General features: G+C 57.9%; 95 protein-coding genes and 1 other annotated feature (1 of these 96 running past the window's edge). Of the genes, 31 read left to right on the top strand and 64 right to left on the bottom strand.

The features are described 5' to 3' along the window. From E6C55_RS07325 to E6C55_RS07300, 6 genes are all read right to left on the bottom strand, one after another. On the bottom strand, positions 1-325 hold the 5' end (the start) of the coding sequence (locus E6C55_RS07325) for a carbohydrate ABC transporter permease (RefSeq protein ID WP_230986586.1). Its footprint begins 503 nt before the window's first position; only the first 325 of its 828 coding nucleotides appear in the window; it begins with the start codon at positions 323-325; the stop codon falls past the left edge of the window. Further along, positions 322-1,200, bottom strand: a complete 879-nt coding sequence (locus tag E6C55_RS07320; RefSeq protein ID WP_136369125.1) for a carbohydrate ABC transporter permease — start codon at positions 1,198-1,200, stop codon at positions 322-324. Before E6C55_RS07320 ends, E6C55_RS07325 begins: the two co-directional genes overlap by 4 nt. Before the next feature lie 85 nt (positions 1,201-1,285). Then, positions 1,286-2,656 carry an extracellular solute-binding protein gene (locus tag E6C55_RS07315; protein WP_136369124.1) on the bottom strand — a complete coding sequence of 457 codons (1,371 nt, stop codon included), beginning with the start codon at positions 2,654-2,656 and terminating at the stop codon, positions 1,286-1,288. Continuing rightward, a complete protein-coding gene (locus E6C55_RS07310) occupies positions 2,649-4,439 on the bottom strand; it encodes a glycoside hydrolase family 13 protein (RefSeq protein WP_136369123.1) in 1,791 nt (596 codons plus the stop codon). The genes E6C55_RS07315 and E6C55_RS07310 overlap by 8 nt, the downstream gene beginning before the upstream one ends. Positions 4,440-4,468: 29 nt before the next feature. Continuing rightward, a complete protein-coding gene (locus E6C55_RS07305) occupies positions 4,469-5,413 on the bottom strand; it encodes a LacI family DNA-binding transcriptional regulator (protein ID WP_330999609.1) in 945 nt (314 codons plus the stop codon). A gap of 394 nt (positions 5,414-5,807) precedes the next feature. Beyond that, a complete protein-coding gene (locus E6C55_RS07300; RefSeq protein WP_136369121.1) occupies positions 5,808-5,996 on the bottom strand; it encodes a hypothetical protein in 189 nt (62 codons plus the stop codon). A gap of 191 nt (positions 5,997-6,187) precedes the next feature. On the opposite strand from E6C55_RS07300, the gene E6C55_RS33710 reads away from it, so the two are divergent. Further along, entirely contained in the window at positions 6,188-6,334 is a 147-nt protein-coding gene (locus E6C55_RS33710) for a hypothetical protein (protein ID WP_168735521.1), read from the top strand. Between the two features lie 55 nt (positions 6,335-6,389). On the opposite strand, the gene E6C55_RS33705 is transcribed toward E6C55_RS33710, so the two are convergent. Continuing rightward, on the bottom strand, positions 6,390-6,533 hold the full coding sequence (locus E6C55_RS33705) for a hypothetical protein (RefSeq protein WP_168735520.1): 144 nt from the start codon (positions 6,531-6,533) through the stop codon (positions 6,390-6,392). A 138-nt stretch (positions 6,534-6,671) separates the two neighbouring features. Between E6C55_RS33705 and E6C55_RS07295 the strand changes: the two genes are divergently transcribed. The 3 genes from E6C55_RS07295 to nspC all read left to right on the top strand — a co-directional run bounded on the left by E6C55_RS07295 (position 6,672) and on the right by nspC (position 10,326). Then, positions 6,672-7,400 carry a response regulator transcription factor gene (locus E6C55_RS07295; protein ID WP_136369120.1) on the top strand — a complete coding sequence of 243 codons (729 nt, stop codon included), beginning with the start codon at positions 6,672-6,674 and terminating at the stop codon, positions 7,398-7,400. Between the two features lie 555 nt (positions 7,401-7,955). Next, positions 7,956-9,197, top strand: a complete 1,242-nt coding sequence (locus E6C55_RS07290) for a saccharopine dehydrogenase family protein (protein WP_136369119.1) — start codon at positions 7,956-7,958, stop codon at positions 9,195-9,197. Between the two features lies 1 nt (position 9,198). Beyond that, positions 9,199-10,326: a carboxynorspermidine decarboxylase gene (gene nspC, locus E6C55_RS07285; protein WP_136369203.1), complete on the top strand. Its 1,128-nt coding sequence runs from the start codon at positions 9,199-9,201 to the stop codon at positions 10,324-10,326. Between the two features lie 213 nt (positions 10,327-10,539). On the opposite strand, the gene E6C55_RS07280 is transcribed toward nspC, so the two are convergent. After that, the gene (locus tag E6C55_RS07280) at positions 10,540-16,638 is read right to left on the bottom strand and encodes an S-layer homology domain-containing protein (RefSeq protein ID WP_168735519.1); all 6,099 of its coding nucleotides are present in this window, start codon (positions 16,636-16,638) and stop codon (positions 10,540-10,542) included. 140 nt (positions 16,639-16,778) lie between these two features. Further along, positions 16,779-17,687: an AraC family transcriptional regulator gene (locus tag E6C55_RS07275; RefSeq protein WP_168735518.1), complete on the bottom strand. Its 909-nt coding sequence runs from the start codon at positions 17,685-17,687 to the stop codon at positions 16,779-16,781. Positions 17,688-17,804: 117 nt separating this feature from the next. Here E6C55_RS07275 and E6C55_RS07270 point away from each other — a divergent pair, with 117 nt between their 5' ends. Further along, positions 17,805-18,611, top strand: a complete 807-nt coding sequence (locus E6C55_RS07270; RefSeq protein ID WP_168735517.1) for a phytanoyl-CoA dioxygenase family protein — start codon at positions 17,805-17,807, stop codon at positions 18,609-18,611. 58 nt (positions 18,612-18,669) lie between these two features. Next, complete coding sequence (locus E6C55_RS07265; protein WP_136369115.1) at positions 18,670-19,614, top strand: NHL repeat-containing protein; 945 nt, start codon at positions 18,670-18,672, stop codon at positions 19,612-19,614. Positions 19,615-20,573: 959 nt separating this feature from the next. On the opposite strand, the gene E6C55_RS07260 is transcribed toward E6C55_RS07265, so the two are convergent. The 23 genes from E6C55_RS07260 to E6C55_RS07150 form a co-directional block, all read right to left on the bottom strand. Then, positions 20,574-21,473, bottom strand: coding sequence for a fumarylacetoacetate hydrolase family protein (locus tag E6C55_RS07260; RefSeq protein ID WP_136369114.1), 900 nt, complete (start codon positions 21,471-21,473; stop codon positions 20,574-20,576). A gap of 19 nt (positions 21,474-21,492) precedes the next feature. Next, positions 21,493-22,257: an SDR family NAD(P)-dependent oxidoreductase gene (locus E6C55_RS07255; RefSeq protein ID WP_168735516.1), complete on the bottom strand. Its 765-nt coding sequence runs from the start codon at positions 22,255-22,257 to the stop codon at positions 21,493-21,495. Positions 22,258-22,298: 41 nt separating this feature from the next. Then, the gene (locus tag E6C55_RS07250) at positions 22,299-23,348 is read right to left on the bottom strand and encodes a zinc-dependent alcohol dehydrogenase (RefSeq protein WP_136369112.1); all 1,050 of its coding nucleotides are present in this window, start codon (positions 23,346-23,348) and stop codon (positions 22,299-22,301) included. Continuing rightward, the gene (locus tag E6C55_RS07245) at positions 23,345-24,331 is read right to left on the bottom strand and encodes a C-terminal binding protein (protein ID WP_168735515.1); all 987 of its coding nucleotides are present in this window, start codon (positions 24,329-24,331) and stop codon (positions 23,345-23,347) included. Before E6C55_RS07245 ends, E6C55_RS07250 begins: the two co-directional genes overlap by 4 nt. 4 nt (positions 24,332-24,335) lie before the next feature. Beyond that, positions 24,336-25,013 (bottom strand): cyclase family protein, encoded by a 678-nt coding sequence (locus E6C55_RS07240; RefSeq protein WP_136369110.1) that lies wholly within the window; start codon positions 25,011-25,013, stop codon positions 24,336-24,338. Continuing rightward, the gene (locus E6C55_RS07235; protein ID WP_168735514.1) at positions 25,010-27,901 is read right to left on the bottom strand and encodes an alpha-L-rhamnosidase; all 2,892 of its coding nucleotides are present in this window, start codon (positions 27,899-27,901) and stop codon (positions 25,010-25,012) included. Before E6C55_RS07235 ends, E6C55_RS07240 begins: the two co-directional genes overlap by 4 nt. 200 nt (positions 27,902-28,101) lie before the next feature. Continuing rightward, positions 28,102-28,926, bottom strand: coding sequence for a carbohydrate ABC transporter permease (locus tag E6C55_RS07230; RefSeq protein WP_136369108.1), 825 nt, complete (start codon positions 28,924-28,926; stop codon positions 28,102-28,104). Position 28,927: 1 nt separating this feature from the next. Then, a complete protein-coding gene (locus E6C55_RS07225) occupies positions 28,928-29,848 on the bottom strand; it encodes a carbohydrate ABC transporter permease (RefSeq protein WP_136369107.1) in 921 nt (306 codons plus the stop codon). Between the two features lie 85 nt (positions 29,849-29,933). Next, a complete protein-coding gene (locus E6C55_RS07220) occupies positions 29,934-31,262 on the bottom strand; it encodes an ABC transporter substrate-binding protein (protein WP_168735513.1) in 1,329 nt (442 codons plus the stop codon). Positions 31,263-31,463: 201 nt separating this feature from the next. Further along, positions 31,464-33,131: a response regulator transcription factor gene (locus E6C55_RS07215; RefSeq protein ID WP_136369105.1), complete on the bottom strand. Its 1,668-nt coding sequence runs from the start codon at positions 33,129-33,131 to the stop codon at positions 31,464-31,466. Positions 33,132-33,189: 58 nt separating this feature from the next. Continuing rightward, positions 33,190-34,917, bottom strand: coding sequence for a cache domain-containing sensor histidine kinase (locus E6C55_RS07210; RefSeq protein ID WP_168735512.1), 1,728 nt, complete (start codon positions 34,915-34,917; stop codon positions 33,190-33,192). Between the two features lie 123 nt (positions 34,918-35,040). Next, positions 35,041-36,051, bottom strand: a complete 1,011-nt coding sequence (locus E6C55_RS07205) for a Gfo/Idh/MocA family protein (RefSeq protein WP_168735511.1) — start codon at positions 36,049-36,051, stop codon at positions 35,041-35,043. A gap of 49 nt (positions 36,052-36,100) precedes the next feature. Continuing rightward, entirely contained in the window at positions 36,101-37,792 is a 1,692-nt protein-coding gene (locus E6C55_RS07200) for a hypothetical protein (RefSeq protein ID WP_136369102.1), read from the bottom strand. 85 nt (positions 37,793-37,877) lie between these two features. Continuing rightward, positions 37,878-39,518 carry an extracellular solute-binding protein gene (locus tag E6C55_RS07195; RefSeq protein WP_168735510.1) on the bottom strand — a complete coding sequence of 547 codons (1,641 nt, stop codon included), beginning with the start codon at positions 39,516-39,518 and terminating at the stop codon, positions 37,878-37,880. Positions 39,519-39,594: 76 nt separating this feature from the next. Continuing rightward, the gene (locus E6C55_RS07190; protein WP_136369100.1) at positions 39,595-40,557 is read right to left on the bottom strand and encodes a carbohydrate ABC transporter permease; all 963 of its coding nucleotides are present in this window, start codon (positions 40,555-40,557) and stop codon (positions 39,595-39,597) included. Then, on the bottom strand, positions 40,551-41,444 hold the full coding sequence (locus E6C55_RS07185; protein ID WP_230986585.1) for an ABC transporter permease: 894 nt from the start codon (positions 41,442-41,444) through the stop codon (positions 40,551-40,553). Before E6C55_RS07185 ends, E6C55_RS07190 begins: the two co-directional genes overlap by 7 nt. A gap of 104 nt (positions 41,445-41,548) precedes the next feature. Then, positions 41,549-42,670, bottom strand: a complete 1,122-nt coding sequence (gene bglB / locus E6C55_RS07180; protein ID WP_136369099.1) for a beta-galactosidase BglB — start codon at positions 42,668-42,670, stop codon at positions 41,549-41,551. Between the two features lie 95 nt (positions 42,671-42,765). Then, complete coding sequence (locus E6C55_RS07175) at positions 42,766-43,980, bottom strand: trans-sulfuration enzyme family protein (RefSeq protein WP_136369098.1); 1,215 nt, start codon at positions 43,978-43,980, stop codon at positions 42,766-42,768. Between the two features lies 1 nt (position 43,981). Next, positions 43,982-45,871, bottom strand: coding sequence for a heparinase II/III domain-containing protein (locus E6C55_RS07170; protein WP_136369097.1), 1,890 nt, complete (start codon positions 45,869-45,871; stop codon positions 43,982-43,984). A 210-nt stretch (positions 45,872-46,081) separates the two neighbouring features. Further along, positions 46,082-47,941, bottom strand: coding sequence for a sensor histidine kinase (locus tag E6C55_RS07165; protein ID WP_136369096.1), 1,860 nt, complete (start codon positions 47,939-47,941; stop codon positions 46,082-46,084). A gap of 15 nt (positions 47,942-47,956) precedes the next feature. Next, the gene (locus E6C55_RS07160; protein ID WP_136369095.1) at positions 47,957-49,039 is read right to left on the bottom strand and encodes a glycoside hydrolase family 88/105 protein; all 1,083 of its coding nucleotides are present in this window, start codon (positions 49,037-49,039) and stop codon (positions 47,957-47,959) included. Beyond that, complete coding sequence (locus tag E6C55_RS07155; RefSeq protein ID WP_136369094.1) at positions 49,036-50,721, bottom strand: response regulator; 1,686 nt, start codon at positions 50,719-50,721, stop codon at positions 49,036-49,038. Before E6C55_RS07155 ends, E6C55_RS07160 begins: the two co-directional genes overlap by 4 nt. A gap of 80 nt (positions 50,722-50,801) precedes the next feature. Continuing rightward, complete coding sequence (locus tag E6C55_RS07150; protein ID WP_168735509.1) at positions 50,802-51,779, bottom strand: helix-turn-helix transcriptional regulator; 978 nt, start codon at positions 51,777-51,779, stop codon at positions 50,802-50,804. 82 nt (positions 51,780-51,861) lie between these two features. On the opposite strand from E6C55_RS07150, the gene E6C55_RS07145 reads away from it, so the two are divergent. Next, positions 51,862-52,698, top strand: coding sequence for a phytanoyl-CoA dioxygenase family protein (locus E6C55_RS07145; RefSeq protein WP_168735508.1), 837 nt, complete (start codon positions 51,862-51,864; stop codon positions 52,696-52,698). A 112-nt stretch (positions 52,699-52,810) separates the two neighbouring features. Here the strand turns inward: E6C55_RS07145 and leuA are convergent, their stop codons facing one another. Beyond that, entirely contained in the window at positions 52,811-54,472 is a 1,662-nt protein-coding gene (gene leuA / locus E6C55_RS07140) for a 2-isopropylmalate synthase (protein ID WP_136369091.1), read from the bottom strand. Between the two features lie 65 nt (positions 54,473-54,537). Continuing rightward, positions 54,538-54,805, bottom strand: a binding site (T-box leader). A gap of 71 nt (positions 54,806-54,876) precedes the next feature. Here leuA and E6C55_RS33700 point away from each other — a divergent pair. After that, positions 54,877-55,053, top strand: a complete 177-nt coding sequence (locus E6C55_RS33700) for a hypothetical protein (protein WP_168735507.1) — start codon at positions 54,877-54,879, stop codon at positions 55,051-55,053. A 6-nt stretch (positions 55,054-55,059) separates the two neighbouring features. Further along, positions 55,060-58,113 carry an ATP-binding protein gene (locus tag E6C55_RS07135; RefSeq protein WP_136369090.1) on the top strand — a complete coding sequence of 1,018 codons (3,054 nt, stop codon included), beginning with the start codon at positions 55,060-55,062 and terminating at the stop codon, positions 58,111-58,113. 59 nt (positions 58,114-58,172) lie between these two features. On the opposite strand, the gene E6C55_RS07130 is transcribed toward E6C55_RS07135, so the two are convergent. Beyond that, on the bottom strand, positions 58,173-63,716 hold the full coding sequence (locus tag E6C55_RS07130; protein ID WP_168735506.1) for an S-layer homology domain-containing protein: 5,544 nt from the start codon (positions 63,714-63,716) through the stop codon (positions 58,173-58,175). A 172-nt stretch (positions 63,717-63,888) separates the two neighbouring features. Beyond that, the gene (locus E6C55_RS07125; protein ID WP_136369088.1) at positions 63,889-65,037 is read right to left on the bottom strand and encodes a response regulator; all 1,149 of its coding nucleotides are present in this window, start codon (positions 65,035-65,037) and stop codon (positions 63,889-63,891) included. Between the two features lie 304 nt (positions 65,038-65,341). Between E6C55_RS07125 and E6C55_RS07120 the strand changes: the two genes are divergently transcribed. Continuing rightward, the gene (locus E6C55_RS07120) at positions 65,342-65,557 is read left to right on the top strand and encodes a response regulator (RefSeq protein ID WP_230986584.1); all 216 of its coding nucleotides are present in this window, start codon (positions 65,342-65,344) and stop codon (positions 65,555-65,557) included. A gap of 570 nt (positions 65,558-66,127) precedes the next feature. Here E6C55_RS07120 and E6C55_RS07110 read toward each other — a convergent pair. Further along, entirely contained in the window at positions 66,128-66,778 is a 651-nt protein-coding gene (locus E6C55_RS07110; RefSeq protein ID WP_136369085.1) for a hypothetical protein, read from the bottom strand. A 373-nt stretch (positions 66,779-67,151) separates the two neighbouring features. Between E6C55_RS07110 and E6C55_RS07105 the strand changes: the two genes are divergently transcribed. Continuing rightward, the gene (locus E6C55_RS07105; RefSeq protein WP_136369084.1) at positions 67,152-67,832 is read left to right on the top strand and encodes a TIGR00266 family protein; all 681 of its coding nucleotides are present in this window, start codon (positions 67,152-67,154) and stop codon (positions 67,830-67,832) included. Positions 67,833-67,886: 54 nt separating this feature from the next. On the opposite strand, the gene E6C55_RS07100 is transcribed toward E6C55_RS07105, so the two are convergent. From E6C55_RS07100 to E6C55_RS07090, 3 genes are all read right to left on the bottom strand, one after another. Beyond that, complete coding sequence (locus E6C55_RS07100; protein ID WP_136369083.1) at positions 67,887-68,540, bottom strand: response regulator; 654 nt, start codon at positions 68,538-68,540, stop codon at positions 67,887-67,889. Positions 68,541-68,815: 275 nt separating this feature from the next. Further along, positions 68,816-69,292, bottom strand: a complete 477-nt coding sequence (locus E6C55_RS07095; protein ID WP_136369082.1) for a phage tail protein — start codon at positions 69,290-69,292, stop codon at positions 68,816-68,818. A gap of 31 nt (positions 69,293-69,323) precedes the next feature. Further along, positions 69,324-69,959: a hypothetical protein gene (locus E6C55_RS07090; protein WP_136369081.1), complete on the bottom strand. Its 636-nt coding sequence runs from the start codon at positions 69,957-69,959 to the stop codon at positions 69,324-69,326. On the opposite strand from E6C55_RS07090, the gene E6C55_RS07085 reads away from it, so the two are divergent. Beyond that, on the top strand, positions 69,886-70,251 hold the full coding sequence (locus E6C55_RS07085) for a PIN domain-containing protein (RefSeq protein ID WP_230986583.1): 366 nt from the start codon (positions 69,886-69,888) through the stop codon (positions 70,249-70,251). The genes E6C55_RS07090 and E6C55_RS07085 overlap by 74 nt on opposite strands. A gap of 125 nt (positions 70,252-70,376) precedes the next feature. On the opposite strand, the gene E6C55_RS07080 is transcribed toward E6C55_RS07085, so the two are convergent. From E6C55_RS07080 to E6C55_RS07060, 5 genes are all read right to left on the bottom strand, one after another. After that, the gene (locus E6C55_RS07080) at positions 70,377-70,976 is read right to left on the bottom strand and encodes a DinB family protein (RefSeq protein WP_136369080.1); all 600 of its coding nucleotides are present in this window, start codon (positions 70,974-70,976) and stop codon (positions 70,377-70,379) included. Between the two features lie 64 nt (positions 70,977-71,040). Further along, positions 71,041-71,988, bottom strand: coding sequence for a helix-turn-helix transcriptional regulator (locus tag E6C55_RS07075; protein WP_136369079.1), 948 nt, complete (start codon positions 71,986-71,988; stop codon positions 71,041-71,043). Continuing rightward, positions 71,985-72,887: an alpha/beta fold hydrolase gene (locus tag E6C55_RS07070; protein WP_136369078.1), complete on the bottom strand. Its 903-nt coding sequence runs from the start codon at positions 72,885-72,887 to the stop codon at positions 71,985-71,987. The genes E6C55_RS07075 and E6C55_RS07070 overlap by 4 nt, the downstream gene beginning before the upstream one ends. A 32-nt stretch (positions 72,888-72,919) precedes the next feature. Further along, positions 72,920-73,531, bottom strand: coding sequence for a DUF2239 family protein (locus tag E6C55_RS07065; protein WP_136369077.1), 612 nt, complete (start codon positions 73,529-73,531; stop codon positions 72,920-72,922). A gap of 191 nt (positions 73,532-73,722) precedes the next feature. Then, entirely contained in the window at positions 73,723-73,986 is a 264-nt protein-coding gene (locus tag E6C55_RS07060) for a helix-turn-helix transcriptional regulator (protein ID WP_136369076.1), read from the bottom strand. Between the two features lie 337 nt (positions 73,987-74,323). Here E6C55_RS07060 and E6C55_RS07055 point away from each other — a divergent pair, with 337 nt between their 5' ends. Then, positions 74,324-76,852, top strand: coding sequence for an RICIN domain-containing protein (locus E6C55_RS07055; RefSeq protein WP_168735505.1), 2,529 nt, complete (start codon positions 74,324-74,326; stop codon positions 76,850-76,852). A gap of 52 nt (positions 76,853-76,904) precedes the next feature. Here E6C55_RS07055 and E6C55_RS07050 read toward each other — a convergent pair whose 3' ends face one another. The 13 genes from E6C55_RS07050 to E6C55_RS06990 all read right to left on the bottom strand — a co-directional run bounded on the left by E6C55_RS07050 (position 76,905) and on the right by E6C55_RS06990 (position 91,920). Continuing rightward, positions 76,905-77,261 carry a helix-turn-helix domain-containing protein gene (locus E6C55_RS07050; protein ID WP_136369074.1) on the bottom strand — a complete coding sequence of 119 codons (357 nt, stop codon included), beginning with the start codon at positions 77,259-77,261 and terminating at the stop codon, positions 76,905-76,907. Positions 77,262-77,312: 51 nt separating this feature from the next. Then, on the bottom strand, positions 77,313-78,032 hold the full coding sequence (locus E6C55_RS07045; RefSeq protein WP_136369073.1) for an SDR family oxidoreductase: 720 nt from the start codon (positions 78,030-78,032) through the stop codon (positions 77,313-77,315). Between the two features lie 15 nt (positions 78,033-78,047). Further along, positions 78,048-78,632, bottom strand: a complete 585-nt coding sequence (locus E6C55_RS07040) for a zinc-dependent alcohol dehydrogenase (protein ID WP_168735504.1) — start codon at positions 78,630-78,632, stop codon at positions 78,048-78,050. Between the two features lie 112 nt (positions 78,633-78,744). Then, entirely contained in the window at positions 78,745-79,452 is a 708-nt protein-coding gene (locus tag E6C55_RS07035; protein WP_136369071.1) for an RraA family protein, read from the bottom strand. Between the two features lie 40 nt (positions 79,453-79,492). Continuing rightward, complete coding sequence (locus E6C55_RS07030; protein WP_136369070.1) at positions 79,493-81,544, bottom strand: heparinase II/III domain-containing protein; 2,052 nt, start codon at positions 81,542-81,544, stop codon at positions 79,493-79,495. A 20-nt stretch (positions 81,545-81,564) separates the two neighbouring features. Next, positions 81,565-82,623, bottom strand: coding sequence for a glycoside hydrolase family 88 protein (locus E6C55_RS07025; RefSeq protein ID WP_168735503.1), 1,059 nt, complete (start codon positions 82,621-82,623; stop codon positions 81,565-81,567). A gap of 216 nt (positions 82,624-82,839) precedes the next feature. Further along, entirely contained in the window at positions 82,840-85,164 is a 2,325-nt protein-coding gene (locus tag E6C55_RS07020; RefSeq protein WP_136369068.1) for a helix-turn-helix domain-containing protein, read from the bottom strand. 40 nt (positions 85,165-85,204) lie between these two features. Beyond that, on the bottom strand, positions 85,205-86,794 hold the full coding sequence (locus E6C55_RS07015) for an extracellular solute-binding protein (RefSeq protein WP_136369067.1): 1,590 nt from the start codon (positions 86,792-86,794) through the stop codon (positions 85,205-85,207). Positions 86,795-86,834: 40 nt separating this feature from the next. Further along, entirely contained in the window at positions 86,835-87,710 is an 876-nt protein-coding gene (locus E6C55_RS07010; RefSeq protein ID WP_136369066.1) for a carbohydrate ABC transporter permease, read from the bottom strand. A gap of 13 nt (positions 87,711-87,723) precedes the next feature. Further along, entirely contained in the window at positions 87,724-88,698 is a 975-nt protein-coding gene (locus E6C55_RS07005) for an ABC transporter permease (protein ID WP_136369065.1), read from the bottom strand. A gap of 259 nt (positions 88,699-88,957) precedes the next feature. Further along, positions 88,958-89,557 carry an acyltransferase gene (locus E6C55_RS35055; RefSeq protein ID WP_136369064.1) on the bottom strand — a complete coding sequence of 200 codons (600 nt, stop codon included), beginning with the start codon at positions 89,555-89,557 and terminating at the stop codon, positions 88,958-88,960. Then, positions 89,554-90,783: a TolB-like translocation protein gene (locus E6C55_RS06995; protein ID WP_136369063.1), complete on the bottom strand. Its 1,230-nt coding sequence runs from the start codon at positions 90,781-90,783 to the stop codon at positions 89,554-89,556. The genes E6C55_RS35055 and E6C55_RS06995 overlap by 4 nt, the downstream gene beginning before the upstream one ends. A 39-nt stretch (positions 90,784-90,822) precedes the next feature. Then, positions 90,823-91,920, bottom strand: a complete 1,098-nt coding sequence (locus E6C55_RS06990) for an SGNH/GDSL hydrolase family protein (protein WP_230986582.1) — start codon at positions 91,918-91,920, stop codon at positions 90,823-90,825. A gap of 77 nt (positions 91,921-91,997) precedes the next feature. On the opposite strand from E6C55_RS06990, the gene E6C55_RS06985 reads away from it, so the two are divergent. Together E6C55_RS06985 and E6C55_RS06980 are read left to right on the top strand one after the other, a co-directional pair. After that, complete coding sequence (locus tag E6C55_RS06985; protein ID WP_136369061.1) at positions 91,998-92,807, top strand: AraC family transcriptional regulator; 810 nt, start codon at positions 91,998-92,000, stop codon at positions 92,805-92,807. A 259-nt stretch (positions 92,808-93,066) separates the two neighbouring features. Continuing rightward, positions 93,067-93,279, top strand: a complete 213-nt coding sequence (locus tag E6C55_RS06980) for a sporulation protein (protein WP_168735502.1) — start codon at positions 93,067-93,069, stop codon at positions 93,277-93,279. Positions 93,280-93,875: 596 nt separating this feature from the next. Here E6C55_RS06980 and E6C55_RS06975 read toward each other — a convergent pair. Together E6C55_RS06975 and E6C55_RS06970 are read right to left on the bottom strand one after the other, a co-directional pair. Continuing rightward, positions 93,876-95,498 (bottom strand): response regulator, encoded by a 1,623-nt coding sequence (locus tag E6C55_RS06975; RefSeq protein ID WP_136369059.1) that lies wholly within the window; start codon positions 95,496-95,498, stop codon positions 93,876-93,878. Further along, entirely contained in the window at positions 95,495-97,294 is a 1,800-nt protein-coding gene (locus E6C55_RS06970; RefSeq protein WP_136369058.1) for a sensor histidine kinase, read from the bottom strand. Before E6C55_RS06970 ends, E6C55_RS06975 begins: the two co-directional genes overlap by 4 nt. Before the next feature lie 249 nt (positions 97,295-97,543). On the opposite strand from E6C55_RS06970, the gene E6C55_RS06965 reads away from it, so the two are divergent. From E6C55_RS06965 to E6C55_RS06935, 7 genes are all read left to right on the top strand, one after another. Further along, a complete protein-coding gene (locus E6C55_RS06965; RefSeq protein ID WP_136369201.1) occupies positions 97,544-98,380 on the top strand; it encodes a carbohydrate ABC transporter permease in 837 nt (278 codons plus the stop codon). After that, on the top strand, positions 98,377-99,216 hold the full coding sequence (locus tag E6C55_RS06960) for a carbohydrate ABC transporter permease (RefSeq protein ID WP_211093539.1): 840 nt from the start codon (positions 98,377-98,379) through the stop codon (positions 99,214-99,216). Before E6C55_RS06965 ends, E6C55_RS06960 begins: the two co-directional genes overlap by 4 nt. Before the next feature lie 143 nt (positions 99,217-99,359). Beyond that, positions 99,360-100,655 carry an ABC transporter substrate-binding protein gene (locus E6C55_RS06955; RefSeq protein WP_168735501.1) on the top strand — a complete coding sequence of 432 codons (1,296 nt, stop codon included), beginning with the start codon at positions 99,360-99,362 and terminating at the stop codon, positions 100,653-100,655. 20 nt (positions 100,656-100,675) lie between these two features. Beyond that, positions 100,676-101,356, top strand: coding sequence for a Gfo/Idh/MocA family protein (locus E6C55_RS06950; RefSeq protein ID WP_407923698.1), 681 nt, complete (start codon positions 100,676-100,678; stop codon positions 101,354-101,356). A 179-nt stretch (positions 101,357-101,535) separates the two neighbouring features. Further along, positions 101,536-102,714, top strand: a complete 1,179-nt coding sequence (locus E6C55_RS06945; protein ID WP_136369055.1) for a Gfo/Idh/MocA family protein — start codon at positions 101,536-101,538, stop codon at positions 102,712-102,714. A gap of 50 nt (positions 102,715-102,764) precedes the next feature. After that, a complete protein-coding gene (locus tag E6C55_RS06940) occupies positions 102,765-103,619 on the top strand; it encodes a sugar phosphate isomerase/epimerase family protein (RefSeq protein WP_136369054.1) in 855 nt (284 codons plus the stop codon). Between the two features lie 74 nt (positions 103,620-103,693). Further along, entirely contained in the window at positions 103,694-104,542 is an 849-nt protein-coding gene (locus tag E6C55_RS06935) for a sugar phosphate isomerase/epimerase family protein (RefSeq protein WP_136369053.1), read from the top strand. Between the two features lie 197 nt (positions 104,543-104,739). Here the strand turns inward: E6C55_RS06935 and E6C55_RS06930 are convergent, their stop codons facing one another. Together E6C55_RS06930 and E6C55_RS06925 are read right to left on the bottom strand one after the other, a co-directional pair. Further along, positions 104,740-105,699: a Kiwa anti-phage protein KwaB-like domain-containing protein gene (locus E6C55_RS06930; protein WP_168735500.1), complete on the bottom strand. Its 960-nt coding sequence runs from the start codon at positions 105,697-105,699 to the stop codon at positions 104,740-104,742. A 23-nt stretch (positions 105,700-105,722) separates the two neighbouring features. Then, positions 105,723-106,289 carry a hypothetical protein gene (locus E6C55_RS06925; protein ID WP_136369051.1) on the bottom strand — a complete coding sequence of 189 codons (567 nt, stop codon included), beginning with the start codon at positions 106,287-106,289 and terminating at the stop codon, positions 105,723-105,725. A gap of 516 nt (positions 106,290-106,805) precedes the next feature. Between E6C55_RS06925 and E6C55_RS06920 the strand changes: the two genes are divergently transcribed. Next, on the top strand, positions 106,806-106,988 hold the full coding sequence (locus E6C55_RS06920) for a hypothetical protein (RefSeq protein WP_136369050.1): 183 nt from the start codon (positions 106,806-106,808) through the stop codon (positions 106,986-106,988). Between the two features lie 92 nt (positions 106,989-107,080). On the opposite strand, the gene E6C55_RS06915 is transcribed toward E6C55_RS06920, so the two are convergent. Next, positions 107,081-107,692, bottom strand: a complete 612-nt coding sequence (locus E6C55_RS06915; RefSeq protein ID WP_136369049.1) for a DNA modification methylase — start codon at positions 107,690-107,692, stop codon at positions 107,081-107,083. A 165-nt stretch (positions 107,693-107,857) separates the two neighbouring features. Here E6C55_RS06915 and E6C55_RS06910 point away from each other — a divergent pair, with 165 nt between their 5' ends. Beyond that, positions 107,858-109,051, top strand: coding sequence for a DNA adenine methylase (locus tag E6C55_RS06910; protein ID WP_230986581.1), 1,194 nt, complete (start codon positions 107,858-107,860; stop codon positions 109,049-109,051). Between the two features lie 64 nt (positions 109,052-109,115). Here E6C55_RS06910 and E6C55_RS06905 read toward each other — a convergent pair whose 3' ends face one another. Next, positions 109,116-109,700, bottom strand: coding sequence for a BglII/BstYI family type II restriction endonuclease (locus tag E6C55_RS06905; RefSeq protein WP_136369048.1), 585 nt, complete (start codon positions 109,698-109,700; stop codon positions 109,116-109,118). 263 nt (positions 109,701-109,963) lie between these two features. On the opposite strand from E6C55_RS06905, the gene E6C55_RS06900 reads away from it, so the two are divergent. From E6C55_RS06900 to E6C55_RS06885, 4 genes are all read left to right on the top strand, one after another. Then, positions 109,964-110,482, top strand: a complete 519-nt coding sequence (locus E6C55_RS06900; RefSeq protein WP_136369047.1) for a hypothetical protein — start codon at positions 109,964-109,966, stop codon at positions 110,480-110,482. A 64-nt stretch (positions 110,483-110,546) separates the two neighbouring features. Next, positions 110,547-111,581 (top strand): hypothetical protein, encoded by a 1,035-nt coding sequence (locus tag E6C55_RS06895; protein ID WP_136369046.1) that lies wholly within the window; start codon positions 110,547-110,549, stop codon positions 111,579-111,581. A gap of 4 nt (positions 111,582-111,585) precedes the next feature. Beyond that, a complete protein-coding gene (locus E6C55_RS06890; protein ID WP_136369045.1) occupies positions 111,586-111,813 on the top strand; it encodes a hypothetical protein in 228 nt (75 codons plus the stop codon). Positions 111,814-111,935: 122 nt separating this feature from the next. Next, positions 111,936-112,499, top strand: a complete 564-nt coding sequence (locus E6C55_RS06885; protein ID WP_136369044.1) for a hypothetical protein — start codon at positions 111,936-111,938, stop codon at positions 112,497-112,499. Between the two features lie 35 nt (positions 112,500-112,534). On the opposite strand, the gene E6C55_RS06880 is transcribed toward E6C55_RS06885, so the two are convergent. Continuing rightward, positions 112,535-112,903, bottom strand: a complete 369-nt coding sequence (locus E6C55_RS06880; protein WP_136369198.1) for a helix-turn-helix domain-containing protein — start codon at positions 112,901-112,903, stop codon at positions 112,535-112,537. 246 nt (positions 112,904-113,149) lie between these two features. On the opposite strand from E6C55_RS06880, the gene E6C55_RS06875 reads away from it, so the two are divergent. The 3 genes from E6C55_RS06875 to E6C55_RS06865 all read left to right on the top strand — a co-directional run bounded on the left by E6C55_RS06875 (position 113,150) and on the right by E6C55_RS06865 (position 115,222). Continuing rightward, positions 113,150-113,770 carry an EcsC family protein gene (locus tag E6C55_RS06875; protein WP_230986580.1) on the top strand — a complete coding sequence of 207 codons (621 nt, stop codon included), beginning with the start codon at positions 113,150-113,152 and terminating at the stop codon, positions 113,768-113,770. 58 nt (positions 113,771-113,828) lie between these two features. Beyond that, positions 113,829-114,695, top strand: a complete 867-nt coding sequence (locus E6C55_RS06870; protein ID WP_136369042.1) for a hypothetical protein — start codon at positions 113,829-113,831, stop codon at positions 114,693-114,695. Between the two features lie 101 nt (positions 114,696-114,796). Then, positions 114,797-115,222 (top strand): hypothetical protein, encoded by a 426-nt coding sequence (locus tag E6C55_RS06865; protein ID WP_136369041.1) that lies wholly within the window; start codon positions 114,797-114,799, stop codon positions 115,220-115,222. Positions 115,223-115,343 lie beyond the last annotated feature (121 nt).

Genomic DNA, 115,343 nt, shown 5'->3' with positions numbered 1-115,343 from the left:
GCACGGCGAAGCTTGCCCGCTTGCCGGCGAATTCGAATCGGGAATACGCGAACGCCAGCAGCGAGGACAACAGGGCGATGATGAACAGGGAGGCCGCCGTCACGAACAAGCTGTTGACCAGATACAACGAGAAGTCGCGGCTGGCCCAGGCTGCCTCGAAGTTGTCCCAGGTCAGCGCGCCCGCGAACAGCTTCGGCGGATATTCGAACACGACCGTCATCGGCTGCAGGGAAGTCGACAGCATAAACAAGAGCGGATACAGGCTGATCAGCGCGCCGACAGCCAGCAGCACATACATTGCGGTATGAATGGCGATTCGTCTCATGTCCCGCTCCTCTCCGTCAGCCGGAAGCGAACCCACGTCAGCAGCCCGATGGGAATGGCGAACAGGAACGACAGCGCCGAAGCGTAGCCGAGATCGTAATGGCCGAACGCCTGGCGGTACATCCAGGTCAGCATGACTTCGGTCTGATTAAGCGGACCGCCGTCCGTCACCAGATAGACGGATGTAAATACGTTAAACGCGCCGATAATCAGCATAATCTGGACGAAGCCGGTCATCTCGCGCACGGCTGGCAGCGTGATATAGCGGACGGACTGCGGGACGGTCGCGCCGTCCATCGCCGCCGCCTCGTACAAGTCCTTGGGAACGTTCTGCAACGCAGCCAGATACATGACCATAACCCACCCCGTCCCCTTCCAGATGCCCAGCAGCGAGAGCACAATCATCGCGTACAGAGGCGTGCTGAGCCAACTGATCGGCTCTCCGGTCAGGTGCAGCACATCGCTCAGGACATAATTCAATAAACCACGGTCTGTGAAAATAAACTTGAAGATAAGAGACGCGACTACCCACGAGGTGATGACGGGAATAAAGTAAAGCGTGCGGAACAACCGGACGCCCGCGATCCGGCGATCGAGAACAAACGCGATTGCGAATCCGATCGCGATCTGCCCCGGCACCGAGATCGCGCCGTAGATCAGCACGTTGCGAATGGAGATCCAGAAGACGGGGTCCTCCAGCACCCGAACGTAGTTGTCCAGGCCGACGAAGGGAGCGGCGTGCAGATTCGTCAGCCGGAAGTCCGTGAAGCTGTACAGCGCGTTGCGGACTAGCGGATAAACGATAAACAATACGAAGAACGCAAAGGGGGGCGCAACAAACAGATAGGCTTCCAAGTTGAATGTTCTGCGTCTCATCAGGCATCCCTTCCATTTCCGAAGAAGAGCTTCGACAAGGGCGAAGCTCCTCTTCTCTGGCCCCGGCCGCAGCCGGAACGATTAATCAAGCATGGAGCAGCGCATCGATCTGCTTGACGGCGTCGTCCAATTCGGTCTTCACGTCCGAATTCTTCAGGAAGATCTTCGACATCGTCGTGTTGATGATCTCGTCGATCTGCGGCCAGGCAGGGACCGGCGGTCTGGCCTTGGCCGTCTTCAGTTGCTCAAGGAACGGCGCGAAGTAGTCGATCGCCTTGATCTCGGCATTGTCCATGGCGGCCAGATTAACCGGAATCTGCCCGACCTTGCCCATCTCCACTTGCGCATATTCGCTTGTCATGAACTGAAGGAACTTCCAGGACTCCTCCTGATGCCGGGTGTTCGTAATGCCGATATCCTCGCCGCCCAGAACTTGAACGGAGCCCGCCTTGCCTGCGGGGAAGCTGACCATCCGGGCCTTGTAATCGGTGAATTGTCCCTGGAATTGCGCGACGGCCCACGGCCCTTCGGCGATCAGCGCATACGAGCCTTTGGCATGGCCTTCGGTCACCGGCACATCGCCCGGCTTGAATCCGGCGAGCTTATTGCCCTGATACGCTTGCTGCAGACGGGCAACAATGGCGATGGAATCCGCAGAGTTCAGATACCCGTCCGCCGTGCTCATGTCGGGCGAGAGCACGTCTCCGCCATTGCTCCAGATCCAAGGCAGCACGTTCCACCCGTACAGACCCGGCTCGCCGTATCCCCATGCATTGGGATTGGCAGTCTTCACCGCCTCGAGCGCGGAGAAGAACTCGTCCGTCGTCGTCGGAGGCTGCGACAGCCCGGCTTGCTTCAGCATGTCCTCGTTCCAGAACAGCACCTTCGTGTTCGTGTTCAAGGGCAGGCCGTAGTAGTGCTCGCCGACCTTGGCCGTCGATACCGGGCCCTCCAGCAAGCCCGAGGTCGTATTCCCGAAGTCCGCGAACGTCTCGTCCAACGGCACGAGCCAATTGCTGCGCTGCAGCTCGGGCACCCAGATAATGTCGAGGCGCGCGACATCCGGCAGATCGTTCGTGCTTCCGGCCACTTGAAGCTTCTTATGGAGATCCTCCCATGTGAAAGCGACCGCCTCCACCTTGATGCCCGGATTGTCCTGTTCGAACTTCGGAATGAGCGTCTCGGTCAATGTTTTCTCCTCGGGCGATGCCGCGCTGTAATGGTGCCAGAAGACCAGCTTGACGTCCTTGGCCGGCTTCGTTGCCGACGCTCCGCCCGCGGCTGATGAAGCGCTGCCCGCAGCATTGCCGTTCCCGCTGCTCTCGCTATTCCCGCCGTTCCCCCCGTTGCCGCAGGCGGACAGCAGGAGCGCGATAAGGACAACAAGCAGCGCGGCCTGCGTTCGATACGAACGCGTATTCCGTTGATCGTGATTCCGTTGATATGGTCTATTCATGGGCGAATCCCCCCGTATCGTTAATTTCCAACAGCACCCATGCCCATGGCAGCATGGCCTCGGATAACCGATCCGCCCCGGCGCAGCGAACGATCTTGGCGGTCTGCGGATCGATGCCGCCCGCTTGCACAATCTCGGCCGCGGAACGCTCGGACACCCGCGAAGACGCGTTGAACACGAGGCGAAGCTCCTTGCCCTTGCCCTTCCTCGCTACCATATAAGCGCTTACATCGCTCAGGTGATCCAGGCTCACGTCGCCGTCAAGCAGCGCTTCGTGTCCCTTGCGCAAGCGCGCCCACTCCGCCGTCTCCCGCCAGATATCGCCCTCTTCGAGCCCGGCTTCCCATCTCATGCCGGCCCGACAGCCCGGATCGTTCTCGCCGGCCATTCCCGCCTCGTCCCCGTAGTACACCGCCGGCATCCCCGGCAGCATGAATTGCAGCGCGAGCAGCATCAGCAGCTTGCTCTTGTCCTCGCCGCAGCGGGTCCACACCCTCTCGGTATCGTGGCTGCCGAGCAGATTGTACAGCCCCGCCGCCTCGGCCAGCGAATAGCGGTGGGCATGGCGGACCAACTGCTCGTGGAACTGTTCGGACCCGATTCGCTCGTCCGCCACGAAGGCCAGCAGAATGTCGCGAAGCTCGTAATTCATGACGCTGTCCGCGTACCGGCCCGCCAGCATCGGCTTGGCATCGTACCAGATTTCTGCAATAATATAAGCAGCTTGATTCAATTGCTTGACCTTGGAATTCAGTTCCCCCAAGAACCGGAATTCCACCTCGTCTGCGACATCGATCCGCCAGCCGTCAATGCCGGTCTCTTCCTGCCAGAAGGACACGATATTGTAGATATAGCGCTGAACTTCCGGATTCGATGTTCGCAGCTTGGGCATCCACTTGTAATAGCCGACCGAATCGTAATCCTCCTCGCCGAACGCAATCGGCAGCCGATTCAGATAGAACCAGTCCTTATACGGCGAAGCTTCCCCTCTCTCGACGACATCCTGGAAGAACGGATGATAGTACGAGCAATGATTGACAACCAGATCGAGCACCAGCTTGATATCCCTCTCATGACAGGCATCCGCCAGCCTCTTAAGGTCCTCTCTTGTCCCGAACGCCGGATCGACAGCGAAGTAGTCCTCCGTGTCGTACTTGTGATTCGAACGAGAGACGAACACCGGGTTCAGGTAGACCGCGTTCACGCCGAGCCGCTCCAGATAATCCAGCTTCGCGATGATTCCCGCCAGGTCTCCGCCGAAGAAGTTATGGCGATCGGGCTCCGACTGCCACGGCACGATCCCGTCCGAATCGCGGCTCGGCTCGCCCCTGAAGAAGCGGTCGGGGAAGATCTGATACCATACCCGGTTGTTGATCCACGAAGGCCGATGCAGCGCATCCCGGTCCCCCGCATAAGAGAATTGGAACGGAACCGTCCGTTCGCCTTCTCCTTCGCCGGCGAGCCCCGTCGCCTGCAGCACCTCGTTCTGCCCTCCCTTGTTCTGCCCTCCCTTCTTGAAGGTAAATATATATTGAAGGTAACGGACCCGAGGGCCGTCGCTCCTCAATACACTCCGATAGTAAGCCAATTCCGGCGTCTGCGCCCAGCGCGACAGACTCAAGCGGCGCACTCCTTGCTCTTCCTTCTTGTACTTGTCCCAGAGCACCAGCTCCGCATCCTCGGCATCCGGAGGCAGCGCGACGCGAATCTCGAGCTCGTCCAGCCGCGTCAACGTCACATCCAGCGCCGGGTCGTGGTACAGTCTTGCCATGCTTGCCGTCATATAACCAATCCTTTGCTTCTTGCCTTGTGTCACTTGGCAGGTATTTTGATATAAGGCTGTGCCAGCTCCGTCTTCTCGATCAGCGCGAACAGCATGTCCGCCGCTTCGATGCCCATCGTCTCAAGCTCGATCTCGATCGACTCTACGCCGTACTTGATATGGCGATGGTACGGGCTGCGATCGAACGTCGCGAGGTGAATCGAGTCGGCGGGCGGATGCTCGTCTGCCTCGTCCAGCCAATCCAGCAGCAGCGATTCCGTGGAGAAAATAAGCGCCTGCGACGCCCCCCCGCAACCGTTGCCCGACATCCCCCGCAGCCGCTCAAGCGTCGCTTCCTTCGCTTGCAGCCCGGCTTCGCCCATCGCCCGTCTGTACCCTTCGATCCGATCAAGCACAAACTTGTCTTTGGTCTTGTCGGCTTCGTCGTACACGATGCCGATCTGGCCCAGCCCCCGGTCGATCAGACGCCGGGTCAGCGCCATCGCGGCTTGAACGTTGTCGATATCGACCCAGTGGATGCCGGGCTGGGCGAACATCGGCTCGCCGACAACGACGAACGGCATTCCTTCCCGGAGCAGCAGCGAATGAACCGCTTCGGTGAACAGTTGGGTAGGAACGAGCACTCCGTCCACCCTCCGTTCGGTGACCACCTTGGCGAACGACGATGCGTCCAGTTGATCCCGTTGCATGCTCATCATCAGGAACAGGAAGTTGCGGCGGTAGACGACGTCTTCGACGCCTTGCAGCACCATCTGGAAGAACGGGTTCGAAACCGCTTGCTTCTCCGTGTAGTCATAACAAAACCCGACCGTGTACGTGCGGCTTGACGCCAGCCCCTTGGCGAGCGTGTTCGGCACGTAGTTGTATTGCTTCACGATCTCCATCACCTTGTCGCGCGTGCGCTCGGATATGTTCGTGTTGCCGTTCAGAACGCGCGACACCGTCGCTTTGTTGACCCCGGCCAGCTCCGCGATTTCTTTGATCGTCAGCTTCTCGATCCGGACTCTCTCCTTTCAATGCAACCGGTTGCATAATTATCATAACGCGTTTCCCTCGTTTTGACAACAACCTTTTCGGGTTGCCTGTTTTTCGCGAATTCGTCTTGATAAGCCGAGCCGGTGATCAAGCGACTCCAATCGGTTTTTATGTGGTTTTTCGCATTCGTCACCCCGACTTCCGGAGGAATCGCGGCGTTTTATATGATTTTTCGCATATATGCAGCCCCTCGCGCCAGAAAAGCCTCCGTTTTATGCGGTTTTTCGCATTCGTGGTGCCTCGAAGCCGCTTTATCCTCTGTGCGAATGTGAATTTTCACATATAATCGTTCCACTCGCCCGTTATCGGGCACCGCCGTGCCAACGAGCGGAGTCAATGGGCAGCATCAACGAGCAGCATCGATGAGCAGCGCCAGCTCGAACCGGCTGCCTTCGCCCAGGCGGCTCTCCGCACGAATGCGGCCGCCGTTCCGGGCGGCGTCCGGATGTCGTGCGAGATGCTCTGCAGCATCTCCGTCCGCTCCTGCTGGTGACGGATCATCTGCTCCTGCGCGGCCTCCATGTCCTTCTGAAGCCGCCTGGACTGATAGGAGAGCGCGAATGCCAGAATGATGAATTCCGCGAAGGAACCGAATTGATAGCCGTAATGCGTCAGCAGGTGGAGACCACGAGGAACGCGACGACGGCGACCTCATACCAGATGGCGATATCGGCACCGAGACGAGGAAGAACTGCACGAACCAGAGACAGAGGATGAAGAAGAACAGGAAGACGCCTTCGAACGTATCGAACGTGCGCAGCAACGCCTGCACGGCGGGATGCTCCGTCCCCAGCAGCTCCTGCGGAAGTCCGTTCCAGACAAGCTGCGAGGCCGCGAAGCAGAATAAGTACAAGGAATAATGGATGTAAGCGCGGTTCCGGAAAAAAAGCTACATCGAGAGGATATAAGCGGCCATCAGCAATACGAAGCCATAGTAAATGCCCATCCGTAATGATCGTCAAGACGATAGCCGAGCGGCGCCTGCCCCTTCTCGCCCGAGCTGCTGCCCGTTCGCGTAGACGTCCACCTGTCGACGACGGCGTTGGCGAGGCGCAGCACTCTCCCTCTGTTGTCCGGCAGCCTCCCGGAATCTATCGTTATCGCAGCATATTCTATTTTTTTCGACAGGAAATTCATATAAAATAGAATAGCAAGTAAAGAGCGCGCAATTATTCGATTAAGGGGGCAAGCGACGCCATGAACCCGCACGTCATCTTCGTTGTCGAGGACGATCCCGACATTCAGGACTTGATCACGTCCTTCCTTCGGCACGAGGGCTACGACGTTCACTGCGCGTCATCGGCCGCCGGGGGGTTCGAGCTGCTCTCCTCCCGCGAGCCGGATCTCATCGTCCTCGATATCCAGTTGCCGGACATGGACGGCATTACGTTCTGCAAGCATATCCGTTCCGACTATGCCAAGCCGATTCTGTTCGTCACCGGCAACCGGCAGCAGGAGGACAAGATCCAGGCGCTCATGTCCGGAGGCGACGATTATATCCAGAAGCCGTTCGACCCGCTCGATCTGCTTCTCCGGGTTCGCGCGAACCTCCGCTGGAGCGCGCTGCTGGCAGCCGGCGCCAGAACGGAGGAAGCGAGCGAGCTGGCATTCCCGGGGCTGCGCATCGATCTGAAGCGCATGGCCGTCTGGGTGAACGAGCGGCAGGTGCCGCTCCTGCCCAAGGACTTCCGGCTGCTGACCGCGCTCGCCGGCCATCCCAATCAAGTGCTTCACCCCGAGCAATTGTACCGCCTGGCCTGGGAGGACGAGAGCAACTTCTCCAAGGACACGGTGAAAGTGCACATCTCCAATCTCCGGAAGAAGATCGAGCCGGTCCCGTCCGCGCCGCGCTTCATCGTCACCGTCGGGAGCCTCGGCTACAAGTTCAATCCCTACGGCGCCGCGGGTTTGCAGACGCCGATGTGACCCGTCCGCTGCCGCGCTCACGCCCATTCGACAATTTTAATAAAAATGGTATTGCTAAATTCGATGTTTGTGCTATTATGATAATGCGTTATTGGAAAGCTGTTATTCAAAATATACGGGAGTCTTTCCAAGCAGATAATTCTTTGACCACATCCGCAAGGAAGTTAAGGCCATACGGACAGCCGGGTCAAATGCCGACTGGCAACATTTTGTTGCCTTATTGATTGAGTTAAAAGCTCAAATTTTATAAGTTTGGTTGCTATCGACCGATGCATAGCATCGCACATCTAACTTGTGAAACGATCAATAAGAGTATTAAAGGCGATTATTTGCTATATAGACTCTGATACGTCACCGATATATTTTGAATATTAAACAGGCTTCCTGCTGAAGCTATGTCCCGTGATCGTTATGCGGCGGCATTTAATATTCCTGATTATCTAAACAAGTGCGATTACGCGATGATGCGTTATTTCCACTTGTTTTTTTGTGCGAATAAAGCCATGGCGAGCATCCGAACCCAACAACATTCCAGGAGCAAGGGAGAGCGAGACAATGGGAAAAGCGCTTATTATCGGTGCCGGTGGAGTGGCCGCGGTGGCCATTCACAAATGTGTTCAGAACAGTGAGGTCTTCGAGGAGATCTGCATCGCCAGCCGTACCAAGTCGAAGTGCGATGCACTGAAGGCGAAGCTTGACGGCGGCAAGACGAAGATCACGACCGCTCAAGTCGATGCCGACAACGTGGACGAGCTTATCGCCCTGATCAATGAAGTGAAGCCGGATATCGTCATGAACTTGGCTCTCCCGTACCAGGACCTGACGATTATGGATGCTTGCCTGGCCACGAAGACGCATTACATGGACACCGCCAACTACGAGCCGGAGGACACCGCCAAGTTCGAATACAAGTGGCAGTGGGAGTACCGCGAGCGCTTCGAGAAGGCCGGCATCACCGCCCTTCTGGGCAGCGGCTTCGACCCGGGCGTCACGGGCGTGTTCTCGGCCTATGCGCTTAAGCACTACTTCGACGAGATCGAGTACATCGACATCCTCGACTGCAACGGCGGCGACCACGGCTATCCGTTCGCGACGAACTTCAACCCGGAGATCAACATCCGCGAGGTTTCGGCCAACGGCCGCTACTGGGAGAACGGCGAATGGATCGAGACGAAGCCGATGGAGATCAAGCGCGTCTACGACTTCGCCGAAGTCGGCCAGAAGGACATGTACCTGCTGTACCACGAGGAGCTCGAATCCCTGGCGCAGAACGTTCCCGGCCTGAAGCGCATCCGCTTCTTCATGACGTTCGGCCAGAGCTACCTGACTCACCTCAAGGCGCTCGAGAACGTCGGCATGACGTCGATCGAGCCGATCGAGTTCGAAGGCAAGCAGATCATCCCGCTCCAATTCCTGAAGGCCGTCCTGCCCGATCCGGCGTCGCTTGGACCTCGCACGGTCGGCAAGACGAACATCGGCTGTATTTTCCAAGGGAAGAAGGACGGCGTGAGCAAGACATACTACGTCTACAACGTCTGCGACCATCAAGAGTGCTACAAGGAAGTCGGCTCGCAAGCGATCTCGTACACGACCGGCGTTCCGGCCATGATCGGCGCGGCGATGGTACTGACGGGCAAGTGGAACAAGCCGGGCGTCTACAATGTCGAAGAGTTCGATCCGGACCCGTTCATGGAAGAGTTGAACAAATGGGGACTTCCATGGGTAGAAGACTTTAATCCTGTACTGGTTGATGACGAGCAGGAATCCGACAAGCAGCAACCGGCGCTGGTCCGCTAAGATGCGCTTCGACCAACTGCCTACGCCGTGCTACGTCGTCGACGAAGCGCTCATCGAGAAGAATCTGAAGATCCTGAGCGGCGTAATGCAGCGAACGGGAGCCAAGATTATTCTGGCCCAGAAAGCATTCTCTATGACAACCCTCTACCCCCTGATTGGAGAATACTTGTACGGCACGACCGCTAGCGGCTTATTCGAGGCCCGATTGGGCCATGAGGAGATGGGCAAGGAGAACCACGTGTTCGCTCCTGCCTACCGGGAAGACGAGATTGACGAGATTATCTCCATCTGCGACCACCTGATCTTCAATTCGTTCTCGCAGTTGGAACGTTACAAAGACCGGGCGCTGCGCGCCGGACGCAAGATCGGCCTGCGCATCAATCCGGAATGCTCGACGCAGGAAGGGCACGAGATCTACGATCCGTGCTCCCCGGGCTCGCGCTTCGGCGTGAAGCGCGAGGACTTCCGTCCGGAGCTGCTGGAAGGCGTGTCCGGCCTGCACTTCCATACGCTCTGTCAGCAGAACTCCGACGACCTGGAGACGACGCTGAACGCGGTCGAGGAGAAGTTCGGCGAATTCCTGCCGCAGATGGAATGGATCAACTTCGGCGGAGGGCATCATATCACGAGGGACGATTACGACCTTCCTCGGCTTGATGCCTGCATCCGCCGGATGCAGGAGAAGTACGGCCTCCAGGTGTACCTGGAGCCGGGAGAAGCCGTTGCGCTCAACGCCGGCTACCTGATCACCTCCGTGCTCGACCTGCACAAGAACGGCATCGACATCGCGATTCTCGACACCTCGGCCACCTGCCACATGCCGGACGTGCTCGAGATGCCGTACCGCCCACCGCTGGAAGGAAGCGGCGAGCCGGGCGAGAAGCCGTTCACGTACCGCCTCGGCGGCCAGACGTGCCTGACGGGCGACGTCATCGGCGACTACTCGTTCGATCGGCCGCTCGTCTGCGGCGACCGGCTCGTGTTCGGAGACATGGCGATCTACTCCATGGTGAAGACGAACACGTTCAACGGCATGCCGCTGCCGGCCATTGCCATCCAGGGCAAGGACGGCGATTGCCGCGTCGTGCGCGAGTTCGGCTACGAGGACTTCAAGGTTCGCCTGGCGTAAGGATAGAATAGAAGCGATGGCAGAATCCAGCTCCGGTTCGATGGACCGGGGCTGGATTTGTTAGTTACCCGATGGCTATCGGATTATATGTGGAAAATCGCATAAAATCGCAAAGAGCGCCGCGCCAGAGGGTAACGGGCCTCAACCGCAAAAGAAGCCGCCAGGGAGAACTTCCCTGACGGCTTCTTGTCTGCCGGAATGATGATGCCTGGCTTAGAGGTCACCCACGTGGAGAGCCCCGTAGTTCATCGCCTTGCTCATGACGAACTTCGCGACCTTCGCGTAGTTCGACAGTTGCTCGGCAAGGCCCAGCTCGGCCAGCGGCGCGACGAAGGACATCAGGTTCAGGATCAGCAGGCCGAGCTCGTTGCGGTAGACATCCCACAGCGCGTCGAAGATCTCTCCGCTGCTGTAGCCTGCTTGCTGCAGTTGGATCGTGGATGAGATCCAGTCCCAGCCCTTCGACTTCATGATCCGCGCCGCTTCATTCTCATCGAGGCCTCCGTCGTGCAGCGCCTTGAAGGCTACGCTGTCGCCGATCTCGGTAAGCATGCTGAGGAAGTCCCCTTCAGAGCCGTCGGCCGCCTCCCTCATTCCTTCAAGCGCATAATCCTTGACCGCGTACAACGCGTCGAACATGTCCATTCTCAGCACAATGCCATTATTGTAGTTGTAGTACTTAATGACGGACTGCGCCAATTCGACCATCGTCAGGTCGGAGCCCTCGGCGATCGCTCGAGCAATAACCGCGGGTGTCCATGTGTATCGCTTGCCCAAGTCCGTAAGCGCGATCTTGCGCATCTCCCCGAAGAGCCACAACCTTGTCATGCCGACGCTGGCGGAGCCCCTGATAATGTCGACCGGTTCGTGCCACCCCGCATCATAGAGGTAGACCATTAGCTTGCCCGTCTTGGCCAGGCCCATCAGGGTCATGATCAGGGCGGTGTCCTCGACGCTGTAGCCAAGCTCATACATGACGGACCCTATCGCCGATTCCGACCCGCCGACCTTGGCCAGATCGGTTAACGGGTAGCCCAGATCGCGTATCTTGGCGACCCGCTCCTTCAAGGTGTAATTGTTATTGGTCATAAGGAGCGAGTCGGTCTGCCTGACATTGAAGCCCAGGTTGTGAAGCTGGTTGATCATCGAGTCCTCCAGCGGTCCTTCTTGGCCCAGAAGCACGTATATGCTCGACAGGTACTCAGGAGCATTAAGCAGAGCCGTTATTCGATCGACTTGACTGATGTTCGGCAGAGCGGCCTTGATGGCCAGGTCCGTACTGCCGTACACATAGCCGAGATTTTTTAACGCCTTGGCGATCACGTCGACCGAATCATTGCCATAGATCTCGACGATCGTCTTCGCTATCACATCGGCCCGGGCATCGTCTCCCATGTAGTAGTTGCGGATCGCGTTAATGATATCGACTTGTCCATAGCCCGCCGCATCCAGGTAACGGGCGATCTCGATGCCATCCGATAGACCGAACCCGTATTGCAGAGCGACATACGTCTCATTCGCGGTACGACCGTACGACCGTTGATAGCTGGAGAACAGGGAATACCCGTCCGTATCGAAGTAGTCGCCGACGGCAGCGATGACGTTCTTCTTGTCGCGATAGCCCATCGCTTCGTACAGATTGCCTGTCGTATCGGCCGGGCTAAGTCCATAGCCGCGGTTCAGCAACCCGATCGTGACGGCAATGTCCTGCCCCAGATTGCTCATGACCTCCGTGGACTGCTTGGCGGTCGTTATGCCGAGCGCCGGCATAATCACGTCGATAGGATACGCGACATCCGGGTAGACGCTGCCTACGACACCGGTCATCATCGCGATAATACCCGAGGACAAGAAGTTGCCATTCGCATACACCTGGAAGATGGCCGTCAGCACGGCTTCGCGGTCGTAGCCGGCTGCCTTCAAGCCATCCGCCATCACGGACGGGTCGGTCACGTTAAAGGAAGCTTTGAGCTGCTGAGCCGCAACCGAAGCGGGAGTTCCGCTCTCGCGGGCTCCGCTCGCCATCGTGCCGAACGGATCGACACCGAATACCGTGCCGATCGCCGCTCCGATCTCGTCGAGCGAGTCGGAGATCTCCAGATTGGTCTTGGCGGCAACGAGAATCTGGGTCACGTTGGTCTTGACCGTATCCGAGTTCGTGCCTCCGAGCGAATTCCGCAGCGCCTCCGTCACTTCGAGAATAGTGAAGCCGAGCTGCTTCAATTGGTACGGCCACTTGCCCGATGCGATGTTCTGAGCAGATAGCACTTGAATGAGCTCGGTAGCGTTGAAGCCTGCACTCTTCAGATTCGTCGTGTTCGAGGTAGCTCCTCGATAGATGTCTGCCGCCGAGAAGCCCGTCTCGCGAAGCACCTTAAGCAGTTGTACCGAACCTACTTGGATGCCGTAGGATGAGCTGATGCCGTTCTGAATATCGGAGACGCTGCTGTAACCCGAAGTCGCCGCGCCTCGCAGCGTCTGAGCGGCAAGCGTCGCGCTAAGCCCGTAGCTATCCTTAAGCGCCTGCGCGACAACGGTGGCCGAGCAGTAATTGCCGTTGCAGAACCTCGACTTAATGAGCAGGTCCAGCAACTGGGCGGGTGTCGGTTCCAGCAATTCCTTCAAGATGCCGATCGACTCGGCAACGCCATAGACCGGAACCAGCTTGGAGCTGATCATCGCAGCCTTGACGGTGTCGCTGCCATCGTAGGTGCCGATGATATACTTCGCGATCTCCATGTTGGTGTAGCCGTCAATCGTCTCGCCTGTCGTCGTGTTCTCTCCGCTGCTCTGCAGCAGGATCATTTCCTCGTCCCAATTCGTCTTGCTGAAGCCCCGCTTGTCCAACAGCATCTGGGCGGGAGCCCCTGCCAGGAAGTCGAGCGAGTAGCCGATATGGCGAAGCTCGAACAGCGCATTGACCGCTTCGGTCGCCGAGATGCCGCTGCCCGGCACCAAGTATTTAAGAATTAAATCCCACGAGAACCCGGCGGCATTGAGCGCGTCTCCGATCGTAATCTCGCCTTCATGGGCCGTCATATATGTCGGTACTCCGTAGCTTACGAGCATCTGAGCGACAGAGGCGAACGAATCGCCGTACAATCGTCTTACCGCGAGGGCTACCTGGCCATAGTCGTAGGGATCGGTGTACTTGATGCCGAGCTCCAGGGAATAGCCGAGCAGCGCCTTGATGATCTGGTCCTTCGAGTATCGGGACGGCACATCGTCCTTGATCGCGCTTGCCGCCTCGGTCGCGCTGAATCCGGCCATCGACAAGTAATCCGCGATCGAGGTAATATCCCATCCGTAATAGTAGCGGAACAAGTAAGTCAAATCCGCCGCCGAGTAGAGCTGCCCCATGACCTCGGAGCTTACTCCGCCCAGCCGCACGATCGATTCGTAGACCGCCTTGATGTCGACGCCTGCGTCGCGAAGATACATCGCTTTGTTCCGCACCGTCTCGTCCGGGTAAGCCGAGTTCAGCATGCCGATTAGGTCGGACACGGCATAGCCGGCGGTCAGAAGCGTAATGACGGCATCCGGGGCCGTGGAGTCATAAGTGTCCCGGAGCGTGATGCCCGCATCCCCCGCAGCGACATCCTCCGCGAGCATGACGCTTGAAGCCTGAAGGGCATTATCGCCGAAGACCTCCTTCAGATTGGCTCCGACATCCTCCGCGAAGCTGCGGTAGAACGGCGCAACCTCCACATACCGTTCGTCCGACACCTCATACACGTCCAAGAGCGCCTGGGCCAACTGCTTGCGGTCGAACGAAGCGCCGATCAATGCCGCTTCCTCGTCCGTGTAGCCCGTAACGATATCCCCATTCTCGTCCTCGTGCTCCAGCACCTTAAGCGCCTTGAGGAAGGCCACGGCGTTGCCGTCGAATACGCCGAAGTACTTGCCGAAGCCGTTGATGTTCAGAATGCCTGCGGCCTGCATGGCGATCAGCAGCGGATAAACGCCTACATCCTTCGAGAGAAGAAGCGTAATCAAGCTCTCGTCGGCCAGCCCGTACACATCGTACAACGCCTGAACGACCGCGTTCGTATTGAAGCCTCCCACCCTCAAGGCGTCGGTGGCCGCATCGGCGTCGAGAGACAGCTCGTCCTTCAGGATCGCGGCGACCTCGGAGGCGGTCTTGCCTTCGACGCGATAATAAGCGGCCATGCCGGACGGTGTGCTGCCGTCGCTGACGGCTTGATTGTCGAAGGCGGCAAGCGGCGTATCATCCGTAGCTGCGATGATTCCCGGCTCGTAAGACACGCGAAGCAGCTTCGCGTCCGCCACATGATCCAGCTTCAGATCGACCTGGTACAGGTTCGCCCTCTGAACGGTGCTCTGAACCGCAATCGGCACGCCTCCTTCCGTCACGACGAGACCCGTGTCGGCTTCCGGCAACGTTGCGAGCGTCTTGCTGAACAGCAGCGATACCTCGGTCTTGTCCGGGCTGAGCATGGCGCCGTTGATCACGGCCGTATCGGGAACGTCGAGGGTATCGACGCCGGTAAAGACGTAGCCCGGCTTCGCGATGGAGAGCGAATATGTCTCCCCTCCGTTCAGATGCCCCTTCGCCTGGAAGGTCAAGCCGTCGTCAATCGACGCAATCGAGGTCAGCAGCGCCGGCATCCCGTCCACGTTGAGCACAAGAATGTCGGAGGCGGTCAGCTCCGGCACCGCTCTGCCGAGACGCATCGTGAACCCGCTCATCGACAGATTCTCGACGGCGATGGAGACGGTCGGAACCGTCGGCTCCGTAGGATCGGTTGGATCTGTCGGATCGGTCGGATTCTCGCCTCCGCTGCTTCCGTCGCCGCCGGAGCCGCTTCCTCCCGTGCCGCTGCCCGATCCGCTGCCCGTGCCGCCGTTGCTTGAACCGCTGCTGCCCGAGCTGCTGCCTGCGCCTTGCTTCACGCTGCCCCCAACGCTCGCTCCCACCCCGTCCGCGACGATGACGTTCTTCGGCGTCTGCGCGATCGTGACGCCATTCGCCGTGACGGAGGCGGTGCCGATCGTTCCGGACCCCGCCACGGTGGCGCTCGCCCCCGCGTTCAGGGTCTGGACCTGCGTGCTCTTGTCCAGCGTCACTTGCGCGCCCTCGGCCTGCGAGGTCAGCGTCAACGTATCGACCGTGCCGCCGGCGATCGTCAAGTTCACCGCGGTGGTCACGACAACGTTCGGGAAGTCGCCGTCCAGCGTCACTTCGCCCGTGGCGGATATGGTAACTGTGCCAAAGCTGGCCCCGTCCCCGCCGACAACCTGCAAGGTCGAGCCGGTGGTGATGACGACCTGATCGACCGATGTGGAGCCTTGCACGACCACGCGAACTTGCCCGTCCACCTTCGTGATGACGATGCGGGTGATGGTCGAGTCGAGCACGTGAACGCTGTTCTTGCCGCCTCCCTTGACGGTCATCGTCCCTTGCACAATGACGTTGTCGAGGGTAACGTCTCCTTCTCCGACCTTCTCTCCCAGAAGCAGGTCGCCCGTCACCATCACATTGCGAAGCGTGACGTTCGCCGCGTTGATGACCAGATCCCCGTCCCATGCCGCCGTGCCGGTCTCGGGCCCGTAGATCCCTGCCTTGTCCATCGTCGCGCGAGCGTCGCCCTGCACGAACTTGGCGCGGGCGCGCTCGAGAATAACGACCATCTCCGCCCGCGTAATCGACTGGGACGCCTTGAAGACATTGCCGTCGTAGCCTTGCATCGTACCCGCCGCCACGTTGGCGCCGACCGCTTCCCGGGCCCAAGTGGCGATGGAGCCCCGGTCCGCGAACTTGTCGGCCTCCGCCGCGCTCGCAGCCGTATCAAGCCGGAGCAGCCTCGCGATCAGCACGGCCGCCTCCTGCCGGGTAACGAGCCCGTCCGGGCGGAACGTGCCGTCGCCCATGCCCTGCATGTAGCCCGCCGCTTGCGCGCGGGCGACCTCTGCCGCGTACCACTTCGACGAGGGCACGTCCGTGTAGCTGACGGACGCCGTCTCCGTGTACCCGATGACGCGGTTGACGAGTGCGGCCAGCTCGGCGCGCGTAATCTCGGCGTTCGGGCGGAACGTGCCGTCCTGGAACCCCGTGATCAGCTCCTCCTTCAGCCACTGCTCGATCGAAGCCTGCGCCCAGTTGCCTTGAATATCGGCGAACGAGGCTTCATCCTTAGAGGTCGAAGCAGCCGCTCCGCCGGCGGCTCCCTGCCCGGCCGCCGCAAGCAGATTGGCGAGCAAGGCGTCCGTGGAGCCTGCCGCCTGCACATTCGTCGGAATCAGTCCCGCCGTCAGCGCTATGATGAGCAAATAGAGAATAACCTTTTTCAACCCCGACACACTCCTTCAACCTACGCATCGTGCGTGATTAGCAGAGCATAGCGCATGCCGGTAAAATGACGGTAAATTGGCGAAAAAAAAGACGACGGTGTCGGAAGTCCGGACTGCGGCGGCAGGCGGCAGGCGTCGGCTTACGCCGAAGGCCAGCCGATGGAGGAAGCGTACCGGCTCGGCGACATCCCTTCCGCCTTCTTGAACTGCTTGCTGAAGTAATAGATGTCGGGAATGCCGACGCAAGCGCCGACCTCCTCGACGGTCAGCCTGCGCTGCGCCAGAAGCCGCTTGGCGTGATCCATGCGCAGCCGAAGCAGATAGGCCGACACGGTCGTTCCCGTCGCCTGCTTGAACAGCGTCCCGAAGTACTTCGGCGTGAACCCCGCCCTCCCGGCGAGCAGCGCCGCATCGATCCGCTCCGCATATCGGCTCTCCATGTAGCGGATCGCGTCCAATACGGTGTCCGCATGCGGGTGACCGATCCGTATCCCCTCCCGCGTCATCAGCTCTTCGCTCAGAAGCGCCAGCAGGCCGATCAAGGCCGCCTTGGTTGTTAGCCTCGCTCCCGTTCCGCCAAGCCGGAAGCCGTCATTCAGCCGCCGGAACGCTTCATAGAAGCCTCTGACGTCGCCGACGGCCATCGCCTCCGGGATGTCCAGCTCGGACAGCTCCACCGACGGACGCTCCTGCAGACGTCCCTTGTTCTCCTCGCCTCCTTGTCCCAGATAGACGGAATATGGCGAGAATTCGTGCCCTTCTCCCAGGTAGACATAATCGAAATGAACCGCGAAGCAATCCATCGGGCGCTCGCCCGTCACGATCATCTCGTTGGCCAGATGGGGCCGAATATAGAACAGGTCCCCGCTCTTCATCTCGTGCCAGCGATCTCCCAGGCGCAGCCGTCCCTCCCCGCTTACGACAAAAATAAACTCGTAATCGTAGATGTGGCGCTCCGACGCAAGGGAGCCCGGCGCGATCTCAACCTCGTGTACATAACGAACGTACGGCGACAGCAGACGGTAATCGATCCGTTGCGGCATCTCCATGTAAGCGCACCTCATTTTCCGACTTTTATACAAATTCATCGAACCAATCTCCATACAACGAATGCTTGTCTCCCATTATCCTTGAATCAAGCGATATATCCAAGGAGGATGATTCCCATGACCATTCAGACAAGAGTACAAACCCCCATCACGCAAGAGCACATCGACTTCTATCGCGAGAACGGCTTCGTGCAGGTCGACAATATGATTGCCCCGGACGAGCTGGCCGAGCTGCGCGAGTTCCTGGAGGAAGCGATGCAGAATGACGGCGACCGCTCCGTCAGCACCGACAAGAAGGGCGGGCTGTACTACCGTGTGCTCAATCAGAAGGTGAGCGTCTGGCGCGATCATGCGGGCATGGGCCGCTATACGACGCATCCCCGGTTCGCCGAGGCCGCCCGGCTGCTCACCGGCGCCTCCGGCATCCGCCTGTTCCACGATCACGGCCTGTGGAAAATGCCGGGAGATTCCAAGGCGACGCCATGGCACCAGGATACGCCTTATTGGCCAGTGAACGAAGCCAATCCCGGCATGATGTCGCTGTGGCTGACGCTCGACGACGTCGACGAGCGGAACGGCTGCATGGCGTTCGTCCCCAAGTCGAACCAGCTGGGCAAGCTGAAGGGCATCGATCTGACGGACCCGCAGAACATCTTCGACTATATCGAAGGGGGACAGGCTGACGCGCAGAAGCCGGTTGTCGTTCCGCTTAAGGCGGGAAGCTGTACCTTCCATGACGGCCTGACCTTCCACTACGCCCATGCCAACTCGACCGACAAGCCGCGCCGGGTGCTGGCGATCATCTTCATGCCGGATGGCGTTACCTACAGCGGCGACCCGCACGTCATTACCGACGGCACAGGTCTGGAGAAGGGACAGCCGATCGCGGGCCCCCGGTTCCCGCTGCTTGCCAGGAAGGGCTGAGGCGATTGCCGGAGCGGCCGTTAACAGACAGAAGACAAGTACAAGGAGGCTATGACGAATGACAGAACACGGCCAGGACGGCGAAGCGGCGGCTTATACTTATACGCCGCTTCGCGACTGGGCGCGGATGCCCGAAGGCATCTCGCTCGGCTATACGCACGGAATCGCGGAGGACGCGGCGGGCCTCCTCTATATATTCAATATGAGTGTCCATGCTGTCGCGATTTTCGCGCCGGATGGGCAATTCGTGTCCTCCTGGGGCGAAGCTTACGCCGAAGGCGCCCACGGGCTGTGCCTGCATCGGGAGGAGAACGGAACCGAATATTTGTATGTCACCGATATCGCCAGGGGTCGGGTCGCCAAGCATACACTGGATGGCGAGGAAGTGCTGACGCTCGGCGTGCCGCCGCTGCCCGACATCTATCCGGAGCCGCGGGCGTACCGGCCGACGGACGTGGACGTCGCTCCGAACGGCGACATCTACGTAGCGGACGGCTACGGCCAGTACCTGGTCCATCGTTACGACCGGCACGGCCAATGGCTGCAGTGCTGGGGCGGACGCGGCGACGGCTTCGACAAGCTGCACGAGCCGCACGGCCTGTGGGTCGACGGGCGCGGCGTCGAGCCGATCGTCTATGTGGCGGACCGCCGGCATCGCCGGTTCGTGAGCTATGACGCGGAGGGCCGGCTGCTGCAGGCGCACGAAGGCGACTTCCGCCTCCCTTGCGATCTGGTCGGCGCGGGCGATCGCTTCTACATCCCCGATCTGAACGGCCGCGTCTCGATCACGGACGCCGACTTCCGCGTCATCGCCCATCTCGGCGAGCCGGACGGACTGTGGCAGGACGCCCGCTGGCCGGCGATCCCGCCCGCCGAGTGGCCGGAGCGCGGCTTCGTCTCGCCCCATGCCCTGCACGTCGACCGCTCGGGCCACATCTATGTCGTCGAGTGGGTGCCGCAGGGCCGCATCACCAAGTGGCTGCCGACCGGCCGGGAAGGTTGACGGGGCGGCGAGGTTGGGGCGGGATCAATCCGGGCGCTGGTTCGAGATTAATCCCCATCCTCTCCCTCGCCGCCATTCGCCGCTCTATTCGACTTATTTGCGTCCTGTCGCCATCCGTTCGCCTACTGTCGCTCCATTCGCGTCCTGTCGCCCCACGTTTGCTTCCTATCGCCACCCGTTCGCTTCCTATCGACCCTCGTTTGCCTCTTATTTCCCTCTATTCGCTCCCACTATTTGCTTCCACTATTCGCTCCCTCTATTCACGCTCCCTCTATTCACGCTCCCTCTATTCGCCCCCTAGTCGCTTCCGATCGTCCCCTGCCGTTCCCCCAGCCCGGTAACTTTTGCGATTTTATGTGGTTTTTCACATTCGTTGGCTTGGATTGGCGGCAATCGCGGCGTTTTATATGATTTTTAGCATATATCCAGCCATTCAAGCCGGAATTTTCTCCATGTATGCTATTTTTCACATAAAACCGTCCAAACTCCCCCTTATCAAGCTGCGCCAATGTGATTTTTCACATAAAATTTGATGGCCCTCGGCTTCGGCGGGCGGGTTTGACGGGGTCGGCGGGTTCGGCGGCGGGGTCGGTGGGCTTGGCGGAGTCGGCGGGGTTGGCGGCGGCTTCCACGGGTTCGGTAGGGGCGGTGGGTTCCGGCGGATTTGTCAGGGTCGGCGGGTTCTGGCAGGTTCGGTGAGCTCGGCGGGTTGTGGCGGTTCTGGCGGATTTGTCAGGTTCGGCGCGTTCTGATGGTTTCGGCGGGTTCTGGCGGATTTGTCAGGTTCGGCGCGTTCTGGCGGGTTCGGCGGCGGGGTCTTTCTCTCTTGGATGGGCTCGGATGGGGGGCCGGGCTCGGCCTATGGCTTCATGCGATGCCAAGAAGTCTCGCGGCGCGCCGTCGGCGTCCGCGAGACCTCTCGCACTTCTCTAACCGTACCGATCCGCACCCCGCCATTCTCAGACGAACCGGTTGCGCAGACGGCCCAAGCCGGCAATCTCGACTTCCGCGATGTCCCCTCGCCGCAGATAGACGCGTTCGCTCTCGGGATAGCCGAGCACGACGCCTTCCGGCGTGCCGGTCAGGATGACGTCGCCGGGAAGCAGCGTCATGTGGCGGGACACGTAGCTTACGATCTCATCGCAACGGAAAATCATATCGGAGGTGTCGGAGCGCTGCCGTGCAACGCCGTTCACCGTACAGCCGATGGCGAGGCGGTTCGGATCGCCGACCTCGTCCGCGGTCACGAGCCAAGGGCCGAGCGGCGCGAAGCCGTCGCAGCTTTTGCCGAGCAGCCATTGCGAGGTGCGGAGCTGCAGGTCTCTCGCCGACAGGTCGTTGGCGCAGCAATAGCCGTACACATGGTCGAGCGCCTCCGCGACGGGAACGTCGCGGGCGGCCCGGCCGATGACGATGGCCAGCTCCGCCTCGTAATCGACCTCGCGCGAGGCCGCCGGGAGCGCGATCTCGTCGCCGTGCGCCGCCAGCGCATTGCCGAACTTGCTGAACAGCACCGGATAAGCCGGTATCGACGCTCCCGTCTCCTCCGCGTGCTTGCGGTAATTCAGCCCGACGCACAGCAGCTTGCCCGGCCGGAGTACGCAGGGCGCCAGCCGCAGCCCTGCCTCCGGCAGCAGCCAGCTTCCCGGCTCGCCCTGCCGCGACGCCCACTCGCAGAGCGCCGTCAGCTCGGCGAGCCCTCTCGATCCGGCCGCGATACAGCCGTCGGTGTCGGCCCCGACCGTCGCCTGCAAATTCGCCGCAGCCGCGGCTGCGGCGACGTCAATGACTCCCGCCTCGGTCGAGATGCCGAGCCGCACGGCATCGTCGGCCGGGCTTCTGTAATTAAGCAGCTTCATGTCGATTGTCTCCGCCTTTCTATATCGCCGTGAATCCTCCGTCGACCATCAGGTCGCTGCCCGTAATGAAGCTGGCGTCGTCCGAGGCGAGGAACGCAACCGCTCCCGCCACCTCCTCCGCCCGTCCCTGACGGCCCAGCATGTGCAGAAGCGAGATGCGAGCGTTCTCCTCCTCCGCGTCGATGCCGAGCAGCTCGCACGACCGCTCGAAGGCGGCGGTCCGGATGTAGCCCGGGCAGACCGCATTGACGCGGATGCCGTCGGGCGCCAGATCGTAAGCCCAGCACTTGGTCAGCCCGCGCAGCGCGAACTTGGTGGCATTGTACGTGGCGAACTGGCGCTGGCCGACGAACCCGCTTACCGACGACAGGTTCACGACAGAGCCTCCGCCGGCTTCCTTCATAAGCGGCACGACCGCTTTGGTCATCGTCGAAGTACCCTTGATGTTGACGCCTAGAATCCGGTCCCACTCCTCGGGCGTCGCTTCCACCCCCTTGAACACGAATGCAGCCGCGTTGTTCACGAGAATGGACGGACGAATCGCCCCGCTCCGCCAACTCGCCGCCAGCTCCTCGATCTGCTGCGGACTCGCCAGATCGACGCGAGCGAAGCGAACCTCGGAGCCGGTCGCGGAGCCGATTGCTCGAGCCGTCCCGGCCCCTTCCTCGTTCCGATCGACCAGCCACACGGAGCAGCCTTCCTCCGCCAGTCGGCGGACAATCGCCTCGCCCAAGCCTTGCGCGCCGCCCGTGACGACGGCGGTTCTGCCTTGTAATCCCCGCATCTCCATCCCCCTCCCGTTCGGTCGGCACTGCCGCTCCCGCGTCAAGGACGCACAATCACCTTGATGAACGGACTGTCGCCCCGATCCAATGCGGCGAAGACCGCCGCTGCTTCCTCCAGTCCGCACTGGGCGGTCCAGCCTTCCATGGCGATGGCCCCCGTCTCGAGCAGCCGGATCGCCTCTGCGAATTCGGCCTCGTCGTAGGTGTAGGAGCCCAGCAGCGCCAGCTCCTTGCGGACGGCCAAATTCATCGGCAACAGGCTGTCGTCCTGGCCGAGGCCGACGAGCACGACACGCCCGCCGGCGCCGACGAGACGAATCGCCGCCTCCCGGGTCTGCCGGACGCCGACGGCGTCGACGGCCGTGCCCGGCCCGTCCTCGCCGAACAGCTCGCGGCAGACGGCCTCCGCCTCCTCCGGCAAGCAAGCCTCGGCGCCCAGCGCGCGGGCGACCGCAAGCCGCGGCGGCTGGCGGTCGACGACGAGCGCCCTGCCGGTCCCGGCCGCCCGCGCCGCTTGCAGCGCGAGCAGGCCGATCGGCCCCGCTCCCAGCACGAGCAGATCCGGCGGCGACGCCCCCTCCGGCGTGCCAAGACGAAGCCCGTGCACGCAGACGGCCAGCGGCTCCGCGAGCGAGGCCAGTGCGGCGTCCATGCCGTCCGGCAACAGAATCGCGCTGCGGGACGGCACGGTCACATAGTCCGCGAACGCCCCGGGCCGGTGGATGCCGACGATGCGCCGCTGCCTGCATACGTTCGGCCGGCCCTCCAGGCAGCGCGGGCAGACGCCGCAGGCGAGCAGCGGATTAACGACGACGCGGCGACCCAAGAGCGAATCGGCCCCGCTGCCCGCCCCGGCCGCGAGCGGCTCAGCCCCGACACTCGTTCCGACCGCGACGACGGTTCCGGCGAACTCGTGGCCCATGACAAGCGGCGCTTGCCTCACCGCACTGTGGCCGCGGTAGCCTTCCAGCTCGCTGCCGCAGATGCCGACGGCGTCCACGCGCAGCAGCAGCTCTCCGGGTCCGGGCTCGGGCCGCTTCGTCTCTTCAAGCGCCAACACCTGCGGGCCGTGCCAGACGAGCGCCCTCATCGGACCGCCTCCACCCCGTTCACCACATGAACCGGGTGTCCGCCCTCCAGCACGCGCCGCACCTCCAGAGCGGCATACCGCTGCAGCCGGAGCAGCGAGCTCTCCGAATACCAAGCGCAATGGCTTGTCACGATGCACGAATCAAGCTGCAGCAACGGGTGCCCCGCCGCGATCGGCTCCTCATCCAGAACGTCGAGCGCCGCGCCGGCCAACCGGCCTTCACGCAGCGCGCGCACGAGCGCGTCCGTGTCCACGACTCCGCCCCGCGACGTGTTGATCAGATGCGCGCCAGGCTTCATCGCTGCGAACGCGCGGTCGTCGAACAGCCGCCTTGTCTGCCCGTTCAACGGCAGATGGATCGAGACGAAGTCGCTCTCCGCCAGCAGCGTCTCCCAGTCCGCCTGCTCCGTGCCGTGCCGGGCGAAGACGTCCGGGGCCGCATACGGATCGTAAGCCAGCGTCGTCATGCCGAACGCCTGCGCGCGGCGAACGACCGCCCTCGCAATATTGCCGAAGCCGGCCACGCCGAGCTTGCGGCCCTGCAGGCCGACGATCGGGCGGCACGGGGCGATCTCCCAGACGCCCTTCCGCACCTGGGCGGCGACCTGCGGAATGCGCCGGACGGAGGCGAGCAGCAAGCTCAGCGCATGATCCGCCACCTCCTCGATCGCGTAGTCGGGCACGTTCGCCACCGGGATGCCCTTCGCCCGCGCCGCCTCCAGATCGACGTTGTCCACGCCGATGCCGTAGCGGACGATGACCTTGCAGCGCGTCATGGCCGCGATCGCCTCGGCGGTGACGGGCGCCCATTGCGTCAGCACCGCATCGGCGTCGGCGCAGAGCGCCGCGACCTCCTCGGCCGTCCGGCAGCGGCCCGGCGCGAGAGACGCCCCCGTGCCCGAGAGCGCCTCGGCCTCCGGCGCCAGATCGGGGAAGCCGCTGTCGGTGACCGCCACCTTCCAGTTGGTCCGAGCTGTCAACATGCCCTCACCCCTCTCCTTCCGCTCCCGGCTTCGATGCGTCATCCGAGATCAGGGCAACCGCTCGGATCGGCGCTCCGTCTCTTCCGGTGATTTTCAGCGGGGCCGCCATGAGGAAGAAGTGCTCCCGGTCAATCGCCCCGAGATTCGCCAAGCCCTCCACGATGACGATCTCCGCCCGCAGCAGCGCCTTGTGAACGGGGTCGTAGTCGGTCGGATTCGGCGTCGGCACGTCCATCCCGATCAGCGCAATTCTGCGCTCCGCGAGCCACTCGGCCAACTCCAGCGTCATATAGGGGAAGTCGCTGAAGTAGTGCTTCATCGGATATTGAAGGTGCCAATCCGTCCGGTACACAAGCCGCGTGCCCTCTCCGATGCGGTCCGCATACGGCGCGAAGTCGGCGACTCCGATCGGCTCCTTCGGCCGCTTGTGCGACAGATCGACAAGCAGCGCTTCGCCGATGCACCGATCCAGATCGAGCCGGTCCACCGTATTGCCCTCATTCAGAAAATGAAACGGAGCGTCCAGGTGCGTCCCTTGGTGCGTGCTCATCGAGAGCTGCGTGATGTTGTAGCCGATCGTGTCCACCGTGTTGTGGACGACGACGGCGCACTTGGGATCGTAAGCGAATGTAGGCGCTCCATGATAAATATCCATCGACAGATCAATCAATCTTCGCGTCATGGGCGAATCCCCCCTTCCCGATGCCACTCGGAGACGAACCGGTACCGGCCGGAGCCGACCCGGAACGTCTCGCAGTCTCCAACCCGTCCGAGGGCGACGACTCCCTCCGCCTCCGAAGCCGGCGTGCCCCGTCTCTCCACGGCTTCTCCGCCGATCGCCGCGTCTGCCGCGAACGCCGCTCCGGCCATCTTCATCCCGCCCGTCTCCAGCACCGGGGTTCCCGGCAGCGACGGCACGTGAACAATCGCCTCGCCACCCGCCGGCACCGCCGCTTCCAGCGTCAGCTTCCCGGCGCCGTCCAGCCGCCAGACGACCTCATACAGCCCTCGAATCGAGTCGTAGCTGCAGCTCGCCCGCGTCAGCCCGCCCAGCGGCCTCGGCCGCACGATCGCGCGGGCGAAGCCCGGCGCCGAAGGATCGGACGCAATGCCGCCGACATGCTTGTAGATCCATTCCCCGACCGCGCCGAACGCATAATGGCACAACGAGTTCATTCCCGGCCGCTGGAAGCCGCGCTCCTCCGTCCAACCGTCCCAACGCTCCCAGATGGTCGTCGCGCCTTGCAGCACCGAGTACAGCCAGGACGGATACTCCTTGCGGACGAGCAGGCCGAACGCCAGATCCTCGCGCCCTTCGTCGCTGAGCACGTCCATGAGCAGCCGCGTCCCGTGGAAGCCCGTCGCCGCCATCACGCCGCCCGCCTCGATCTTGCCCGTCAGGCGAGCCAACGCCTCCGCCCGCCGCTCCTGCGGCAGCAGATCCCACGCAAGCGCCATCGCATACACGGTCTGCGTGTCGCCCTTGATGACGCCGTCCGCTCCGACGAACTCGCGCACGAACGCTTCCCGAACGGAAGCGGCGAGCGCTCCGTAGCGCTCCGCATCCGCTTCCTCGCCGAGCGCCTTCGCGATAGCGGCCGTCGCCGCCGCCCCGTGCGCATAATAAGCCGTTCCGAACACATCGTACGGCGTCGTCGACAACGAATCCACGAGCCAGCCGAGCTCCGCCTTCGCTTCCTCGAGCGGACGCTCGGGCAGCGACAGCCAGTCGCCGTACTGCGGAGCGTCGCGCCGGATGCCGGACGGGTACATCGTCTCGTTGAACGCCATCCAGCGCTTGAGGCCCGAATAGTGGCGGCGCAGCACCTCGCGGTCGCCGTAAATCTCGTACAGCAGCCAGGCGATGATCGGCGGCGCGTCCGCCCAGCCCGACGAGGCGGTATGCGTGTACGTGAAGTCATTGTCGAACTCCGTCTTCGGGCCGAAGATGAACGGGGCGAAGTCCGTATAGGCGCCGGTCGGGCGCTGGCCGTCGTCGAGATCGGTCAGCCACTTGTCGAGGAACGGCGCCACCTCCATGTTGTAAGCGGCCGTCCGGGCAAAAATCTGCGCGTCCCCGGTCCAGCCATGCCGCTCGTCGCGCTGCGGGCAGTCGGTCGGCACGCTCATGTAGTTGGCCCGCTGCGTCCACACAATATTGGCCAGCAGCCGGTTGACGAGCGGATCGGACGTCTCCAGCCTCCCGGTCTCGGGCAGCGCGGAATGCACCACGATCCCGACAATGTCTTCGGCGGCAGGCGGCGGCCCACCCGAGATCTCCACGTAGCGGTAGCCGTGGTACGTGAAGATCGGCTCGAACGTCTCCCGTCCGCTGCCCGCGCACGTATAGGAGTCCGTCTGGCGCGCGAGGCGCAGATTGGCGGTGTACAGCTCGCCGTTCTCGTCCAGCGCCTCCGCGTAGCGCAGCGTGTACGCAACGCCGCGCGACGCCCGGAACGCGACGCGCGCATAGCCGCTCGTCATCTGCCCCATGTCGACGAGCACGCGGTCGCCGCCCAGCCGCCGGACCTCCGCCGGCCGCAGCTCCTGCATCGCCCGGACAGGCGGAGCCATCTGGGCGACGACAAGCCCCCGATAATCGTACATGCGCTCGGCCGGCTCCCAGCCCGTATCGTCGAACGCCGTCTGCTGCCAGAACGGCTGCTCCAGCCGGGCGTCATAGCTCTCGCCCATCTGCAGATCGGCGCCGACAATTGGGCCGTACGAGACGACCCAGCTCTCGTCGGTGCAGACCGACTCCGTCGCGCCGTCCTCGTATTCAATGTTCAACTGCAGCAGGAAGGACGGGTCCATTCCGTATTTCTGGTAGCCGTACATGCCGATATAGCCGGTGTACCACCCGTGGCCGAGAGCAACCGCCAACGCATTGTCGCCGGGGCGCAGCAGCTCCGTCACGTCGTACGTCTGATACGCAACGCGGACATGGTAGTCCGTCCAGCCGGGCGACAGCTCGTCGCTTCCGACACGCGCGCCGTTCAGGTGCAGCCGGTACAGCCCGAGCGCCGTCGCGTACACCGTCGCACGCCGAATGCCCGCGGACGCCGCGAAGCGCCGCCGCAGGTACACGGCGGGCAGCGGCTGCTCGCGGGTCGGCTTGCGCCCGATCCTCCGGCCGATCCAGCAGCCCTGCCAATCCCGGCGGCTCAGCAAGCCGACCGACCAGGAAGCGACATCGCTCCAGGGCCCCGGCTCGCCGCGTTCGTCCCACACTCTCGCCTTCCAGAACACCTGCTGTCCCGAGAACAGCGGAACGCCGCCGTAGACGATATGCTGCGACTCTGTCGACGCCACCACGCCCGAATCCCACAGGTCCCACTGATTCCCCGCATTCTCGGCATCCTCGGCATTCTCGCCATCACCCGCGAGCCGATCCGCCGAGGACGCCGCCACGATGCGATAGGCGCTCTGCGCCGCGCCTCGGCGTCCGCCCGCGTCCGCCAATCCGCCTGCTTCGGTCAGCCTCCAGCCGAGCCGGGGAGCGGTCGCGTCGATGCCGAGCGGATTGTCCAAATATTCCGTCCGTAGCCGAACGGCTTGAAGCGAAGCCATCTCGTATTCCCCTTTCTTCAAGTTGCAGGTATGACAAGAGCGCCATCCCCCATCCGGATGCTTATGCCTCTTCTCCCCTTGACTCAGGAGCCTCCCCTCGCCGCCCATGCCGATCCTGAACGAACGGGAGAGGACACCTAATGCCGCGAGAGGGAAAAGGACGCGGGGGAGGGGGCGCGCGGCGAAGAGGAGATCCGCTCCTATCCCTTCACCCCGCCCGCCGCCACCCCTTCGATGACGCGGCCGGAGAAGAAGAAGAACAGAATCAGCAGCGGAACCGTCGCCATGACGGAGCCCGCAAGCGCCAGGTCCATGTTGTACAGCACATTGTTCGTGAACTTCATGATCATGAGCGGAATTGTTTTGCGGCTCTCGCTCTGCAGCAGAATCAGAGGCACGAAGAACTGGTTCCAGATCTGCATCGACATGATGATGCAGACGCTGAACGTGACCGGGCTCGCCAGCGGGAACATCACCCGCACGAAGGTTGTCCATTCGTTCGCGCCGTCCATCTTGGCCGACTCGTACAGATCGTGCGGCAGCTTCGCGAAGAAGGTCGTCAGCAGGAACACCGGCATCGACAGCCCGGACGCCAGCACCAGAATAACCGACCATTGCGTATTAAGCAGATGCAGATCGCGAATGAGCAGGAAGATCGGCACGATGCCGAGCTGAACGGGGAACATCAGCCCGATCAGGAAGTAGAGGAGCAGTCCGCCCTTGAAGCGGAAGCGGAACTTGCCGATGCCGTAGGCCGTCATCGTCGACAGCAGCACGACGATCGCGAGCGAGCCGAACAGAATCAACGCGCTGTTCAGAAGATAAGTGAAGAAGCCGGCTTCGACGAACAGCTTGCGGAAGTTGCCCAGACCGAGATGCTTGGGCCAGCCGAACGTCGCGGAGAGCAGCTCCTTCTTCGGACGCAGCGCCTGGTAGGTCATGTAGCCGAGCAGCAGCAGCGTCAGAAGAGAATACAGCCACAGAATCGCCGCGCTGAGGGGAGTTCGCTTCGGTCGCAGCCTCATGTCAATCCTCTCCTCTGCGATAAGTAATGGCGACCTGCGCAAGCGCCACGACGAAGACGATGACGAACATGACGCAAGCGATCGTCGTGCCCATGCCCATCGCGTTGACGTTGGCGGTGCCGCCTACGGCGCTGTTGTCGCCGAACGAGATGCGGTAGAAGAAGAGCGCCATCACGTCGACGCTGCGGTTGATGCCTCCGGATGCGCCGCCGAGAATGAAGCTGTAGTCGAAGATCGTCATCGCGAAGATGTACGTCAGAATGAGCATGTTCAGAATCGTTGTCTTGATCTGGGGCAGCACGATCCGGAACAGGCGGCCCCAATACGAGGCGCCGTCGAGCAGCGCGGCCTCGATGATCTCGTGGGAGATCATCTTCATCGCGCCCAGGAAGAAGATCATCCCGACCCCGATGCCCGACCAGGCGACAAGCATCCAGACGATGTAGATGCCCAGCTCGGGAAGCCCCATCCACGGACGCGTCCAATTGCCCAGGCCGACCAGCTCCAGCAGCTTGTTGAACACGCCGATATTGCCGTCGAATACGAGCGTCCCCATGAACACGATAACCGGTGTCGCTATGAATTGCGGGGAGAAGATCATCGCTTGGAAAAAGCGGTGTCCCCGGATTTTCCCATAGATGAGGTAGGCGAGATACAGCTGGGCGGGCAGCACGACAAGCGCGTTCAGCGCGAACAGGGTCGCGCTGTGGCCGAGCGCATTGGTCAATTGGCGGAACAGCTCCTGATTGGAGAACAGCTCGGCATAGTTGCCGAAGCCGACGAAGGTCTTGCTCCCGATGCCGTCCCACTTGGTCAGGCTGATCTGGACGGCCGAGAAGATCGGATAGACGGAGAAGAGCGAGTACAACAAGAAGCCCGGCAGAATAAACCAGATGAAGGGCTTGCTGCGAATCCAGGCCACGGCGGCCACCTTCCTTCGCGCGGACGGAAGCCGCGGCGACGCAATCGTCGCCGCCGCAGCTTCCCTCCAGATTGGGAGGACCGGCTTAGCCGGCCGGGTAATGGGCGGCCTTGTCGAGGATATCGGCGCCTTCCGCGCCGGTAATGGCAGAGGTCATCAGCTTCGGAATGACGTCCTTCATCAGAATGTCGGCGGCGTTCGACTCCGTCGTCGAGAGAGCCGTCAGCACGGAGTAGATGTTGAGCCCGGCTTCGTCGAATACGGCCAGCTCCTTGACGCCTTCATCCTTCGGCACGATGTCCGAGATCGTCGGCACGAGGCCGGTCGCGTCCTCCATGATCTGCTGCGCTTCCTGACTGCTCAGGAACTCCAGGTACTTGACCGCCTCCTCCGGATGCTCCGTCTTGGAGGAGACCGCATATGTCATGAAGTTGCTGTAGCTGGATTGCACGACCCGCTTGCCCTCCTTGTTCGGCACGGGGAAGCGGCCCAGGTTGATGCCGGAGGAGACATAGGTCGCGTTGTTCCAGGTTCCGTCGATAATCGCGGCGGCCTTGCCGTTCGTGAACGCGAACTGCGCGCCCGCCATATCCTGCGCCAGGAAGTCCTTGCCGAAGTAGCCGTTGTCGGCGAAGTCCCGGAATGCCTGCAGCATCTCGGCGATCGACGGGTCGGCCATCGTGCCCGCGCCGGTCATCGCGTTCTGCAGCGCCGTATTCGCGAACGCCGGAGCGAAGGCGAAGATCGGCCATGCGCGATCCCACTCGCTCTTGCCCGCCAACGCGATCGGCGTCACGCCGCCCGCCTTCAGCTTGTCGAGCCCGGCCACGAATTCGTCCCAGGTCGTCGGAACGGAGACGCCGTTCTTCTCGAACAGGTCCTTGTTGTAGTACACGACGTTCGTGTCGAAGAACGAAGGAAGCGAGCAGTATAGCTTGCCGTCCACGGTGCAGTAGGCCTTCTCCGGATCGGAGTTGCGGCTGAGGTCCATGTTGAACGAAGTCAGGTCGAGCAGGAAGCCGTTCTTCACCATCTCGCCCATCTTGGACGTCTTGTCGCCCTGCACCCAGAACAGGTCGGGCAGCTCGTTGGCCTGCAGCGCGACGTTCAGGCTCTGATCGTTCTGGGCGAAGTCGTAGGTGATTTTAATATTCGGATACTTCTGCTCGAACGCGGCGTTGATGGCCTTGAACGGCTCTTCCAGCACGGCCTGATTGCCGAGGTCTCCCCATACCTTGAGCGTGACGTTCTCCCCGCCGGACGAAGAGCCGGAGGACGATTCCGACGAAGCCGGAGCCGATGAAGCGGGCGCAGACGAGGCGTTGCCCTCATTGTTGCCTCCGCCGCACGCTTGAAGCGTCAACGCAAGCAAGGCGAAGGCGGCGATTCCGGCAAGCGATTTGCGAATTTTCATAGTGGACCCTCCCGGTTTGGCGAATGTCATATACCGATGGAAAATATCGAAGCGGATGCTGCGATCGCGATCTGAATTCATTGTAAGCGCAACCACGCCGTTATCTCCATGCATTCGCGCCCGGTCCCCATGCCAGAACAACCGGAGTTTGCCGTCCGAGCCTGCGGGCTGGTTCCAAATTCAACGATTCCTGTGCCATTCTCAGAGGCCGCTCTTGAAGTGCTTGATCGTCTGGCCCGTCGCCCGCTTGAACACTTTGACGAAGTAATTCGGGTTGGCATAGCCGACGCGCTCGGCGATCTCCTCGGTCGACAGCTCGGTCTCCCGGAACAGCCGGATCGCTTCCTTGATGCGGACCTCCGTCACGTAGTCGGTGAAGGGCAGCCCGGTCTCCTGCCGGAAGCGCTGGCCGAAGTGATTGTCGCTGAAGCCCGCAAGCTGCGCGGCGTCCTCGAGCCGGATCGGCTCGGAATAGCGCTCCGCGACATATTGCTTGACGCGAATGAGCCAGCCGTCCTTCGCCTGCTTGCGCGCCGCCAATTGGGCCGCCCCTTCGACGATGCCGGCGAGCGCGGAACGCCACTCGGCAGCCGTGCGCGCCGCCCCCGCCGCCTCCGCGAGCGGCCAGTTCGCCCCGAACGATTCCCGCAGCTCGGCGGGCGACGGGTTGTACCGCTCGATCAGGAAGTCCGCCAATTGCGAGGCCGCAGCCGTTCCAAAGCGCACCCACTCGGCGGGCCGGTAACGGTCTCCCCGCTCCTGGAGCAGCGCCAGCAGCTCGTCCCCGAGAGCACCGAACTGCATGTACTGGATTCGGCGCTTAACCCCCTTGTACAGCTCCAGCCAATCCGAGTCGGGGATGCCGCCCCGCTCGCCGCACGTCTCGCGGAAGCGGACGCCTCCCTCGAACAGCGCGACGTCCGCGGCTTCCTCGGCGCCCGCCCGGGCCGCCGCCCAATCGCCGTCCAACGGCAGCGGAGCCGAGAAGCCGACGGCCAGCGTCACGTTGAGCTGCTGCTGGCATGCCGCGATCCATTCGGCCGCCATCCTCGCGGCCTCCTCGCGCTGCTCCCCGTCGCGGCCCTCCGCTCCGGCCCCGGCTTCGGCTTCTGCCGCGGACGCATATGCAGACGCAGAAACGCCGCAGCCGAATGCGCCGTGCAGCGCTCCCGCGCTCTCGCCGAACAGCAGCGGCCGCCGGAGCCGGGCGAACAGCTCCTCGGCCAGATGCAGCATCGCCTTGCGCTCCTCGGCGGAATAACCGCCGTCCCGCGCGACGGGATGCAACACAACCCAGCGGAAGCCGGGGCCGCGCCGCTCCAGCTCCGACGACAGAGCCGGGTACGCCGCCGAGCCCGCCGTCTGCCGCGTCTCTTCTCCGGAGACGCGGAAGGCCGTGCGCTCCAGCAGCAGACGAGCTTCCGTCGCCGTCGCCGGCTCGTTCTCCGCCATGCCTTCGGCTCCATGCGACGAAGGAGCAGAGCCGCCCGCAGGCGGCGAAGCGAAGTCGAGTCCGTCCAGCACGCGAAGCAGCTCCTCCGGCTCCATCTCGTACTTGGAGATATAGTCGCTCACGCCAAGGCGGATCGCCTGGCGGGTATATTCGAAGTCGTTGTAGCTGCTCAGCACGACGACCCGGGCGCCGGGAATGACCGTTCGCAGATTGCGAATCAGCTCGAAGCCGTCCATGCCCGGCATCCGGATGTCCGTCAGCACCACGTCGAACGCTTGACGCGCGCAGGCGGCCAGCGCCTCCTCGCCGTTCTTGTATACGCCGGTTATCCGGTAGCCGTGCGCCTCCCAATCGATCATCGACTGCAAGCCGATCCGCACGAGCGATTCGTCATCCACGATCATGACGTTGCGCATGATTATCGTCCCCCTCCTTCGTCAGCCTTCCTCCGTCTGCCTCTGTCCGCCTGCTCTGTCACCCTTCCTCCGTCAGCAGAGGCAGCCGAACCGTCAGCGTTGCGCCGACGCCCGGGGTGCTGTCGATCGAGAGCCCGTATTGCGCTCCGTAATGGAGCTGAACGCGTTCGTGCACGCTCCGCAGCCCGATCCGCGCGCCGCCCGATTCTCCCGGAGCCGCGCGGCCGCCAAGGCTGGCGACGACCTCGGCACGCCTCTCCGCCGTCATGCCGACGCCGTTGTCCGCAACGGTCAGCACAAGCGTCGTCCCGTCCGAAGCGGCGGCGACCGCAATCTCGCCCGGCCGCTCCGAGCCGGCCAGCCCGTGCAGCAGCGCGTTCTCGATCAGCGGCTGGAGCAGGAACTTCGGCACGAACGCATTCTCCAATGCCGACGGAACGTTCACGGCGAAGCCGAAGTGCTGATAGCGGACCTGCTGGATCGTCACGTAGTTCCTCAGCATCTCCAGCTCCGTGCTCAGCCGGGCCGGGCCGCCGTCGCTGCGAAGCGCGTACGTGAGCAGCTTGTTCAAGGAGTCGACCGTCTCCTTGATATTATCCTGCCGCTGAATAATTGCCATCCAGCGAATCGAATTCAGCGTATTGTGCAGGAAGTGAGGCGAGAGCTGATTCTGCAGCACCCGAATCTCGGCCTCCTTCTTCATGCGCTCCTGACGGGACGCCTCCTCGATCAACTGTTCGATCTCGTACATAACGGAGATAAACGTGTCGTTCATCTCGACGATCTCGATGGCTCCGCCGAACCGCTTCAAGCGTCCCGGACGAACCCCCTTGATCCCCTGCTTCATGTTCATCATAAGCCGCCGGATCGGCATGACCAGATCGATGACGAGCAGCTGCGTGAAGACGAGTCCGAGCCCGATGCAGCCGAGGACGATGAAGCCCGCCATGCGGGCCGTCCGGTAGATCGGCTCGTACAGCTGGTCGAGGGGGAGCCGGGCGGACAGCTGCCAGCCGTTGCGGATCGTGTCCTGCGAATAGGTGAGCAGTTGGCGTTCGCCGGTCCGAAGCTCCGTGTCGTTGCCGAGCAGCTCCTCGCCGGTATCGGACAGGAGCCGGATCGCGGCGTTCTCCCGGAAGCGGGTCTGTTCGAAAATATCGGTAATCGCGTCGGTGCGAATAACAACGGTGAGCGTGCCGAGCACGTTCAGCTTCTTGTCGCGAATCGAGCGGCCGAGCCTGAACGCCTCGAATGCCGAATAGCCGTCGCTGTAGGCTTGCGGCCGGAACCAGACGGCCCCGCCCTTCATCGCCGCCACCTGCTCCTCGTATCCGGCTTCCCCGACGCCGAAGCTGTCGATCGCATTGGTGCCGTACGTATAATCGGCATCGGGCGTCGTCAGCTTGATCGCGCGGACGTAGGAGTTCTGGTCGGCTCCGAGCCAGAACACGTTAAGCCGCTCGTTGATCGCGCTCTGCATCTCGAACCGCTCGTAGACGGACGACGGCTTGACCGCCAGACGCGCCAGCAGCTCGTCGTCGGTCATGATCTGCTTGCTGAGCTGCTCGTAGCTTCGCAGCCGGTCGTCGATCTTCTGGCCCATGAGGCCGAGCAGATCGGTCGCATACTCCGAGGTGCGCGACTTGGACGATTCCGTGTAGCTGTCCGTCAGGATATAGATGCCGGCCAGCGCCGGGAGCAGAATAAGGGGCAGGTAGACAAGCGGCAGCTTAAGCGGGAGGCGAATGCGCCGCCATCCCGGCGGACGCAGCTTCCAGACATTCATGGCGGCTCCTCCATCCGACAGCGGTGTTCGAGTTGCTGTAAGCGCTGTCGCCACCATTGTAACACAACCCGCAGACACGGGCGCGAGCCTCCGGCCATCCCGCGTTCGGCTTCGCCGCCGCTTCTACAGCCGCAGCGAGCATCCCTCCTCGAGCGACCGTCCGCCGTTCACGACCAGCTCCAGCGAGCGCGCCGCATCGGCATACGGAGAGCGGATGCCGGAAGGTTCGCCCGTGCGCGCCGCCGACAGGAAGGCGTCCGCCTCGGCGGCGTACATATTCTCTTCCGGGAACCGCTCGTCGAGCTCCTCGCCCTTGAACGTGCCGAACAGACGGCTGCCGAGCCGCGTCAGATCGACGATCAGCCGATAGTCGCTCCCGAGCAGCTCGATCTTCGCCTGCGAGTCGGCCACGCCCCACGAGTGGGTATGCGTATGCAAGGTGCCGGATGTGTAAGCGATCTGCACGACGACGTTGTCCTCGACGGTATACTCTTCGCTTCGGGGCCGCTGGACATTGCTGCCGAACGCGTGAATGCCGACGGCCTCGCCGCCGTCCGCAACGTCCAGCCCCGCCGCATAGCGGGCGGCGTCGATCAGATGAATGCCCTGATCGAACAGCGGGCCGCCCGAGCGGTCCTTGTCGTACAGCCAGCGCGGCGTCGTCGCTCCGGGAAGCCCCGCGCCGCATACGTGCACGCTCCGCACCAGCGGCACGGCGCCCCCGTCGCCGCGAATCCGCTCCCGCGCGGCGGAGACGGCTCCCGTGTAGCGATACATGAAGCCGACCGAACACACGATCCCGCTGTCGCGCACGATAGCCGCGATGTCCCGCGCTTCTTCGGCCGTGCGAGCCGGCGGCTTCTCGACGAAGCAGGCGATGCCCCGCTCGGCCGCTTCCCGGATCGGCTCCTTGCGCACGCCCGGGGGCGTGCAGACGAACAGAGCGTCGATCCTCTCGCGGCGCAGCATGACTGCATAATCCGTGTACGGCTTGGCTCCGTATTCGGCGGCGACCGATGCGGTTCGCCCCTCGTCGGTGCCGCACACGGCAACGATGTCGACATCTCCCCTGCGCTTCAGATTGTCCATATGCCGGCGGCCGATGACGCCGATGCCGATGACGGCGATGTTCATGTTCGTTCGCCCCTCTCCCATTCGTCCTGCCCGCGGCGCGGGCAGGCTCTCATTCCTCGCGACGGCCGCGAATGCGCAGCACGGCGTCCGTCGGCGTGGTCCAGTTCACGGTCATCGTCCGGGCATGCGGCGCCGGAGAGTCGTTGCGCATCGCGACCTCGTCATGCTCGCAGGCTCCGCCCTCCACAACGAGGATATCGCGGCCCGAGCGGAATTCCGCCGTTCCTTCCGACAGCCTGCGAATGCCCGGGCCCATCGTCTCCAGACGATCGCCCCGCAGCTCGCCTTCGTCGCCGGGGAACAGGCACACCGCCTGCAGATAGATGCCGCGCCCGTCTCCGGCCGCCACGCGGATGTCGAGCCCGTCGTCGTGCAGAGTCAGCTCCATCGCGGCGCGGGTGCGCACGACGCCGATCCGGCTGCGCAGATGATTCGGCATGGCGACATAGCTGCCGCGCGCCGCTCTCGTCCGCTCCTCCGGCAGCGGGCCGAAGTAGCAGCCTTCCAGCTCCGCCTCCAGCCGGAAGCGGTCGTCCGCAAGCCGCTCGATCGTCGGGAAGGACACCGCCCCCGCTCCGAACCAGCCGATGCCGAGCTTCAGGGCGAGCAGCCGGGCTTCGCCGTACTGGACGTACAGGCATTCCGGCTGGCCTGCCATCGCCGTCACGCTGAGCGGCCCCCGGCGATGCCTCAGCACGGGAGCGCCGTGCGGATGCTTGACGACCGGTCCCGCATACGGCACGCGATCGGGTACGGGAGCGCTGTTGCCTTCGCCGAGCAGCACCGTGTAGCGCTCGGAGAGCGGCGCCGCTTCGACCGTCGGCTCCATTCGCTCCGGCTCGAGCGTCCAGTGCAGCAGCGCGAGACTGCCGCGCGGCGCGGTGCGGGCCGCTATGCCCGCCAGCGCGGCCAGCTCCGGATCGCGGTCGCGGGCGGCCATCAGGTGGAACGCCGCGTAGTAGCGGTCGTCCATGCGGGCGATCTGCCCGAGATCCTGGCGTCCGGAATATTCGGTCGCCAGCGTATCGCCCGGATGCAGCAGCCAGCGCATCATGCGCAGCGTCCGGCCGGCCGCCTCGAGCGAGGGCTCGTGCCCGAATACGACGCCGACGGTGTGAAGGTAATACGCGCAGATCGCGTTGTAGATCGAATTGCTGCGCTCCGTCCATTCTCCGTAGTCGGTAACGTCCAACCCTTCGTTCAGGAAGAGGAATGCCCTCTCCCGATAGCCCTCGTCGCCGAACAGCTCCTCCAGCTTGGCCAGCGCGGACGCCACGACCCAGCGATGATTGGGCGTATGAATTCCTCCCTCCAGCAGCGCCGGCGACGCGCGCCGCAGGAACAGCAGCAGCGTCTCTACGGTTCCGGAGGTCCCCGTCCCTCCTCGCTTCTGCAGCAACTGGACGATCAGCGCGGCCATATGGGCGGTAAACGCGGTGTCGGGCGGAGAATCGATGTTGCAGTTGTAGAGCGAGACATTGCCGCTCGGAAGCTGAATGCCGAGCAGCTCCTTCGCCGTCCGCTCCATGTCGGCAGCCAGCTCCGGGCTCCGATGCAGGCGCGACTCCGGATGGCTGTGCAGTACCGCCAGCAGCGCCAGCCGATTCAGCTCCCGTCCCTGTACCCTGCGCCTGCGCTTCCCTTCCCGTTCCGCCCGCATGACGTCCCGTTCCTCCGCGAATCTGCTCTCCTGAAGCCGGATAAGCTCCCGGACATGCTCTGTCGTCCGCATCGAATGCATCGGCGGCTCCTCCTCTCGGCTTCTCGCACAATCGTCCGGGAACGGGGCCGCTGCTGCGGCCCGGCCCGGACGATGGCCTTGCGGGTTATTCGTTGGTCGTCTTCCAGTTCATCGCGACGAGACTCTGCGTCACTTCCGCGTCGTATTCCTCGCCGCCGTTCTTCTTCCAGCCGGTGACGACGTTCTCCCATTCCGCATCGAAGTCCTTGGCGATGACCGCCTTGGACAACGCATCGTACAGGAATTGGGTGATGTTGGCGACGCTCTTGTCCGAGACGGGACGCGGCGTGTCGATCAGCGGCCCCTGCTTGCCGTAATTCTCGAAGGACCGGTAATACGGGTCGAGAATGTCGGCGATCTCGTCGGGATTGGATTCGTTGGCATACAGCTCCTTGATCTGCTCCTTCGTCGGATTGCCCATGTAGCCTTGCGTGAGCAGGTTCAAGTCCTTGAAGTACCAATCGATCTCCTCGGCGTTCTTGGCCGGATCGATCGCGACGAACAAGCCGTCTTCTTCCTTGTAGTGAACGCCCTCGATGCCGCCTTGCACCAGCGTGATGTTCTTGGCGAGGAAGTTCAGGTACTTGATGGCGGCCGCCGGATTCGGGGACGACTTGGGGACGAGCGACAGCAGGCCGTAGACGTTGGCCATCGTCATCGCTTGCGTGCCATTGGGCCGCACGAGCGGGTCGAGCGTCACCCACGTGGCGTCAGGCACCGACTTGCGCGTCTCCTTGGTGACGACCCACGGGTCCTCGTTGGACTCCATGAAGCCGGATACGCCGGACGTGTAGTTCTGGATGAACTGCTGCGAATTGACGTCGGTGACGAATTCCTTGGAGATGAGGCCTTCCTTGTACAGCTTGTTCATGAAGCGGAAGAATTCCTTGCCTTCCTCCAGCGCAACCGCGGAATGGAACTCTCCGTTCTCGAAGTTGCCGCTCGGCATGTACATCTCGGTGGCCGGCCCGTCGGTCGCCACGCCGGCGCCCCACATCGGCCCGAAGAAGAAGCCCTTCATGCCCTGCGAGATGGCCGGCAGCGCCCACGGCACGACATTGTCCTTGCCGACGCCGCCGGGGTCCTGCTCCTTGAACGCCTTCAGCGTCTCGTACAGCTCGTCGAGCGTTGTCGGCGCCTTGAGTCCCAGCTTGTCGAGCCAATCCTGGCGGATCTTCATGTTCGACGCCGCCGCCGTGCTCATCCGCATGGCCGGGATCGCATAGCGCTTGCCCTTGTATGTGCCGGCCACGTCAAGCGCCGGACCGATCAGGCTCTTGATGTCGGGGCCGTACTGGTCGAGCAGGTCGTCGAGCTCCCACAGGCCGCCCTGCTCCGCCCACTTGAACATCGCGTTCATGTCGTAGGTGATGATGATGTCGGGACCGCTGCCGGAAGCCATCCAGACGCTGTTCTTCTCGCTCTCCTGCGAGCGGGGCAGAACGACGTACTCGACGTCGAGCCCTTCCTTGCGAGCTTCCTCCTGCAGCTTCTTGACGATGACCGTGTCGGTCAGCTTCTGGCCGTTCGGCGAATTCGAGCGGTCCCACAGCGATACACGAACCTTCTCCAACTTGCCGGGCTCGGACGATCCGCTCGCCGACCCGCTTGCCGAATCCGAACCGGACGGCGAACCGCCGTTGCCGCCCCCGGCGCATGCGCCGAGCGACAGCGTCAGGACGAGCGCCATCGCCGCCTGCCCGCTTCTGTGCCAACTCCCCTTCATGTGCATAGCCTCCTCGATATGGATGCGTAACTGTTTATGCTGAAGCCGGTCGCGCGAAGCCGCGCAAGCCGGACCTTCATCCCTTGACGGAGCCGAGCATGGACCCCTTGACGAAGTATCGCTGAAGGAACGGATAGACGATCAGGATCGGCACGGTCGCCACGACGATGACGGCCGCCTTCAGCGATTCCTGAATGACGGTGAACTTGCTCTCCATCGACATCTGCTCGAGCGACGTGTCCATCTGCGACAGCAGCAGGATGTTGCGCAGCTTCGCCTGCAGCGTCAGAAGATCGGGGTCGTCGATATAGAGCACCGCGCCGAAGTAGGAATTCCAGTGGCCCACCGCATAGAACAAGCCGATCGTCGCCAGCGACGCCCCGGAGAGCGGCAGCAGGATTCGGACGAGGTAACGGATGTTGCCGCAGCCGTCCATGATCGACGCCTCGCGCAGCTCGTCGGGAATGCTCTGGAAGAAGCTCTTCATGATGATGACGTTGAACGCGCTGATCAGCCCCGGAAGAATGAGCGCCCACAGCGTGTTCAGCAGGTGCAGCGACTTGACGACCAGGAACAGCGGAATCATGCCGCCGCTGAACAGCATCGTGACGACCATGAAGCGCATGAAGATGCCCCTGCCCTTCAGGTCCCGCCGCGACAGCGGATAAGCGGTTATAATGGTGAAAAGCAGGTTCAGCGAGGTGCCGACAACCGTCAGGAACACGGTGACGAGCAGCGCGCGGATAACGGAGCTGTCTTCCAGAATCATGGCCATCGAGCCGGTCTGGAATTCAACGGGCCACAGCAGCACCTTGCCGGTCTGGATCGCGTTGCTGCTGCTGAAGGCGCTTGCAAGCGTGTTCAGGAAGGGAAACAGACAGATGAATGTAAACAGGATGAGCAGGATGTACACCGCCGATTCGAACACCCGCTCGCCCGGCGTCCTCCTCGGCCGCTTGCGCAGCCGGGTCCCGGAGCGGGCCCCGGGCCGGGCAGGCGCCTTCCTCGTCTCGCCGCCTGCCGAACCTCCGCTTACCATAGCCCCTCGCCTCCCGCTTTTCTCGCAAAATGATTGGCCGTCACGACCAGACACAGATTAATGACCGACTGCACCATGCCGACCGCGGTCGTCAGGCCGAACTCGCCTTGCTTGATGCCGACCTGGTAGATGTACGTGCTGATGACCTCGGACACGTCGCCGACGACCGGATTGGCCAGCGCCAACGGCTGCTCGATGCCGATCGACACCATCTGGCCGACAGCGAGAATAAAGAGGATGACGATCGTCGGCATGATGCTCGGCAGCGTGACGCTGAAGATCTTGCGAATGCGCCCCGCGCCGTCGATGGACGCGGCCTCGTACAGCGCCGGATCGATCGCCGTGATCGCCGCCAGATAGATGATGGTGCCCCAGCCCGCGCTCTGCCAGACGGCCGACAGCGTGTAGACGATGACCCACCATGTCTGATCCGCCATGAAGTAGATCTCCTCGACCCCCGCCCAGCGCAGAAGCTGGTTGACGACGCCGTACTTCGGCGACAGCACCGCGTAGACGATGCCCCCGAGCACGATCCAGGACATGAAGTGCGGCAGGTAGAGCAGCGACTGCGAGATTCGCTTCAGCGACCGGGCCCGCACCTCGTTCAGCATCAGCGCGAGCACGATCGGCGCGGGGAAGCAGACGAGCAGGCCGAGCAGGTTCAGCATCAGCGTGTTGCGCGTAATGCGGAAGAACTCGGGGATCGAGAGCATCTCCCGGAAGTTGTCGAGTCCCGCCCAGCCGCTGTCCCACACCCCTTGGAAAATGTTGTAGTCCTTAAAGGCGATGACGAGACCGCCCATCGGGATGTAGGCGAATACGATAAAGAATACGGCGGCAGGCACGAGAAGCAAGTACAAGTCATAGTTGCGCTTCCACTCCTTCAACGTCCGATCCCCTCCTTCTGCGTTCCGTTGTTCGCTGCGGCAGCCGACAATTGAAGTATAGAAGCTGATGTAAGCGTTTCAAATATGGTATTTTGCACGTTTTATTAGTTTTCTTGCTGCGGATTCCCCGCCGCTTGCTTCAGGCTCTCGGCGAGCATAAGCAGCGCCATCGACTGGCCGTACGGCATCGGGCAGCACGGAATCTCCTTGTAGAAGTCCAGCGTCCGGCCCATGCGCGTTCCGTAGGAGACGCCCTGCACGGCCCCCTCCTCGTCGATCCTCTCCGTTACCGCCCGCAGCGCCCGCAGGCCGACCTCCCGGTAAGCTTCGTCGAGGTAGCCCTTGCGCACCGCCTTGAGCAGCCCGTAGGCGAACCCGGCCGTCGCCGAGGTCTCCTCGTAAGCTCCGGGATCGTCGAGGAGCGTGCGCCACATGCCGGACGGCTCCTGCAGCTCCGCCAGCTTCGCCGCCTGCCGTTCCAGCGACGACAGCAGGAACAGCCTCACGCCCTGCGGCACGTCGACCATATCCAAATAATCGACGAGGCCGGCCGTATACCAGGCGTTGCCGCGCCCCCAGCGGGCCCCGGCGAAGTGGTGGCCCTCCTTGAAGGTCCAGCCGTGGAAGAACAGCCCGGTGGCCGGGTCGGTCAAGTACTTGAGATGCACAAGGAACTGCCGCACGCTCTCCTCCACGTACGGACGGTGGTCCAGCAGCATGCCCATCCGCCCGAGGAACAGGACGGTCATGTACAGCGTATCGTCCCACAGCTCTCCCTCGTTCGGACTGTCGACGGCCGTATGAGCGATGCCCGCCTCCGGCGTGCGCGGCATGTCGTGCGCGGCGTAATCCGCCCATTCCTCGCAGATGCGCAGGTAGACGTCCCGGCCCGTCTCCTCGTACAGGAAGCTCAGCGTCAGAAGCGGACACATCGTATTGACGTTCTTGGCCGGCAGGCCGGCTTCGATATGCCGGTCGAACCAGTCGGTCAAGTAATCGAGCAGGGCGCGGTCGCCCGATTCCTTATAGTACAAGTAGAGCGAGAACAGCCCGACACCCTGCGACCAGTCCCACACCTCCATCGAGATAATGCTGTCCGCCGTGTCCTCCCGGATCGAGACTCTCAAGTTGCGCATGCCCGCGATAACGCGCCGAATAAGCTCCTCTGCGGTACGACGGTCGATTCTGTCGATTCTGTTGGTTCTGTTGGTTCTGTTGGCGTTCATGAATGCTCACTCCCGTTGCGATTGATGCCGAGCCTTCCCGGCCCGGCGGATCGATATTGCCGGCGCCGCCGCGGCGATGAAGAACGCAGGCGAATTCACGCCCGCCGCATCTCTGCGAAGGCGCGGTCCAGATCGGCCAGCAGCGCGTCCGCCCGCTCCAGGCCGACGGAGATGCGCAGCAGCCGCTGCGGCATGCCGGTGCGCCGGGACGCCTCCTCGTCCAGATCGAGGCCCGGCGAATTGATCAGACTCTCGAAGCCTCCCCAGCTCGGCCCTTCCTCGAACAGCCGCAGCGCCTTGACGAACGCCGCAGCCTGCTCCCGCGTTCCGCGCGGCACGAAGCCGAGCAGGCCGGAGAAGCCGCTCATCTGGCGGCGCGCAAGCTCGTGCTGCGGATGGCTCGGCAGGCCCGGATAGAGCACGCGCTCCACGGCCGGGTGCCGCTCCAGCCATGCGGCGATTCGCAGCGCGCTCTCCTGGTGCCGCTCCATTCGCAGCGGCAGCGTGCGCAGCCCGCGGATCAGCAGCCACGCCTGATGCGGGTCCATCGCCGCTCCGAACAGGCCGCGCTCCTCGTGCGTCACCCGCTCCATCCGCTCCCGGCTTCCGATCAGGACGCCGGCGAGAATGTCGCTGTGCCCGCCCATGTACTTGGTCGCCGAATGCACGACCATATCGATGCCGAAGGCGAGCGGATTCTGGAACAGCGGCGTCGCCCAGGTGTTGTCGACAATCGTCGCCGCGCCCCGGGACCGGGCCAGCTCCGCGACGGCGCGCAGATCCTGCAGCGTGAACAGGTTAGACAGCGGCGTCTCCAGGTAGATCGCCCGCGTCTGCGGACGCAGCGCCGCCTCGAACTCGTCGAGATCGGTTCCGGAGACGAAGGTCGTCTCCACGCCGAAGCGCGCCATATAGCTCTCGAGGAAAAAGCGGGTCGGCGCGTACACCCGGGACGGACAGACGATGTGGCAGTCCCGTTCCATGACGCTCATGAGCGCAGCCGAGATCGCGGCCATGCCCGAGGAGAAGCAGCGCGCCGCCTCTCCCCCTTCCATGGCGGCGAGCTTGCGCTCCGCAATCTCGATCGTCGGATTGGTTACGCGCGTGTACGTGTAGCCCTGATTCGAACGCTTGCGGGTGAACAGCGTGTTCTGGAAGATGGGCGGCACGATTGCGCCGAGATAACGGTCGTAGTCGTCCCCCAGGTGCCCGCAGATGTCGTCGAAGTCCGACGCACCGGACTCCGCAGCGGAAGCGCTCGGGAGCGCTTCGTCTGGATCGGATTCCCGCTTGCCCGCATTCTCATCCATATCAAGCCCCTCCGTCCGTCTCCCAGCGATACTCGGCCTTGAACAGGGTCCGCTGCCCGGTGCGGCGCACGAGCACGCCCCAGCGCAGCTTGTCGAGGCGATGCTCGCAGCCCCGGAATACGTAGATCTCCGTGCCGGGAGCTCCCTCCATTCTCAGCGTCACCCGCTTGTCCGCCAGCGTCCACGTCGCTTCCCAGTCGCCGTCGGTGTCGCAGCGCGCCGTCTCCTGCATCAGCCGGTAGCCGTCCCCGTCGCCCGGCGGCGGGCAGGGCGCGAAGACAAGCGGCGAATCGAAGCGGCCCTCGCAGTGGAACAGCCAATCGAACTCGTGAAGCTCGTCGTGTCCGTCCGCGGGCCGCACCTCGAACTCGTCGCTCAGCGAGTCGGGCCGCAGCTTCAGCCCGCGCGCGAAGCCGATTCCGGGGTAGACCTCCTCGGCCGCCGCGACGCAGCTCGCCGTCTCGGCGTCGAAGCGCTCCATCGTGCCGAACGGCCGCAGCGGCTGGCTTCGGCGGTCGAGCATAACCGAGTTGTGGGCGATCGTCTTGCGCTGCCATTCCTTGAACAAGGTCGAGCCGTACCCGCTGTTCGAGATATCGCGAGAGACGACCTCGTCCCGGACGAACCATTCGAAGTTCATGATGTCCGCGTGGGAATGTCCCTCGATGACATAGCCGTACTTCAGGAAGACGGCCGACCCGCCGCTGCGCAGCAGCGCGAAGCAGATGTCCGGGTCGAAGCGGGAACGGCCGTCCGGCAGGCCCGGCTCGTCCGGGTCGAAGCTCTCCCGGTCCCAGTCTCGCCCGAACAGCAGCCGCGCCACGCCGCCGATGCTCGCTCCCGGATGCGCCGGATCGGGCCGCTCGTAGCAGCGCGCCAGCGCATAGCGGTACGGGGCGCGGTCGACCACGGCTTGCATCCATTCGTATTGGTGCGCGTAATTGCCGAACCGCAGCAGCGGCCAGCCGTCGTTCGGATTGGGGAATTCGCCGTTCGGGAACGCGTACTTCACCGGATAAGCGTACATGCGCACCAGCGCGTCCTCCAGCTCCGGGAAGTCGTAGCCGTACCGCTTGCAGAACGCGAAGTAGTACGTCAGCCCTTCGGCGCAGTAGAAGTGGTAATGGAACGAGGCTTCGTACCAGAAGCCTTCGGGCAGCAGTCCCTCGGCCAGCTTGCGCTTGATGCCGTGCTCTCCCTCGGCGGCACGGCGGCACAGCTCCGGCTCGTCGAAGAACAGGCCCGTCATGCCGGCCGCCGCCTTCATCCAGCAGATGATATTCGGCGTCACGCCGACCTTGTCCAGCAGGAACTCCGCCTCCGGCAAGAAAAACCGCTGCTTATAGCGGTCCAGCTCCGCGGACGACAATTCGTCCTTCACCAGCTCCATGCCGCTCAGCAGCCAGATGACGGCGACGCCGTCCGTCAGATCGCAGCCGGTGAAGAGCCCCTCCTGTCCGGGAGGAGTGCGCACCCGGAAGCTGCCGTAGTTCAGGCACAGGAAGTCGAGCACCCGGCGGACGAACGCCAGGTAAGCGGGATCGCCGTACAGCTTGTAAAGTATGGCCGCCTGGAACAGATGCGTGCTTGCCGCCATCCGGTACAAGTAGCACCAGGCGTCGTCCGCCTCCGCGTCGACGCGCGCCTCGCCGCAGCCGGTGCAGATGTGCTCGCCCGGGCGTGCCGGGTCGAACGCCAGCGCCGCGAAGCACTTGTCGCAGAAGTAGTGGTGACCCCAGCCCGCAACCCGGTCCGCGTCGTCCTCGTAGTGGGCAACCCACCAGTCCGTCTGCGGACGGAAGCCGTCCACGATCGCCCGCGCCCAATCGCGATCCGCGATCTTGTCGCGGATCGCCTGCCAATCCTCGACCATCCGTCGAGCTTGCTTCATTGTCGGCCGCCCCCTTCGGGTAAGCCTTGCACGCGGCAAGGCCGATAGGCGCAACGGAGCGCCGGCGTCATCCCGGGAACGGGAGACGCGCGACGCTCCGGCGCGCGCATCTGTATTGTCGCAGTCCGTGCAACCGCTTACCAGATGGCAGAATTGACGTTATATTAGCTATTTTGCTGTGCTTCCTCCTGTCGGCGTTCCGTTGGAGCCTCAGCCCGGCGGCGCGGTTCCCGGCTTAGCGGGAGCATCGTCGGGGCCCGCGAGGGCATCGCCAAGGCCCGCGGGGGCATCGTCCGTCGCCTCCCTGCGCACGGCAGGCAGCCGGACGCGCACCTTCGTTCCCTCGCCCTTGCGGCTCGTGATCGACAGGCCGTAGCTGTCGCCGTGCAGAATGCGAATGCGCCGGTGAACGCTGAGAATGCCGACGTTCGTATGCTTGCCGCCGCCCTCCCGCGTCTCCGCCCGGTCGGGGCGCAGCAGCCGCTCGGCCTTCTCGCGCTCCATTCCGACGCCGTTGTCCTCGACCTCCAGCGCCAGATCCCCCTGCTCCTCGCGGCAGCGGATCGTAATTCTCGCCTTGCCGGGCTTCTCTTCGATCCCGTGCACGATCGCGTTCTCTACGAGCGGTTGAAGGATGAACTTGGGCACGCGGCAGTCGTCCAGCGCCTCGTCGGTCTCGATCTCGACCGCAATCCGGTCGCCGTAAACAATCTGGTGGATGGCCAGGTAGCCGCCGACGAACTCGAGCTCCTCCCGGAGCGACACGTCGTCGCCCTTCTTGCCGAGACTGTCGCGGAGCAGCCGCCCGAGCAGGTAGATCAGCTCGCCGATCTCCTCTTCGCCCTTGAGCTTCGCCATGCTGTAGATCGTCTCGAGCGTATTGTATAGAAAATGCGGGTTCATCTGCGCCTGCAGCGCTTTGTAATCGAGCTGGAGCGCCCGGAACTCGGCTTGCTGGGCGAGCATCTTCTCGCGGTAGACGGAGTGGAACAGGTCGTCGATCTTCTCGGCCATCGAGTTGAACTTGGCGGCCAGCAGGCCAACCTCGTCGCGGCCGCTGGGCACGATCCGCTCGTGCTTGGAGTCGAGCGTGAAGCGGGACATGCTCTGCAGCAGCATCGAGATGTTGGCGGTTATGCGCTTGGAGATGCGGGCCGCCATCAGGGAGGCGAGCAGCAGGGCGACCAGCAGCGTGCCGATCGTCCAGAACTTCAGGCTCTCCGTCCCTCGGGTCAGGCGACCGACGTCGATGATCTGCACGATTCTCCACTTGTCGTAGTCGGTTGCGAGAACGCTGCTGATGTAATGCTTGCCGCCGTACTCGAAGTCGCTGCGCGCGTCGGACCGATACAGCCCGCTCTGCATGTAACGCTGAGCGGCGCCGCTCAGCGCCGTCGGCGCGAACAACTGGTCCGACTCGTTCAGAATCAGCACGTCGCCGTCCATCAGGTTGCGGACCTTCGCCAGAATGTCGCCGATATAGCCGTTCTCGACGCCGATCACAATGACGCCGACATAGCCCGACGTCTCGATGTCGTAAAGCGCCTTCGCCATGTACAGCGTATCGTCCTCGCCGCGGAACCAGAGCGCGCGTCCCCGCCGCTCCTTGATGTCGTCCAGGCCGAGGCTGCGCAGCAGCTCGGCGCCGTCCTGCCGGACGGCCTTGCGCTTCACCTCGTACGTCCGGCCCTCCGCATCCAGAATGGACACCGACAGGTAGGAATCCTCGAAGAAGAGCACATCGTTCAGGAAATCATTGATGTAGCGGCTGCGCGCATACTCCTCCTCCGCGCTGTCGGCCTTGAGGCTGAGCGTGCCGCTGAGCGAGGAGTTGCGGAACTGCTGGAACGCCATCTGCTCGATGTCCGTCGTCAGCTTGTCCACGTTGATGCCGATCTGGCCGATCAGATATTGCGAGAACTCGCCGGAGTTGCGCTTGATGACGCCGACCGACACGATGTAATTGACTCCGCTGATCAGGCAGACCGTAATCATGACAATTACGATAAACGACAGCAGGAACTTCGTGCGAAGCTTGGCGTCGCCGTAGAGGCTGCGAAGGCTGCGCAAGCGGTCACCGCCCTTCTATTCCGATTCGCCGACGTGATAGAGACATTCCGCCAGCAGCAGCAGCGTCAGCGACTGCCCGTAAGGCATCGGGCAGCGCGGCACGGATCGGTAGTACTCCAGCGTCGGGCCGATCCGGGTGCCGTAGGACACCCCTTGCACCCGCCCCTCCTCGTCGATCCGCGACAGAACGGCGCGCAGTGCCGACAGGCCCGTCTCCCGGTAATCCTCGCTGATATAGCCCCGGCGCACCGCCTTCAGCAGCGCATAGGCGAGCCCGGCCGTCGCCGACGTCTCCTCGTAGCTGCGCTCGTCGTTCAACAGCGTGCGCCACATTCCTTCCGCGGTTTGCAGCTCCGCCAGTCTGCGCGCCAGCCGCTCCAGGGAGGCGATCAGATGCAGCTCGATGCCCAGCGGCAGCTCCACGATATCGAGGTAGTCAACCAGTCCGGCCATGTACCATGCGTTGCCGCGGCCCCATAGCGCACCGGCATAGTTGTCGAGTCGGTCGAAGGACCAGCCGTGATAGATCAGGCCGGTCGACGTGTCCGTCAGGTACTGCAGATGAACGAGGAATTGGCGCGCGCTCTCCTGCACGTAGAAGTCCCGCCTCAGAAGCATTCCCATCCGCCCGAGGAACAGCACCGTCATGTACAGCGTCTCGCTCCGAAGCTGCTGATCGTTGGGCCCGTCCAGCGTCGAGTGGGCGATGCCGAACTCCTGCGTGCGCGGCATCTCCTCGGCCGCGTAGCAGGCCCATTCCTCGCAGATCGCCAGGTACTCCGGATTATGCGTCTCCTCGAGCAGATAGCTTAACGTAAGCAGCGGGCAAGTCGTGTTGACGTTCTTCTCCGGCAGCCCCTCGGCGATGCGCGCATCGAACCAGCCGGTCAGGTAACGCAGCGTTCCGGGGTCGCCCGTATTCCGGTAATACTGGTACAGGGAGAACAGCGCGACGCCCTGCGACCAGTCCCATTCGTCCATCGAGATGAGACTGACGGGGGTATCCTCCGCGATACCGATCTCCAGAGACTGCATGCCGGCGATCACCCGCGCGATCAGTTCCTCGATCTCTTGCTTCTGCCATTGCGCCGACCTCATCGGTCTTCCCTCCAGCCGCCTGACGGACCGGCCGGATGCCGGCCGTGTCCGCCGTTCTTGTATTCCTTGGGCGAGATTCCCTCGACCTTCTTGAACACCTGGTAGAAATAAGCGTATTCCTTGTAGCCGACCATCTCGCCGACCTCGTTCACCTTATGGCGCGGCTCCCGCAACAGCCTCTTGGCCGCCTCGATCCGCGCCTTCACCACCAGATCGACGAAGTTGATGCCCGTCTCCGCCCGGATGAGGCGGCTGAGATAACCCGGACTCAGGCCGAATTGCTCGGCGAGCGTCGTCAGGGCGATCGGCTCGGCGAAGTTCACGTTGATGTAGTCGATCGCCTTCTTGACGACAAGGCTGTATTCCTTGTCTCCGCCCTCCAGCTTGCCCTTCACCTCGGCGATGAACGACGACAGGTAGTCGGACGCCTCCTTCATGTCCGTCAGGCGGTATACGTCCTCCAGAATCTCGTCGATGCTCCGGTCGAAGCCGAATTCGTCGCCCGTCGTCCGATAGTAGTACCGGGCCGCGGCCAGGCACATATCGGACAGCAGCCCCTTCGCCACCCGGATGTTCCCTTCGCTGTACACCTTGACCCGTTCGAGGAACCGCTCCAGATGTCCCGCCATCTCGGCGGCCGTGGACTGCTCCAGCATGCGGTTGAATTCCTCCAGGTCGCGGATGATCGCGAAGCGGCTCCCTTCCCCGGCCGGATCGGCCGGCGCGGGCAGCAGCACCGGCTCCTCGGTGCGGAAGAAGCTCTCTTCCATCAGCGCGGACGCCTCCGCGAACGCCTCGCGCAATTGTTCGAGTCCCCGGTAGGTCGAGCTGACCGCCAGGCAGCACGACCAGCCTCCCCGCTCCCGGGCCAGCTCGATCAAGTCGTGGCAGAAGCCTTGCAGCTTCATGCGGGCTTCGCGCGGCGTCAGCGGCTTCGGCAGCAGGCACACAAGCGCAAGCTCGTCCGGCAGGCTCGCCTCGACCAGCCCGAAGTCGCGCCTGGTCACCGCCTGCCTGGCCAGCTCCGCGACCTCTCCGCGCCGGCCGGGAGCGATCGCATGGCTGTCGGCCGCAGCGACGGAGCCGGACGCCCGCTTGCTGCGGACGATGACGACGGCGCAGCGGCTCCAGGAGAGTCCGAGCTCCGCGGCCGTCCGGGCCAGCTCGCTCCCCGCGGGCCCCGCCCCGCCGATCAGCTCGGAGACGAGCCGGCTGCGCAGCGGCGGGAGCGAGCTGCGGTGCCGCTCCTCCAACTGGCTGTAGGCTTCCTCCCTCTGCGCCTCGCGCAGCCGCTCCGAGCGCTCCCGCGCGATCTCGTCCGCGGCCAGCCGAATGACCCGCTCCAACTCGTCGTTGCGAATCGGCTTGACGACAATGTCCCGCACGCCGATGCGAACCGCCTGCTTGGCGAATTCGAAGTCCTGGTAGCCGGTAATCAGAATCGTCTTCGACAGCGGCAGCTCCCTATGCATGCATTCGGCCAGCTCCAGCCCGTTGATCCCGGGAATCTTGATATCGGTAATAAGCAGATCCGGCCGCAGCTCCGCTATCGCGCGTTTGCCCTCTACGCCGTCCAACGCCTGGCCGACGACCTCGCAGTTTAAGCTCTCCCAGTTCACCGTACGAACGATCGACTGCAGGATGAGCGGCTTGTCGTCGATGACGACTACCGACAGCTTCATGATGTGGCCCCCTCGCAAGCCGTTCAGCTTGTTGCAAACGCTTGCAATTTATCGTGTCAATCCTGCCCCCGGCGACATTCCTACTTCGTGGATATTGTTGTTGGCGCACGCCTGCGATATTCGCTCGGCGACAGCCCGTTGTGCTCCTTGAACAGCTTGCTGAACGAATACAGATCGGCATAGCCGAGCGCCTCCGCGATGCGGGTAATCGGCATGCCGGATTCCGCCAGCAGCAGGCGCGCCCGCTCCATCCGCAGCCCGGCGGCGTACGTCTTCAGCGTACGTCCGGTATGGCGCTTGAACAGCTCGCTGAGGTAGCGCTGCGAGACGCCCGCTTCCGCGGCCAGCGAATCGAAGTCGGCCGCCGTCCACGCCCCTTGGCGCAGCCGGTCGCTTGCCGTGCGGACGAGCTCCCGCTGCCGCAGCGTCGATCGGCCGGCGAGCGGCTGCTGCCGCTCGCTCCGGTACAGCTCCAGCAGCAGCAGCTTCAGCGTGCAGTCGAACTCGGCCTCCGCCCAGGCGGGCGGCATGTCGCGCAGCTCAAGAAGCCGCCCCATCAACGACTCGAAGCGGGCGGTGTCGCCCACCTCCACGCGGCAGTCCGGCGCACGGAAGCCGCCCGTTCCGCCGGCGGCCGACGCCTGAAAGTGGACAAACATCACCGTCAGCCGCTCGTCCGGGTGCTGCTCGGCCTCGATCCGGTCGCCGGGGCGAAGCGTGAAGCAGCAGCCGGGAGCAATCGGATGGCGCTGCCCGTTGACCGCGATGCTGCCTCTTCCCGCGACCGCATACCAGAGATCGTAGTCGGGCATCTCCTTCACCTGCCAGCTCCAGCCCGGCTCGCAGCGGGCCTTGCCCATGGAGCGACCCGGCTCAAGCTCGACCAGCGCGATCGGGCTGGCGCCGCGTCCGGCCGCCTCGCGCGCTTCCCCTTCCGTCCGCATCTCCTTCTCCTCCCCCCGGCCCGTCCGCCCGGCGACGACGGCCTGCCTTTGCCTAACATTATACATAACCTTCGGCCCTGCGGCGCGGAATTTCGCCGTGAGTCGCGTTTCCATACAAATCCGGCCGCCTCGCTCCATTCCTTCCCGGCCCGCCGCCTTCTATACTGACACCAACAACGAACGAGGAGGCTATCCCATGACCCGCACGAACACGGCTGCAAGCCCCGAAGAGATCAACGCGCGTCTGTACAAGCATACCGACATCCACCCCGCCCTTCCCGGAGCAGGCAGCGTCGGCAAGGAGGATTACGAACACTATCGCAGCCAGGGCTTCATCGCCGTCTCCGGCATCCTGGACGCCGAGGAGGTGCGCCTGTCGTCGGAGGAGATCATGTCCATCATCTTCGCCGCCGAGCCGCAGGCGAAGGTTCAATTCACGCGGCCCCAGAACGAGCTGCGGGATAACGGCGAACGGGAACTGGCCGTTCGGAAGGTATACGAGTTCGTGAACGGCAACGAGCGGCTGCGGGAGATGGCGCACCATCCGCGCATTCTTGCGATCGTCGAGCGGATACTCGGAGGCAAGGCCAAGCTCGTCCAGGATATGGCGCTGCTCAAGCCCCCGACCGGCGGCGGGGAGAAGCCGTGGCACCAGGACATGGCGTACGGGCCGCTCGCCTATCACAATGCGGTCGTCGGCGTCTGGATCGCCCTCGACGAAGCGGGGCTCGACAACGGCTGCATGCATGTCATTCCCCGTTCGCAGATGTCCGGCGCCGTGCCGCACTATGCCGTGCGCGACTGGCAGCTCTGCGACGAGGCGGTGCCCGTCGAGCGCGATGTCGCCGTCCCGCTCGCTCCCGGCGGCGCCCTGTTCTTCCACGGCCTGCTGTTCCACGGCACGCCCAACAACACGTCGCTCAAGCGCCGCCGCGCCTTGCAGTTCCACTATGCGCTCGATACTTCGGCCAAGCTGACGCCGCAGGAATACAAGCGCATGTTCACGAACGAGCTCACCGGGGCGGAATGCTGAAGAGCGGACAACAATCGATCGCAGAAGCATAAGGAGCGTCCGCCGCACCTCAAGATGCACAGACGCCGCCGTCGGCACAGGGCCGACGGCGGCGTCTCTCTTGACAACGGTATTATTGGCCCAGCAGCTGGTTGACGGCGCTGAACAGCGCTTTGACGGACGAGTTCATGATGTCCGTGTCGATGCCGCAGCCCCAATATTGGCTGCCGTCTACGGCCGTGATGCCGATGTAGGAGACGGCCTGCGACTTGGAGCCCGACTCGAGCGCGTGCTCCTTGTAGACGAGATCCGAGTAAGACACGCCAAGGTGCTCCTGAAGCGCGTTGCTGATCGAATCGAGCCGGCCGTTGCCGGTGCCCGATATCTCCTTGGCCTCGCCGTTCGCCCGGATCTGCACGGTCGTCTGGAAGTCGTCGTCATCCTTGACGCGATACTTGACGAGCTCGACCGGCGACTTCAGGTTCACGTATTCCTTCTGGAAGATGTCGTGAATCTCATCCGGCATAAGCTCCTTCTGCTGGTGGTCGGACACGTTCTTGACGCAGTAGCCGAAGTGCTCGCGCATCTTGGGCGGCAGGTCGAGCCCGTACTTCTGCTGCAGGATGTAGCCGATCCCGCCCTTGCCCGACTGGCTGTTGATGCGGATGATGTCCCCCTCGTACTGCCGCCCGATATCCTTCGGGTCGATCAGCAGATACGGCACGGTCCAATGCTCGGGCGCCTTCTCCTCGCGCCACTTCATCCCCTTGGCGATCGCGTCCTGGTGCGAGCCGGAGAATGCGGTGAACACGAGCTCGCCGCCGTACGGATGGCGTTCGCTCACGCTCATCTTCGTCAGCCGCTCGTATACTTCCTTGATCGCGGGAATGTTCTCGAACGACAGCTTCGGGTCGACCCCGTGCGAGAACATGTTCAGAGCCAGCGTGACGATGTCCACATTGCCCGTCCGCTCGCCGTTGCCGAACAGCGTGCCTTCGACCCGCTGCGCTCCGGCCAGCATCCCGAGCTCGGCATCGGCCACTCCCGTTCCCCGATCGTTGTGCGGATGCACCGACAGAATGACATTTTCGCGATACTTCAGATTGTCGCTCATGTACTCGATCTGGCTGGCATACACGTGCGGCATCGACATGGACACCGTTGCGGGAAGGTTGATGATGACCGGATTCGCCGCCGTCGGCTGCCACACGTCAAGCACCTTGTTGCAGATGTCGAGCGCGAACTCGATCTCCGTGCCCGTGAAGCTCTCCGGCGAATACTGGAACTGGAAGTTGCCCTCCGTCTGCTCCGCGCACTCCTTCAGCAGCTTGGCGCCGCTCACGGCGATCTCGACGATCTCTTCCTTGGACTTGCGGAACACCTGCTCGCGCTGCGCCACCGACGTCGAGTTGTACAGATGGACAACGGCCTTCTTCGCCCCGGCCAGCGATTCGAACGTCTTGCGGATGATGTGCTCCCGCGACTGGGTGAGCACCTGGATCGTGACGTCGTCCGGAATCAGATTCTGCTCGATAAGCGCGCGCAGGAAGGCGAATTCCGTCTCGGAAGCGGCCGGGAAGCCGACCTCGATCTCCTTGAACCCGAGCTTCACGAGCAGCTCGAAGTACTCCAGCTTCTCCTCCAGGTTCATCGGCACGATCAGCGCCTGGTTGCCGTCGCGCAGGTCGACGCTGCACCAGATCGGCGCCTCGGAGATGTACTCCTTCTGCGTCCACTTCAGGCTCGTTGCGGGAGGCATAAAGTAGCCTCTTGCGTATTTGTCCACGTTTCTCATGGCGATGTCCTTCTTTCCCTAATATGGTGAATGTATCGAACGCAAAAAAGCCCCCCGTCTCCGACTACAGAGACGAGAGACTTTGACATCTCACGCGGTACCACTCCGAATTCACGCCAAGACGGCGTGCACTCTGCGGATAAGGAATCGCCGATCAACAAGACGAATGCCCCATCCTCCTGAAGATAACGGTCAGGTCGCCGGCTCCGCTTACTTCGCATGTTCAGCGGGCAACTCCAAGGTGAGTTCGGATCTCCTCGCGGCTGTCTCGCACCAACCCGACAGCTCTCTGCACGCTTGGCCGATCGTACTGGTCCTCTTCAACGTGTTCGATTATTAAAGAAATGGTATACCACTCGCGGCCCGATGTCAAGACACGGACCGGATGGCCCGGCGAATTAATCGTGATCGCCAATTGGCTGCTGTTCCTGGGCGAAGATATGAAGAGCCGGCAAGCCGCCGGAGGAGGTACGGCAAGCCTTGAAGGAGAGAAGTCGCCAGCTGTATATTACTCCCAAACCTTCCTGACCACAGGAATATATATGGTTCGCAGGATATTTTCATTTATTGTCGAATTTTAGATCTTTATGAGAACAAAGCGAATCTTCCTCATCATCGGCATCTATCTGCTGATTATAACGGGCATCCGTCTCGTCTGGATCACCTTGGAATCCGCCCCGTCCTATCCCGATGCCGCCCAGGGCACGATGGATCTCGCGAGTTGGGACTATTCGTCGGACCGGGCGATTCCATTAAACGGCGAGTGGGAGTTCTACCCGCATTCCTTCTATAGGAGCGATTACGGACAGTCCTCCGCCGCTTCGCAGCCCGAGCCTATTAAGGTGCCCGACAACTGGGGACAGACGCTGGACCCGGCACGCCATTCGCCGATCGGTTACGGTTCTTACCGGCTTCTTATCCATGTTCCTTCAGGCGAGAAGCCGTTGCTCGGCATTCGGGTACCGCCCATTCCCACCGCCTCCGAGCTGTATGTCGATGGCAAGCTGCTGGCTCATTCCGGAACCCCCGGGAAGGACGCCGGTTCCTTCACCGCGCGCAAAGTGCCCTATTACGCCAATTTCTATCCCGAGGGCGATACGATAGAAGTCGTCATTCAAGTCGCCAATTACGATGACTATTCCCGTGGAGGCCTCATCTCTCCCGTCCTGATCGGCACTCAACAGGCGATTGAAAAGAAAGTATGGTTGTCCCGCGGCATGGAGGTCATGGTGTGCGTCATCCTCTTGCTGCACGCCGTCTATGCTTGCCAGTTCCTGTTCATTGGCGGCCGGGCGCCCGGACTAATGAACTTCGTTCTGTTGATCGTCAGCGTCATTGTCTCGATTCTCATCGACGACGAGCGTCTGCTGACGACCTTGCTGCCGATCAACTATGAGTGGTACGTTCGGCTGTTCCACTTATCCTATCTGGGCACCAACTATTTTTTGGTCAGGAATGCGATGTTGCTTACGGCGAAACGCACAGCATACGGCCGTTACCGCTGGTTTAATGGCATCTGCTTGCTCTATGCCGGAATTGCCTTGCTTCTGCCTCTGCAGCCTTTGTTGAAAATGGGTTATTTCAGCATTCCTTTGTTCCTGTTCACGGTGGCGGCCGTTCCAACCCTTGCATTCCGCTCAGCCAAGCAAGGCAACCGGAATGCGATGTACCTGCTTATCGGAGGAATAACGATCTCCATCAACACGTTGTGGGGGCTCGTCAGCACCTTCTATTTTCCCCAAATCGGCTATTATCCGTTGGACCTCATATTTGCCGTGCTGGCCATAGCCGCCTATTGGATCAAACACCATGTCAATTCCACAACGGCGCTGAGGTTCCTCACCGAGAAGCTGCAGAAGGCCGACAAGCAGAAGGACGAATTCCTTGCCCATACGTCCCACGAGCTTCGCAATCCGCTCCACGGCATGCTTAACATTGCCCAAGCGGTGCTTGACGATGAATCCGGACGGAGGGAGAGCAGACATGCGGACAGCTTGCAATTGCTTATTGCCGTTGGCCGCAGAATGTCGTATATGCTTAACGATCTGCTCGACATCAACCGACTCCGGGGCAATTCCGTTCACATTCAATCCGCCCCCGTCCGCGTACAGGCGGTGGCTTCCGGCGTCATCGACATGCTGCGCTTCATGGCGGACGGCAAGCCGATTCGAATCGTCAACGCAATTCCGGATGGGTTCCCTCCGGTGCAGGCGGACGAGAACCGGCTGACCCAAATTTTATTTAACCTTCTGCATAATGCGGTCAAGTTCACGATGCGCGGCCATATCGAAGTTCGCGCCGCCGTCCGGAATGGATACGCGTGCATAACCGTCTCCGATACGGGGATCGGAATGGATAAGGAGACGATGCAGAGAATCTTTCTCCCCTATGAGCAAGCCGATTCCAGCGCCGACTCGTTAGGCGGCATCGGGCTTGGGCTAAGCATCTGCAAGCAGCTCATCGAGCTGCAGGGCGGCACCATAAGTGCCGAATCCGCTCTTGATCGCGGATCGACCTTCAGCTTCACGCTGCCGGTTGCCGCCTCGCTGCCCGAGCACTCAGCGGAGACAGCCGCCGCCGCGACCGAGGTCGCAGCCGCAATGACCGAATGGCCGACTGTCAGCGAGTCTCCGGCTCATGCCATCGACAGAATTCGCATCTTGGCGGTGGACGACGACCCGGTCAACCTGCGGGTGTTGACTCATGCACTGGCTTCAGAGCCCTATACCATCGGCACGGCTATCCATGGAAACGACGCGATTGCGATGCTGGATAAGATCAAGTGGGATATGATGATCATCGACGTCATGATGCCCGGCATGTCCGGCTACGAGTTGACCCGGCGGGTTCGCCAGCGCTTCTCGATTGCCGAGCTTCCCGTGCTGCTGCTGACCGCTCGCAGTCAGCCGGAGGATATTCGTTCCGGCTTCCTCGCGGGGGCCAACGACTATATTATTAAGCCGATGAACACGCTGGAGCTAAAGTCGAGAATTCGTGCGCTTACCGATCTGACGCTGGCTGTTCGCGATCGGGTGCACATGGAGGCAGCATGGCTGCAAGCGCAGATCAAGCCGCACTTTCTGTTCAACACGCTCAACTCCATCGTCGCGCTTGGCGAGATCGATACAGAGCGTATGCACCAGCTTGCGGATGCATTCAGCATCTATCTGCACGCCAGCTTCGACTTTAAGAACTCGGACAAGCTTGTTCCTTTAAGCGATGAACTGGAACTGGTCGAAGCTTATTTGTCGATTGAGAAGGAACGGTTTGAAGAACGTCTCCAAGTGCAGTGGGACGTAGAAGCCTCCTTCGAGATGCTTGTTCCGCCTTTATCCATTCAACCGCTGGTTGAGAATGCCGTCCGGCACGGAATTATGCAACGAGCGTGCGGAGGCACCATACGAATCCGGATTGCCGAATATGAGGATCGGGCGGAGGTTGCTATCGAGGACGATGGCGTAGGCATGGACGAAGCAGCCATCCGGCACCTCTTTGCTCCCGGCTCCGCCAAGAGACGGCGCGGGATCGGGCTGCTCAATACCAACCGGCGGCTGGAGCAGTTATATGGACATGGACTGAGAATAGAGAGCAAACTTAACGAAGGAACGACCGTGTCGTTCCAGGTATTGAAGCCGCGTTAAACAAACAACCATGGTCAACTGAATTAAGTCGACCATGGTTGTTCTGTTAAGAGATACCTTTACTTGTCGATCAGGCTATTCGTTTGGAGCAATCTTGCGATCAATGCCGTTACTTCGGCACGCGTCATGTTAGTCTTCGGATTGAGCGTGTCGCCGCTCGTGCCATTGACAATACCTGCCGAGATCAGTTGAGCGACATCTGCCCTTGCCCATGCCGATACGCTTGCCGCATCCTCATACTTCGCCAGCAGCTCATTCGCCTGAGACTCGCTCAGTTGCGATTGCGGGTTAATCAGCGTCAGCGCCCGCGCAATCATCGCGAAGCCCTGCTCTCTCGTAATCTGATTATTACCGTAGAAGTTGCCGTTATCGAAGCCGCGCACGATACCAAATTCGCTGGCGATCGCAACGGCGTTGCGATACCAAGCTGCATCCGATACGTCGGGGAACTGGTTATCCGGCGCGTTCTGACGCATCAGGCCCAGACCAGCGACGACGATCTCCGCGAACTCGGAGCGCGTCACATTGCGGTTCGGCGAGAACGTGTTGTTCCCCGTTCCCTTCAGATCAAGCCTTGCCGCGATGTTGTTAACGTCCGCTTGGCCCCAATGGTTCTTCACATCATCGAAGTCCTGCGGATTCCAGATGACCGAGTAGGTGCCGCTGCTGCGCAGATCGTTGATCATCGCATAGTAGCGGTTATTGATCTTCGTCACGACCGTCGGCACGTGGAACACGCCGCCGTCCGGATTGACGATGACGCCCGTCGTAATGCGGCTTGGATCGATGCCATCCGGCAGAGCGATATACTTCGGAGCGAAGCCGTTCAGTTGCTCCGATCCGATTGTTCGGCCGCCGTTAGAGAAGGTCAAGTTGAGATCAACCGGCGTCACGAGCAGCTCGTAGCCTTCCGCTGCCGCTTTGCTCTTCGCATTGTTGATCAGCGTGTCCGAGGAACGCGAGATGTCGATATGAACCGCAATGTCGGCGAGAGCTGCATTGCCCAGTTGACCGGATACCCCGTTCAAGTTCAGCTTGCCGCTCGGAAGCGGATAAATCGCAAGCAGGTTCTCGATGTGCAAGCTCGCGCTCTTGTCGGAGATGAGCTTGACATCGGCTGCGGTCAGCCCGTCCACCTTCAGATCTCCATCCTCTGCGGAACGGATCGCCAGCTTCTGCCCGCTTCCTTCGGACAACCTCTCGTTCAGCTTGTCGTTATCGACTTGGACCGACGTTGCCGCAAGGTCTCCCGTCGTCGATGTCGTTCCAGTAGCAAAGTCGTCGTCCGCGCCGTTCACGGAAGTCTCGATTCCAGACTTCTTCGGCTCGGTCGATACCCATCCGCCAGGACTATTGACACTGAGCTCTTTGCTGATCGTGTGCGTTCTGTCACCGTTGACAGCTATCGCTTCAATGGTGTAATTGCCGATTAAGAGAGCGATGGAAGGCGTGAACGTCCAGTTGCCCTCAGCATCTACAGTTGCCTCGACTCCCACATCCGTGAGCGGACTTCCGTCTTTGTCTTTAATGACGATAGTCACGGTCGAGCCAGCCGTTACTTTACCAGCAATCGTAGGCTTGGAATCCGTTGTGCTCGAGCCAGTCGGTCGTGTGATGACAAAAGCCTCAATGAACGGATCGACCGCTTCTTCGGGGCCGAAGGAATTGACCGGCGCACCGTTCAATCCTTGCAAGCCGCCGCTCGCAGAATCGACAGGCTCATAAGATACCAGCACTTCGCTGCCATTCGGGCTTTCCGGCAGCGTCACGATCAATTTCTTAGGATCGGCTGAATCAACGGCAACATTATCAGGCGATAGCGTTACAGACTCGCCATCCACCGTAACTGTCAGACCTTCGATGTCGTCCGCACTTACCCTCAGATCGAACGTCAACGTCAATTCATTGCCGCTCAATGCGACGCTGACAAGATTTGGCGAGTTGGCCTCGAGGCCTTCTACTGCCGCACGCACTGCGTCTTGCGCGTCATCGATTTCGTCCTGCGTTGCGTCCTCGTTCTCCCATACATCTTGCGCTGCCTCCAGCGCGTTCTGCAGAGCTGTCCAGCTGTCCGCCGTGTAGTCCTCTTCGAGCAAACCGCTCGCTTCCGTCAAACTCGCTTGAAGCCCGGACTTATCGACAATCGTTAGATCCTTTGTTTTGGAGGCGGTTAAGCCGTCTTTATCGGCAGTCACTTCAATGGTGTATTCGCCATCGACCAGATCAGAAGGCGTAAATGTCCAGTTGCCGCCAGCGTCTACCGTGACTTCTGCCGATTCGATCGTGCTTTCGCCGGCTTTAATAACCACTGTCACCGTCGAGCCCGCTGCTGCCTTACCGGCAATCGTCGGATTGGACACCGCTGCGATCGAGCCAACCGGTTGTTCGATGATAAGAGCCTCGACGAACGGATCGATCGCTTCTACTCCTTCGAAGGACTCGACCGGTGCGCCGTTTCTTCCTTGCAAGCCGCCATTCTCGGAATCATACGACACCAGCACCGCACTGCCGTTCGGGCCTTCCGGCAGCGTCACGATCACTTTCTTGGGATCGGCTGGATCAATGGCAACATTATCAGACGATAACGGTACAGACTCGCCATCCACCGTAATCGTCAGACCCTCAACATCGTCCACGCTTACCTGCAGATCGAACGTCAATGTCAATTCATTGCCGCTTAATGCGACACTGACAAGATTTGGCGAGATGGCCTCAAGGTCTTCAATCGCCGCACGCACTGCGTCCCGCGCGGCGTCGATTTCGTCCTGCGTTGCGTCCTTGTTCTCCCATACGTCTTGCGCTGCCCTCAGCGCGTTCTGCAGAGCGGTCCAGCTATCCGGCGCGTAGTCCTCTTCGAGCAATCCGCTCGCTTCCGTCACACTCGCTTGAAGCCCGGACTTGTCGACAACCGTTAGGTCCTTTGTTTTGGTAGCCGTATGGCCATTATTAGTAGCCATCGCTTCAATTGTATACTCGCCGACAGGCAGATCAACGGAAGACGTGAACGTCCAGTTGCCCTCATCGTCGACAGTTGCCGTGCCTCCCGCGTTCAGGATCGGAGTGCCTTCGCTATCCTTAATGACAATTGTCACCGTCGAGCCGGCCTCAGCCTCGCCGGCAATCGTCGGCCTTGCCACTGATGCTATCAAGTCGGCAGGCTGATCGATACTTAGAGCCTCGACGAACGGATCGAATACTTCCTTGGGGCCGAAGGATTCGACCGGTGCGCCGTTTCTTCCCAGCAAGCCGCCATTCTCGGAATCATACGACACCAGTACCGCACTGCCGTTCGGGCTTCCCGGAAGCGTCACGATCACTTTCTTAGGATCGGCTGGATCAAGAGCGACGTTATCCGTCGATAGCTCTACCTCCTGACCGTCAACCGTAATTGTCAGACCCTCAACATCGTCCGCGCTTACCCGCAGATCGAACGCCAATGTCAGTTCATTTCCGCTCAATGCGACGCTGACGAGATTAGGCGAGATGGCCTCAAGGCCTTCTACCGCCGCACGCAATGCGTCTTGCGCGCCATCGCTTTCGTCCTGTGTTGCGTCCTCGTTCTCCAATACAGCTTGCGCTGCCTCCAGCGCGTTCTGCAGAGCTGTCCAGCTGTCCGGCGTGTAGTCCTCTTCGAGCAATCCGCTCGCTTCCGTCACACTCGCTTGAAGCCCGGATTTATCGATAACCGTTAGTTCTTTTACTTTGGAGGCGATTTGGTTATCCTTCTCGGCCGTCACTTCAATCGTGTACTCGCCGCTAGCCAGATCAACACCCGGCGTAAAGGTCCAGTTGCCTTGGGCGTCAACGGTTGCCGCGCCTCCCGCGCCTGCCACCGGATTGCCATCCTTGCCTTTAATAGCCACACTCACGGTCGAGCCGGCTTCCGCCTTGCCTTTGATGGCGGGATTGCTTTGCGTAGACGTCGTTCCGCTTGGCTCGTCAATCGTTAATGCCGCCGCGAATGGGTCGATTGCTTGCAAGCTGAAACTGCTAACCGCTAGATTGGTTGTTGCGGCGGCCAAATTGCCATCTGCTTGATCATAATTGACAACAACCTTAGAAGAGCCTGTTACGATCGTCCCTTGAGGCAAGGTCAGCACAAGCTGATTGCCCGTTGCCGTATAATCTGTTACGGAAACCGGAATATCGTCCACCGTGATGGTGAATCCGTCTAAGGAAGAAAGCTTGATGCTCTGATCGAAATCGAGCGTAATCTTGTTCTCCGTATTGCCGCCCGATAGGGTTTGAGTCAAGCTCACCGTTTCCAACTCGGGTTTAGTCGTTACTAACGTAAAGTATTGACCGTCGGTGAACGTAAGCTGGGTTGTATAGTACGGTTGACCGTTAATCGTTTTTAATGTTAACGGATGCTCAGTAGCCGTGCTAAAATCAGCATTGCCGACAAGCAATGCCCCTTTCTCCGGCAGTGCCGATCTCGGAATGGCGAACTCTACCAGCCCGACATTCCCTGTATTTTGAATTTTCCAGACGCGTTGCGTACGGGCTCTGTCGCCAATCGGAACCGTGTAAGCAAACGGTTGGTTATTATCTCCCCAAACCAAGTACTGCTTATCGCTTAAGAATTGCGCTGTATTGTCCGAGTTTTTCTCCTCAATGCCGCCTAACCCGATAATGACTTGGTTGCCTGAATTCGTACTGTTGCTTTGCTTTTGATTCAGGGCACTCGCGTCATCGCGGGCAATACCGCCGATGTTATGGTGATAAGTGGCATTCGTAACCGAATCCCACACCTTATCTCCGGTTGAATCCAAATAATCGTTGCTATCGATCGTATAGCCGTATTTAAGCGACAGGTAGGAACTGATCCGCTGCCGTTCAACATCACTAAGAACTCGGTCATAAACGATCAAATCGCCGATCGTACCTTCCCAAAATTCGTATGAGCCGAGCATGGAACCCACCGTAGCGCCCGTACGGATTGTATTCCAACTCCTGGGCGCCTCTGCTATTTGTTCCATCTTGCTGTATAAGGCACCCGTTATACCGTCATAAGTTCCAAACAGCTCATTCGGAACACCAACTTGCCAGAAGCCTGCGCCGCTTTGAAAATGGTTTGTATAGCCGGTCAAAGATCCCGTTGTATCAATCTGCAACATTCCCATCATCTGTAACGCCAGACCTGTTCCCCACGAGATGATGTAGTGATTCCCAGCGGTTACGCGAGTTTCTGCTACGGTAACGATGGTGCGCGGATCTTTGCCAGCCGGAAGCTTGGCTACATCCAATTCAAGATAATTCGTATTCGATTGGTTGAAATCTATAACTGGATTGAAATTAACATTGTTCGCAACATCATCTCGATAGGTCGGCTGTAAAGATGCGTTATCTTGTTTGGCATTATTTGCTTGAGCGCTTTGATCCTGCCATAAGGCAACCTTTCCGCCGCTTGTAACGGCAATGCCTGCGTCTGGACGCAACCACAATTCCACCCCAGCTACTCCCCCCGGCCCCACAGGAGCCGTCGCGGCTTCGGCCGTCTGAGGAGCTAGAGTCGCAGGCCATAAGCCTGCCGCCAAAGTAGCGGCTAACGCCAGCTTAAGCGGCTTTTTCCAACTTGCCTTGTCCTTTCCGGCAATCTTCATTACTGCATCTCCTCTTTGCTTATTATTAGTCTGGGGAAATCCAGTCGCTTGAAGTGACGGAATTCTCCACTTTCCTACATATTTTCTATAGTCTATCACCCCGGCCTCAACAAAACCTCGGCAACTCCTTAACGACAAAAAAGGCCGCTCACGAGGGAAAGACTGATATGCTTCAGTCCACCCTATGAGCAGCCTTCCATTGTTCATACCACTGAGTGATGCTGGCGCTGATCGGCAGCTCCAACTCTCGTTCTATTTTCTCCCTTAGGAGCAAATATTGTTCTTCTATTCCGACTTGATTGCCGGTCGCCTGATAGAGCTTCATCAACGAGAAGTAGCATTCTTCCTCGTCCGCACATATCCGCTGAATATGCAGGTTAACTCGGATAGCCTTGTCCGGTAAACCATGCTTTTCGTAAAACTCGCTAAGTTGTCTCATCGTGTAAAGCCATAGCAATCGAAGACGTTCCCGTTCGTGCTCCGCCCACAGGTACCTGTAACGCCCAAGGTAGTCGCCCGTGTACCTATCGAGTATGCGCTCATAGTCATCGACCGTGCTCGCATCCATGACGCCCAATTGCTTAATAGCGTCTTCCCACATCTCCGCATCTACGCGCGCTTCTCCGGTCTCAAGCTGGTATCCAGCCTCTAAATCTCCGATGCGGATGGAAATCGCGTCCATATTATGCGTTCTTAAGGTTTGACGAATATAATAAACAGCCGTATAGAGGTGTTGTGCTGCCTTGGCCTCCTCAATATCCGGCCATAACAATTCAAGCAGAACGCTGCGGGCAACCATATGTCCCCGATGATGAAGCAAATAAACAAACAATTCCTGCGCTTTGCTCGTCCGCCATTTAACGGTCTGCGGCTCCATGCCGGGAAGCTTAAACTGGATGCGATTGAAGCAGCAAACCACAGGCGAATTCACATCCGATGGCTTTATCGGGCCCTTCATGCTCAGCTTCTCTTTGATCCGTTCGACGGTTTGACGCAATCGCTTCCTTACTACCGGTTTCATAATATAATCCAAGGCATAAAGCTCGAAGGCACGAACAGCATATTGGTCGTAACCGGTCACAAAGACAATCTCAATCCCCGGAACGACTGCCTGTATGCGCCTGCCAAGCTTTAAACCGTCAACCCCGGGCATGCATATGTCCAGGAACACCACGTCGGGACGGTGCTCCAGTACGCCAGCAACGGCTTCTTCCGGATCCGAGTAGGCGGCCGCAATCTCCAAATCGCTTATTTCGCTTTCAAACGTTTTTTGGAGCTTGATTAATGCTAGTGGTTCATCATCAATCAATAGGGCTTTCACCGAGAATCCTCCTTGAACAAAAGAGTATAGATGGAGCCTTGTAGTATATCCTGTTCTATAAAAGACCCGTTCAAGATATTTGCAAAACTAATTATAATGGAGACTCGTCGGTAACACCAATCTAGTACACATTATATCGGCATATCGGCGAAAATAACGGACACCCACACCCTTAAGCCTAAAGAGCCTATTTTCCGATATGATGGAACAAGACTTTATGGGAAATGGCGGGGGAGTCATGTCCGGGGCACATTGAATCTTAATTATAGAAGACTCCCCCTCCATCATCGAGATGCTGCGCAGCGTGTTAAACCGCGAACGCTTCCTGATTGACGAGGCAACGGATGGCGTGCAAGAATTGGCGCTGTTCCCGAACAAGGACGACGACCTTGTCCTTGTCGATTCGACGCTGCCGGAGATCGACGGCATGACTCGCAGTATTCGGGAGAGAAACAGAGTTCCGATTCTCATCATGTCGGCCAAGAAGGGGTATGTCGACAAGGCGCTCAGTCTCGGTTAGGAGCGAACGACTACATCCAGAAGCCGTTCTCAACGATTGAGTTGGCCGCCCGGATGAAGGCGGCTATTCGAAGCCACGGTGTACTCCGGCGCGGAGCGTAAGCCGCCGAAGCCGTCAGTAGGCAGTGGGGATCTTGTATTGGACTTCGAGAAGTACTCTGTGAAGAAGAAGGGGCAGGAAGTCCGGCTGACGGCCAAGGAATTCGATATTCTCAAGCCGTTCGTCACGAACCGGAACCGGGTGTTCACCAAGGCCTAGTACTAGGCACTCACACTGCTAGCGGACATTCTAGCCAAACATTCATGACCTTCTTTTACAGCATGCTCTTGGACATGTTGTACCAGTAATCGTTGCGACCACACTTCATAAGAATAATCGAGTTCAATAGGCTTTTGGCATGCTAAAGAGATGACCCCCGGATTTCGCTTCCGATGTCACTTCCGACATTGCGGTGTCGCTCCTGATTGCATTTTCGATAGTTGAAGCATAGCGGAGCAGAACCTTAGAGAAGAACCGCCTTCGGATGAAAAGTTGCCCCCTCCTTAGATCAGGGTCGGGATAACCGCATAATTATTCATTCGCTTCAGTTAAATCATACTTTGCAAACAGCGCGTCTTTGAGCTCCTCATGAAGCTTATCAGATTCAGATACTGTGCCAGCATTCTTCTTTTGAACAGAATCCAAATCAAACTTGCCATTATTCAAATTAAAAATGGCGTACTGTCCCAAGCTATTTCTCTTTAGAAAGATCAGAATGTATTCTCCTTTTTGCATATTACTATAATCTTCCGCTATCAGTTTTGTATGCGTTTCTTCAACTAAGCCAACAGGCTCGATAATAGACAAGATCTCGCCCTCATTAATGTCTCCATTCGTGGATTCCTTAATCACACGAGCAATCTTGATATCTGTCAAAGTATAAAAGTCCTGAATATTGCCATCCGGATAAGTAGTCACAATGTGTTGGTTATTCAGAAAATCATTTTGAACCGTCGCTAAAACAATAGCATCAGCAAATTGATCCAGCTTCTCTGGTTCATTAAAAGTTACATAGTTGGATGCGACCTCTACCGTTCTTAAATTCTCAGTAGAGATAGATCCATTCTGTTGTCCAGATGCCAAAGGCAATTCTGCCTTAAAGAACATTTGAACAGCAAATATTCCTACAATTAGGACTATTATTAGTACCATTAACTTTCCTATGCGGTTATAAGATAACATCGTAAGCAGCGCTCCTCTTTTAACAATTTTCCCTTTTAATCGTCTTAGAGCTTCTACTACCAGCGGTACTGTAAAGAAACTTGATCAAAATATTGGGGCCCAATAGCCTGTATACCCTGTTTCATGACGGATGAAGAGGATACTGTCGAAGGCGTGTGTGCAAGACTGACGCTATAACTCAGTCGTCATTGCATGCTTCGCTATTAACAGAAACCGGGAAGGAGGAATCGGATAATACGTCCAACAGGCATTCCGTTCCCGAATTGAATTTGGAAAATGCTATACTACAGTTGGAGCCAATTGCGAGGATATCCGGAATTTAGACGATAGGTTCCAGCGTTCGCCATTATAATCGCAAGGAAGGTGCATGTTGATGAAGCACGAGATCATGTATGGGCACTCCTTTCCACTTGTAAAAGTACAGCTCGACAGCGGGGAATCCCTCAAGGCGGAGATGAACGCCATGGTGTCCATGTCTCCTTCAATCGATATTCGCGGGACCGTCGACGGCGGCCTGTTGAAGGGACTCGGCCGGATGCTCAGCGGGGAGAAGTTCTTCTTCCAGGAGCTTACAGCCGCGCGAGGAGGCGGGGAGGTGCTGCTTGCCCCGAGCACGATCGGAGACGTCCAAGCGGTGGAGCTTGACGGTACATATTCTCTCTTCGTTCAGAAGGATGGCTTCCTGGCCGGGACGAGCGGCATTCAGGTATCGACCAAGATGCAAAACCTAAGGAAAGGCCTGTTCTCCGGCGAAGGCTTCTTTATCCTTGAGATCAGCGGTCGCGGAACGGTGTTTATCTCTTCCTTCGGCGCGATCCATGCCATCAACCTTGCCCCGCACGAGGAGGTTATCGTCGACAGCCAGCACCTTGTCGCTTGGCCGTCCTATGTAGAATATAACGTGCAGCGCGCCGCTCAAGGGTGGCTGAATACGTTCACCTCCGGCGAAATCATGGTCTGCCGGTTCAAAGGCGAGGGAGTTGTCCTCATTCAATCCAGGAATGCGCATGGATTCGGCGGATGGCTTCAGCAGTTCTTCCCGAAGTCGCGATGACGCTCCGGGGCAGGCACGCCGGCGGTGCGGGCTTCCTTCGGGCCGCTCCCCGGTTCAGAACAAGCTCTGGAGCTTGACGATCGCTTGCGCCCTGTCCACGACATCGAGCTTGCCGTACAGATTGCTGATGTAATTGCGCGCCGTTCCTTCGGCCACGTGAAGCGTGTCCGCGATCTCCCGGTTGTTCAGCCCTCTCATGATCAGCCGGGCGATCTCGCGCTCCCGTTCGGTCAACTGCAGACGCTTCAGATCCGATTCCCGCAGTTCCCCGCGTTCTCCCGCCATGGCGCTCATCCGCATCGCCAGCTTGGCGGCGACGGCGGCCGGAAGCACGAACTGGCCGGTCGCTACGTCGCGGATCGACGCCAGCATTTTGTCCCCGTCCATGTCCTTCAGCATGTAGCCGCTCGCTCCGCTTGCCATCGCATCCACAATATAATCCGTATCGATGAAGGTGGTCAGCACGAGAACGCGCGTGTTCGGGCAGCTTGCCTTGATGCGCTTCAGCGCGGAGATCCCGTCCATTACCGGCATCTGAATATCGAGCAGAGCAAGATCCGGCCGCAGCGCCTCCGCCAGCTCGCAGGCTTCCCGTCCGTTCTTCGCGACGCCGACAACCTGCATATCGTCCTCCAGGTCGAGGATCGTGCGCAGCCCTTCTCTGGTCAGCAATTGATCGTCGGCGATAATGATGGTTAGCTGCTCCATTCCGCCTCTCCTTCCTTCGTCTTCTCAAGGTTGCAGGGTGCTGCCTTAGCCTACAGTATAACATGGAAGCGAGCCTCATCTGCGCGGAAAACACAGTGGGGGGCTCCTCCTCATTCGACCGTCTCTCCGCGATGCTATACGCTTGCCAGATCGATGACCTTTGGATCAGGAGCCTCCGGCTGGACGGGATGGTCCACCTCATACTCTACATATTCATTGCAGGGGGTCACAACCGCAAGAAAGCCGCCGGAGCTCTCCGGCGGCTTTCTTGCGATTCAGAGATCGAGCTCGTACTCCCCTTTGATCACGAAGAACGTGCCCCGGATCGTGCCGGCCAGCTTCGACTTCTGCCGGGCGAACTTGAACTTCCCTTCAAGCTCCTGCGGCACGTCCATACCTTCCGAGAGCTTCATGCCGACGGCCCGCTTCTTCGGGTCGTCCAGCGTGTACAGCACATTGATCGCCAGACCGTCCTCGTAGAAGACAAACGTCCACCGAATATTGTCCACTTGCAATGTCGACGTCTCCAGGGGCCTCGCCGCGAACTCCAGCCCCCGTTCTTCCTTCAGCACGCGGTTCACGTACTCCATGGTGTCCTGGCTCTCGCTGGCCGGCACCACCGTGAATTCATGCTGGTACTTGTTCATAAAGTAACGGGCTTCGTTGGCGCGCAAGCCGGCCAGCGCTCCGGCGACCGGCGAGGATTCCAAGCCGACGGTCGAGACATTCTTGAAGTCCACGAGATAAGCCAATTCCGTTCCTCCTCCTTAGTGGATTAGGTTCTTAACCTGGTCCGCTAGGGACAGAATAACGCGAAATGGTATCATAATATGATACCATTTCAACAGTCCATTCGAAAACCCGGGAGAGGATGGGATGATCCGCCTGCTGTATATTTTCCCCCAATCGTAAGATTCGACACCCATCCGCATGTAAGCGCTTCGAATATCTGCAGGTCGCAGGTCGGCGGTTTGACCTGGGGCAAGGCTTGGTATGGTCTACCCCGTTGATAAAATCCTCTTGCGCAATCATAAATTCCAGGAACACCAGTTTGCCATCATGTACCCCGTAGACAGGTCCCATCGGAAGATCTCCTGCTTGCGGATTCGCCCAGTGTTCTCCCATAGCAGGCACGCTCTCCGTTATTTTGATCGTTCCTTCGGGAAGCGCCAGTACATATACCTCCTGTTTACCGTCCCAGCTGACTTGCTGGGCGTGAACCGCATTGGCCAGGTCCTGAATCCAGGCTGTCGGTTCCTCTTGTTTCATGCGTATACTCGTAATCGTTTTGCCGCCGCGAAGCAAGGCCGCCGAATTGACCCCCGATCGCAGCAACGCATGCAGAATGCTTCCAAGCAGTTGCAGCATTCCTTGTTGGAACAGCAGCTCCTTGCCCTGGATTTGCCTCAGTTCCTCCACGAACCGAAGCCCGACGATTACCGAATGTGAAGTACTGAGCGGTGTCAGGCACAATCAGTTCTTAATCGCAGAAAGGCTTTTTTCCCTTAGGCATATGATACATGTCGATTCCGCTGTCGCAAGAAAAGCAGCCTCCATGCAAATCGAGCAGAGAAGCAAGGGGCGGAAAATAAAAACTCCTGATGCGCTCATTATTGCAACTGCCTTTACAGCTAATTTGGTACTGGTTTCCCGGGATTCAGACATGAACTTTGTTACGAATGAGTATGGGATGACTTTGTTGAAAATATGATGTCACACTCGTCGCCATGGAAGCCGTGTATCGTGCCGACCTGAACATCAATATTTTTCGGTAAGGCAACTGCGGCCATCAGTTTGTCAATCAAGTCAGACTGCGCCCGATACCTCTGCACAACCTCATGCACGCGCCTGCCTCCAAGCGTCGACCAGCCGCTGCTTCTGCAGCAGGTGGTGGCGGTAATGCATCTCAACCAGTTGGAACCATTCGAGCGCATTCAAGCCGCCAAGCCGCGGGTGAACAACCGTATTGTGTGCGAGCCGGCGTGCTGCGTCCTTGCCGGGCTTCGATAGGTCTTGGGCATCCGAATTGAACACAGCCGCCACCATCTGCTCGATCTCGGTCATCCGACTCAACGTATCGCGCAGCCCGTCTGCGATTTGTTCCTTGCTCTCCGGCTGCGGCGGCGTGTACTGTGGCGATGGGGGGACTTGAATGCGCACCGGAGGGAAGCTTCCCGCCTGGAACAAGCCCTCCCCCTGCTCTGTCTTGCCCGCAGGCGAGCCTTCCGGAACGTCATTCGGCGGCGCAAGGCACAGTGCTGCATTCCGCAATTGCATAAATTGTGCAGAGAGGATCAAATGCATATGCATCTGGCCAAGCGACCATTCATCTTCTGCAGGCTTCCATAGCAGTTGCTCCAGGCTGAAGCCCTCCAATTCCTGAATGTATCCATTCACGGTGTCCTCGAACCTGCGCAACGTTTCCTTCGTATCCATTGCCGAACCACTCCTTTGAACTGAGTTGGCTCCAGCATACAACACGGCTCCTGACATAAGTTTGTCAGTACCTTTGCCGCATGTTGTCGATTTCTTCGCGCATTCGATCCCGCAGCGATTCCGGCTCCAGCACGCGCACCGCTGCTCCCCAGCCGAGCGTCCACTGAAGCAGCTCCTCGACCTGCCGGACGCGGAACATCGCCAGCCAGCCTTCCTCCCCCGGCTCGAACGTCTCCATATAGAAGTTGTCCGCCCCTTGAACCAGGTCCGCAACAGCCGGATCGACCAGCATCCGCACGATGACGTTCCGGTTGTCCGCGGGCCGTCGGTCCTGAAGGGTAAAGCCGGGAAGCACTTCAAACGAGGCATCAAGCACGACGAGCTCGTTCATGCGGGACAGCCGAAAGTGGCGAATATCGCCCCTCAGCTCGCAGAACGCGACAAGCACCCACGCCCCCTGAGACAAAACGAGCCCGTAAGGGTCGGCCGTTCGCTCGCTGTGGCGGCTTCCATCCGGTCCCGGCAGGTTCTTGGAATAGTGGAAACGAATCTTGCGCTTCCGCACAATCGCCCGCCGCAGTTGCTCGAACGTCTCCTTCTCCTCCCCGCGCGTTCTCGCCGTTCTATCGTTCAGCAGCCGGATCGCTGATCGCAACCGAGCTGTTTCCTCAAGTACATTTTCCGGCAAAATGGCCTCGATCTTCTCCTGCGAGCTGCGGGCGCTCGAGCCGTACTCCGCATCCAGCCTCAGTTCGACGAAGTCCGCCCCAACGAGCAGCGCCGTCGCTTCCTCCGCCGTGAAGCTTACCGGGGGCAGGAAGTAGCCCTCCATCAGGGAGTAGCCTACGCCCGGCGCGCCTGCCACCGGAACGCCCATCTCGCTAAGCGCCTGCATATCGCGGTAAATCGTGCGAACGCTCGTCTCGAACCGGCCGGCCAAATCCTCGGCCCGCAGCACCCCTTTGCGCTGCAGCTCAATAACGATGGCCAACATTCGCTCGGTTTTATTCATCGGCGTCCACTATTGCGACGTGCCGTTCGCTCTATGCCATCAGCGGTTGCGCTGTACAGTTGGTGCGGCAGGTCGTGTCCCATGCCTTCAACCAACATTAGCTCAGCACCCGGGATTGCAGCAGCCGTGTCCTCGCCACAAGCCGAGACGAACAGGGGATCGTCCATCCCATGAATGACAAGCGCCGGTACCTTTATGGCCGCCAGCCGCGGACGACGGTCACCGGAGACAGCGATCGCAGCAATTTGTCGCCCGATACTGCCTGGATCGTAGGCTCGCTGGACTTCCTTCAGAATGAGTGTCCGATAAGCGTCTTCTTCGAACGTATAGCCGGTGCCAGCTATGCGTTTGGCAAAAGAGAGGCTGTGCGCCACAAATCCCGCTTCATCGTCAAATGGGTTCGGCGCCCGCTTAGTCATCATCGCCATGACATCAGAGGAAGCTTGCGGCAGAGCGGGATTACCGGAGCTGGACATAATGGAGGTGAGGGATAAAGCCCGTTCAGGGTACTCGCTGGCGGCAATCTGGGCGATCATTCCGCCCATCGACCTGCCAACGAAATGTGCCCGATCAATTGAAAGGGCATCGAGCAGTCCGATAGCGTCGCCTGCCATATCATCGAGAGTGTAAGGGATGTCCGGTCGCTGTCCTGACAGGAGAGCAGTTGCCAGTGCGTCAAAATCCAGCGTCCGATAATGGCTAAAGTGTGTCGAACCGCCTACGTCGCGATTGTCAAAGCGGATGACGCGAAAGCCCCGCGCCGCCAGCATCCGACAGAACGGAACTGTCCATCGAATCATCTGGGTTCCAAGCCCAGCGATAAGGACAATAGCCTCGTCATTCTCGTTGCCGAAGCTGTCATAGGCCAGCTCGACGCCGTTGACTTTTAGAATATTCATAATCAGGTTCTCCTTCAATTCATTCTTTCATTTCATAAGTGCTCTTCGGGGAATGCATTAACGGCTAACCTTTTGACATAGCTTCTGATATCAGGCGCCCAGCCATCGATGAAGCGGTAAAAACGATCCGAATCACCGGCATACAATGCCCGCAGCGCTTCTTCGTATTGAGGGAAGTTCCCGGCCATAGCGGTCATAAAGTTATATGCCGCTTCTTGCGACTCTCGGATATGGCTCTGTGTTGCTCCGGCACGGCGAGCCTCGTCAATGAGCTTTCGTAATGTGACCGACGCCCCTCCAGGTTGACTCTTGAGCCATTCCCAATGCCGCGGCAATAACGTAACCTCACCGGAAACAACCCCCAGCTTGGGTCGGCCGACCCGTCGTGCAGGCTGGTCATTCACTTCCTCATCGGGCAATTCGCCAAACTGTTCTCCCAATCGTTTGAGCACATCATCTATTCTCCCACGAAAATCAACATCTGCCGGCTTCCCCGTGGAATCGTCAAATAAAAGCAACCGTGCGAGGTCTCTGTCACCCAGAGCATCCTTCACTGTAGCAACAACGTGCTGTAACGAACCGCTGGCGACAACTCCCTCACCCAAAAATGCCGTGCAGTAAAAGCCCGCTAGGGCATTGCTCATGCCGATCTCCTCCCTGACTGTCTCGATAATTATACCCGGGTAAAAATAAAGAATCAATATTACCCGGGCAAAACATGGATGCGATTACTCGAGTATTCGAGAGCAGGTCAACTCAACAAAGAGGGCCGCAACAGCCCACCTTCCGGCAACCTGTCACAGCCCTCAACCCTCGTCCGACAATATTAAACAAATCAAGATCGAGTGGCTATTGCGATGGCAACCAATGTATCGATGCGTGGCACACCAGCCCCGGTTTCAATGCGTGCAATGTGTTCTTGGCGCATGCTTCCACCGCGCTTGATAATCTTCTCGGCCAGTTGCTCTTGCGTGAGGCCAAGCTCGATGCGCCTTCTGTGAATTAAATTAATAAGCTGCGCGGTAATCTCCAATACTTCAGATCGTTCGGCACCAAGTTTATCGTGGATCTCCTGCTTCTTCGCTCTCCACGTCTTCATTTGTTCATTCCCCCGTTTAATGACGTTCTACAGTGGCGAGCGCCACGACGTGCGGCCTGCTCCTCCTCCACCGTGCTCAATTTAATGAGTCTCAAAGCAAAAAGACCTTCGAGACGCCGCATCCGTCGAGCCCGTAGACTTTTCTCCATATATTTAAATTTGAATCCATTTACGCCATGCCGCTCCCGATTTTACAGTTAATCATGAGACATCATCTTTGGAATGGGGGAATGGATTAATGCGAAGCTTACCTTTTCGACGCAAATTCATGTGTTTACTGGCATTCTGTCTTCTGGCTGGCGGTCTAGGGTCATGGGGTTCGAGTGGCGTCGCCGTCATGGCCAACGAGGAGAACGAACCGTTGCCGATCGATGTGACCGTCGACTGGGATGACACGGGGAGAACGATACCTGCCTACGCTTACGGTCTCAACTCCAGCGGATTTCTGCATGACTCGTACACGACGGATCCCAACTTTATGTCGCACATTCGCTATTTGAACGGCAATAAGGGGCTTGTGCGCATCCACAGCACGGGCATGATTACGACAAGCGGGTGGTTAAACGAGGACTTGACCTGGAACGAAGACAAAATCGTCGCCGCCCTGGCTCCGCTCGTCGAAGAGAACTATCCGGTCATGATCAACATCCCTTACGGCCCCAATGGCCGATTGGATTACTTGGACGCGGACGCGTTCGCCGCCTTCGCGGCAGAGTTGGTCCGAATCGTAAACGTGGAGCATGAATTAGGCATCGCCTATTGGGAAATTCCGAACGAAAGAGAAAGCGGTTTCACTAGTCCGGGACTGAGCGCGTCCGCGATGGCGAATCTGATTCGCAAAAGCTATGCGGCCATGAAAGCGGTCGATTCCTCGATTCTGGTCGGCGGACCTGCCGCGAGCGATGCCAACGTCTCCTATCTCGCTTCGACGGTCGAGCTTGCTTGGCCCAGCATCGATTTCGTGACGATGCACGCATACAGCAGCGGGCAATCCAGACCGGGCACGGACAGCCAAGCTTACGACCATGCCCAGAACCAAGGAACGCTGGTGAGCGCGCTGAGATCGGCTTTGCTGCAGACGAACGGCCCGCAAGGCGACCTTCCGATTTTGATCGACGAATACAATATGACTTGGGATACCGATCCTCGCTTGCATACGAACAAGGAATCCGTCTACAGCGCGCTGCTTGTGGCCAACGTCATCGGCGGCGACGGGTCGGGGGTCAACTTCTGGCACGCGGAAAGCTCCTATATGGGCTTGATGAACGATCGGAGGGAGCTCTACGACACAGCGGATTTGAATCATTGGCTGAACCTTTTTTTCCACGGACAGACAGTAACCGCCCTGTACAGTGACAAAACCAAAGTAGACGGGTTCGCGGTGAAGTCCAGCGACCGAAAGTCGATCCTGCTGGTCAATCGAGCAGATTCCGAGCAAACCGTTCTCCTGCAGCAATCGGGTCTGGGCGGTTCATCCGGGTGGGATCTGTATCGTATCGACGAAGACGGCTCTTCTCATGCGCCCGACGTGGATGGAAGCCTGTGGGCGACGACGGGAATAGCGCTGCCTGCCTATTCGGTCACGATCCTGACGCAGGGAACGGAGGATACGATTATCGAGCGAATTCCGTATACGCTGACCAATATCGATTCCGGGACGCTGCTCTCGGTCACGAACACGGTATACGAATACGTTCACGAACCGAACCGATTATCCAGCGAACAGCAGTGGGTGTTCCAATCGGTCGGATCTGGTCTCTATGAGATCCGCTCCCGCGAGGATGGAAGCTTGCTCGCCGTTCCCGATGGAAGCAATGGAGTGATTACCGAATGGGAAGTGCTTCCGATAAGCGGAGAGACGTTCCAGCTTCAGGCGGCCGGAGCTTCCTCGGTGCTGTCCATCGCGGACGACCCGCTGGACAGCTCTGTAGGGGTGGAGTCGAACCTTACTGCGGCGCGGCAGCAATGGACCTTCGCCTATGCGGGCACACGCACTGAAATTATCGATCATATTGAGCATCTGTATCGAATCGTGAACAAGGCGTCGGGGAAAGTATTGCAGATCGGCAACTCGCGGACGACGGAAGGCGGGACAGCCAATCTTCAGAACAATGAAGGCTTGGCCAGCCAGAAATGGAGCTTCCGGTGCTATGACGATTGCTCCGGGTTCCGGATCACCAACGCGTACAGCGGTCTGGTCATCCACGGCGTAGCTGGCTCGAGGGTTTCCCAAGCTCCGTTCTGGTTCGACCCGCCCCGCCAGCTATGGACGCTGGAAAGACAGACGGACGGCTCCTATGTCATCCGAAATAATCTCACCTCACAGGTGCTGCAGCCGAAGGATGGAAGCTTGCTGGAGGGCGCTATAGCGGTAACCGGCCCCTACAACGGCGAAGAGTATCAACAATGGGAGATCGTAAAGGACACCGAGGTTGCCGTTCCGCCGACCGTCGACGAGACATCGGATTACGCCATTCAGAATCTCGCCACGGGCAAAGTGATCTCGGTTGCGAACGCCAGCACCGCGAATGCCGCGTCGGTCACTCAGGCCACGTATTCGGGGAACGCGGAGCAGCTTTGGCAGTTGAGATGGTATCAGAGCGGCACAAGAGTGATCAACAAGAATAGCCAACTGGTACTGGCGCCTAACTCATCCTGGCTGTCCATTCAGCAAGCGTTCGCTTTTAACGAGCTGAATCAGCAATGGATCTTGGAGAGGCAAAGCGACGGCACCTATATGCTGATCTATGCCGCGAATCGGAAAGTGCTGCAGCCTGTAGGCGGAAACAGCGCGGACGGCGTTCGGTACGAATGGGCCGATCCGACGGGCGCCGATATCCAGAAGTGGGTGCTGGTTCGAATTTAGCCATATAAAAAGGCAGCTTCAGGCGAGGAGCCGAAGCTGCCTTTTGTCTCCGTTATTCCGAAGAAAAGGCTCTGTATTCTCGCGGCGGCATACCCTCGCGGCTCGAGAACACTCTAGAGAAGTAGAGAGGGTCCTGGAAGCCGACCTCCCGGGCAATCTCCGATACGTTCATATCGCTGCTTCTCAACAGTTGTTTGGCTTTCTCGATCCGGGTCGCCGTAATGTACTGCGAAGCCGTGCAGCCTGCGACTTTCTTGAACATAATCGAAAAGTAGCTTTCGGACATGCAAGCGAACTCAGCCAGCCTCTCCCGCTCCAAAGGCTCTGGGTAATGCTCCTCGATGAACCTCTTGCTTCTGACGATAGCTCTTAGCATCGGATCTCCATTGCTGCTCTGAACAGTCGACATCGCGAATTACGCCCTCCTCGCGGCATGGATCGAAACGCGTATGATCAGCCATTACTTAAAAGACGCAAACGATTCGAAATTCACCTCGTGCACGACGACACGCGGGTTCATTCCTATCAGGAATACGATCATGTCCGCCACGTCGCCGGCCGACATAAATTTGTCTCTTGGCACCTGACGTTGTCCCCAGAAGCCAGTATTCGCCGCCCCCGGATTGACCGTCGTCACGCGAATGTTCTTCTCGATGAGCTGCAGCGCCAACCCTTGGGAGAACATGTTTACCGCTGCTTTGGCCGTGCAATATAAAGGAGCGCCGGGATTCGCCCGCTTCGCGGCCATCGACCCGGTATGGACGATCAACCCGCCTTGCTCCGAATCCACGCGCGGAACGAAATGCTTGGCGCACAGAAAGCTGCCCTTCAAATTCACGTCGATCGTCTGGTCATACTGTTCCTCCGTCATCGAGACGATGGAAGAGGGCACGCTGAGGCCGGCCAGGTTGACCAGCGTATCGAGTCGCCCGAATGCTCCCGCCGCCCGTTCGAAGAAAGCCATCACATCCCTCTCGTTCGTCACGTCCACCGTATGATAGATCGCTTCCGCTCCCTGATCCGTCAAGGCATCGGCCAGTTCCTTCAAAGCCGGCTCCTGCCTGGAGCCGAGCGCCAGCCTCGCTCCCTTCGCGGCGATTGCCTTCGCCACCGCTTGCCCGATGCCTCCGCCGGCGCCGATAATAGCAACGTTCTGGCCCCGTAGTCGATTATCGTTCATCTCGAACGCCCCTCTCTAGAACGCGATTAATATTTTGCCGTTGCTCTTGCCTTCCTTCATCCTGCGGATAGAATTCTCCAATTGCTCAACCGGGCAAACGTCGCTGATCAGCTTGTCCAGGTCAACCTGACTGTCGGCGGATAAGTTCTCTAACAACTTCATCGTCTTCTGAAAATCATCGAACGTATAAACGCGGCTCCCGACCAGAGTCAGTTCCTTAAAGATAGCCTGCAGCACGTTCACTTGCGGAATGCTGCCGGGGAAGCCGACGAAGACGACCGTCCCGCGAATCCGGCATGCCGCCGTGGCGAACCGCAGTCCGGCCTGCGAGGCGGACACCTCGATGACAACGTCGAAGCCCTCCCCGCCGGTCAGCTCGTCTGCCCGCGCCTGCGCATCCTCCACGGCGGGATTGATCGCGTCCGCGAAGCCGAACGAAGCGGCTTGCTCAATCCGCGCGGGGTTGATCTCCGAGAAGGCGACAGCGGCTCCGTTTGCCCTGGCGACAAGACCGACGATCAAGCCGATCGGACCGCCCCCGATGACCAGCACGCGGTCGCCGTCGGCTACGCCGCCGCGCCGGTTCACGTGAAAGCCCACGGCAAAGGGCTCCGCCAACGCGGCAACCCGGCTCGGGTATCGGAACGTCCCGTATCGCAATCGATTCTTGCTTTTCCAATATAGCTGCTCTCATCTTTCTTATCCTCCTCGTTTAGAAGTAGCCGCCTTTTTTGACGACTTCCGTGGGGGTTAATCCGTCCAGCACCATTTGCTTGATCCCCTCTTCGTTCTCCTTGATATGCTCCGCCTTCAACAGCACATCGCAGGCGATATCTCTCGGAACGACGATGACGCCGTCGATATCTCCGAATACGACGTCGCCCGGATAGATGAAGACGTTGCCGATCATGACGGGGATCTGCCAATCGATCATCCGGAATCGGCCGAGCATCCCGTTCGAGGTGCGGTATTTGCAGAACACGGGAAATTCGAGCTCTAGCACCTTGTTCGTATCCCGAACGCCTCCGTCGACTACGGCCCCTTTGCACCCCCTACGGATCGACGCCATCGTCATGACTTCGCCCCATTGCGCCGATTCCTCATCGCCGCTCGTATCCCAGACGACGACGGAGCCGTCGCCGATCTCCTCGAGCATCTTCGCCCGCTGCTCCATTTCGCTCTCAAGCGTCAGGTTCGGCGATCCTTTGACCGTAAACGCGATGCCGCACACCTTCATGTCGTCCTTGATCGGCATGATGCCGGAAGGCAGCACCTGGTGCAGCAATCCATGCTCCCGAAGGACGTCGTTCACCGCCGCCGTAAACACCTGCTCGTAGCGTTCGCACAGCTCCCCGTCCGGGATCGGAAGCGGCCTCGGCTCCCTTTTGCCCCGGTCTGCCTTTAATTGGTCCAAGTTCATGTTCATAAGCTCCTTTGCACAGAATGATCGGGGCCGGACTTTATCCGTTCCGAATTGCTGTAAAATCATCTCCGCGAATGCCGTACTTCCTGTCGGAACCATAGTCGTACACGATCAGCCCATCGTCGTCCGTCAGCTCAAGCGAGTACCCGCCCGATCCCCCCGGCGGCTCCGCATGGAAGTGACGTCCGCTCAGCGGCACGATATGCCAGCTCCGTATCGTGTCCCTATCGTCCATGGCCGCGACGTACACGATCGTGTGCCGCTTCCGATAAGCTTCGCTCGTATACTGGAACACAGAGGCGCTTCCTTCGGCGCCTTGGCCTTTCTGATTCGGCAGCGGGTGGTAACAATCGTGAACGTGTCCCCAGTCGAACGACAGTCCGTTTCGGTTTGCTTCATCACCGGACATGGCGCTCACCTGAAAGAACTTCATCCCCGCTCCGTTTCTTCGAAATACGAGCTTCGTCTCCGCCGCGACGTTGGTCTGAAGCCGATTGTCCCGATTGTTCAGCACGAAGTGCGTTCGCACTTTGACCGGCTGCTCCGACTCGATGACATCGATCATAAACAAGACGTGCGGCATCGCCGCGATCCAGGTCCGTTCCGCCCTCGTGATCGGCGCTTCGTAAAGCTCGGCCGCGTCCGAGCGGACGACGTGAATGCCGTCCATCTCTCTTACGATCCGCTTGCGGCCGAACGACGACGTCGGTTTAAACGCGTTGCCGTCCGCCGGCTTCTGCCGGATGGCCACCGGGATCCCGTCCTTGCCTTCGGCTTCGAAGCTCCAAGTATTGTGCGCCCCCGTCGCGGTAGAAGCCCTCTGCGTATTCAGCCGGTAGCAGCAATGCCCGGGATCGACAAAGAAACGTTCGCCGAGGTGCGCCAGAATAAAGCTGTTTTGATCCTCGTGACGGTGAGAGGACGCGCGCAACGGCTCAAAGCCGCCTTGAACCGCCAAGAGGGTAAGCGGATTCTCCCAGCGATTTCTCGCGATGACGCTCCCTGCCTCGAACGAAGAGAGCAGCGGCAGACCCGCCCGCTCCGGAGACAGCGGCTCGGCGGCATCAGGGTACAGGAGGAGGCTAAGAAACTGGAAATCATTCCGAAACCCGAACGTCGCTCCCTCGTTCGTCCCGATGCGCGGATTGGCGTACGTCCGCTCAAACAACCAGCGGGCGAGGCCGGCCTCCGCCGGAAAGCGATCCCGGCACCGGGAGGCGACATGAAGCAGGAAGTCCCCCGAAGGTCGCAGAATCGCCGAGCTGTCGCCGAAATTGACCGTTCGGGGATACGGCTCCGCCCCCCAGCCCTCGAGGGGCTTAACATGGATGAAGCTCGCCGCGAACCAGTCCATCAGCTTCGCGAAGCAACCGGCATCGAGTTCCTCTTCGAAGGCGGGCTCGTATCGAATCAGCACCTCTCTCAGGTGGCTCAGATGCAAGGATGCATAGTTGCCGTATTGCAGGGACTCCCCGTAGCTGTCTTCGTTGTACAAGGTAGTCGCCGTGCGGTAATAGTCCGCCGCAGCCCGCACCGCTTCCCGATCGCCCAGCACGGCCGCCGCCGTCCCGAAGCCGTTCAACAACGCCATGAACCAGTTGTTGATAGGACCCTTCGCGCTTGCGGTCGCTTCCAGCGCCCTCCGGCAAGGCTCCATGCCTTTGCTTCGGAGCGCGCCGCGGATTGCCGCCATCTCGTCGGCGAATAACGCCGGGCATAAATCGATCGCTACAGCGATCGCGACCGATACGTGAGCCGTCTCCAGCATGCCGGCTTGCGGATCGCCGCGCTGACGGAACCAAGGCCCGACCCATTCGTCCGCCGGCTTGCGGCAGATGTCCAGCACGGTCTCCCGAAGCCAGGCTCCAAGCGCATCATCGGGCCGTACCGCATAGACGAATGCGGCGTCCCCCAGCCGCTCCCAGACAAGATGCCACCATTGCTGCGTATCGCCGGGCTGAACCAAGCCCGGCATGCGGGAGTGTGCCGCTACCCGATCCGCCAACGCCTCCCACAGTTCTTTTGATCGACCGGCTGCTCCTGCGATCCGCCCGCGTTCGTTCTTCATATCCCGCATGAACAATCCCACGACGTTGCCTCCCTTGTCCTTCAACGCGATTCACTCGGCAAGTCGTGAATTCCATTCCGGTAAGCCTCGACCAACGCAAGCATGAGAGGTCCGAAGCTGTGCGGCTCGTCCCGATAGGGCAGCTTCAGCGTCACGTAAGCTTTGACCGTTCCCTTCTCGGCGCCTTCGCCCGGGCATAGACAGCCGGGACAACTGAGCTCCGTCGAGAAATCCTCGTTGATGCTGAGCTCGTTCAAGCCCAGGACGCCTTTGCGGAAGACCGGGAAGTAGGTGTCTCTGTCGAGCAGTCCCGTTCGCAGGCCAACGCCCATCCCGTAAAGAATAAGGCCGGTTCCTGACGTTTCCTCGTAAGAATATTCGAGTGGGATCTCCTGTCTCCATAACCCCCGTTCGGACTGGTGGGGGAGCAAGGCGGCAGACAAAGCCTTGAAGTATCGCTCCGCTCTCGGACGGTGAATGGAATCGCCCGGGAGATGCCGAACAAGCTCGGCGAGCGGGAAATACCCCCATCCGTTCCCTCGGCCCCAGTGATCCTCGGAGAACTTGCCGGGAGCTGCGAAGTTTTTGCTTTGATGCAGCAGTCCGTTCCCGGGATCGAGAAACGTCTCATACATGAGGAAGGTTTGATTGGCCGCCTCGTCGATATAACGCTGATCGCCCAACGCCAGACCGGCGAACAGCAAGTAGGGGGTTACCGCCGTCGCGACGTCGATCCAAATCAATTCCTTCTCGGGCGCGCTCGGCATGGACATGATCCCTTGGCGGTCGCGGGGAGCGGTCAGCATCTCCTCCGCGTATTCCCGAACTTGAGCCTCCGCTTCCGGCATGTAATCTTGCATTAGCGCGTAAGCCTTCGGATTGCCGCCGATCCGGTAGCTGGGAAAATTATAAGCCGGGTGTGCGATTCGATCCGGGAAACGGGACAGAATTGATTTGGCCTTATCCAGCAAGATCGGATCCCGCTTCTCTTCTGCGGTCTGAAGCAGCGCGTAAATCGCCAAGAGACCATAATAGTGCTTCACTTCCTGAATGTGCTCGTAATGCTCGTAAAGCTTCTGCGATGCGTATAACGGATTCACTCGGGTTGTTCCTCCTTTCCGAATTTGCAGGATTTGCTTCCCTCGAAACAAGGAGACTCATTCCTGCACCCCCATTTTATTGCGATTTATCGATAATCGACATATAGGTACAACGATTGTTTATCCGATTCGCTTAATCTCACACTCAATACGTAAGCGTTTACATTTTAGGTGAAGAAGGAACTGGCCCTCCCTATCCCTTCTTTAACGTTGCGCTCACGTATCCGCGCCGCCAGCCTCCGCATGGCTATCCCGGTATCGCCCCGGCGTCACGCCTTCGATCTTCTTGAAGAGCCGGATAAAATACGTTGGCTGATAGCCGACCGCTTCCGCGATTGCGTTCATTCTCATATCCGTCGTTCGAAGCAGCTCCTTCGCTTTCTCCAGGCGAACGTTCGTCAAATAATCGATAAAATTGATTCCCGTGTACAGCTTAAACTCTTTGCTCAGGTTATACGAGGTTACGCCGTTCTCGTCGGCGCACGATTCCAGCGAAATCGGTGAAGCGTATCGGTCGCGGATCGTATCGATGACCCTGTCGACGATTCTCTGCATCATCCTCTCTCGGGTATGAGACAACTCCTCGATGTACGGAGCGATAATTCGCCCCTTCATCCATCTCAGCATTTCGTCGGGATCCTTGGCCGCGCTGAGCTGTTCGTACAGATTGCCGCCGCGAAGCAACGCTGCCGGATTAGCCCCCGACTTCAACAGTGCGTGCAGGATGCTTCCAAGCAGTTGCAGCATGCCCTGCTGGAATAGCAGCTCCTTGCCCTGGCTTTGTCTCAGTTCCTCCACGAACCGCTCCAGCAGATCTCCAACTTCCTCCTCCATCCCCAGCTTCAACGCCTGAATGATTTCGGATTCCGCCTCGAACGGATATTGTACCCTCACCGATTCGTGAGGCAATACATTATCCATGTCGATGATCTGCTCGTGCTTGCCGAGGTCCCGGAAACGCAGCGCCTCGCGCACCTCTTCCAGAGAGATATAAATATCCTGAGCAAGATGGACAAGCTTGCCTACTCCGACCGTGAAGCGCAGCCTCGTAAATCGAGTCAGAATGTCGATCAATTGTCCGGACAGATGGAACAAATCGCTCTTGATCCGCTCCCTGGTCCTCTCTTCCGGAAACGATAGAACGACCGCGAACGAGAGATCGTAAAAATTGACGACCTCGGCCTCCACGGACTGGCTTCTGAGCACGTCCTGCGTAATGTTGACGGCGGCGAAGGTGGCGAGCTGCTCGTCTCCTTCATAGAACTTGCCCTTGGCATCGGCGATGCCGTCCATTCTGAGCAGCATGATCGCGAACCCTTTGTCCTCGGGGCTCCAGCCGTGCATCGCCATCCGCTCCTTCAGCTCCGACTCGGAGAAGAAGCCCATGTGGCCCTGAAGCAACTGTAGATAAAATCCTTCCTTCAGCGTCTGGCTGCTCTGCTCCAGCTTCACGTTCAACTGTCGGCTTTCGTGAATTAAGTTGCGCCACTTCCCTTCGATGAATTGGAACTCATCCTTCTTATCGCTCCAGGTCGCACCTACCGCGCCTTCCTTGAACACGCCGACCAGTTTCTTCACCGGCCGATAGATGCTCCGCGAGGCGAGCCAGGTCAGAGCGACAGCAATCGCAAGACCGAGCAAGCTGACGGCAAGACCAAGCTTGGAGACAAGAATAACCGGGGCCGTCAGCTTTGAGATCGGCGTCGCGACCACGTACTTCCAGCCGATCCGCGAGACATTGCCGACCGATACGGAGTAATCCACTCCGTTCTGCTTCAGAAGGAAATCCCCGTCGTCCTGCCAATCCTCAATCGCTTTCGTTCTCACCGCCTCGTCGAGCTCGGTGAAGGCCGCTCCTCCCGCTCTGCCGTTCGTCACCCAATCGCCGTTCCCCTTCAAAATTAGAGAGGCCCCTTCGCCGTCGGGATTAAGCGCGGACAACCATTCGTCCAGCCTCGTCTTCTCCAGGAACAGAATGATGGCCCCGAACGGTACGCCATCCGTTCCCGCTACCTTATGCACGAGAGCGATATTCACCGTGTTTTTATACTTCAGGGTGCTGACCGGCTCCTCCCACCAGAAGAGCGTCGGCTCCCTGTCCAACAGCTCTCGGTACGATTGGCGCGCGGCGTCATCCATGATCTCGTTGATGCCTTCCTCGTCCGACACGACCAGATTATCCTTCTCCAAATACAGCACTGCGTTGCCGATCAACGGATTGGACTCGTTCAGAATCCGCAGCGACGCCAACAAATCCCGGGTCGTACCCGGCTTCTTCCGCAAATCGCCTTCCGTCAATTCCGCGTTAAAAATCGGATTGAAGGCCCACTGGTTCCCGATGGTCTCCAGGTGGGACAACTGACTCTCCATCGTTTGATTGATTTGCCTGAGCTGAGACCGGTGGTTCCGGTTGATTTCGGATTCGATTTGTCCGACGCCGACGATATAATTGCTGATGGCAATGATCGCCATGGGAAGACAAGTCACCATGAACATCACGAGTAAGTTTTTCTGATAATAGTTCAGGTTCAGTCTTCGCATGACGATCCGTCCATCCTTTGTCTTATGTTTTAGCCGAGGCTTACTGGCCTTTTTTTGTCTTGTACGCGTCGTTTAGCTCCTGGATCGATTTGATCCAGTTCGTGTCCTCCGCGAGCTTGGCCGCGTAGTCATCCCAGCTTTCGAGCGACACGCTGCCAAGAATGATTTTAACCTGAAGATCGGTCGTTTTCTTCAACCATTCGTTGCGGTACTTGCTCCAGGTCTCGGAGTACAGTCCGTTCGTCGGGTCGCTCACGCTGATCTCGCTGATTTGATCGATGATCCCTTTGCTCCGTTCGTAGTAATCGGTCGACACGTTCGGCGCTACCGCATAAGCGTATTTATTAAATCGGGTGAACACCTGGCCGAATGCCGAAGTCGAGACGATGTCCTTCTTGGCCTGCTCCGTCTGCTGATAGAAGTCGCCGTCCTTCGTAAAGTGAACGTCCGCGAAGCCGTAAGCGCCCAGCTCGTAGCCTTCCGGCGAAGCGCCATAGTCGAAGAAGGAGAGAATCTTCTTCATTTTCTCCTCCGACACGGTTTTCGGAATGACGAACGTGCCGTAATACCCGATTCCTTTCCCGACGTACTGCTCGCCTTTGGGATTCGTTAACGAGACGAGCGGCAGCATGTCGCCTTGCGGATCGATCTTGCGGACGCCTTCCGTCATCACCCAGGAGCCGGAGACAGGCTCGAAGTTGACGCCCGCTTTGCCGGCCATGACGATTTCTCGCGCCTGCGTATTTTTGAGAGTCGCGAAATCTTTGTGGATCAGCCCTTCCTCATAGGCTTTGCGCATCCACGCAAGCGCCTCCTTGGTCGACGGATCGGTCGTCATGTTGACGAGATTGCCGTTGCCGTCGATTTTCCAACCGCCGTTCGCGCCCTGGAACGTATTCAGAATAGAGTTAAAGGAGCCCAGGTTCAAGCCGTCCGCGCTGATGTAGCCGACGAGGCCGACCGTATCCGCCGTTCCGTTGCCGTCCGGGTCGCCGGTCGTGAATGCCTTCATGACCTCGTACAGCTCATCCGTCGTTTGCGGCGGCTCCATACCGAGCCGATCCAGCCAATCCTTGCGAACGGCAACCATTCCGGTATCCAGACCGCGGACGCGGGGAATGGAATAGATTTTCCCGTCCTGGTAACGCGAATTATCCCAAGCTTCCTGCGGATACTCCATCAGGTTCGGATAATCCTTGATATACGGCTCCAGGTCCCAGAAAGCTCCTTGTGCGGCCATCGTTCTGACGTTCTGGGCGAAATTGTCGAGGATGAGCGTCAAATCGGGAAAATCTCCGGAAGCGAGCGTCACGTTGACCTTCTCGTTGTAGCTGTTCGACGACACCCAAGTGATATTCAGCTTCGTGTTCGTCCTTTTCTCGATCTCCTTGATCACGACGTTGTCCGGTCCGGGCGGCTCGTCGCCGAAGAAGGTCGTCATGATGCTGATCGGCGTCGGCGGCTCGGAGCTCGCGGAGGCACTTGCCGAGGCGCCTGCCGACGGGCTGCCGGAAGCGTCGCTCCCGTCGGAGTTTTGGCTGCAGGCCGACAGCAAGGCTCCGCCGGCGAGCGCGAAGGACAACAGAATAAGAGACAACTTCCCTGCGGAATAAGGCAACTTCGATTTCATTGATCTACTCTCCCCTTATAGGTTTCTGGATTATTTGTTCTTATCCTTTGACCGAACCGACAAGCACGCCTTTGGCGAAGTGCTTCTGCAGGAACGGATACACGAGCATGATCGGGAGACAGCCTATGATCACGGCCGCCATCTTGAGCGATTCCGTGTTGATGATCTGACCTTCCTGAAGCACCGTGCCTCCTCCGACGGACGTGCTCGAATCGATCAGCATTTGCCGCAGGACGAGCTGAAGCGGCCATTTCTGAAAATCATTGATGTATAGCACAGCGTTAAAAAATACGTTCCAATAAGCAACCGCGAAGAACAAGCCGAAGGTCGCGATCGCTGGCAGCGACAGCGGCAGAATGATCCGCCACCAGACTTGAATGTCGTTGCAGCCGTCGATCACCGCCGCCTCCTCCAGCCCGTCCGGGATATTATCGAAGAACCCCTTCATCAGAAACACGTTCCAACCGCTGCTCAGCGCCGGCAATATAAGCGCCCAGAGCGAATTGATCAAGTCCAGATCCCGGATCAACAAATAATTAGGGATAATGCCGGGATGAAAAAGCATCGTCAACAGGATCAGTCTCAGCATCGTTTTACGGCCGAGCATTCGCTTCCGCGACAGCGAATAAGCCAGCGAGGAAGTGACAATCAGGCTGAGCAACGTTCCGAACACCGCGAGGTACGCGGAAATCCCGATCGCGCGCGGAAATAGGGGGGTGGAAAATAAATACTGATAGTTCTCCAGCGTAAGCCCTTTCGGGTAGAACAGGAGCCCGCCCTTCAGGTGCTCCGCCGGGTCCGTAAACGAAACGCATACGACATAGTATATCGGAAAAAGCATCGCCAGAGAGAGCAGCGCAAGCAGCAGCAGGTTGATCCGGTCGAACAGCTTTTCCGATAACGATGTTTGGGTCATGACTTGCACCTCCTCAATATAGACCGTCCTGGCCGGCCATCTTCGCCAGCTTATTGGCCGTCACGACCAGAACGAGCCCGACGATGGACTTGAACAGGCCTACCGTAGCCGTATAGCTGAACTCCCCGTTCAGCACGCCGTTCCGATAGACGAACGTGTCGAATACTTCGGCCACGTTCGATACCGCCGCGTTCCCCATCAGGAAGACCTGCTCGAAACCGACATCCATCACTTCGCCGAGCTTGAGGATGAACAAGATCATAATGACGTTCCGAATGCCGGGGATCGTTACGTGGAAAATCTGCTTAAATCGCCCTGCCCCATCCATTCTGGCCGCTTCGTACAGCGTAGGATCGATTCCGGACATGGCCGCGAGAAAGATGATCGTTCCCCATCCGACATCCTTCCAGATATTCTGAAGGGTTAGCATCGGCCAGAACAGCGAGGGGGAAGTCAGAAACGGGATTTTCTCCAGGCCGATCGTCTCCAGAATCCCGTTGATGACGCCATCCGCCTGTCCTAGCATGATGAAGCTGATCCCGGCGATGATGACCCAGGATAGAAAATGCGGAAAATAAATGACCGTTTGCACGACCCGTTTGTAAACCCGGTGCCGAACTTCGTTCAACATAATGGAGACCAGAATCGGCGCCGGGAAGAAAAGCAGCAGATTCAAACTGCTGATCGCCAGCGTGTTGCGGAGCAACAAGTAAAAATCGTCGTTGCCGAAAAACCGTCGAAAATGCTCAAACCCCACCCAGTTGCTTTGCCACATGCCGACGTAGGGCGAAAAATCTTTGAAGGCGATGATCAGCCCCCACATCGGAACGTATTTGAAAAGAATGAAAAACGCGATGCCTGGAAGCGCGAGGAAATATAAGTATCGATCGCGAATAAGCATGCGGACGGTTCGCTGGGCGCGCGTTCCCGTTCCGTATGGTTGCTGTCGTTTGCCGTTCTGCTCGACGGTTACCGCCGCTCTGCCCATGTTCACCCCTCCTGAAACGTCATTTCCACCGGTGGTAGCTCTAATTTACGGCAGGAAACGCCGCATCGTCTACGCGACTCTTTTGCCCCGTCCATCCGGCCGAGAAGCCGCTGGCTTCGGCTGTTCGAGGCGCCGCCGCACCGCTACGGCAAAAATGTTCATTCCTGCCGCTGCACTTTTTTGCAGTCCGCCCGCTCCCGCAAAAATAAGCAAAGGCAGTCTCCCCTCGCTTGAGGGATGACTGCCTTCCAGTACTCTCTTATTCGCTTGCTCTTCTTCGTTTGACAACCTTGGCGGGGACGCCGACCGCGACGCTGTAAGGCGGAATGTCCCGGGTGACGACGGAGCCGCCGCCGATGACCGAGCCTCGTCCGATCGTCACGCCGGCCGTAATATTCACCCTGCCGGCAATCCAAACGTCATCCTCGATCGTGATCGCCGTGATGTCGACACCCTGCATTCGAATCGGCCGATCCGGATCGTCGAAGCGGTGATTGCCCGCGATGATGATCGCATGCGACGCAATTCGCACGTCGTTGCCGATCGTGATCCGGCCGGACGGATCGTCCGACGCCCCGTAGCCCACGATGTTGGAATACGCTTGGATCGAGCAATTGCGCCCGATCGAGACGTTCCCTTGCAACAGCACGCCCAGCGCGATGCTGGAATCCTCTCCGATCCGAATCGCGCCCTCTCGCGGATTCACCCAAGCTTCGGGACTGATCCGACAGGTCGGATGCGCTTCGACACGGGAATGCCGGGAAGCCAGCCAGTACCCATATTTGAGGGCCAGCCTTCTCCCCCACGTTTGTTGGTCGGGCATGCTGTAGCCGCCGGCAAGCAACGACCATATGCTCATCTCAGCACCTCGGCGACGTTGATTTCGCATACCGCCGCGTGGTCTCCGGGCAGCGTGTTGACGATCAGTTTGCTTCCGTCCGCAGAGAATACCGGATGATGGCATACCCGGTATCGATTGCGTCCCGGCGGTTCGCTGGCGCCCAGCACCCGGGGCAGCTTCACGCTGCGGAGGACCTCATCCGTCCTGACGTCGATAAACAGCACTTCGCCGGGGATTCCTCCTGTGTCGGTGACGAGCAGATTGTAGTCTGCGGGCGAAATCCCGGGATGTCCGCCGCTCGCGTTGGCGCTAAGCTTGCGGTACCCGCTGCCGTCGTATCGGACTTGAGCCAGGCACATTCGCCTCTCGTCTTCCGGATCGGGACCGTAGCCGATCAGATGCTCTCCGTCCGGATGCCACGACCAATGCACGCCTGGCCGGCCATAGCTCATATCCACGGCTAGGCGGAGGTTCTGCAAGTGCTTGTCCGCCGTAAAGACGTAACTCAGCCTCGGCTCCTCCCGGCTCCGATCGACGGCGTGATTGCCGAAGTAGAACAGCAGCCGGCTGCCGTCCCGATTCCACCTCACGCAGTAACACATCAGCGTCAACCCGTCCTTTTCGCCCAACCTGGCCTTAATTTCGCGGTCGCTCCGCAGCAGACGTTCCCGGTCCGGATGCCGTTCCAGCACGTCGGCTGCGCTAAGCAGCAAGGGCTGGATCGCCTCCTTCTCCTCGAAGGCAAAGCGGAACAAGCCGTGCTCTCCCCTTCGTTGGAACGGGACCGGAGCCATCCCGGGCTGAAACCGGCCGGTTCCATATCCTGCCGCATACAGCATCCCCATGAGGCCGGATACGATCGGCTCGCCAAACGGCGGAGCCCCTTCCATGTCCCCCTCCATCGTCCGTTCTTCCCCGCTCTCGAGCTCGCGCCTTACGATTCGAGGCCGATTCAGGGTTCCGCTCTGGTAGTAAACATAGCGGCCGTCCGGGCTCCAGGTCTGCCATAGTCCCGTATGGAAGAAACCTGAATGAAGCGCGGTTTCTCCGAACCGCTCCAGCACTTCGCCCGCCTCGGAGACAATCACAACCTCGCCCGCTTGTCGTTCCAAGTCGCCGCCCGCAAGGAGAATCCGCCCCGAACCGTCCGGAGCATAAGGGCTTAACGTATAGTAACTGTGCACGCACCAACGGTCTTTAATAGGGAAAGAACGGATAAAATCGGCTTGCTCGTTCTTTGTCATGACAGTCCCTCTCTTCCGCATGAAGTTGGGTACGATTGGCTATCTCGATAGCCCCTTCAGCATTCCGTCGATCTCCTTGGCCAAGCGATCTCCTATCCGCCGGAAACCGAGGTCCGTCGGATGGACGCCGTCGACCGTGCAGTCCTCGTACTCCCGGCCAAGAAGCGTATCCCCGTTAACGAAGGAAATCGCCGAATCGCCGGCCGTCCTTCTCCCGGCCACGAAAGCTCGCGCAAAGTTTCGGCATTCTGTCCGATTACGTAGAAGAGACGGTCGGAGCCCCTCCATCGCATACCGAATGCCGGAGACGACGAGAATCGGCAACCGCGGCCGAGCGGCTCGTACGATGTCCACGAATGCCGGCAACGTCTCGCGATACTCGTCCGGGTTTACATTCGGCACATAATTCAACACCAGCAGATCGGGGCTCTCGATCTCGCAAATCAGACGGGCCAGCTCCGGCTCCCCCTTCCCGTTCCCCGAGAACCCAAGGTTGATGCATTCGCGGTTCAGCCGGCGCCCGACGATGCTCGGATAAGCCATGCCTGGCCTGCTGGCGCAGCCGCCCTGAGTAATCGACGTCCCGTAGAACAACAGCTTGCCCTCGCTCGCGAACGGATTCGGCACGGCGAGCTCGGCGCCTTCTGCGACTCCGATCCGCACTTCTTCGACTCCTTGGTACAGGGGGAAATGAATCGTAACGTCGCGCGTTTCTTCTTCGAGATCTTCGTAGAGAACCGCCTCGTATTGCGTTGCGCTGGCGTCGAACCGGGTCGTGCTCGCATACTTTGCCTTGCCCGGGCCGCCGATGTAACAATCGAAGCCGCATTGTGCCGTGGCGGCCATGTGGTACTTTTCCGCCGAGCCCGTCAGCTTGACGGACAGCCGCAAGACCGGAGAGTTCGTGCGGAACCGAACTTGCCCACCCGCCGTGCAATTGGCCAATGTGTCGACAGGCTCGCGAACCGGATAAGCCGGATCCTTCGGCAGACGACGATAGAGGCCTTCCCGGTCGAACCAAGGGAACCCGACGATCTGAAACGGGGGCTTCCGGGGATCATGCCACTGTATCGCGGCCCCTTTCCCTTCTTCGGGCTCCTTATTGCCGCGTTCCGCTTTTAATGCGTCCAAGTTCACGTTCATAAACCCCTTTGCACGATAGGATGATAAAATCCGGTATACTGAAAGAAAAGACGCCAAGGGAGAGATGAGCCATGTCGGCAATTTCCGCTCAATACGATTACGACTTCCACATTACGAGAATCGGCCACGTCACCGAGCGGAGCCCGAATCCGGATTGGAAGTTCGATCGTCTCAGCTCTCCCGATTTGTACGTGATCGCGTATTGTACCGATGGAGAAGCGCTCTACGTCATTGAAGGAGCCGAAATTACCGTTCGGAAAGGCGACCTGCTGTTCTTCCCGAAAGGACTCGTTCGTTCTGCCCGTTCCCGAGCGGACAACCCTTGGTCATTCTATTCGGTCTCGTTCGACGTCGAATTCCTGACGGAGCCAACCCGCGAGCTCTTCGACCGGTTCGGCAATGTGATGCCCAGCTCCCACTTGTACAAATTGCCGAATGTCTTCACCGAATTAAATCTGGTCTGGAGCGGCCGGAGAAGCGGGTACACGATCAAGTGCAAGAGCATTCTGATGGACATCGTATACGCCGTCGTCAAGGAACAGGACCGGTCGGCCCGCGGAACGGCGCATTACAATGCGATCGAGGGAGTGACGAATCTCATCCTGACGAATTACAAGGAACATTATTCGATAGACGAGCTAGCAGAGCTCGCGGGTCTCAGCTCCTCCCATTTCCGCTTGCTGTTCAAGCAAATCAACGGCATGACCCCGATTCAGTACCAGCACCATATCCGCATTCATAAAGCGAAGGACCTGCTGCTTAGCGGCGATTGCAACGTAACGGAAGCTTCGCTGTCCGTCGGGTTCCAAGATATCTATTATTTCAGCAGACTGTTCAAGAAGCTGACGGGCGAGCCACCCTCGGCGTATATTCGGCGATAACGTCGGGTCGGGGCCGGGTTTTATCCGCTCCAATGTCCTCATTATATTTTTATCCTCGGATCATTACCATTCACGAAACGAGCATCGTTTGCACAAAGTGCCGATGCGAACCACTTCGTCAAGGCGTTCCGCAAGGAAGCCAGTTGCTCGCCGACAGAATACCGCCTGAGAAGCTTTGTGCGGCTACATTCATGAAACCGCTTCAGAGGAGAGAAGCGAGAATGTCCATGTTCAAAAGAATGCTCGACAGGGCGGCCGGGTGGAGCAGCAGGTCGACGACGTCTACGCCTACGTCATGACGCGCTACTTGAAGGAACAGAACGACTCGAAGTTCGAGTCGGACGCGGTCATCTCCCGGATTCTCTTGGCAGGAGGTTTCACCGTGGAGGCGGAGCAGGTGTACGAATTCCCCGTCTCTCTTCATCTGCCCGTGCATACCTCGGTGACCTTGGGCAGGACCCAATGTCATTAAGTTAAGGCCTAGGGTCCAAAATCAAGAGCAAGAGCAGGTTATCGAAAAGATAACCCGCTCTTTTTTTGCGTAAAAATCGAAAAGAGACTTGATAAGCAGTTGAAAAAATGTGGCGAAGCCCCTTGAAAAAAAGAGGAGGTTTTGTCATTGGAATTGAACGCGAATTCTCTTAAAGAAACGCTGACATCCCTTATTCGAGAGATGTCAGCGGCACCCGAACCTTCCTACAAGTAGGAAACAGCCTTGAGTCAGTTGAAGGGCTGGCATTTCTTTATAAATCATCGAGCTTCCTGGTCGCCCTACTTGTGGTATGGTTCAGCGTAACATCTATAGAGCGGAAATCACTTGCTGCCTGATTCACCATATGGTCGGGAAACGGTGGGCCGCAGCGAACTGGGGCCAACGTAACGAGAGACCTTCTGGTTGGTGTTTATTGACCCCTTCGCTCAAATAATCGAAGGTCTAGCGCGGTTGTCCGTCAGCGGTCGGATTATCGGCGGTTCTCCGGTCACGCTTGGACGCGACTCTCACCGGGTAAAGCTCGTGCTGTGGAATTTGGCGTTCCTGTACCCCTGTGCGAGATACTGCGGGAGCATCTATCTCTCGTACTGCGTGTTGGCGGCTCCCCGATACAGGTTCGGCGGGACTTTCTCGAATTTTTTGAACACGCGGCTGAAGTATTTCTCGTCCCGGTAGCCGATCATCTCGGCGATCTCGGCGATTCTCAAGGCCGGGTTGAGAAGAAGCAGCTTGGACCTGTCAATCCGCAGGCGGTTGGTGTAGTCCGTGATCGATTCGCCGAATTCCTGCTTGAAGCGGCGCGAGATGTGTTCCTTGTTCAGGAAGTAGCGCTCGGAAATCTCTTTGAGCGGAATGTCCTTCCAGTAATTCTCCTGGAGGAACCGGGCAATCTCTTGCATAACGTTGACCTGCCGGGACTGCCGGGATTGAATAAACGCCTCTTGAAGCGCGAGGAGATCCATCTCGAGTGCCCCTTCCAACGCAGTGAGTGTCAGTTCTCCCGTCGGATTCAAATGCAGGCGAAGCGCGGTGGAGAGCAGCCGAAGATCGCCCCCCGGCCGTTCGTCGTAAAAGCTGTCAAGCCAACGCTCCTTCACCATCCGATATTCCTCTAGCCATTGCTGAAGTTGCTGCAGGCCGAGCTCGTCGAATTCGCGCAAGTACGCCGACCATTCGCTGACCGCCTGCCGAACCGGCTCGCGCTTGCCGCTTTGCACCGAAGTGAGAAAATTCTCTTCGAAGCGGTCGAAAGACAACCTTCGAAGCGGTTCCGCTACTGCCTCGCCGATCTCATGGAAGCGGCAGCGCGCGTTCAGCAGATTGCGCCTTGCAAGAGCCTGTACCGCTTCTCTATAGGAACGGTGTAAGGAAGCCGGGAATTCCGTCTTCGCCCCGATGCCAATATGCACGCCGTCTGCCGAAGCCGGACCGTCGTACCGACGCAGCGCATCGCGCAGAAATTCCATATCGCAGCCTTCCCGCCAGACGAGGATGGCGATCTCCGGCATAGAGGAGCCCCAGTTGCGAAAGGCGACCGCTCCCGCAGGCAGTAATCCTTCCAGCCTAGTCAGCCAGCGTGAGGCCAGTGCATCTGGATCGGTTCCGTCCGGCGGCGAAGCCCAGTGCTCCCAGGCGGCGAACCGAACAACCGCGAGCCGCCCCGTCGCCGCATGCGCCAGGTCAGGCATCGCGCGGGCGAGCTGCTCGCGCAGGACGGGAACGCCGGCCTTCACGAGCAACTCGGATAGCGCCTTGTCGCGATAAAGCTGCTTGAGCTCATTCATCTCAAGCGCGAGCCGTCCGTCTGCGTCCGCCAACCTGTCGGCACGGCAGTATTCGACCGCTCGCGCCAGCGCCTCCTGCAGCTGACGCTGGTCGAGCGGCTTCAGCAAATAATCGATACCGCCGTGCCTCATCGCATGCCGGATCCATTCGAAGTCATTGTAGCCGCTGACGACGATAATCTTGTGACGGCGTGGGGACTGCGCCTGGACCCGTTCCATCAGCTCGATACCGTTCAATAGAGGCATCATAATATCGGTGACGATGATATCGGGTGCATGGTCCCGCACATGCTCCAGCGCGGATTTGCCGTCCTCGGCTTCCAGCACTTCGTCGATGCCAAGCGCCGACCAGTCGGCTAGCAGCCGAATTGAAGTCCGTACATGCTGTTCGTCGTCTACGATCAATGCCTTCATGCCGAGCCCTCCCTAAGCTGTGATGTCGGAATAATCAGCGTGACGGCGAAACCCTGCGGCTTCAGCGATTGCAGCCGAATGTGCACCTCATGGCCGTAGTAGTAGCGTAGGCGGCTCATCACATTGCGCAATCCGATGCTGTCGCCGATCGATTCTCCGATCTCTCGGATTGCATTCAGATCGCCCTCCAGCCATGCGGCCTTGTCTTCTCTCATCCCTGCGCCGTTGTCGCGAACGATCAGATGAAATTCTCCGTCGTACAAGCGGGTACATATGCCGAGCTCGCCATCCTTGATCCGCTGATTGTGCTCGAAATAATTCTCTACGACGGGCTGAAGCGTCATCTTGGGAAGTAAAAGCATCCGGGCTGTAGGATCGGAATCGATCTCGTAGCGGAATCGCCCCTGATGCCGCTGCTCCTGAAGCATTAAATAATGCCTCGCATATCCTTCCTCCTCCGCAAGCGCCACAAGCTCTTCTTTATTTCTCATGTTGTAGTACATCATCTGCCCAAGCGAGGAGATCAGCGTATACACCCTCGGTATCTGGGCCTCCAGCGCCACGCTGCCGATCGACTGCAGCGCGTTGTTCAGAAAGTGAGGATTGATCTGAGACTGAAGCGCCTTGATCTCGCTGCGCTGATTCGCCATCTTGATCGCGTATTCGCGTTCGATCATCTCGTTGATCGTATCCATCATCGTCTGGAAGCGGTTCGCGAGTGCGCCGATCTCATCCTGCTGTCCAAGATTGATCGTGGCGGAGAACTGACCGTTCTGTATGCGGCTCATATGCCGGATGAGGCGGCCGATCGGCGAGAAGATGTTGAACGATACGGCCAATACGACGCCGATAGAGACGGCGAGGAAGAAGAGAGCAATGCCTGAGTTGATCAGTGTGATCCGCTCTGCCTTGGCATACAACGCATGCTCAGAGATTCGCTTGGCCATTACGAAGCTCTGATTGCCGAATTGGACGGTTCGATAGAACAAGAGACCGTCGAAGCCGTCTTCCTTCATAGCGAAGGAGCCTGCTCCGTCGGACAAGCCGACCAAGCGGCGCATGACGGTCTCGTTGAAGGAAGAATTAGCATCCTCGGGCAGGGATTCATAGAAAACAGCGCCGAGCCCCTCCTTAGACTGCTTATAAATGAACAAATCTCCTGGCAAATTACCGTCCAAATTGCGGAAGATGCGGTTCAACTCGTCAGGAGCGACATCGATTGATAACCAGCCGACTACCTCGTCGGTAGGTACTAGGTAGATCGACCGCTGCAGTGTGAAGACAGGAACGGATTTCGGGTTAGGCGTCTGTCGAATGCCGTAGTCCCCGCTCCGATGCACGTTCTGGATGACGAAGTCGTAAGGTTGAAGGTTCGCGGGAGGTGCCTCGGCTCGTCCGTAGCCTTGCTTCATAGAGCCGCCGACTATCAGAAAAGAACGATTGCTGGATGCTTGATATAGATAGATCTGGCGAATCTCTCTAACCACCCTAGTCATATCGTATAGCTTGTTGTAATATTCGCCGGATCCAATCGTGGATGCCTTGCCGAGCAAGATATTATAGAAATCGTCATCCGCGTATACCGACAGCGAGACCTGGTTCAGGTCGTCCAAATAACCGGCCAGATCATCGGATCCTCTGTCCAGCAGGGTGGTCGTCTCTTCGATCGCTTGATCGTAAAGAGAATCCTTGGTGAACTGGTAATTGATATACAGGGAGAGCAAGCTGGGAATGAGAAGGGACAACGGAATTAGAAGCATTAGTTGCCTGCGCAGGCTTTGTTTGATCCATCTCATGTCGGGTCCTCCATGAAAACGCGGATCTGTGGGGTTGATTTAAGTGTTATGAATTATAACATTAGTCAATCGATTTCTCAAATAAATTCTATTTTTGACCGACATTCCTTGTATATATGTCATATAAATGAACCTATTATGTTATATCCGTGGGTGTCGATTCTCCAGAACATCCTCTATCGTTAGTAGATAAAGGAGGAGGAGCTCTTGAAGAAGAGACTTAGAAGCCTAGGGGAGCAAAGCTTATTCATGGGCCCCGCGCTGGTCATGTACGTTATCATCGTCGTCATGCCGTTCGCGCTCAGCCTGTACTACTCCATGACCGATTGGAACGGCATAGCGAGCCATGTCGGCTGGGTTGGGTTAACCAACTACAAGACGATATTAACGGGCGATCCAGAATTCGCGAAGGCATTCTGGTTCTCGACCCAAATCACGATCGTCATTACGGTGTTAACGAATGTATTCGGCTTCGCGCTTGCTTATCTGTTGACGAAGCAGCTGCGGTTCCGCAATTGGTGGCGAACGATTTATTTCATGCCCAACGTGCTCGGAGGCTTGCTGTTAGGGTTCATTTGGCAGTTTATTTTTACCAAGGGCTTCGCCTCGTTCGGTCAGCTCACGGGACTGTCGTTCTTCGAGTTGCCGTGGCTGGGCTCGGAGGCGACTGCCTTCTGGGCGCTCGTCATCGTCAGCGTCTGGCAGGGCGTCGGCTATGTCATGGTCATCTATATTGCGGGCATGACGGCGATATCCAAGGAGATGGAGGAAGCGGCCGATATTGACGGCGCCGGCGAGCTGACGAAGCTGCTGCGGATCAAGCTGCCGATGCTGATGTCTTCGATCACGGTATGCCTATTCTTGACGATTAGCTGGACGTACAAGATGTACGATCTTAACCTGTCGCTCACGAAGGGCGGGCCGTTCAAGTCGTCGGAATCGGTGGCGTTCAATATCTTCGTCGAAGCTTTCAGCAATAACAACTACAGCCTCGGCACTGCCAAGGCCGTGCTGTTCTTCCTGGCCGTCGTACTGATTACGTGCATCCAGGTCTACATCACCAAGAAGCGGGAGGTGGAGCTATGATTGGGGCGTTCCGCCGGCGAAAGCTTAATGCGATAGTAACGGAAGTGTTGGTCATGCTCGTCGCGATCGTGTTTCTGATTCCCTTCTACCTGTTGCTGATCAATTCGGTGAAGGGCGTAGCCGAACAACTGACGAATACGGCCGGCTGGCCAAGCGCGTTCGTCTGGAACAACTACTCCAAGGCATGGAATGCGCTGAATTTCCCGGATGTGTTCCTCCGTTCGTTGCTCATCACCGTATTCAGCAATATCGGTCTTACGATCATCTCCGCTCTTGCGGCGCATCGTATGGTACGCATGCCGACGAGGTTCAATACGGCCGTTTTCTACCTCTTTATCGCATCTATGGCCATTCCGTTCCAGTCGCTGATGCTCCCGCTTGTGCAGGTGATTCGCGAGCTCGGCATGATCAATTCGCTCGGCGGCATCGTCTTCACGTATTGGGGGCTCGGACTGTCCTTCTCTATCTTCCTGTTCCACGGCTTCGTCAAGACGATCTCGTACGAGATCGAGGAGGCGGCGATTATCGACGGGTGCGGGCCGCTTCGAGTATTCTGGCGCATTGTCGTTCCGCTGCTGCAGCCGATGACGGTCTCGCTCGTGCTGCTCAATACGCTCACGTTCTGGAACGACTTCCTACTGCCCAATCTGCTCTTGACCAAGTCCGAGCTTCACACGATCCAGACGGCGATGAACGCGTTCTTCGGAGAGTTCCTGACCCGGTGGGATCTGGCGCTGCCTGCGCTCGTTCTAGGGACAGCGCCTGCTATTCTATTCTTCCTTCTTATGCAGAGACGCATCATAGAAGGGGTAGCGGGCGGGGCGGTCAAAGGCTGAAACCGATCAAAATTGTCCCCGTCGACGGACAAATGCGTGAGTGTCAATTAAGCTGACATTGGAAGATGATTGAAATGTAAGGGAGCAAGAGACACACAAATGTGGAGGGTGGAGAAACAATGAAAAAGAGGTCCATGTATGCAATGTCTACGGTGATGAGTGTGCTATTGCTGGCTGGTTGCGGCAACGGAAACGGAAACGACACTGTCGGTGAGGGAGCTGTTTCGCCGAGCGCGTCTGCCAGCGCTTCCGAGTCTGCAGCGGCTCCTGTCGAGCCGGTGACGCTCAACATCTTCAGCAGCTCGGTCGAGACCGCCGAAGCGTTCAATCTGCTCAAGAAGGACTATGAAGCGACCCATCCCGGAGTCACGCTTGAAATCGCCAGTCAGGTCACAGACACCTACTATACCTCGCTCAAAACGAAGTTTGCCGCCAAGGAAATGCCCGACCTGTTCGCTATGACCGGCTTTAACGGCATGAGCACGTGGGTCGAGCATCTGGAGGACTTATCGAACGAGCCGTGGGTGTCGGATATGGTCGACACCGCCAAGCCGGGGGCGACCTTCGATGGCAAGCTGTACGGCTTCCCGATGTCTGTCATGGGCACCGGATACTTATATAACAAGGATTTGTTCGCGAAAGCCGGGATCGACAAGGCGCCGTCGACGCTCACGGAGCTGAAGGACGCGGTTGAGAAGCTGAAGGTGGCCGGCATCACGCCGTTTGTCGTCCCTTACGGGTCCTGGTACAACCCTGGCAACTTCAGCGCGGAGAATCCGATGTCCAAGCAGGCCGAGCCGGACCAATTCATGGCTGATCTAACGAACGGGACGGCCAAATTCTCCGACAACGCCGTCTACCAGGATTGGTTGAACAACGTCGAATTGGAGCTGGCGAACGCTTACGGGAATCCGCTGACGGTCGACTACAACGGCCAGATCACCGCCTTCGCGACCGGTCAAGGCGCGATGACGACTGGATGCAACTGCTCGCAGCTGCTGATCGACGAGATCACTCCGAACATGAATATCGGAATAATGCCGATGCCGATCAACGACGATGCGGAGCTGAACGGCAAGATCTCCACAGAGGTGCCGGGATACTGGGTCATCAGCAAGGACTCCGAGGTGAAGGAGCAAGCGAAGGAATTCCTGAAGTGGTTCTCGACGGACGGCGCACACTATATTTCCGACGAATTCAAGTTTGTGCCGGCCTTCAAATCCATGGCGGTCGATCCCGCGAAGCTCGGAGCGCTGGGAACGGACCTGAAGACTTACGTGGACGAGGGCAAGATGCTGACCGGGACCAAAGCGAAGTTCCCCGACGGCGTCACCGCCGATTTCGGCGCCTCGCTGCAGAAGCTGGCATCCGGGAAGATCGACAAAGCTCAAATGCTGGAGGAATTCCAGACGGCGTGGGAAAAGGCGAGCAAAAAGTAATAGAGGCTTAAAAGCGTTGGATCGGCCGCCCGATCGGCGCTTCAGCGTTCATGGTTAGTCCCGGGCCGGAGAGCTGGCACCCGAATCCGGGCTTCCTGTACGAGGAAGGCGCCGGTCCGTTGTTCGACATGGGACCGTACTATTTGTCGGCGCTCGTCAACTTGCTCGGCCCCGTGAAGCGGGTGACGGGCTCCGCCCAAATCGCTAGCCCGGAGCGGATCATCACGAATCCGGCTAATTACGGCGCCAAGATTCCGGTGGAGACGCCGACGCATATCGCTGGAGTGCTCGACTTCGCCTCCGGCGCGTTCGGCTCGCTGATCACGAGCTTCGACGTCTGGGGCTCGGAGCTGCCCGACATCGAGATCTACGGCACGAAGGGAACGCTGTCGGTGCCGCATCCGAACTTCTACGACGGCAAAGTCAAGGTGAGGCGCCACAATCGTCCAGGCTTCGAGGAGATTCCGCTTACGCACGGCTTCACGCAGAACAGCCGCGGGCTCGGCGTCATGGATATGGCACACGCGATTCGCGGCGGCAGAGAGCACCGGGCCAGCGGCGAGCTGTGCCTCCATGTACTGGAGACGATGCACGGCTTGCTGCTCTCATCTCGCGAAGGGCACCACTACAAGCTGCAGAGCAAGTGCAGCCGGCCAGAGGCATTCCCGACGGATCTGCCCGAGCATGCTCTCGACCTGTAAGATGCAAGGCATACGAGTGATCCAGAGGCTGGCACAATCATCAAGTATGCCGCACGAATAAGTCGCAGGACCGTGACGGGGCATTCCGCCCCGTTCTTCTGCGGCACTTCTTTTCCTGTTAAAAGGGAAGGATCTCCTGCGTCATCGGCAAAGAAACCGTACGAAAGGATTGTTAGGGAATGGATAAAGTACGAATTGGAATCGTAGGATTAGGCAACATGGGATCTATGCACACGAGATATTTGTTTCAAAATGAAGTGGCGGGTGCCGAACTAACCGCGGTTTGCGACAAACAGCCCGATCGTCTTGCATGGGCGAAGGAAGAATTCGGGGACAGGGTTGCACGCTTTGACGATTATAATGAAATGTTAGCTTCCGGTGCAGTGGATGGAGTGATCGTCAATACGCCGCATTATTTCCATCCGGAACAGGCGATTCTCGCTATGCGCCAAGGTCTTCACGTGCTAATCGAAAAACCGGCAGGCGTATATACAAAGCAAGTTCGAGAGATGAATGGCATCTCCGCTGCTTCTGGTAAAGTCTTTGGCATTATGTATAACCAACGAACCAATCCTTTATATGCAAAGTTGAAGGATTTAATCGCAAGTGGTGAGCTAGGAGAGATTCGCCGCACGAACTGGATCATAACCGATTGGTATCGCTCTCAAAGCTATTACGATTCAGGAAGCTGGCGCGCGACATGGGCCGGTGAAGGTGGCGGTGTCCTGATCAATCAGAATCCGCACCAGTTAGATCTGTGGCAGTGGGCGACCGGATTAATGCCGAAGCGGATTCGAGCATTCTGCTCCTTCGGCAAACACCGGAACATCGAAGTCGAGAACGATGTGACCGCATATGCCGAATACGAGAACGGAGCCTCGGGAGTATTCATCACGTCGACCTGCGATGCACCGGGCACGAACCGGTTAGAGGTGACTGGAGATCGCGGGAAAATCGTGATCGAAGACGGCAATATGACATTCTGGCGCCTGAGAGTGTCCGAGACGGAGTTTAACCGCACATACAAGGGAGGCTTCGGCCAGCCGGAGAACTGGAAGATCGATATTTCGGTGAACGACGGTATGACTCAGTTCGATATGGGGCAGCACAAAGGGATTACGCAAAACTGGGTGAACGCGATTCTAAAAGGTACGGCTTTGCTAGCGCCGGGCGAAGATGGCATTAAAGGACTGATGATTTCCAACGCAATGCTGCTCTCCACTTGGATTGACGACTGGGTCAACCTGCCGATCGATGAAGATTTGTTCTACGAGAAGCTGCAGGAGAACATTCGGAGATCAACGAGTAAGAAGAAAGTGGGCTTGCCCCAAATATTGGATACCGGCGGAACGTATTAAAATGCATACTTCGCACAATCGACGAAGCCCGGGCAGGAGGACTTGAACTTATGAAATTATCCGTCTTTACCGTATCGACACCTGATCTTACACCGGAAGAACTCGCAGCGGCCGCAAAAGAAGCTGGCCTGGATGGCATCGAATGGCGATACAAAGACGTACCATCGGACGCTCTAGAGGAATCGCCGTCGTTCTGGCGCAACAACCGCTGCTCGATTCCCGAGAATGGCCGGGAAGCCACATGGAAGCCATTCAAGGAAGCAGCCGATGCCCATAAACTTGTGTCACTTAGTGTAACGCCGTATTTGACGGTTGGCGATTTGGAGTGTACTGAACAGGTTCTCGCCGCCGCGAAATATGTGGGCGCCAAATTCATCCGCTTGGCGGTACCTTGGTATGACGGAACTCAATCATTTAGCAATTTATTAGAGAAGGAAATGGCCTACTTGCGGGAGGCCCAAGAGTTGTGCAAAAACTACGGGGTCAAAGGACTGGTGGAGACACACCATAAGACGATTGCCGCTTCCGCCAGCGGGGCATACCGTTTGGTTGAAGCTTTCGATCCGGATTGGATTGGCGTGTTATTCGATCCGGGCAACATGGTGCACGAAGGATTCGAGAACTATAAGATGGGGCTGGAGTTGCTCGGTCCGTACTTGGCACACGTTCACGTCAAGAATGCGGCATGGAATCGAACGGGCCAGTCCGCTGACGGAAGCAGCACGTGGAACGCAGATTGGGTGGCTCTGACGGAGGGTATCGTGCCTTGGAGCAAAGTGGTTGGTGACTTAAAGGCAGTCGGATATGAGGGTTATTTGGGCGTTGAAGATTTCAGTATAAGCAATAGCAAGGGATCAAGAGAAATGTTGCGGAATTTCGCCGAATATATCGGTTCTTTAATATAGAAAGCTAGATAATCAAGCGATTCGGAAGCGGGCACGATCATCATAAAGGCCGCGCGAGGCCAAGGAGAAGTATCATGGAATTGGAATTTGGGCTTCAACTGTACTCGGTACGCGATGAATTGGACAAAGACTATGCCGGCACGCTGGAGAAGATCGCAGAGATCGGTTATCGGTACGTCGAGCTGGCGTTCCATCAAGCAGACAAGCATCTGAACGTCGGAGGGATGACTCCGTCGCAGCTTAAGGATACGCTTGATCGGCTCGGTCTTAAGGTTGTATCCGCGCATATGGATCCGATGGAGAAGTTTGACTGGGAGCGCGTCATCGCGTTCAACCAGGAGCTGGGGAATACGTCCATCGGTAAGGGCATCGCCTTCTTCGGCAGCGCAGCCGACATTCGCGAGATTAGCCTTCAACTAAATCGGTATGGCGAAATCTGCCGTAAGCACGACATGGATTTTTACTACCACAATCACTTCCAGGAGTTCCAACGGATAGACGGGCGGATGGTGTTGGAATCGATTCTGGAGCTCACGGACGAGAGCCTGGTCAAGATCGAACTGGATACGTATTGGGCGCTGCGCGGCGGCATTGATCCGCTCGAATGGCTGCGCAAGCTGGGCGAGAGATGCGATCTTGTGCATCAGAAGGATTTGCCGAGCAGCGTGGAGCCCGTCAATGCATTCGACACGGTCGGCGGGACAGCGAACATAACGTACGAGCGCTTCGCCGAATTCAGCAAGCCGGAATTCTTCGCCGAGATCGGCGAGGGCATCATCGATATCCCGTCCATTATCGCAGAGATCCGAAGGTTGGGGTACGGCAAATACATGTTCGTCGAGCAGGATCACACGAATCTGAACCAGCTTGAGAGCGTGGCAATCAGCTACCGCAATATGGCGAGGCTGTTCGCAGTAAGCTGAATGCGGTAGACCCGAAGAGGACGAGAGCGACTCGATTGGGAAAAGTGAGCACCGTGTTTTATTTTTCGCCCTACTTGTGATACGGTTCACCGTAACATATATAGGGCGAAATTTATTTCGCTTCCATAGAAAGCTGGAGAGTCGTTTTCTAAAAAGAATTGAGGGCGCTAACCTAAAGCGCCCTCTTCATTTACACATTATATTATCTGTACTTCACCAGAGATTAACCTCTTAACAATACTATCATGAATAACTGCCACAAATGTCTTATAGTTATCTTGATTTACAACGACGATGCTCTCCGTATGGTTAAATTGCAATTTGTCGTTTTCATTAGGCAACAAAGTCATTACATTTTCAATAGTTCGAACAGATTCAAGTGATTCAGAAGCAGTATACTTGGCGATTCGATTTATACTTCTAGAGCTTTTTAAAATTTTGGAGGAAACTACGGTTTGATCTAACCCCTTTATGTTATAACCTTCATTTCCTATCGTGAATTCTCCTCGTATAAATTTCTGGATATTCTCGTTAGCTTTTAACTTAGCAGCTTCATGTATGAAAAGCATTTTCTCAAACGAGAATGGAGTATAAACGTAAAGCTTATCAGACGTAGCCTCGAATATAGCTGTTATATTACTAGGCAACGGCACCCCTTCGGTTATGTCAATTACAGCCGAACTTTTATTGAGACTAGCATTCCACTCTAATAACTTTCTTTTTCTCACTAATGCCTTAGAATCAATTTGTGCGTAAGCAAATAATTGCTCATCATTTCTCTTGATCTCAAATATATAAAACCGAGGTCTTTCAGAATCAGCATTATATTCTTGTAAATTCTTTCTAAAAGTTATTACATCGCTGGTACGTAGGGCCTCATAATTATCAACAACTTTTGTATAAAACTCCTCTAAACCTAACGCCTTTAAGCTTTCTGGATTATTACGATCCGTTTTATAAAAATAAGGGTCTCCCTCGATTAGAGACTTCGGGCTTCGCTCCGTCAATATATCGTTGCTCTGTAATGAGTCTTCAACATTTTGAGACAATAACGCTTGTATGCTCTCCCTGCCCTCATTATCAAGGAGCACTTTATAAAGGTTGTGCAACTTATTATTTTTCGAGGTCACAATCCAAGTATTAACTACCGTTGTCACGTCTTTGTCCCCCATAATGTTTTCTACGTAATATAGCCTAGAAGATTTGAGCTATCACCAACCCGAACTGCTATGATACGTTCATAATTTTCTGTCATCTTTTCGTTGGAAATAAGGTAGAACCCATTATCTAAAATGTACACATTCATACTAAACATGATTGCCATTATATTAGGAAAAACTGAACTGCTCTTTGAAACCAATAAGAAAATTATAAATTGAAGGCCTATAAAGACAACCATACAGATCGCTATTGAATCTTCAATAAAGATAACAGCCGGTAAGATTACACCGAGAAGGAAAGAAACAACGTCCCCATTCACTTGAGTTATTTTTGCTTCTCTTTGATTTAAGATGTAATGATTCTCTTGTCGCTTTGTCGCTATATGCAAGAGCTTTTTGACTCCCCATATCAAAGCAAATGACACTAGCAAAATTGCAAAGCTTATCCATGGGATTTTTATGCCGAACAATTTAAGAATACCAATTTTGTACTTAATAAACAATTGTAATGAAAATAGAAGGTATGCCGGCGTCATCGCTGTCAAATAATAAAGCAATTTGAAGTAGAATCTGGTACCAAAGAACATATCGGTTCCCCCCTCTCTATTCATTATTCGCTCATTACATCCGAATATTCATCTTAAATCGCTACGTATGAGTATATTCTATCATGAATTCCCAGAAAAAGAACGCATGTTCCGATCAGATGGCGGGTTGGCAAACACAAATACATTTATCAAACGATCGAAGATTTTGTTCAATTTAAAATGTCTGATAAAACGAAAACCGAACTCATCGAAGTATGAATAAAGATACTCGGATCCCAGGCCATAATACATACCTTGAGTGTGGATTCACATTGTCGATGACGATGTTGAGCACTTTCTTTCAGAACGTCTTCTTTGTCTTCCTTGTAGTAAGCTTTTGAACCAAGAGAACAATCCCTATCCGCCAGCGATTAACGTTTGTTTGGACTGATTAGCTTACCACAAACATGTTGGATTTGAGAGGGAATCTAGGAGTGCGCAGGGCTAGAACATATGTTCTTGAAAATTTCTGTAAGCTTATGTAAAATAGAGTAGTGTTGGGGAGGAGGTGCATTCATGGCAAGATACATTGTTAATACGAATACCAAAGAAGTTCATCAAACAGCAAAAGTAGAACCGCGTTGTAAAATTAATGAAATTAGCCCTAGTCATAGAATCGACACTGATTATGCCGAATACTATTTTACACAGGGCTACAACGGCTGTAAGTGGTGTTATCCTGAAAGAAATACGGGATGATTGGATGAATAAAGAGGGAGTTCTTCTCCCTCTTTATATTTTCTGTCTTACATTTAGCTGCTGTAAGACAAATCTTAATTTGGACAGGCATCCTATTTTCGAAAAATAAGCAAATGTTCGTGAACAATCGGGATGAACGACCCTTTATATGACCTTCTCGATGAATTTGCATTATGTTGGATTTTTATTATATGTGATTCAAGCGAACCGAAATACTCCATGTCCTTAATAATTGAGTAGTACACTCCATGTTTCCTGCAGTCTCCCAGCAACGTCACCAACCTCCCCCCTTCAGGAAGACTATTGAATAGCTTCCTGTGGACGAGATTCAACTTTCGTATGTAGTCTCCATAGTCCCGAGCTCGAGATAAGTCATCTTCATGTGCTTCTCCCCAAACTTCTCCTGAATAAATAACCATATCGTAGTATGGTGGGTGGCAAAAAATTAGCTCGGAGCAAATAGTGATTTCGTCTTTCAGAGCGTTCCAGCCACCCCACTCAGGGTTTAAATCCAAATGAACTGAATCTTTATATCCCATTTCCCTAGCTACCTCGAAGCCTGTACCGCCCCCAGCAAAAATCTCAAGAAATGAGCGTGGCTTATACATCTCCAGCAGATCTTTAATTACAAAACCCGAGCAGTTCCCTCGATAATCAGCCCTTCCCCATTTTCCTCGATATGGATACGAAATCACACTTTTCATGGCTACCCCCAACGCAAATAAGCATGCCCAAAAAAAATGGGCATGCTTTGCTCCAATGAATTATAATTGAACATATTGATTTTGTATCTTGCTGCCACCAAAGTTACATCCTTAATATACCATTCAAATGAGCAAAACAAAAGACCGAATTCGAGGAGAAATAATATGGAACGAATCATGACACTTACACCTGATGTCGAAGTACCTCACTTCATTAAATACATGGGTTCAAAAAAGAAAATAATTGATTTCGTAGTCAATGCTATCAACGAAGTACACACCGGAGGGCCAATTTGCGATTTGTTTGCCGGATCCAGCGTGCTTTCCGGTGTTTTGAGAAATCAATCTCAAGTTATTAGTAACGACATTCAAGAATATTCATCAGTACTTGCGAAGGCTTATTTAACAAACTACCAGTGGAGCATGCATCCGAACCTCATTGATGACGTCGTTCAGCGTGCACGATCAAGAGTAGAAGAATTTTTAGCAGCAAACCCACAGTTACAGTTTGATTACAATAGGGAATTTACAGTTGAAGAATTTGTTGCTCTGGAAGAGTCTCAGCGCAGTCTCATCCATCACGACTTCAGCCAATTTGAATACCACCTATTCACAAAATACTACTCCGGCACATACTGGTCCTTCGATCAATGTGTTTGGATAGATGCATTTCGTTCAGTTGCAGAAGAGTATCGAGAAACACCTTTTTACAATGCAATCCTTGCATCCCTAATGTTCGCTATGTCATACAATTCACAAAGTACCGGACATTATGCACAATACAGGGATGCGACAAATGACTCTTCAATGGCTGACATTCACATCTATAGAAGAAAAGAAATTGAACCCTATTTTTCGAGAAAAATGGACGAGCTCATAAACACACTACACGAGAACCGTCATCCATTTGAGGTCTATTCTTTGGATTACCTGGATTGTTTGGAAATGATCCCTGAACGGACCGTGGTTTATGCCGATCCACCGTATGCATTCGTTCATTACTCGAGATTTTATCACGCGATAGAGACGCTTGTAAGATACGATTACCCTGACGTACGGTACAAGGGCAGGTATAGAACGGATCGCCATCAGTCTCCATTTTGCATCAGAACCCAAGTTGAGGATGCTTTTAGACAGATGTTCCAAAAAATAAGGGACAAGCGTTCGAACCTGGTCTTAAGCTACAGCAATACTGGCATGATAGAACTTGATCAACTTGAAAATTTGGCCATTGCGACCTTCGGAAGAAATTATAGCGTCGAAGTGCAGACAATCGAATATTTACACAGCACGATGGGCAGGAAAGAGGATAAAAGCAGGAATGTTGAAGAAGCAGTTGTTATTGCCAAGTTACTTTAGAAACTAGTTTCAACAAAGCACCAAAAGAAGTTAGGCCATATAACAGGCCTAACTTCTTTCTGTTTTATCCAACAAAGCAATTGCGATTCATTGCGAAGACTAGGAGCGGACATCCACCACCACCTCGGCCATCAATTCTTGGCTTTAATTTGCCGAAATGAGTTGTTGAGGTTCCGTAAGATGCTCCTTTCCCAAGTTCATTAAAGATCTCTTGCAGTTCCTCAGAACGTGTAATAATTACTCCTACGCTGAGCGCGTTAAGATCATGAAGGAGCCTGAAATTGCTCAAATCACGGTCATAAAACGGATCTTTGTTGTTCCACTCAATTTCTATGCCGACTCTCTCTTTGAAGCAATCAACTTTATGAGATGGTGTGTGGTAGTCGGTTGAATCCACAGAAATGTTGATCCGAAATTGTTTCTCGACCCAACCCATTTTGTAGAACTCTCCATCCAATTTTTCAGCAATTGGTGACTTGCGTCCTCCTGGGGTCAAAATATCGTCCTTGGTCAGTTCAAAGTTCTCCAATACATGTAGAAGCTCCCTATATTCTTCGGGAAAATCCGTTAACAGGATTGCAGTTGCATGATTCCTTTCATACACTTCAAATTTTTCTGTAATCGATGTAGGTAGATGAGAAATAGCCATGCCGAATCGCCCCCATTTTCAATCTAAGGTCCTTGTTCCTGCGAAAACACCTTGATAACTTGCGGATAATTACAAATCAAGGTCCTTGATGAACTTAGGATAGCTTATGTGAACATGAATGTCAACCTTATAAGGACCTTAATTATCATTCCGCGCCCTAATCCACTGCACTTTATTCATCATCAAGGACCCAAATGCATGATCCATATTAATTTAAGCATGAGTGCCAGATTGAATGATTTCAAGAAATCAAGGAGGGCCATATGATCAAATCAATACTAGAACTATTACAAAATACCTTTAGTTGTGAAGACCTGTTCGGTTCAATCAGTCAGAATATCTGGATCATGACAGCGGCTATTGCTCCATTCAACTGGAATCACGTTCCGAGCATAAATGATGAATCGATAATCCCTACTCATACGATCAGAGTCGTCCTACGAACAACTGATCGTCAAGCCGGGTCTAATGATTATGTGGATGGAACCGATGTATTTGTAATCATGGATGAGGTTAATCAAACAGTCAAATTCGCCTGTGAGGACCTCTGGGCAGAGGGTCCTCCCATTTTTCATGGCGGCACCATTCCCGACGCGCTTCGCTGGGTGCGCGATCTGGCCGAGCCGTTTTACGTTCAGCTCAAAGACCCGTTCCTCATGCCTGAGCAGAGGATCGCTCTGAATGGTCACGACGAGGACTACTTGGAACCTGCACACAAACAGCTAGGCGAAACGAACAGCGCCAGGCACCTGACCAACGACGACTTCGACGGTCTCTTCTAGACACCCAAAATTGCGTCACTCCCGTCATTTTCGACAACTACCCCTACAAGGAGGAACCACCAGAATGACCCTGACCATCAGCGAGAACAAGAAAAAGGCCATCGTCACCTACATTAACGATCACTTCGACGAGCACATGTCTCACTTCCCTTACGCCAAGTACCCGACGGAGCCGCTCGACCGGTGGCGAGAGCAATTCCTTGACCCGAAAGCGCTCGGAGCCGAGATGCTTCATTCTGCGCTTTCCTGGCACTTCGGAAGCTGGCAGCGCAACTCCCTCACCTACTCCCAACGCAAAACCGTCTCCTCGATCACCCAGGCCTGGCCCCAGTTCCTGGGCATCGCCGACAACAATGCCGAGAGTGAGGCCACCTTCTGGCTGGACAAGCTGCCCGATCGGCAGCACGGCTTCGATGCCACTGCCTTCCTGCTTCACCTCCGGCATCCCGGCGAGCTCGAGATTGCCGACCGGCACCGGCTCGACGCCATGCTCGAGTTGCTCAGGTCCGCCGGTTGCATCGCAGAAGACGCTGCTCCCGAGCCTTCCTTTTCCCTCCTGCAAGACTACTCCGCCTTCTTCCGCGCCATCTTGCCCAAGATGCCTTACGGGGATGAATCCCGAATCAGGCTCGACCGATTCCTCAAAATGTACGGGAACCGCCACGCCTACGTGAATCTTTCCGCCGACTACAAAACGAAAGAGCCTATGATCCGCTCCTTCCAGTGGGACACTGCCCGTTCCGAACGCTTCAACCTTGAACAGATTACGAAGCGCGCCAACGCCGACGTCCTGTTCGCCTGCTTTCTGCTTACATTGGAAAAAGAGAACCTGCACGACATTGATTTAACGATCGGCGAGATCGCGGATCGCCTGCCGCCGGGAACCGGAGGCATTTGCAATTCGGCCAGCTTCAACTACGCGATGGTCGCTTTGTTCGGAGGGCAGAAATCGAGGGATTACTGGATCGTGGAAAATCCGGCGTTACGAAATGCTTTTACCGATCAGGCCAACAGCTCGTCGCGCGACATGCGCTTTTATCTGCACCATGCAGGCGAGAAGATTCGAATCAACCCTAAGTATATCCGCTCGGAGGAGTAGCCGGATGACCCCCCGACGAACCACCGAGCGTACGCAGCTGATCGAGCTTGAGGACGATTTGCTGGAGCAATACGATACCTGCCAATGGCTTCTCGCCACTGTTTGGCAGACGATTCGCTCTTCGGATGAACGGCTGCATCTGCCGACGCTTCGCCGCATCCTCGCAGCCATCCGCGACGTTGTAGGAAGCGTTGATGGCGATCTTTTCGAGGTCCGTTTCCAATTTATTTGAGCACGCTTTAACGAAAGAGGGCAGCATCCCCTCTAACAATGAATTAGGGTCAACGTAGACGGCCATGTAGACGTCAACGTCTACATGGACGTCTGCCCAACTTCACAAGGGAGTGATTGAAGATGAATGCAAGGGCCTTCAGCCTCGGAGAGATTGCGCGGCAAGCGAAAGAGCAAAGGGACATTCCGCCGGACATCGAAGCAACTGCGTCTTCTCCAGTGCCAAACCCAGTCGATTCAACCGAAACGCAAGATTTGAGACTCGAGGAATCGAGCGCCATGACGAGACCGGCAGCACCCGTAGAAGCCGTCACCGTTGAAGAAGAGTCGCCAAGGCCGCGAAAAGCAACGCCGATCAACAACGGGGGCATCGCCCGCAAGACGGGCCCTGTCCTCAGGCCCAAAGGAACCTCTCGACCGACAGCACCAAGCATGCCGAAGCAGACGGCAGCACTATCGCCCGCCCTGCCGGACCCTGCCGCTTCCCCTTCGCCAAAGCCGTCGCAGTCCCTCCCCCGAAGGCAGCCGCCTTTTAACGAGCGATACGAGCGAATGACCACGTATCTTGAAAAATCACTGTTTAACCAAATTCATGAGCTGCATCAGCAGGGTGAGTTCCCCAAGATTGCGAGCTTGATTAACGCCGCTGTCCGGGAGTACCTTGATCGCCACTATTCAAGTGTATAAAGAAACGGCCCGATTCCGGATGGGATCGGGCACGCCTAGTCCTTCTTTCTCTTTTCCGAATCAATGGTTGCCATAACGTCTTTAGCGAGTTTGCGAATTAATTCAATCTCTTCCAAGCTCCTCTCCTCCAAAAACGCCGCGAGCAACCGGATGACATCCCGCTTATCTTTCAGTCCTTTGCTGGGCTCCAGTTCGCCGAAACGGAACGCATCAATGGGCTCGGCATCCAGAGCCTTAACGATCTTCTCTAAGCTTTCGAGAGAGATGTTTCGCTCACCTCGCTCCACTCCAGCCAGGTACGTGTCCGCCATTTCGGCTCGTTCAGCAGCCGTTAACTGTGTTAATCCCTGTTCCTTCCGTATTTGCCTTAGCCTCTTTCCTACCAAAACCTTTAATTCCGTCATCACGATCACCTGTCCTTCTCTTATTCATGCTAGAGAAGGAAACCTACGATCAGAAGGATACTCAAACTTCAATCTATCCTGTTACTATACTTATAAGTTTAGTATAATCAATCTAGGATAAAGGGATCATCTGGAAGAACTGCAAATAGGAATTAAGAATTGGACTGTGAATAATTATTCGAGGAATAGCTGCCTATTCAGCTAAGTCTCGACAATATTCTCAGAAACAACGGAGGAGGATTTATAGTGGCAATTACTCAGCAAACCATCACAAAAGCGTTAGATTGGGCGTATGAAAAGGTAGTTGTCGGAGGGGTTCCAGGAACACAGGATGCTTACGAACTGGCAGCGGAGTTCTCGAAAGGCAAAGGTGAACTACGAGATCAGATCAATTCAATCATTCGATGGCAGAACACGAAAAGCGCGACATCCGGTTTTCTCACCGGTCTCGGAGGTATCGTAACGTTGCCGGTAGCAATCCCGGCCAACCTGGCCTCAGTCCTCTATATCCAGCTACGAATGATTGCCGCAATCGCCATCATGGGCGGACACGATGTCAAAGACGATAAAGTACGTACAATGGCTTATGCCAGCCTATGCGGTAACGCCGCCAAAGACATACTTAAGGATGTCGGAATTGTGATCGGCAAGAAAATGGCGGAACAAGGGCTGAAGAAACTTTCAGGCGAGGTCATTAAAAAGATCAATCAGAAGGTCGGTTTCCGTCTGCTCACCAAGTTCGGCTCCAAGGGGGTTGTGAATTTGTCCAAAGCAATTCCATTGGTCGGGGGCGTAACAGGAGCGGTCATGGATGGGGTTTCGACCAATATCATCGGAAACACGGCAAGGAATTTGTTTATCGAGTAACAATCGATAGTCATACAACATTATAGAGTAACTACATCTGTAGAGGAGCGTCATTCTTATGAAGAATTTATCTAATCTCAAGTCAATAGGGTTTATCCTGATCGCCTCTATTATGCTTATTGCGGGATGTGGGGAGACAAAAAGCAATACCATCAACTCAGAAGACGCTTCGAAGGCTCAATCGGCCTCCAATACGGGTTCAGCAGACGAAGAGGCTAAAGGAATTGTCATGCAAGTAGTTGATGCCGTCGTCTACCCTGAGGATGGCTCTCCAGCACCGATCGTCTTCGAACTCAGTATGCAGAATAAAGGCGATCTGACGGTAGACGTAAACAATCTGAAGTTCTACCTCGTGACCGTGAACGGTGAAATGATTGAAACGGCTCTTAGTTCACGTAACAGCAAATCGCGATATCTTCTACCTGATGGGACCACAAACTTCAAAGCAGCGTTTGTCGTTGATGATCCAGGCACTGTCGGTGGCATTGTCTTTGGGGATCAGAACCTAGATATTTTTGTAAAACTGTCAGCGTCCGAGTTCCCTGCCTTAAGGACTTCGGGACAGGAACTGATTCAGGAACCGCAAAATCAGGGCGTTGACACACAGCCGGTTCCTGAACCAACTGAAGAGGTCGCACCGGAGAAAGCTCCAACCACAAACAGCAAAGCCCAAACCGCGGTGGATGCCATCAAGATTGTCGAAGACCTCGACCCTGGAAACTTTACGGCAACTCATGACTTTCCGGAATACGATATAACGACTGTTGACGGTGCCCACTACTATTACATAAGCTACACTTCTGCCGAGGGTATGGGTGGTGACGTTTTCGTACGGAAAGGAACATCTGAGGTTTACGGGTGGACAATGGGCACCGAGGATAATCCAGACGCTCCGTTCCCTGATTTTTCAAATCAGATTCAATGAATTAACTCAACGGAGCTTCGTCTATTTTGACGAAGCTCTTTTTTTGTAAGACCTTATGATATGGCAACGATATAATAAGGTTGAAGGGAGATGGAAACTCGATGACGAAGAAAACAGACCGCATTTCATTTTTAAAATTTAGCCGCATGTTATTTCATAAATGGTATGGAGATAATCCTTCCTCAGATTTCAGACATTTTTATGATGATCAAAGGACCTACTACGGTTTGATACTGGAAGCCGCCGGTGTAGATGCAGACTCGCTTAAAAAAGGAAATGCATTCTCGATCTCCCCCAAGCAAGCAGATCTTATCGAGGAGCTCTTAAAACAGTTTACCAGCGCACCAATGAAATTGTTTCGCAGTAAGGAATATAAAAATATGCATAAGGACGATTTGAAATCCATTGTTCAAAGCATCGATTCCCTTCTGTTGTCCGGATTGGAAGGGGATGTGCAAGTAACAGAGAGGAGTTCTCTATACATAAAAACCGGATATTACGTTCAAACTGCCATTTCCGATTGTTAACGCTCACGTACTTTGTCGGTGAAAGAATCACCGACAATGACGTGGGCGTTCGTGCGTCAGGCACGACAGCTGCCTGAGAAGCCTAACGCCAATCATCAGGGGAGTGGAAAAACGGCAGGTC

The organism is Cohnella fermenti (assembly GCF_004801405.1).
Taxonomy (GTDB): Bacteria; Bacillota; Bacilli; order Paenibacillales; family Paenibacillaceae; genus Cohnella; species Cohnella fermenti.
The sequence above is the reverse complement of the archived record's forward strand: the minus strand, read 5'-3'. Positions and strand labels throughout refer to the sequence as shown.

Coding starts and splice junctions, on each gene's coding strand:
- E6C55_RS07320 (WP_136369125.1), bottom strand. CDS start 1,200: ATGAGACGCAGAACATTCAACTTGGAAGCCTATCTGTTTGTTGCGCCC.
- E6C55_RS07315 (WP_136369124.1), bottom strand. CDS start 2,656: ATGAATAGACCATATCAACGGAATCACGATCAACGGAATACGCGTTCG.
- E6C55_RS07310 (WP_136369123.1), bottom strand. CDS start 4,439: ATGACGGCAAGCATGGCAAGACTGTACCACGACCCGGCGCTGGATGTG.
- E6C55_RS07300 (WP_136369121.1), bottom strand. CDS start 5,996: ATGGAGGCCGCGCAGGAGCAGATGATCCGTCACCAGCAGGAGCGGACG.
- E6C55_RS33710 (WP_168735521.1), top strand. CDS start 6,188: ATGAAGAAGAACAGGAAGACGCCTTCGAACGTATCGAACGTGCGCAGC.
- E6C55_RS07295 (WP_136369120.1), top strand. CDS start 6,672: ATGAACCCGCACGTCATCTTCGTTGTCGAGGACGATCCCGACATTCAG.
- E6C55_RS07290 (WP_136369119.1), top strand. CDS start 7,956: ATGGGAAAAGCGCTTATTATCGGTGCCGGTGGAGTGGCCGCGGTGGCC.
- nspC (WP_136369203.1), top strand. CDS start 9,199: ATGCGCTTCGACCAACTGCCTACGCCGTGCTACGTCGTCGACGAAGCG.
- E6C55_RS07275 (WP_168735518.1), bottom strand. CDS start 17,687: ATGGAGATGCCGCAACGGATCGATTACCGTCTGCTGTCGCCGTACGTT.
- E6C55_RS07270 (WP_168735517.1), top strand. CDS start 17,805: ATGACCATTCAGACAAGAGTACAAACCCCCATCACGCAAGAGCACATC.
- E6C55_RS07265 (WP_136369115.1), top strand. CDS start 18,670: ATGACAGAACACGGCCAGGACGGCGAAGCGGCGGCTTATACTTATACG.
- E6C55_RS07260 (WP_136369114.1), bottom strand. CDS start 21,473: ATGAAGCTGCTTAATTACAGAAGCCCGGCCGACGATGCCGTGCGGCTC.
- E6C55_RS07255 (WP_168735516.1), bottom strand. CDS start 22,257: ATGCGGGGATTACAAGGCAGAACCGCCGTCGTCACGGGCGGCGCGCAA.
- E6C55_RS07250 (WP_136369112.1), bottom strand. CDS start 23,348: ATGAGGGCGCTCGTCTGGCACGGCCCGCAGGTGTTGGCGCTTGAAGAG.
- E6C55_RS07245 (WP_168735515.1), bottom strand. CDS start 24,331: ATGTTGACAGCTCGGACCAACTGGAAGGTGGCGGTCACCGACAGCGGC.
- E6C55_RS07240 (WP_136369110.1), bottom strand. CDS start 25,013: ATGACGCGAAGATTGATTGATCTGTCGATGGATATTTATCATGGAGCG.
- E6C55_RS07235 (WP_168735514.1), bottom strand. CDS start 27,901: ATGGCTTCGCTTCAAGCCGTTCGGCTACGGACGGAATATTTGGACAAT.
- E6C55_RS07230 (WP_136369108.1), bottom strand. CDS start 28,926: ATGAGGCTGCGACCGAAGCGAACTCCCCTCAGCGCGGCGATTCTGTGG.
- E6C55_RS07220 (WP_168735513.1), bottom strand. CDS start 31,262: ATGAAAATTCGCAAATCGCTTGCCGGAATCGCCGCCTTCGCCTTGCTT.
- E6C55_RS07215 (WP_136369105.1), bottom strand. CDS start 33,131: ATGCGCAACGTCATGATCGTGGATGACGAATCGCTCGTGCGGATCGGC.
- E6C55_RS07210 (WP_168735512.1), bottom strand. CDS start 34,917: ATGAATGTCTGGAAGCTGCGTCCGCCGGGATGGCGGCGCATTCGCCTC.
- E6C55_RS07205 (WP_168735511.1), bottom strand. CDS start 36,051: ATGAACATCGCCGTCATCGGCATCGGCGTCATCGGCCGCCGGCATATG.
- E6C55_RS07200 (WP_136369102.1), bottom strand. CDS start 37,792: ATGCATTCGATGCGGACGACAGAGCATGTCCGGGAGCTTATCCGGCTT.
- E6C55_RS07195 (WP_168735510.1), bottom strand. CDS start 39,518: ATGAAGGGGAGTTGGCACAGAAGCGGGCAGGCGGCGATGGCGCTCGTC.
- E6C55_RS07190 (WP_136369100.1), bottom strand. CDS start 40,557: ATGGTAAGCGGAGGTTCGGCAGGCGGCGAGACGAGGAAGGCGCCTGCC.
- bglB (WP_136369099.1), bottom strand. CDS start 42,670: ATGAACGCCAACAGAACCAACAGAACCAACAGAATCGACAGAATCGAC.
- E6C55_RS07175 (WP_136369098.1), bottom strand. CDS start 43,980: ATGGATGAGAATGCGGGCAAGCGGGAATCCGATCCAGACGAAGCGCTC.
- E6C55_RS07170 (WP_136369097.1), bottom strand. CDS start 45,871: ATGAAGCAAGCTCGACGGATGGTCGAGGATTGGCAGGCGATCCGCGAC.
- E6C55_RS07160 (WP_136369095.1), bottom strand. CDS start 49,039: ATGAGGTCGGCGCAATGGCAGAAGCAAGAGATCGAGGAACTGATCGCG.
- E6C55_RS07155 (WP_136369094.1), bottom strand. CDS start 50,721: ATGAAGCTGTCGGTAGTCGTCATCGACGACAAGCCGCTCATCCTGCAG.
- E6C55_RS07150 (WP_168735509.1), bottom strand. CDS start 51,779: ATGGAAACGCGACTCACGGCGAAATTCCGCGCCGCAGGGCCGAAGGTT.
- E6C55_RS07145 (WP_168735508.1), top strand. CDS start 51,862: ATGACCCGCACGAACACGGCTGCAAGCCCCGAAGAGATCAACGCGCGT.
- leuA (WP_136369091.1), bottom strand. CDS start 54,472: ATGAGAAACGTGGACAAATACGCAAGAGGCTACTTTATGCCTCCCGCA.
- E6C55_RS07135 (WP_136369090.1), top strand. CDS start 55,060: ATGAGAACAAAGCGAATCTTCCTCATCATCGGCATCTATCTGCTGATT.
- E6C55_RS07130 (WP_168735506.1), bottom strand. CDS start 63,716: ATGAAGATTGCCGGAAAGGACAAGGCAAGTTGGAAAAAGCCGCTTAAG.
- E6C55_RS07110 (WP_136369085.1), bottom strand. CDS start 66,778: ATGTTATCTTATAACCGCATAGGAAAGTTAATGGTACTAATAATAGTC.
- E6C55_RS07105 (WP_136369084.1), top strand. CDS start 67,152: ATGAAGCACGAGATCATGTATGGGCACTCCTTTCCACTTGTAAAAGTA.
- E6C55_RS07100 (WP_136369083.1), bottom strand. CDS start 68,540: ATGGAGCAGCTAACCATCATTATCGCCGACGATCAATTGCTGACCAGA.
- E6C55_RS07085 (WP_230986583.1), top strand. CDS start 69,886: ATGCTTCCAAGCAGTTGCAGCATTCCTTGTTGGAACAGCAGCTCCTTG.
- E6C55_RS07080 (WP_136369080.1), bottom strand. CDS start 70,976: ATGGATACGAAGGAAACGTTGCGCAGGTTCGAGGACACCGTGAATGGA.
- E6C55_RS07075 (WP_136369079.1), bottom strand. CDS start 71,988: ATGAATAAAACCGAGCGAATGTTGGCCATCGTTATTGAGCTGCAGCGC.
- E6C55_RS07070 (WP_136369078.1), bottom strand. CDS start 72,887: ATGAATATTCTAAAAGTCAACGGCGTCGAGCTGGCCTATGACAGCTTC.
- E6C55_RS07065 (WP_136369077.1), bottom strand. CDS start 73,531: ATGAGCAATGCCCTAGCGGGCTTTTACTGCACGGCATTTTTGGGTGAG.
- E6C55_RS07060 (WP_136369076.1), bottom strand. CDS start 73,986: ATGAAGACGTGGAGAGCGAAGAAGCAGGAGATCCACGATAAACTTGGT.
- E6C55_RS07055 (WP_168735505.1), top strand. CDS start 74,324: ATGGCCAACGAGGAGAACGAACCGTTGCCGATCGATGTGACCGTCGAC.
- E6C55_RS07050 (WP_136369074.1), bottom strand. CDS start 77,261: ATGTCGACTGTTCAGAGCAGCAATGGAGATCCGATGCTAAGAGCTATC.
- E6C55_RS07045 (WP_136369073.1), bottom strand. CDS start 78,032: ATGAACGATAATCGACTACGGGGCCAGAACGTTGCTATTATCGGCGCC.
- E6C55_RS07035 (WP_136369071.1), bottom strand. CDS start 79,452: ATGAACTTGGACCAATTAAAGGCAGACCGGGGCAAAAGGGAGCCGAGG.
- E6C55_RS07020 (WP_136369068.1), bottom strand. CDS start 85,164: ATGCGAAGACTGAACCTGAACTATTATCAGAAAAACTTACTCGTGATG.
- E6C55_RS07015 (WP_136369067.1), bottom strand. CDS start 86,794: ATGAAATCGAAGTTGCCTTATTCCGCAGGGAAGTTGTCTCTTATTCTG.
- E6C55_RS07010 (WP_136369066.1), bottom strand. CDS start 87,710: ATGACCCAAACATCGTTATCGGAAAAGCTGTTCGACCGGATCAACCTG.
- E6C55_RS07005 (WP_136369065.1), bottom strand. CDS start 88,698: ATGGGCAGAGCGGCGGTAACCGTCGAGCAGAACGGCAAACGACAGCAA.
- E6C55_RS35055 (WP_136369064.1), bottom strand. CDS start 89,557: ATGAGCATATGGTCGTTGCTTGCCGGCGGCTACAGCATGCCCGACCAA.
- E6C55_RS06995 (WP_136369063.1), bottom strand. CDS start 90,783: ATGACAAAGAACGAGCAAGCCGATTTTATCCGTTCTTTCCCTATTAAA.
- E6C55_RS06985 (WP_136369061.1), top strand. CDS start 91,998: ATGTCGGCAATTTCCGCTCAATACGATTACGACTTCCACATTACGAGA.
- E6C55_RS06975 (WP_136369059.1), bottom strand. CDS start 95,498: ATGAAGGCATTGATCGTAGACGACGAACAGCATGTACGGACTTCAATT.
- E6C55_RS06970 (WP_136369058.1), bottom strand. CDS start 97,294: ATGAGATGGATCAAACAAAGCCTGCGCAGGCAACTAATGCTTCTAATT.
- E6C55_RS06965 (WP_136369201.1), top strand. CDS start 97,544: ATGGGCCCCGCGCTGGTCATGTACGTTATCATCGTCGTCATGCCGTTC.
- E6C55_RS06960 (WP_211093539.1), top strand. CDS start 98,377: ATGATTGGGGCGTTCCGCCGGCGAAAGCTTAATGCGATAGTAACGGAA.
- E6C55_RS06955 (WP_168735501.1), top strand. CDS start 99,360: ATGTCTACGGTGATGAGTGTGCTATTGCTGGCTGGTTGCGGCAACGGA.
- E6C55_RS06945 (WP_136369055.1), top strand. CDS start 101,536: ATGGATAAAGTACGAATTGGAATCGTAGGATTAGGCAACATGGGATCT.
- E6C55_RS06940 (WP_136369054.1), top strand. CDS start 102,765: ATGAAATTATCCGTCTTTACCGTATCGACACCTGATCTTACACCGGAA.
- E6C55_RS06935 (WP_136369053.1), top strand. CDS start 103,694: ATGGAATTGGAATTTGGGCTTCAACTGTACTCGGTACGCGATGAATTG.
- E6C55_RS06925 (WP_136369051.1), bottom strand. CDS start 106,289: ATGTTCTTTGGTACCAGATTCTACTTCAAATTGCTTTATTATTTGACA.
- E6C55_RS06920 (WP_136369050.1), top strand. CDS start 106,806: ATGGCAAGATACATTGTTAATACGAATACCAAAGAAGTTCATCAAACA.
- E6C55_RS06915 (WP_136369049.1), bottom strand. CDS start 107,692: ATGAAAAGTGTGATTTCGTATCCATATCGAGGAAAATGGGGAAGGGCT.
- E6C55_RS06910 (WP_230986581.1), top strand. CDS start 107,858: ATGGAACGAATCATGACACTTACACCTGATGTCGAAGTACCTCACTTC.
- E6C55_RS06905 (WP_136369048.1), bottom strand. CDS start 109,700: ATGGCTATTTCTCATCTACCTACATCGATTACAGAAAAATTTGAAGTG.
- E6C55_RS06900 (WP_136369047.1), top strand. CDS start 109,964: ATGATCAAATCAATACTAGAACTATTACAAAATACCTTTAGTTGTGAA.
- E6C55_RS06895 (WP_136369046.1), top strand. CDS start 110,547: ATGACCCTGACCATCAGCGAGAACAAGAAAAAGGCCATCGTCACCTAC.
- E6C55_RS06890 (WP_136369045.1), top strand. CDS start 111,586: ATGACCCCCCGACGAACCACCGAGCGTACGCAGCTGATCGAGCTTGAG.
- E6C55_RS06885 (WP_136369044.1), top strand. CDS start 111,936: ATGAATGCAAGGGCCTTCAGCCTCGGAGAGATTGCGCGGCAAGCGAAA.
- E6C55_RS06880 (WP_136369198.1), bottom strand. CDS start 112,903: ATGACGGAATTAAAGGTTTTGGTAGGAAAGAGGCTAAGGCAAATACGG.
- E6C55_RS06870 (WP_136369042.1), top strand. CDS start 113,829: ATGAAGAATTTATCTAATCTCAAGTCAATAGGGTTTATCCTGATCGCC.
- E6C55_RS06865 (WP_136369041.1), top strand. CDS start 114,797: ATGACGAAGAAAACAGACCGCATTTCATTTTTAAAATTTAGCCGCATG.